Below are 97188 nucleotides of genomic sequence, written 5' to 3'. Positions count from 1 at the left end.
CAATTAACCTACGCTCATTTCCAATAAATTACACTCTTTTCGTAACTTCCGTATGCAAAGATACTGCACTTTGGTGAGGTGCCAAAACACTTTGACAACTTTCTTAAAACTTCGTGTAGGGAGCTTCATGGAGTGAGGATATGTCCTCTTCTGATAGCTTGGAAGTAAGTTTGGAACTTGAAAACTATTCCTGCTCCGGTTTGTGATACGGCAGGTAAACCATGTACATCCTGCCTTGAATCATTTTTCGTTTCTTGATGTATCGGTCAGAAGCCCAAAGCCCAATGTGCAGCCTTGTGTCCTTGATACCGTGCTCCAGTGCCATTTTACGAATGTCAGCGTAGGTCAGTTCTTTCATTTGAAGTGGATTTAGGTTTGTAGTGGTGAATCTGGGTGACGAGGAACTCGGTCATTTCTGACTTTCAATCACAGTGCAAAGGTATAAAGTCCCGACTGCATCACCAAACGACAAGTAGAAATTGTGGAATATTTGAGTTGAGGGGGCAATAAAGCAAAAATTCTCCCCATAACCGGAGCTGTTCGGGGAGAATATGCTGTTCAGCCTTACCAGAAATCCTAATTTCATAAAAAACTTGTCAGTCTTGATTTCTTTTATCCAATAAGGCTGTAGTGATTTCTTTTATATTGGTGAATCTTGCATTATCCAACAAGCCTATTTCCAAAGCCTTATTGATAAACTGCATAATTGCATCCCTACTGATACCAATCTTAACGCACTTGATAATCATTTCCCTAAAACACTCATGCAGGTCTGACAGCTTCCCAACAGATAACTGTTTCACATATTGCTTTGCCACATCAGAATCAGAAGTGGAAGATTGGGAGAACTTTTCTATCTCGCTTATAAGGGACGCAATTTCATTGTCATAGCTACATAGTTTCCCATCTTTCAAGTGACCTACTTGTGATTGTAGTTCAACAGCCTTATTGATGCTGGATGCAAAAAATTGAGTATCCAGCAAGGTTTCAAAAGTAATTCCTATTGGAACATTCATAGTATGCTCTACTTTATTGATTGGAAATGTTTCACCAGTATTAAAAATACTACCTCTGGCTTTTTCCTCAATGGCAGCAGCTAATTTCATCGCATTGTCTTGGGCAGATTGATGTAAATAAACCTCATCTATCATTTTGGTGTCTTCGTGGGCTGTTGCAATAATAACAGTCTCTTTAGGAATGCCCATATTACACATTATTGTTATAAAAGTATGCCTTGCAATATGGGTATGAATTAATTCATACAATTTCTTTGTCAAAGTTAGTTTCTCAGTTCCCCTTTGCTCTTTATAAGTGACACCACTATCAAAGCCTGCATCTTTACAAATCTTCTTTATTATACTATTTAGGACATCTACCATTCTACTTTTTTTGCATTCTTCCTCTGTTGCTGGAATTTGTAAATGTCTAAAGCCCCTTTCACGATATTTACTCAATAATTCTTTTGCTATTGGGAATAAATAAATAGTAGCATCCTCATTGGTTTTCTGTACTGGAATAGTAACTGTATTATTGTCAATTATAGTATAATCCCCCCTAAATAATCTAGGCATATCACCAATGCGTTGCCCCAATAAGCATTGACACACAAACACATCTCTAACCTCTTCTTCTATGCCAGATAACTTTAATTTATACAAAATCTCTACTTGCTCTTCCGTTAACGGTACTTGTTTGCTCTTCTTTTCTTTCCTACTCAATTCACTTTGTATAATCTTAAATTTATCAATCTCATTTTTATAATAGTCAAACGTAATATTAGTATCCTCATGTGCCATTTTAAGCAAAGTTCTTAGCTTCATCAACGTATCCTTTATTGTATTATACGTTCTTACCACATTCCCTTTAGTTGGAGTACTACACAAATATTCTTGGTAATCTTCTAATAATTTTTTATTTATATTCTCCAAAGTATCACTTCTTTCTTTCTCTTTTAGATACTTCTTCAAATTACTAACTGCTCCATCATACCCTCGCCCTTTTTTTTCAGCATATCTAGAAAGTATAACAGTACCAACTTCTTCTATTTTCATTTTAACACTTCTATCTTTCATATTAGGATTAATATACCGTTTCAATATATAATATAAACAGCCAATCTGTTCTACATTGTCACAAAGGTATAATTTACTTTGCTCAAAACGATATAAAATCTCTTGAAGTTTACTATTCACAATGCTATTATTACGATTATCCAACTTTGTAAAACCAGTACTAACCATTGCAATCTGCTTTCGTTTGTTCCATTGATTTGGATATACTTTCACACCAGTACTAATCTTATATTGTTTACCCCTAAAATAAACAACTGCATAAACAAGAGTTGGTCTATCTAGCTTTGAGCTACACAAATTAAAATTCAACTTAAAATCTAAAAATATCTGCTCATCCATACCCTTTATTATTAAACTTTATGATTAGAATTAATGATTACTTTTTCTGGTTAAATAGAGTATTTCAGTCTAATATGGTCACTTACAAGCCATCTCAGAAACATTTGTAACACTTCTGTAACATGTATGACATTTCCCTGCAACACCAAACTCTTTCCTTTGCAGCCGGAAATAAAATACATGTCTATGGAAACAATTTATCTGGGTATCGTCATCTTTCTGTTCGTACTCGCGATTTTCGACCTCGTGGTAGGTGTCAGTAATGATGCGGTCAATTTTCTTCAGTCGGCTGTCGGAGCAAAGGCAGCATCTTTCAAAACCATACTGTTCATTGCAGGCATTGGCGTCTTCATCGGTGCGGCACTCAGCAATGGCATGATGGACATTGCACGACACGGCATCTATCAACCGGAGCACTTCTACTTTGCTGAAATCATGTGCATTCTGCTTGCCGTCATGTTGACGGACGTCGTGCTATTAGATGTCTTCAACACTATGGGAATGCCTACCTCCACCACTGTATCCATGGTGTTCGAACTGCTGGGAGGTACGTTCGCACTGGCGCTCATCAAGGTCTATAACAGCGATACATTGGGACTGGGCGACCTCATCAATACAGACAAGGCGCTGTCTGTCATCATGGCCATTTTTGTATCCGTAGCCATTGCCTTCTTCTTCGGTATGCTGGTACAGTGGCTGGCACGTATCGTGTTCACCTTCAACTACAAGAAGAACATGAAATACAGCATCGCGCTGTTCGGTGGTATAGCTGCCACCAGCATCATCTACTTCATGCTGATAAAGGGGCTGAAAGACAGCTCATTCATGACCCCTGAAAACAAGCAATGGATACACGACAATACCGCATTGCTGATAACCGGTTTCTTTGTATTCTTCACCATACTGATGCAGATACTGCATTGGTGCAAGATAAATGTCTTCAAAGTAGTGGTTCTGATGGGTACTTTCGCCCTCGCTCTTGCCTTTGCCGGCAATGACTTGGTGAACTTTATCGGTGTCCCCCTCGCAGGATATTCCTCATTTATTGACTATACAGCCAATGGTACGGCCGCCGGCCCCGACGGATTCCTGATGTCCTCACTCCTCGGTGCAGCCAAAACCCCGTGGTATTTCCTTATCGGTGCAGGCGCCATTATGGTTTATGCACTCTGCACATCCAAGAAAGCCCACAACGTTATCAAGACTTCCGTGGACCTTGCCCGCCAGGATGACGGTGAAGAGAACTTCGGAAGTACCCCGATAGCCCGTACGCTGGTACGCTTCAGCATGACTCTGGCTAACGGAATATCCAAAACGATGCCCGAAAGCAGCAAGCGGTGGATGAACACACGCTTCCAGAAGGATGAAGCCATCATAGCCGACGGCGCCGCTTTTGACTTGGTTCGCGCCTCCGTCAATCTCGTATTGGCTGGTCTGCTCATCGCCTTGGGAACTTCCTTGAAACTTCCCCTTTCCACCACTTACGTCACCTTTATGGTAGCCATGGGTACATCGCTTGCCGACCGTGCCTGGGGACGTGATTCGGCGGTATTCCGCATTACGGGTGTGCTCAGCGTTATCGGCGGTTGGTTCATCACTGCCGGAGCAGCGTTCACCATCTGTTTCTTCGTAGCACTGATTATCCATTTCGGCGGTACGGTTGCCATCCTGGCACTGATTGGTCTGGCAGTCTTCATGCTGATTCGTAGCCAAGTGATGTACAAAAAGCGCAAGGAGAAAGAAAAAGGCAACGAGACCCTGAAACAGTTGATGAAGAGTACGGACAACAATGAAGTCATCGAATTGCTCCGCAAGCATACCCGTGAAGAACTGGTGAAGATTATGGAATTCACAGAAGAGAATTTTGAACGTACCGTCACTTCCTTCCTACACGAGAATCTACGCGGACTGCGTCGTGCCATGGGCTCAGTAAAATTCGAAAAACAACTCATCAAGCAGATGAAGCGTACCGGAACACTTGCCATGTGCCGTCTCGACAACAATACCGTACTGGAAAAAGGACTCTATTACTATCAAGGCAACGACTTTGCCAGCGAACTGGTGTACAGCGTAGGCCGTCTTTGCGAACCTTGCTTAGAGCACATAGACAATAACTTCAATCCGCTGGATGCCATTCAGAAAGGAGAATTTACAGACGTAGCCGAAGACATCTGCTATCTGTTACAAGTATGCCGCCACAAGCTGGAAACGAACAATTATGATGAACTGGAAACAGAGATTCGCAAAGCCAACGACCTCAACGGACAGTTGTCTCACCTGAAACGCGAAGAGCTGCAACGCATCCAAAGCCAGAGCGGCAGCATCAAAGTCAGCATGGTATACCTGACTATGATACAAGAAGCCCAGAACGTAGTGACCTACACCATCAACCTGATGAAAGTAAGCCGCAAGTTCCAAGTAGAAAAAGAAGAGTTATAAGTTATAAGTTATGAGTTATAACGCATGGTACATAACATGCAACTTATAACTCACAACTCCTTAAGCCCCATCTTCTCCGCCCGTTGCAACATAAATGCACGGGCGGCTTCGTATTCATTGGGAATGATGCCGTCCAAAATGGCATCCTTAATGGCACTCTTCAAGGCACCTACCTGCTGGCAAGGAGAAAGGCCGAAAGTCTTCATGATTTCTTCACCACTGACCGGAGGCTGGAAATTACGGATACGGTCGCGTTCCTCCAAATCCTTCAGCTTCTGGCGTACCAACTGAAAATTATTAAGGAAGCGTTTCTTACGCTCCATATTCTTGGAAGTAATGTCGGCTTCGCACAGTGTCATCAGGTCGTCTATATCATCACCTGCCTCAAACAAGAGACGACGCACTGCCGAGTCGGTCACTACATCATCCGCTATCACAATGGGACGCATGTGCAGGCTCACCATTTTCTGCACATATTTCATCTTCTCATTCATAGGGAGCTTCATCTTGCGGAAAATATCGGGTATCATCTTCTCGCCAATGAAATTATGGTTATGGAACGTCCAGCCCGCACGGGGTTCCCAACGCTTGGTGGCAGGCTTGGCTATATCATGCAGAAGAGCTGCCCAGCGTAGCCAAAGGTTGTCGGTCTTCTTGCTGATGTTGTCGAGTACTTCGAGCGTATGGTAGAAATTGTCCTTATGGGCGCGTCCATTGCGCGTCTCCACGCCTTGCAGCCTAACAAGTTCCGGGAATATCAGTTCCAGCAGACCACAGCGGTCCAGCTCAATGAATCCCTTAGACGGAATAGGTGACAAGATGATTTTGTTCAGTTCGTCTGCAATGCGTTCTTTGGAGATGATGGAGATGCGTTCGCGATTACGCTCCAGAGAATCGAATGTCTCATCGTCAATATAGAATCCCAGCTGGGTGGCAAAACGGACACAGCGCATCATGCGCAAAGGGTCATCACTGAAAGTTATATCAGGGTCGAGGGGAGTCCGGATGGTCTTTTCCTTCAAGTCTCCAATACCGCCAAAGGGGTCGACCAACTCGCCATAACGCACCCGGTTCAGGCAAACAGCCAGTGCATTGATGGTAAAATCACGGCGGTTCTGGTCATCCTCCAATGTACCGTCCTCTACAATAGGCTTGCGGGAATCGTGTGTATACGATTCTTTTCTTGCACCCACAAACTCAACTTCCGTACCATAGTACTTCAATTGTGCCGTACCGAAATTCTTGAAGACGGAAACATGCGCCCCACGCCCCAGACGCTTACCCAGCGCCTCGGCCATGGCAATGCCACTGCCTACCACCACCACATCAATATCCTTGGAAGGACGTTGCAGGAAAATATCACGTACATATCCACCGACTACGTAACATTCCAATCCCAATTCATCAGCCGTTTCGGATATCCGCTTGAATATATCATCACTAAAATATTGCTTCAGTTCTTCTGCCGTCAAATCTATCATAAATAATGCGCTAATGTAATGAATACGCAAATGTGTTAATGGTCTATTAGCACATTTGCACATTAAAATGCTGCAAAGATAAAGATATTATTTCTATTTTTGTGGACTCTAACTCCAAGAACAACAAATATGAAAAAAGTAATACTCCTTGCATGCCTATGCTGTACACTCTTCTCTTGCGAAGATGTGGAGAAGAAGGCCGGTGAAAAACTACAAGCTGCCCGCGAAGCGTTTGAACTCGGCAACTACAATGAAGCGAAGATTCTGATTGACAGCATCAAGATGCTCTATCCCAAAGCGTTTGAAACTCGCCGTGCAGGCATCGGCCTGATGCAGGAAGTGGAACTGAAAGAGCAGGAAAAGAGCCTGGTCTATCTGGACAGTATGCTTCAAGCCAAGCAAAAGGATTTCGATGCAATCAAAGGGAAATACACCTTTGAAAAAGATGCCGAATACCAGAATATCGGCAATTACCTTCATCCTTCCCAAGTGATAGAAAAAAATCTGCATCGCTCTTTCCTTCGCTTCCAGGTAGACGAAAACGGAGTCATGAGCATGACTTCCATTTATTGCGGAGCCCATAATATCCACCATGTGGCCGTCAAAGTCACTGCTCCCGATGGTAGCTTTGCCGAAACACCCGCCGCCAAAGACAGCTACGAAACCACTGACCTCGGTGAAAAGATTGAAAAGGCAGACTTCAAACTGGGAGAAGACGGAAACGTCATGGGGTTCCTTTATCTGAACAAGGACAAGAATATCAAAGTCAACTATCAAGGGGAACGTCCCTATTCCATCACCATGACTGCCGCCGACCGCCAGGCCCTTGCCAGCGTCTACGAACTGGCACAACTGCTGTCATCCATGACGGAAATAAAGAAGAATATGGAAGAAGCCAATCTCAAAATCGAATTTGTAAAAAAGAAGATGGAAGAGAGAAAAGACAATGCACAAGAATAAAAAGAAGGAAACCGGATGATATATTCATTACTTAGTCATCCGGTTCCCTTTTTATTATCAGTAAAGCCTTACCAAACTAATTTAGGTAAATAACGGCTCAGACATGTACGCAAAGCAGACAGAGTGATGGGTTTTACCAACACTTCCGAGGCTCCGCACTCCAAGGCTTTTTCGCGGTCGGCAGTAAAGGCGTAAGCGGTCTGCATGATGATGGGAAGTTCCTTATCCTTCTTGCGAATAATCACCGTAGCATCCAGCCCGTTCATAATAGGCATTTTTATATCCATCAGAATAGCTTCCGCCTTGTCGCGATTCTCTTCGAACAAATTTACAATATCCTCACCATTCTTTGCCCATAGTATCTCGCATTTCTTGCCGATAATAGCCTTTATCAGTTTAAAGTTACTATCATCATCTTCCGCAACCAGAATAAGCGGACGGTAATCTCCTGACACTTTTTCTATTTCCATGACCTATGCGTTTTGTTTATATAGGGGCAAAGATATAAAAAATAATAGATTTGCACTATCTTTGCAGCTCATTAAAAAAATATATAATGATTTCTATAGACGGACTGGCCGTAGAATTCGGCGGAACTACTTTATTCAGTGACATATCTTTCGTTATCAACGAAAAAGACCGTATCGCCCTGATGGGTAAAAATGGAGCGGGGAAAAGTACATTGTTGAAAATCCTGGCAGGTGTAAGACAACCTACCCGTGGAAAAATCTCAGCCCCCAAGGACAGTGTCATAGCTTACCTTCCACAGCACCTTATGACGGAAGACGGACGTACCGTATTCCAGGAAGCGGCGCAAGCTTTTGCCCACCTGCATGAAATGGAAGCTGAAATAGAGCGCCTCAACAAGGAACTGGAAACGCGTACCGACTACGAAAGCGACAGCTACATGGAACTTATCGAGAATGTCTCCGCCTTAAGCGAAAAGTTCTATGCCATCGACTCCACCAATTACGAGGAGGATGTGGAAAAAGCACTGCTCGGACTGGGCTTTGTACGCGAAGACTTCAACCGCCAGACCAGTGACTTCAGCGGCGGATGGCGCATGCGCATCGAGCTTGCCAAGCTGTTGCTGCAAAAGCCTGACGTGCTGTTGCTAGACGAGCCTACCAACCATCTGGACATAGAATCCATACAATGGCTGGAAGATTTCCTTATCAGCAATGGAAAGGCTGTCATCGTCATCAGCCACGACCGTAAATTCGTAGACAACATCACCACCCGTACCATTGAAGTGACCATGGGACGGATATACGATTACAAAGTAAACTACTCCAAATACCTGGAACTCCGCAAGGAACGCCGCGAACAGCAACAGAAAGCCTACGACGACCAGCAGAAGTTCATTGCCGAAACCAAGGAATTCATCGAACGGTTCAAAGGCACCTACTCCAAAACCCTGCAAGTGCAAAGCCGCGTAAAAATGCTGGAGAAGCTGGAACTGCTGGAAGTGGATGAAGAAGACACTTCAGCGTTACGCCTCAAATTCCCTCCTTCTCCCCGCTCAGGCAATTATCCCGTCATCATGGAGGGAGTAGGGAAAAGTTACGGTGACCATGTGGTCTTCAAGAATGCCAACCTCACCATAGAACGGGGAGACAAGGTTGCTTTCGTTGGTAAGAACGGTGAAGGAAAGTCAACGTTAGTGAAGTGCATCATGAAGGAAATAGAACATGAAGGCACCCTCACGATAGGACACAACGTGCAGATTGGATATTTCGCACAAAACCAGGCCTCATTGTTGGATGAGAACCTGACCGTATTCCAGACCATCGACGATGTGGCAAAAGGGGAAATCCGCAACAAGATACGCGACCTGCTGGGTGCCTTCATGTTCGGTGGCCCCGAAGAGTCCATGAAGAAGGTCAAGGTGCTTTCCGGTGGAGAGCGCACGCGCCTCGCCATGATAAAGCTTTTGCTCGAACCGGTGAATCTGCTGATACTGGACGAACCGACCAACCATCTGGACATGAAAACCAAAGATATCCTGAAGCAAGCGTTACTGGATTTTGACGGTACCCTTATCCTCGTCAGCCACGACCGTGACTTCCTGGACGGACTGGTAAGCAAGGTATATGAATTCGGCAACAAACAAGTGAAAGAGCACTTGAGCGGCATCTACGAATTCCTTGAAAAGAAGAAAATGGACTCCCTCCGCGAACTGGAACGATAAGCATCTGCTAAACCCGGCGTCCGAACAAATGGCCGATACATATTGTTTTCATTTTACTAAACACTTAACTAAGAGATATTAAAATGAAACAATATGATGCCATCATAATAGGATTCGGCAAGGGCGGCAAGTTATTGGCCGCCGAACTGGCCGAACGGAATTGGAAAGTAGCCATCGTGGAACGTTCCCCTCAGATGTACGGAGGAACATGTGTAAACGTAGGATGTATCCCTACCAAAGCTCTGATTCACGAATCGGAATATGCGGAAAAAAAATACTATGACGATTATAAGAACCAGTCCAAACTGTATGCACTTGCCGTGGCGCGGAAAGACAAGCTTGTATCCTTCCTGCGTGAGAAAAATTATGAAAATGTAAAAAACAAGCCTAATATAACCCTCTATGACGGAACTGCTTCTTTCTTGTCCGAAAATACAATCCGTATAGTCTCCGGCAAGGACGAAACGATTCTTGAGGGAAAAGAGATATTCATCAACACCGGGTCCACCCCTATCCTGCCTGCCATCGACGGACTCAAGGAGAGCAAGTACGTATATACCAGTGAGACCTTGCTGCAATCGAACAAACTGCCCGCACACCTGCTCGTCATCGGCGGCGGTGCTGTCGGATTGGAGTTTGCCACTATGTATGCAGGCTTTGGAAGCCATGTCACACTGCTGGAAGCGGGAAACCGCTTTCTGCCTAAAGTGGACCGCGACATTGCCGCCTCCATGCTGGAAGCATTGAACCGAAAACGTATCAATGTCCGGTTGAACGCCCGTGTCCAATCCGTGTACGACACAGCCGAAGGAATAACTCTGACCTATACGGACAGTGCAAACGGCACTCCCTACTACCTGAAAGGAGATGCCTTGCTGGTAGCCATCGGTCGCAAGCCTATGACTGCAGAGCTGAATCTGGAAAAAGCGGGTATACAAACAGACAAGCGGGGAGCCATCGTTGTCGACAACCAATTACGGACTACAGCCCCACACGTATGGGCCCTGGGGGACGTAAAAGGAGACGAACAGTTCGACTACTTGTCCATCGATGATTTCCGTATCATCCGTAATCAACTCTTTGAAAACAAAAAAAGGAGTACAAAAGACCGGTATCCAATCCCCTTTGCCATTTTCACCGACCCACCGCTGGCACATATAGGACTGACGGAAGAGGAAGCGATGAAGAACGGTTATTCCATACATGTGGCACGTATCCCTGCTGCCATGATTCCACGTGCCCGTACGCTACACAGCATAGACGGTATGCTCAAAGCTATTGTAGACATCCATACCGGACGGATTCTGGGTTGTACCCTACTTTGTGCCGATGCACCAGAAGTAATCAATACCGTAGCATCAATCATGAAAACGGGACAGCGTTACCATTTCCTGCGGGACTTCATTTTCACCCACCCCAGCATGAATGAGGGATTGAATATGTTATTCAAACCTTTTTAGCATTTTCTATTTGGTAATTAAGTCCTTAACCTCTATCTTTGCATCCGTCCAAAGATAGAGGAATGAAAAAGAAACAGTACATAACCTATATTCTTTTTTTCATCAGCTTGATAATGCTGGTGATACCCGTCATTCCCCACCATCATCATGCCGACGGAATGATATGCATGAAGAATGATATCACCGCCGATTGCTGCGGACACCGTCATAGCCCGGGCAACGAGCACTGCTGTTGCGACACGGGATGCATGACAACCCACTTTGTACAACAGACGCCCAGCTCTTCCAATGATGTGTGTTCACATCCGGATGCCTTGTGGGCAGTTACCCTACTCATTGAACCTTTTTCCAAGTTACTCATCCTACCCGAGTTTGACATAAGCAGGCAGGAGTGTATCTATCTGGAATCTCTTCATAGCACATTTATCATATGTGCTACGGGACTTCGTGCCCCTCCGTCTCTTCTTGCTTAACTGTTACCGGAACATCACCGGGACAGATTTCTATCCGGCATAAGGAACAATGCAATTTGGTTGCACGCCCTATGCCCTAACTTTGTATTCAAAATCAAAAAGTAAGAACAAATATCATCATGAAAAAAGTTATTTTCATGGGAGTCTTGGGATTATTCCTTTTAGGCTCCTGTAACAGTAAGTCCGGAGACAGCCACGAAGGACATAATCACGAAACAGAAGAGCACAATCATGACGGACATGACCACGAGGGACATGACCACGAACATGAGGGACACAACCATGAGCACGAAGAGCAGGAAAACCATGCCGGAGGAAGCGATGAAATCATCCTGCCACCAGCAAAGGCGCAAGCTGCCGGCGTAGCAGTCAGCACTGTTGAACCGGGTAGTTTCCATCAAGTCATCAAGACCAGCGGCCAGGTGATGGCAGCCCAGGGAGACGAGAGCGTAGCCGTAGCTACAGTAGCAGGCGTGGTTTCCTTCAAGGGAAAAGTTATCGAAGGAATGAGTGTCAGCAAAGGTACTCCTTTGGTGGTATTGTCATCCAAAAACATGGCCGACGGAGACCCGGTGCAGAAAGCCCGGATAGCCTACGAGGTTTCCAAAAAAGAATACGAGCGTATGAAAGCGCTTGTAGGCAACAAAATCGTATCTGAAAAGGAATTCGCGCAAGCCGAACAGATTTACGAAAATGCCCGTATCAGTTACGAGGCAGTCGCAAAGAACCATTCGGCAAGCGGCCAGGCTGTTGTTTCTCCCATCAGCGGTTATGTGAAGAATCTGTTGGTGAAAGAAGGGGACTACGTCAGCGTCGGCCAGCCGTTGGTAAGCGTCACCCAGAACCGCAAGCTTTTCCTGCGTGCGGATGTATCCGAAAAGTACTATCCTTACCTAAACAGCATCGGTTCTGCCAACTTCTGTACTCCTTATAATAATAAGGTATATACATTGAAAGAACTGGGCGGGCGCATGCTTTCTTATGGAAAGGCTTCGGGTGAGAACGGATATTATGTACCCGTAACTTTTGAATTCGACAATAAGGGAGACGTTATTCCCGGCTCGTTTGTAGAAGTATTCCTATTATCCTCACCAATGGAGAACGTGTTGTCTCTTCCTCACAGTGCGCTGACCGAGGAACAAGGCAGCTTCTTTGTCTACCTGCAACTGGATGAAGAGGGCTACAAAAAACAGCTTGTCACCCTGGGTGCCGACAATGGCGAAAGTGTACAAATCCTTTCCGGCATAAAAGCAGGCGATCGCGTCGTAACCCAAGGAGCCTATCAAGTGAAGCTGGCATCGGCAACGAATGCTATTCCGGCACATAGCCATGAACACTAATCTCATGTACAATTTGACAATTTACAAAGTACCATTTCGCTATGCAGTATAAGGGTTACGTGACGAATGGGGAGTGTAAAGTCAGATAAACAAGAAATATTAGATAAAACAGCAAGTGCGGCTGACATTGCGCAGCCCAATTGTACATTGTAAATAGTAAATAAAAAGATGTTAAACAAAATAATTGGTTTTTCTCTTCAGAACCGCATCCTGGTGCTGGTAGTATCGGTGCTGTTGCTGATTGGCGGTACTTATACCGCCATGCATACGGAAGTGGATGTGTTCCCTGACCTCAATGCGCCGACCGTGGTCATCATGACCGAAGCAAATGGTATGGCAGCAGAGGAAGTGGAACAGCTGGTCACTTTTCCCGTAGAAACGGCTGTAAACGGTGCAACGGGTGTGCGCCGTGTACGCTCTTCCTCAACGAACGGTTTTTCTGTAGTCTGGGTAGAATTCGACTGGGATACAGATATCTATCTTGCCCGGCAGATTGTCAGTGAGAAGCTGGCAGTCGTCAGCGAATCCTTACCGGCCAACGTAGGCAAGCCGACACTAGGCCCACAATCGTCCATTTTGGGCGAGATGTTGATTGTAGGTCTGACAGCAGATTCGACCTCTATGCTGGATTTGCGTACCATTGCCGACTGGACCATACGTCCCCGCCTGCTCTCTACGGGCGGTGTGGCACAAGTTGCCGTACTGGGTGGCGACATCAAGGAATATCAAGTGCAGCTGGACCCGGAACGGATGCGCCATTACGGCGTAACATTGAGCGAAGTGATGAACATCACCCGCGAAATGAACCTGAATGCCAATGGTGGAGTGCTCTATGAATATGGCAATGAATATATCGTACGCGGCGTACTTTCTACCGACAAGGTAGACCAGATAGCCAAGGCCGTGGTGCGGAGCAACGGAGTCTCCGGCGCCCCTATCCTGCTGGAAGATATTGCCGACGTTCAAGTCGGAGTCAAACTTCCTAAACTGGGTACCGCCTCGGAACGCGGTAAGCATGCCGTACTGCTGACAGTCACCAAGCAACCCGCCACAAGCACGCTGGAGCTTACAGACAAACTGGAAGCTTCCCTGCAAGACCTGCAGAAGAATCTACCGGCGGACGTAAAGGTTTCCACAGACATCTTCCGTCAAAGCCGTTTCATCGAAAGTTCCATCGGAAACGTTCAGAAGTCGTTGTTGGAGGGAGGTATTTTCGTTGTCATCGTGCTTTTCCTGTTCCTTGCCAACATACGTACCACAGTCATCTCGCTGGTGACACTGCCGTTGTCACTGATTGCCTCCATCCTTGCCCTGCACTATATGGGCTTTACGATAAATACCATGAGCCTGGGAGGTATGGCTATCGCCATCGGTTCGCTGGTGGATGATGCCATCGTGGACGTGGAGAATGTCTACAAGCGTTTGCACGAAAACCGACTGAAACCTGCCGGCGAGCAACTTCCTATTCTGGAAGTGGTGTTCAATGCTTCGAAAGAAGTGCGTATGCCTATCCTCAATTCAACGCTGATTATCATTGTCAGCTTCGTACCACTGTTCTTCCTTAGTGGTATGGAAGGTAGGATGTTGGTACCACTGGGTATTGCGTTCATTGTGGCATTGGCGGCTTCAACTGTTGTGGCACTGACCGTAACGCCGGTACTTTGCTCCTATCTATTGGGAAAAGAGAAAACGAAAAAACAAAACAACGAAAACAGCGATTCTGCCGTAGCACGCAAGATGAAGCAATGGTATGGTTCTGCACTGACTTTCGTATTGGGGCATAAGAAAGGGGTACTGGGAGGTACTATCGGACTATTTGTAGTAGCGCTCGGCTGTTTCTTCACCCTGGGCCGCTCGTTCCTGCCGCCTTTCAATGAAGGTTCGTTCACCATCAATATCTCCTCGCTTCCAGGCATTTCCCTGGAAGAAAGCGACAAGATGGGGCACCGTGCCGAGGAGCTGCTGCTTTCCATCCCCGAAATACAGACCGTGGCCCGTAAAACGGGACGTGCAGAGCTGGACGAACACGCTCTGGGAGTAAACGTCTCTGAGATCGAGGCACCGTTTGAGTTGAAAGACCGCTCGCGCAGCGAGCTCGTGGCAGAAGTCCGCGAAAAACTGGGTACCATTGTAGGGGCAAACGTGGAAATAGGCCAGCCTATCAGCCACCGTATAGACGCCATGCTATCCGGTACAAAGGCGAACATCGCCATCAAACTGTTCGGCGACGACCTGAACCGCATGTTCACTCTGGGCAATGAAATCAAGAGTGCCATCCAGGGGATTCCCGGTATTGCCGACCTGAACGTGGAACAGCAGATTGAGCGTCCGCAACTTGTCATTTCACCCAAACGGGAAATGCTTGCCAAATACGGCATTTCACTGCCCGAATTTTCGGAGTTTGTCAATGTCTGCCTGGCCGGTGAAGCCGTTTCCCAAGTTTACGAAAAGGGAAAGAGCTTCGACCTGACCGTACGCGTGAAAGACAACCTACGCGACGAAATGGAAAAAATACGCAACTTGATGATTGATACGGGCGACGGACAGAAAATTCCACTGAACTATGTAGCGGAAATCCGCTCGGCCATGGGTCCGAACACCATCAGCCGCGAGAATGTAAAGCGTAAAATCGTCATCTCCGCCAACGTGGCCGACCGCGACCTGCGAAGTGTAGTCAATGATATACAAGCCCAGGTAGACGCACAAATCAAACTGCCGGAAGGATACCACATCGAATACGGCGGACAATTCGAAAGCGAGCAGGCAGCAAGCCGCACGCTGGCACTTACTTCGTTCATGTCCATCGTGGTGATATTCCTGCTCCTCTACCATGAATTCCGCAGTGTGAAGGAGAGTGCCATCATCCTTATCAATCTGCCGCTGGCATTGATAGGCGGTGTATTCGCCCTGCTCATCACAACGGGAGAAGTGAGTATCCCCGCCATCATCGGTTTCATCTCACTGTTCGGTATCGCCACCCGAAACGGAATGCTGCTCATCAGCCATTACAACCACTTGCAGCAGGAAGAAGGCTATGGCGTCTACGACAGCGTTATCCGCGGTTCGCTCGACCGTCTGAATCCAATCCTGATGACCGCCCTATCCAGTGCACTGGCACTTATCCCGCTGGCTCTCAGTGGCGACCTGCCGGGCAACGAGATACAAAGCCCGATGGCAAAGGTTATCTTGGGCGGCCTTTTAACATCCACGTTCCTGAACGGTTTCATCATTCCGATTGTTTACCTGATGATGCACCATAACCAACAACCTAAAACGTCAGACAATGAATAAAAGATTTTTCATATTCAGCGCCGCCATCCTCGCTTTTGCGGGGATGAGCGCACAAACGTCCGGCATTGATGCCGTGCTCCAGCAGATAGAGGCCAACAACAAGGAATTGCAGGCTAACTCCCACCTCATTTCCTCACAAAAACTGGAGAACAAGACAAACAACAACCTCCCCGACCCTACACTGTCATACGCCCACCTTTGGGACTCCAAGAACAGTGACGAGACAGTCGGCGAAATGGTCATCTCGCAAAGCTTCGACTTCCCCACGCTTTACGCCACCCGAGGGAAGATGAACCGACTCAAGACAAATGCACTGGATGCACAAGCCACCGCCTTCCGCCAGCAGATATTGTTGCAAGCGAAGGAAGTATGCTTGGACATCATCATGCTGCAACGCCAGCAAGCCCTGCTCGACGAACGGTTGAAGAATGCGGAGGAACTGTCGGCCATGTACACCCGGCGTTTGGAAACGGGAGATGCCAATGCACTGGAAACCAACAAGATTAATCTGGAGTTGCTGAATGTACGCACGGAAGCCCGCATGAACCAGACGGCACTTAACAATAAACTGAAAGAGCTGCTTGTCCTCAACGGAAACCAGCCGCTCACACCGGGACGTCCCAGACCCGATACCACACCCGACGCCCAAACACTCGGATTGACAGAATACCCGGCAGTGCCGTTGCCGGCCGACTTCCACCCGCTGGCCGACGAACTGCTGGCTTCAGACCCCACCCTGCAATCCTTGCAGGGTGAAAGTTCTGCCGCCCGGAAACAGATTTCGGCAAGCAAGCAAGGCTGGCTGCCCAAACTGGAACTGGGTTACCGTAGAAATACCGAATCGGGGCATCCGCTAAACGGTGTAGTAGTAGGCTTCTCTTTCCCGCTTTTCGAAAACCGCAATAAGGTCAAGATAGCCAAGACACAAGCGCTCAACATTGACTACCAAAAGGAGAACGCCGCACTGCAAGCCAGCTCTGCCTTGTGGCAACTCTATGAAGAGGCCAAGAACCTGCACGCTTCCATGGAGGAATACGAGCGCACCTTCCATCAACAGCAAGACCTTTCTTTACTGAAACAAGCACTTATGGGAGGACAAATCAGTATGATTGAATACTTCGTTGAAATATCGGTTGTCTATCAAAGCAAGACAAACCTCCTGCAACTGGAAAACCAGTATCAGAAGGCAATGGCACAGATATACAAGAGCCGGTTATAAATAGAAAGAGCTGTCTGCGGTTGACAGACAGCTCTTTCTATTTCAATATATTGTAGTTATAGTTTTGTGACTTTACCCATAAACAGAATAACTCCCGTACTCTTCTCCTTTATCAGAAAGATGAAAGGACGGTCCACATAGAACGGAATTACCGTACTTGGTCCGGGAGCGGCCACGTCCATTCCTCCGACAGTTACAGCCGCAGCTTCCGTCCCCTCTTCATTCACTTTCACATAAGTGAACTGTTGCAGCAAACTGATAAACAAATCCTCATCCGCCATTCCGGAAAAATCGGCCGATGGAGTAAAAGCCTCCTGCATTCCCATTGCCATCATATCGTCAATGAGTTCTTTATCATATTCCATTTCAAACCGGGGTAACTTAAGGTTCAAGGCAGAGCTTGATAAACTACTGTTCCATTCCCCCCAGCGCTCGTCATTCAGCTGCGGCAGGCACTCATCCAACGATTTTCCCTCTGCCGGCAAGAGCACCACCATACTGAAAGCCTCATTGCCGTAAGGCAACTCTGCCATTGAGAAATACTCATTCTCGGCATAGTTGAATCTCTCGTCACGAAGATTCATCATGTGTACAGTCGATTTGCTTCCGTCAGCATTCGTAAAAGCCTCTTCTGCCGTATCCGATTTTTTGAATTGATTCTTCCAAATCCCCTTGAAATAAAGCGCATTCAACAGATAAAGACGCGCCGTCTCCGGAATCTCATTCAAGACTTTGGGGATGCAATTATTCGTTTTCCCGGCACACCAGCCGTTTATAATGTCCGGAGCCTTGGGAGAGGCAAAATCCAGCTCCTGCACTTGCGCGTCATACATCTTTTTGTTTACGCTTACAAAGTCGTCATGAACACCGAACCCTTTCTTTATCCAGATGGAATTGGCAATTCCCAACTGTGTGGTATTGTCCAAATCGAGCAACGCCTCCACCAGCTTCTTATTATAGTTGTTCATTTCTTCCAACGAATAGCCCGAAAAGCCCAGGACATCTGTCATCTCAGATAGTGTGTTTCCCAACGCTCCATTGGCAATCATAGACAGACAGAGCGAAGCGCTCAAAGGAGAGATGAACAGATTGGGCTTTTCCACCTCAGTTTTACAAACCTGATTAAAGAAACGGAAAGCGAAATCCGTTCCTAAATCCATCATCTCCTGCTCGGCACGGGTCAAGGCAATGTCTTTGCGAGGCTTGGGTTGTGGTGAAGAGTTGTCGTCACTCTGGCAGGCTGCAAGGATACAAAGTAGGCTTAAGGCAGTAATCGTTTTTTTAAGCATAAGCAAATAGTATTAGTTTTAAAACAGTTATCTATATATAGAAAATGCTTGAACAAACAAAATACTGCATTGAAGAAACAATAAAAAATAGTACATTCCTACTCTATTATTATACTGCAAAGTTCTGCATATTTTTTGCAGTCGCACTGCATATGTGTTGCAGCACCACTGCATATGTGTTGCAGTCGCGCTGCATATATATTTGCAGTGTCACTGCAACAGCTCTGCAGTGCTACTGCAAAATATATACAGCAGCTTTGCAGTAACGTGATTGATTTCACCCGGTTATTGTTGCCAATTCCAGCACCCCTTCCGGCAAATATCCGCTGCGTATGCGCCATTCCTGGGGATAAAGATTATTGGCACGGTTACCTATATTCTTGACAAATCCTAGAGGTATCTGTTTGTAGGTGAGCAAGACAATGCCGCGCGGAGCAGTCTCCGAAAGGACAACAGCCTCCTTGCGCAGATAGCTGATGGCCTGCTCGCGGCCTATCTCTTCATGGGCAAAGGCATCCGGATTCAGTGCTATACTCATGGCGAGCCCATGAGCAGGCATCCAGTCTTTTCCTTTCAACTCAGCAACATCTACCCCAGCCTGCACGATACGGAGTGACGAACGCAAAGCCGACAGTTCGGAGAGATACGCTTTAGGGAAAGCGCTGACGTTGTTGCCATTGACGATAAATTCGTAATTATCCGGAACCGCAAACCACTCATGCAGTGCCGAAAGCTGTTCTTTGGAAACACCCGGAGTTTTCGCTCCTTTTCCTTGAGGTTTTCTTCCTTTTTCCCAGGATTTCACCTGCCCGGCCCAGGTATTCCCATCGCTCACGCCCGGTTTGCGGAGAACTGCCAAAAAGAATCCTTCCCCCTTCGTCCGATGGGGCAGGAAACGATAGGCGGGAAAGTCCTCTCCCGACAATAGATTACCCGTAATATTCCAGTCAGTAGAAATTTCCAACGGCAATACCTCCGCCCCGAATTCATCCTGTATCCAACGGATGTTCTCTTCGTTTTCCTTTGTATTATAGGTACAAGTACTGTAGATGAGAATGCCTCCGGACTTCAAGCAAGGCCAGATATCCGTAACGATGCGACGCTGGCGCTGCCAGCAGATTTCCACATTCTCCCCACTCCACTCACTTACCGCAACGGGGTCTTTACGGAACATCCCCTCGCCAGAGCAGGGGACATCCGTCAATATGACGTCGAAGAAGTCCGTCAAGGAAGAAAAATCTGCCGGGTCATTATTAGTGACCACCACACCGGAATGCCCCCACTTCGTAAGATTCTCCGCCAATACCTGCGAGCGGTTGCGGATTACCTCATTGGCCACCAGCAGACTGCCTGCGGGCAACACGCTACGGGCATGCGTGGATTTCCCGCCGGGAGCCGCACAGAGGTCAAGCATCACCACCGGTCCTTCGCCCACATACCGCCTCAAAGCCTGCTCCACAAACATAGACGAAGCCTCCTGCACATAGTAGCAGCCTGCATGAAACAGCGGGTCAAAAGTGAATGTCAGCCGCTTGTCCAGATAGTATCCGGCAGTAGACCAAGGGACATGCCTAAAAGAGGAACGAAAAAGACTGAATGAAGATTCCGGTAATTTATCTTCATTCAGTCGGATACTGACCGGCTGCTCCCCTTCCAGGGCGGCAGCCAGCTTTTCATATTCTTCCACACCCAAGAGGGCGCGTGTATAATCGGTGAAAGATGAGGGTAGCTTCATGCTTTGAACTGTTTTATGGCAGCAAAGATAGTGCAAAATACGTTTCACCAATCTACGGGGCTAAACAAAAAGCACGGTTCAATACTCTTTTTAAAAACTGAGTTTCACCCCTGCAAAATAGGAACGCGGTGCACCCGGTCCGTAGATATAACCGGAATCGCGGCTCGCTCCTTTATCAAAATCTTTCTGATAAGAATTGAATATATTCTGTACACCGGCATTGAGCTGCAAACAGAACCCTTGAAAATCAAAGTCGTAAGCTATCTTTGTTCCAAGCTCAAAGAAGTCCGGACTCTTTACCAATACATCCGCCTCACCGTTCACCTCCGAAAGCAAATGGGGAACGTACATCCGCCCGGTATAATTGCCGTTCAAAGCTATTGAGAAGGCTTTAACCGGCATATAGGTAGCTGTAAAGTAGCCGTAGACGTCGGGAGTACGCAGTATCTTGTCGCTGTAACGTTCTTTCTCCGACAAGTGCTCCTCATCCGCACTCCATTCTTCGGGAGAGTCATAGATACTTCGTTGAAGCGTCAGCCCTGCCTGCAACTGAACCTTATCCTTATAGGCAACCTTTCCTTCCAATGTGCCGCCATACACTTTAGCTCCCGAACCATTGATACGGGTCTGTATCAGATAAGCGCTACCATCCGGGTCTTTCACCGGAGGCGTCAGGACAAACGGGTCGGAAAGTTTCGTGTAGAAGCCTTCCACCAGTAGGTTTGCCTGGAAATCTCCGAAATAGTGGTACCAATCTACCGAAGCATTGAAGCTGCGCGAACGCTCTTCCTTCAATCCTTTGGCGCGGACAATGGAAACCAACTCTCCACCCACATTACTGATATGCAGATCTTCATCAAACGCTTGTGGAGCACGGAATCCCTCAGCATAACTGAAACGGATATTCACATCCTGAGTAGGATTGTAACGGATATTGGCACGGGGACTGAAAACAGCCTTGTCCATGATGCTGTTTTTATCTACGCGCCCGCCAATCAGGAAACTCCACTGTTCGTTCTTCCACTCATTCTGGGCATAGACGCTTGCTATATTCACCACTTGGTTCAACGGGGCGGGGGTATATTTCTCAATCAGTTGTTGCAAGCGGTCACCCGTTGCCGTAGGATCTTCGGCCAAAGCAGCATCACGATACTTCTGTACGTCCGTTGCCTTGTCATGCAGATTGTCGTGATTGAACTCAATGCCTCCGGTCAAATCGGCAGGCATAAACAGACACTTGTCAAAATGATAAATATACTGGGCACCCAGCACACCGGTAAAGTCCGTAGTCATTCCATAAGCGCTGTAATAACTATTGCGCACGATGTGCTGAGCCGAAGCATAGGTACTGAACGTATGTTTCTGGTTTTTGGAGAAAGCCGTGAACTTGAGCCCACCCGTGTTGATGGAATGTTTCAGCTGTTCCACCAGTCCGGGCGCCCCGGTACCGTTCAATCCGGCATCCTCGGCTATATGAGGGGGAAGGCTGAAGCCACTTCCACCACGGCGGAATTCCTCCATATGATGGTATTCAAGGCTCAGCTTGGAATAGGCACTTGTCCGGTAGTAAGCATTCAGACCGACAGTCTGGTTCTTCAGCTTCGGTAATTCGGAAAAACCGTCTCCGTTGGAGTCCCATGCCGAACGATGCCTGCTCTGGCCGTACACATAAGCCCCCATCTTACTGTCCGAAGAAACCAAGGAAAGATTCAGGGTCGTGTTGTTGTCGAACGAGCCGGAACCGTCGAAATTGGAAATGGTATGCGAGAAAGAACCGGAATTGCGAATCGGTTCCTTCGTAATGATATTCACCGTCCCGGCAATGGCCGAAGAACCGAACAAGGCTGAACCACCTCCACGCACCACTTCCACACGCTCTATCATGTTGGCGGGAATCTGTTCCAACCCATACACACCGGCCAGAGAGGAAAAGATGGGACGTGAGTCTATCAATATTTGGGTATATTTCCCATCCAGCCCGTTGATGCGCACTTGTGAATAACCGCAATTCTGGCAATCGGTCTCCACCCGCACACCTGGCTGAAAGGCCAGTCCTTGCGACAAAGTATGCGAGTTTGTCTGCTCAAACAGTTTAGGAGTGACCACTTTGACCAAAGTGGGTGCCAAGCGCCGGGCAGTCTCATTGCGGTTGGCTGTGACTACCACCCCGTCCAGTGCCACCATGTCTTCTTCCAACTCAAAGTTCTCTTCCAAGGTCTTACCACGTTTCAGAACGACTTTGCGCTCCTGCGACTTATAACCTACGGCACTGACGGACAACGTGAACTCACCTTCAGGCAGATTCTTTAGGAAATAGTGACCGGTGGCATCGGTCATGGTCCCGATGGTGGTGCCTTTCAGCGAAACTGTCATATAAGGCAAATGTTCCCTTGTACTTTTTTCTATTACATGACCGACAATATTGGCATCGGTACTCTTCAAATCTTCGGCATAAACGGTTGATGAGAGTAACAGACATACTGCTCCCACCACAAAAAATATATATTTTTTCATGTACTTCTAAAATAATATGTTAATCAATGAGGTTGACGCAATCCCACAACGGAATTGCCTTAATCTATCGGATTTGAAAAAAAGAAGGGGGAGCACGCAGGCAAATACCGCCACGAAGCTTTACACACTTGATGCATTCCGTGGTAAGAATGCTCAGTACACACAACAAAACAAGGAAAACCGTCGCGGCAACCGGAAGCAACGGAAGGGAAGAAGAGACGAAAGAGGCTAGATAGAAAATGGTTTCCAACTGCACCTCTGTATGCTCATGCTGGCCCTTGAATGGATGGGAATGCACAATGATAACACCATTCACCACATGCGAGTGGGTAAACAGCGTAATTCCTCCCAGATAGGCAATGAACAGCAGAGGGAGGAAACACTTCATTATATTCCTCAACTTCATCAAGACTTCCCAATAAAAACAGATGCGCAAAGATAACAGTATTTACAATAAGAAACAACCCGGTTTGTATATTTACCTCTATTTACAGTCGCAAATACCTACTTCTTGTTATTCCGGAAAAAAGACAATAAGACATTTTCACGGAAAAATATCGCCTTATTTCCGGTTTTCTAAAAAAAATATCTTCTCTTTGCAACTTTATAAAGGTGACGACACGTCTAACCAACAAAGAAACAAATTAAAAGACCATAGATTATGAAACGTATCATTTTTGGATTAATGCTCGCCATGATGTTCTGCACACTGGTGCAAGGCGCAAACAGAACCGTAACAGAGAACGACGGTCAGGGGAACAAGAAAAGAGTCATCGAATTGAGAGACACTGTCATCAATGGAGAAACCGTAACAGACACACTCAGCATCATGACTTATGAAAACGGTACCGGCAGTAGCGATGCTCCGGAAAAATGGAGAACCCACCACAGCAGTATGGACTGGAACGGGTTCGACCTCGGGAGCAAGACCTCGGAGACCGTGATTGCCGTAACAGCCATCGTCTTTGTATTCGGACTGCCGCTACTCATCATATTCGTAGTATTCTTCTTCCGCTATAAAAACCGGAAAGCCAAGTACCGCCTGGCGGAACAGGCCCTGGCCAGCGGACAGCAACTGCCTGAAAACTTCTTCAAAGAAGCCGCAGCAACGGATATCCGCAGCAAAGGCATCAACAACATATTCGTCGGCATCGGCCTGTTCATCTTCCTTTGGGCCATTACCGGAGAATTCGGTCTCGGATGTATCGGCTTACTCGTCATGTTCACCGGCTTCGGACAATTGGTGATTTTCTACAGCCAACAGAAGAAGAACGAAGAAAAATGAGTCAGATGGGTGACATATCGTTAGTCGCACAGGTCGTGGTGTTTCACAACACCAGGGCCTTCGACCAGTTGGTAAAGAAGTACCAGTCGCCCGTGCGGCGGTTCTTCCTGCACCAGACCTGCGGCGACAGCGAGTTGAGTGACGACCTGGCACAAGATACGTTTATCAAGGCCTATACAAACATCGCTTCGTTCAAGAATCTGTCCAGCTTCTCAACCTGGCTCTACCGTATTGCCTATAACGTTTTTTATGATTATATTCGCAGCCGGAAAGAAACGGACGATTTGGATACGTACCGAGTGGACGCTCAATGCAGCACACTGCAGCAGGACGTGGGACAGCACATGGACATTTACCGTGCCCTGGCCACACTGAAGGAAATGGAACGCACCTGCATCACGCTCTTCTACATGGAAGACCAAAGCATCGAAAAGATTGCAGGTATCACCGGATGTCCGGCGGGAACGGTAAAAAGCCACCTCTCGCGGGCGAAAGACAAAATGGCTTCCTACTTAAAACAAAATGGTTATGATGGAAAATGATGATAAACTCCTGACTTCATTCTTTGCCGAACACCGGCAGGAAATAGCCGATAACGGGTTCAGCCGCCGCGTACTGCGACATCTGCCCGACCGTAGCCGCCACTTGGCGCAGATATGGACAGCATTCTGCTTTACTCTGGCCCTCGTACTGTTCGTCTCCCTCGACGGAGTGCAGCTGATACTGGACACCTTGCGCGAAACCTTCGATACTGCCATCCGGAGCGGAGCTTCGGAGCTTGACCCCAAGTCGTTAATCATTGCCGGAGTGGTATTGCTCTATTTCGGTTACCGCAAGATTTCATCTATGGCATAGTTGTTTTTCAATGATAAATCGTATCTTTGTCCCCTCATAAAACTAACTAAGAGGAGAAAGTTTTGAGAAAGATTCTATTCATCATATTATTCGTTTTTTCTATTGGGAATGCCGGGGCGCAAGCAACAAGCGATTCCATTGTCATGAATTACTTGAAGGAAATGGGCGCCCCCGTCACTTATAACAATGAAGTGAAATTGCTGATGACCGGCCATGACAAGTTCGTCGATCTCTTCGAGAATATCCGCCATGCCCGGCATCATATCCATTTGGAATACTTCAACTTCCGCAACGACTCCATAGCCAATGCCTTGTTCAGCCTTCTGGCAGAGAAAGTCAAGGAGGGAGTTGAAGTCCGCGCCATGTTCGATGCCTTCGGCAACTGGTCCAACAACCAACCATTGAAAGAACGCCATCTGAAATCCATCCGCGCCCAAGGCATCGAAATCGTTAAGTTCGATCCTATCACTTTTCCCTGGGTGAATCATGCCATACACCGCGACCATCGGAAAATAGTAGTGATTGACGGAAAGATAGGTTATACCGGCGGCATGAACATTGCCGACTACTACATCAACGGATTACCTAAAATCGGTAAATGGCACGATATGCACATACATCTTGAAGGAGATGCCGTGCGCTATCTGCAAGGCATCTTCCTGACCATGTGGAACCGGGAGACGGGACAACACGTTGGAGGTCCCGCCTATTTTCCGGACACTCCGCAACTGCCCGACAGTATTGCCGAAGAAATAGCCATCGTGGACCGCACGCCACGCGAAACACCACGCTCCATCAGCCATGCCTATGCAGCTTCCATACAAGCCGCACAGAAGAGCATCCGAATCGTGAATCCTTATTTCGTTCCGACCAAATCAATCCGCAAGGCAATCAAGAACGCACTGAAAAAAGGTACTGAAGTGGAAATCATGATACCTGCCGTGTCGGACATAGCCTTTACTCCGGATGCCTCATTCTACATAGCACACAAGCTGATGAAGAAAGGAGCCAAGATATATCTCTTCAACGGCGGCTTCCACCATTCCAAGATAATGATGGTAGACAGCACTTTCTGCACGGTGGGTACTGCCAATCTCAACAGCCGCAGCCTGCGCTATGACTACGAGACAAACGCTTTCATCTTCGACCCCAAGACCACCAATGAGCTGAATGCCATGTTCGAACGGGACGTGCAAAACAGTACGCTACTCACTCCCGAAGTCTGGAAAAAGCGTTCCGGATGGAAGAAATTCGTAGGCTGGGTGGGAAACTTGATGACCCCCTTCCTCTAATTTTTAATTATTAATTATTAATTAATAATTAATTCTCCTACCTTTGCGTTCGGATAAAAACAGAGCATTACATCATGAAACAATATTTAGACCTGCTGAACCGCGTACTGACCGAAGGCGTAGAGAAAAGCGACCGTACGGGTACCGGCACCATCAGCGTATTCGGCCACCAGATGCGTTTCAACATGGATGAAGGCTTCCCCTGCCTTACTACCAAGAAGCTGCATCTGAAATCAATCATATACGAACTGCTATGGTTCCTCCAAGGAGACACCAATGTGAAATATCTTCAGGACAACGGTGTACGCATCTGGAACGAATGGGCGGACGAAAACGGTGACCTGGGACATATCTACGGGTATCAATGGCGCTCCTGGCCGAACTATAAAGGTGGATTCATCGACCAAATCAGCGAAGCTGTAGAAACCATCAAGCACAATCCCGACTCACGCCGGATTATAGTCAGCGCATGGAATGTAGGCGATTTGGACAACATGAACCTCCCTCCCTGCCACGCTTTCTTCCAGTTCTATGTCGCCAACGGACGGCTGAGCCTGCAACTGTACCAGCGTAGTGCGGACATTTTTTTAGGAGTGCCCTTCAACATTGCTTCCTATGCCCTGCTCCTGCAGATGATGGCGCAAGTCACCGGACTGAAAGCCGGAGATTTCATCCATACCTTAGGAGATGCTCACATCTATCTGAACCATTTGGAGCAGGTAAAACTCCAACTATCTCGTGAACCGCGGGATTTGCCGCAGATGAGAATCAATCCGGATGTGAAAAACATCTTCGACTTCAAGTTCGAGGATTTTGAGTTGGTCAACTATAACCCGCATCCGCATATTGCAGGAAAAGTGTCAGTATAAATCCTACAATAAAAAGATAGAAAGAGAAAAGAATTTTACACACATATGATTAGTATTATTGCTGCAGTAGACAGAAAGAGAGGTATCGGCTATCAGAACCGGTTGTTATTCTGGCTTCCCAATGATTTGAAGCGTTTCAAAGCCCTCACCACGGGAAATACCATCATCATGGGCCGAAAGACTTTTGAATCTCTCCCCAAAGGTGCGCTTCCCAACCGCCGCAACGTTGTTCTGTCCACTCAAAAAGATTTGATCTGTCCCGGTACAGAAGTTTTTCCCTCATTGGAAGAAGCACTAAGCAGTTGCCAGCCCGACGAACACGTCTACATCATCGGCGGTGCAAGCGTTTATCGCCAGGCACTCCCCTTTGCAGATACCCTCTGCCTGACCGAAGTGGATGCAGAAGCCCCTCAGGTGGACGCCTACTTTCCCGAAGTCGCTCCGACTGTATGGCAAGAAAAAAGCAGGGAGTCCCATCCCGCAGATGAGAAGCATCCCTGCCCTTATGCATTCGTCGATTATATCCACCGGTAAAATTAATCTTCCTCTTCTTCTACCGTTATAGGCATCTGCCGCTTGATGGCTTCGTGGAAAGAAATCAAGGTTTCCGTACGCGCCAGTCCCAGCGGCTGCAACTTATCATGTATGATGCTCAGCAAATGATGGTTGTTGCGGGCATAAAGCTTTATGAACATATCATACTTGCCCGTTGTAAAATGGCATTCCACAATCTCGGGAATAGCTTCCAATGCTCTCGTTACAGCATCAAAAGAAGCAGGATCCTTTAGATAGATACCGATATAGGCGCATGTTTCATATCCTATCTTCTCCGGATCAATCACATATTCAGAACCTTTCAATATACCTAAGTTTGTCAGCTTTTGAATGCGCTGATGAATGGCTGCTCCCGATACATTACAAGCTCTAGCCACTTCAAGGAAAGGAATGCGTGCATTATCGGCTATAAGTTTTAAAATCTGTTCGTCTAAAGTATCCAACTGATGATGTCCCATTTCAAATTCTAATGATTAATAAATTACTATATCTCCCGCATATCTATACGGCAACATGCAAAGTTAGCTATTTTTTCGCCAATAAAAATACGGTTTATAACTTTTCTTACAAAAAAAAGAATAATACCGCATATCAGGCATTTCAAAGTGCATATGCAAAATTCCATCTCGCACGACCGGAAAATTGCAGATGAGCTTTAAAGATATTATCTTTGTAGTAGCAATAATAATGAACCGTTATGAAAAAGTATTCCTTATTCCTATTATGCCTGATGGCAGCAATATCCTTGCATGCCCAAAGTTTTGCAGATTATTTTGCAGATAAAACCCTGCGTGTCGACTATATCTTTACCGGAAATGCAGCCAAACAAGAGATATGCCTGGACGGATTGTCTTGTCTCCCCTCTTGGGCAGGAAGGAAGCATCATTTATCTGAGTTGCCCCTGCAAGGAAACGGACAAATCATTATGCGAGATGCAGCCAATGGCAGCGTAATCTACAAAACATCCTTTTCTTCGCTCTTCCAGGAGTGGCTGGAAACGGATGAAGCCAAAGCGGTGACCAAAGGATTCGAAAACACCTTTCTCCTTCCCTATCCCCTCCGTCCTGCAGAAATAGAAATAACACTTCTCGACCCGCGTAGAAATGTACGGGCAAGCATGAAACATACGGTCAGTCCCGACGACATCCTGATACATCAGAAAGGTACTGCCCACATCACACCACATAAATATCTGCTGCAAAGCGGCAATACGGCCAAATGCATCGACGTAGCCATCCTTGCAGAAGGATATACTCCCGAAGAGATGCCGGTATTCTACGAAGACGCAGCCATTGCCTGCGAAAGTCTGTTTGCCCACGAACCCTTCCGGTCCATGAAAAAGCACTTCAACATTGTAGCAGTGGCCAGCCCCTCCGAAGACAGCGGAGTAAGCGTACCACGCCTCGGAGAATGGAAACGGACAGCATTCAGCTCTCATTTCAGCACATTCTATTCAGACCGGTATCTGACAACCTCCCGTGTCAAATCCATACACGATGCGCTGGCGGGAATACCGTATGAACACATCATCATCCTTGCCAATACGGAAGAATACGGAGGCGGTGGAATCTATAATTCCTATACCCTTACTACCGCCCACCATCCCATGTTCCGCCCCGTTGTGGTACATGAGTTCGGGCATAGCTTTGGCGGACTGGCCGATGAATACTTCTACGACAATGACGTGATGACAGATACCTATCCACTAGATGTGGAACCCTGGGAACAGAACATCAGCACAAGAATCGATTTCACTTCCAAATGGAAAGATATGCTTGCTCAAGGAACTCCCGTTCCTACTCCCTCTTCTGAAAGTGGAACATATCCCGTAGGCGTATATGAAGGAGCTGGCTATTCTGCCAAAGGCATCTACCGTCCGGCAGACAATTGCCGCATGCGCACCAATGAATACCCTACTTTCTGCCCGGTCTGCCAACGGGCCATCTGCCGCGTCATTGAATTTTATACTGAATAAAAACAAACTAAACTAAAAGAACTTATGATCAGACTTCAACGTATTACAACAGCTGACACAGACTTGTACAGCTACATGGAGAAATTAATGACTCAATCGTTCCCTTCAGAGGAGTACCGGGAACTGGAGGAATTGCGCAAGTATACAGATACCAAAACGCACTTCTATAACAATATCATCTTCCATAACAACACCCCGGTAGGTCTCATCACTTACTGGGATTTCGGACATTTTTACTATATAGAGCATTTTGCCATTGACCCCGCACAGCGTAACGGCGGATATGGAAAGAGCGTACTAAACCATTTATGCCAACTCTTAAAACATCCCATCGTCTTGGAAGTGGAAATACCCGAAGAAGAAATGGCTAAACGCCGCATTAACTTCTATCAACGGCAAGGATTCTCCTTATGGGAAAAGCCCTACCAACAACCACCCTATAAAACAGGCGACAACTACCTGCCTATGCTCATCATGGCCTATGGAGATATAGAATGTGGAAAGGATTTTGACTCTGTAAAGGAACACATCTACCGCGAAGTATATAATGTGAAATCTTAAAAACCCAATATACTTAAAACAATAAAGGTCGTTTCAACAAATGAAACGACCTTTATTATATCATTAAACTAACTTTTACTGACGCGGTTGCGCAGAATAGTTAATCTTCAAAGCATAAGCCTTACGAAGCGCTTCTTTGATATCTGTTACGATACCCATTTTCGTATCTTGGTCAACTTTCAAAGACACTGTCATCTGCGGCTGATCTTCTTCCTTCATACTGGCACGTTCACCAATAATGTAATCTTGAATTTCAGCAACTTCAGCATAGCTGTCGTTCAACTGGATACGGCTCTCATTACCTAACTTCTTACGAAATTCGGCAGTAGGTTTTCCTACATAGATAAACGTAACCAAAGACTTCTTTTCAAGTTTCTCCAATTCTGTAGCTTGCGGAACCTTAAACTCAACCTTCAATGTTACCTCACGCATCGTTGTTACAATCATGAAGAAGAACAACAAGGTGAAGATAAGGTCAGGCAGAGAAGAAGTGTTCAACGCCGGCATTCCACGTTTACCAGTCTTATTAAATTTTCCCATTACTTCTTTTCTCCGTACTTTTTAGGTTCTGCCTCAGAAATCTTCTGAGAATAAATTTCACGAATTGCATCTTGTTGTTCTTGATCCAACTCCATATAATTCTTCTGCCACTTTTCCTGAGCCAATTCATCACGCAACTCGTTATAAGCTGCTACCAACTCATTCTGTACAGACATATATGCTTTGTATGAAGAACCACGGTCACAACGCAAAGAAATCACATGGCCTTCCGTCACTTGTACTGTACCGAAGAAAGGAACATTCTTAGAAATCTTTTCCGGTTTTGTATCTTCGTTATACGGATTGGCAATAAATTCTTTTGCTTTTGCACGCAATTGGTCAACAGTAATATAATCATTCCCGCACATTAACTGGTCCTGCATGTTCAAGAAGACTTGCAATACGTTGCGTTCCTTCTTCTTTGCATCGTCCAACTTCTGGTCCTTTTCCGGTGGAGGCGGCAAACGTCTTGCCAAACCACGGTCGGTATCCATAGATGTTGTAATCAAGAAGAAAATCAGCAACAAGAAAGCGATGTCCGCAGTAGAACTTGAGTTAATTTCAGGAACTTCTCTTTTCTTTTTAGCCATTGTAATTATATCTTTAAATTGAGTTACCTCAATTGATTATGATAATTTTTTCTTAATGCTACTAAAAATGATTGCCAAGACTGTACCAGCAAACAAGATATAGATAGAATAAAGGAACATGTCAGTAAGCTTCAACCAGAAAGGTACGTTCTCAGTTCCGCTATAACCCGGAATAACAAGTGGTTCTTCACTACCCATAGTCCAAGAAATAACAACAACTGCAACCAATATAACCAAACCAATCAAAGATTTCAACGCTGCTCCCGGATTGTCTTTCAGTGCAGCTCCAAATTGGAACAAAACACCAACCACGGTAGCAATAATAGCTACAAAGAACAGAATGTACATCAAATAAATCAATGCGTCTGTATGAGCCGGTTGCCACATTTCTGCGTCAACGCTTGCCAACACTGCATCGCCCTGAGCATCTCCACCGAAGAAGAACATGCCCAACACTACCAAGATGATAGCGAACATGACATACAGTGCATAGTATGATACTTTATATGATAACTTAGCCATCTTAATTATTTTTTGTATTTCAAGTCATATTTGATAACCATATCCAACAGAGAGATAGAAGAATCTTCCATTTCGCTGGTCAAAGCTTCAATCTTAGCCAGGATGTAGTTATAGAATACCTGCAGAATCAAGGCAACGATCAAACCGAAGATAGTTGTAATCAAGGCAACCTTCATACCACCTGCTACAACCGTCGGAGAGATATCACCTACCTGCTGGATCTTATCAAATGCCTGCACCATACCGATTACAGTACCCAAGAATCCCAAAGACGGAGCCATAGCGATGAACAGTGTAATCCAAGAGCAACCTTTTTCCAGGTAACCAGCTTGTACACCACCGTAAGAAACTACTGACTTTTCTACTACGTCGATACCTTGGTCAATTCTCATCAGACCTTGATAGTAGATAGAAGCGATAGGACCTCTAGTGTTACGTGCGATGTCTTTAGCAGCTTCAACGTCACCTTTTTCCAAAGCAGCTTCAATAGCAGCCAAGAATTTCTTTGTGTTGATTTCAGCCAAGCTCAAATAAATGATACGTTCAATACAAAATGCAAGACCGATAACCAATGCGATAGCTACCAAACTCATGAAAGATGCAGTACCTTCAATAAACTTAGTTTTGAGTTCTTTGTGGATACCACCTTCTGCAGCTTCCATTGCGGCAGGAGCAGCAGCGTCAGCAGCAGGTGCTACAGCTGCTTGTTCAGTTTGTTCAGCTGCAGGAGCATCTTGAGCCTGAGCAAGTTGAGTTGAGCCAAATGTTAAGACTCCCATCACAGCAACAATTGCAAATAACTTTTTCATTGTGTGTCTAATTTTTAAGATTAATTAATTAATTTATTTATTATAATTTGTTGTTTTATCTCCATTTTATCACACTGCGGAGAGACGGGGATTCGAACCCCGGATACCCTTTAGGGGTATACACGCTTTCCAGGCGTGCCTCTTCAACCACTCGAGCATCTCTCCAATAGACGCCTTTTCTGAAATCGGGTGCAAATTACAAAAAAAATGCGAACCACCAGCGTTTTCAGCTACAAATGTATTCTTTTTTTTGTTGTTCTGCCTCATTCTCCCCGTTTTATATTAAATAAAATCTCAAAATTAATAAACTTTAAAATCTTAAAGAACTTATTTGAGCATTCCGAACACTTTTAAAGCGTTATCAGAAGTAACCTGGGCCACCTTTTCAGGAGAGTTCCCATAGATTCCGGCCACCTTTACCAAAGTATCCTTAACATATGCGCTTTCGTTCCTCTTGCCTCGATTGGGAACCGGAGTCAGATAAGGGGAATCGGTTTCCAGCACGATGCGTTCCAAAGGAATATTCTTCAAGACTTCGGGTAAAGTTGATTTCTTGAAAGTCACCACACCATTTATTCCTATCATGAAATCCGCAAATTCCATAATCCTGCAGGCCTCTTCCGAGGTTCCCGTAAAACTATGGAAAATTCCTTTCAAAGGAGTCTGCTGATAGGGTTTCAACACATTATATATATGGTCGAACGCTTCCCTACAATGCAGCACTACCGGCAAACCGTATTCCAAAGCCCACTCAATCTGCTTGTCCAACACCCTTTGCTGCTCTCTAAGAAAAGTCTTATCCCAATACAAGTCCATACCAATCTCGCCAACCGCAACAAATTCATTCGGTGAAGCCAGCTCCCGGGCCACTATTTCCAACTCCTTTTCATAATCCGCATCCACAGAGGTAGGGTGCAATCCAATCATCGGATAGCAATACCCTTTATATTCACGGCACACCCGAAGCATAGGTCCTATGGTGGTACTATCGATATTGGGCATAAAAATATGCGTGACTCCTGCCTCACGGGCACGAGCCATCACTTGAGGCAAATCCTCTGCAAACTCTTCTAAAAAAAGATGGGAATGTGAATCAATCAATCTCATTCTTCAACTTACTCTTTGCGTTTCTCACCGGTACGGTAATAATAGATTATTCCATAATCACGGCATAAATCCAAACGTTTCTCATTGGGAGTGACCTCCTCGAATTTCTTTTCAACCTGGTTCCATATATCCAAAATCAAACCATCCGCCTCTGCACGCATCGAAGCCAAGGTGTCCAAACTGCGGGCTGTCAAAGATTGAAGATTCTTTTGCTTCTCATAACTATCCATGAAAATATCATAATGCACCCTCACTTTTGCAATCGTAGGGTTATAAATGGGAATTCCTCCCTGGGATATACGTTTGTTTTCCCCATCCACGATTTTACGCCCCCACTCTGCCAAGGCAGGCTCTGTCGATAAATCAGGCACATTATTGTTGCTTGTGTCCAAACCGTAATATTCCTTATGAGCAATACGCACTTCAGAACGGATGACAGCTAAATTCAACACCTGGATAAAATGAGAAATATACAGACGGGCAGTCTTTACATTAGCCTGATGCTTACGTCCCGCCCGAGCCTGCCGCTCAAAACAGTCGGCATAATAAGCTTGCGCAGCTTCAAACTTTGTAAGAAAATTCCGCGCATCAGTCAACGCCTTCAAAGATACGGCCAAATCATACACATTACATATATCACCCTTGACGACCACTGCTTTCAGCGCCCGTATTCTCGCTTGATCTGTATTAGGCAATCTTCTATAAGGCATTTTCTCCCGGATTTAAAGTTATACTTCCCGATGCATCAGGTTAGCCATCAGGTTCTTCAATTCCTCTTTCTTTTCATCTGCCACCTTCACCGCCAACAGACTTTCCATTGCGCGTTCACAATACTCTTCCATCTTTTTCTCACACAGTTCCTTGACGCCAATCCGGTTATACAGTTCCGTCACCGCAGCAACTTTCTCCTCCGGGTTGAATGCAACAGCATCCACCCAAGCATTCAAGCGGGTCAACTGCTCCTCATCCGCATGTTCAAAAGCCTTTATCAGCATGTAGGTCTTTTTATTGCACAGAATATCACCTCCAATATTCTTTCCAAAGACGGCAGCATCGCCATAAACATCCAGGAAATCATCTTTCAACTGAAAAGCGACACCCAAGTTCATGCCAAAATCATACAACTGCTCCGCATCTTCAGAAGAAGCCCCTCCCAAAAGAGCGCCAATCTTCAAGCTTGCAGCCAACAATACCGAAGTTTTCAGACGAATCATTTCCAGATACTCCTCTGCCTTCACATCCTTCCGATGTTCAAACTCCATATCCAGCTGCTGTCCTTCACAGATTTCCAGTGCAGTCAGGCTAAATATATCCATCACCTCTTTCAGGTGTTCAACCGGGCATTGAGCCATAAACTGATAAGCTAATACAAGCATTGCATCCCCCGAAAGGATGGCAGCATTGTCATCCCAAACTTTATGTACCGTCTCCTTACCACGGCGACGGTCTGCACGGTCCATCAAGTCGTCATGCAAAAGAGTATAATTATGATACACTTCAATCCCCGTTGCAGGGTTAAAAATACGGGTAATATCCTCCTGATACAGATTGTAGGCCATCAACATCAATACCGGACGGATTCTTTTTCCGCCCATGGACAACACATAGGTAACGGGAGCATATAAACCTTGAGGAGTACGGGTAAACTGCAATTCTGCAATATGAGAATTTATTCTTTCTAAAAGCTCGGAAGCTGTAAACATGGCATTTTCAGAATTTAGGGAATAGCGGATAATGAAAAGAGGCTGCATTCCGGCAGCCTCTCCCACTTATAGATATTTTATTACTGCAATCTAAACATTACAGGCACGGTATACTTAACACGAACGGGTTTACCACGCTGCATACCGGGTTTCCACTTCGGCATGCCCATAATCACGCGGACAGCTTCTTTGTCCAAATACGGGTCAACGCCTCTCAGAACTTTAGCATCTACGATACTACCGTCCTTATTAACCACGAACTGTACAGTTACACGGCCTTGAGTTCCGTTTTCCTGTGCAATAGTAGGATATTTAATATTCTTGCTCAAATACTGCATCAAACCAGCCATACCACCATTCGGGAACTCAGGCATCTGTTCTACCACCTCGAAAATAGTCTGTTCTTCCGGTTCTTCCTCTTCCACTGCTACGGGAACATATTTGATTTCCACTGCCTGGTTCAATTCTTCAGAAGATACAATGGCCGTTTCTTCCACGTCAGCATCGTCTTCAACGATAGTCAACGTCTCTGCAATTGAAGGGGCTTCGGGAGGCGGAGGAGTAACCTGCTCCGGCTGTTCTGTAATAGGGATGATTTCCTCTTCAAAAAATACGTCGGTAATAGCCTGGCTCGTGTCAATCTTGATGTCACGCTTTGTCCACTCGAACGCAACAAACATGAAAGCGAGCACGATTACATAACCGACAAGCAGCCAAGTCGACTTCTTACTCTCCAGGTCTGCCTTAGGTGATTTCTTAATTTCCATAATTTATAATATAATTTTAGTGTTTCTCATTTGGGGCAAATATAGCACTTTTCCCAAGAATGTTCACGCTCTGCTGTTTTTTTTTACACAATAGGCGCTCCATTTTCATTTTTTTAATCCTTCAAAAACCTCCATGTGCTTTTGTGCCACAAATGTAACGAGATATTTTAAAAATACCGTATCTTTGGCAAGAATTTTAAATGAAATATTGAAATTTTCTGTTTTGCAGGTGTTATACCTATATAACTATAGCATAAAAGTCATGAAAAAGATAACAATAGCAATCGACGGTTTTTCCTCTTGCGGGAAAAGCACTATGGCCAAAGACCTCGCCCGCGAAATCGGTTACATATATATAGATAGTGGTGCCATGTATCGGGCAGTAACATTATATAGTATAGAGAATGGTATTTTCCAGGGTGACCGCATAGATGCCGAAAAACTGAAAAGTCTAATAAAGGATATACATATTTCTTTCCGCCTGAACCCCGAAACCGGACGCCCAGATACCTACCTGAACGGAGTAAATGTAGAAAACAAAATCCGTACCATGGAAGTATCTTCACGTGTCAGCCCCATTGCAACATTGGATTTCGTACGCGAAGCTATGGTAGCACAGCAACAAGAGATGGGCAAGGCCAAGGGTATCGTTATGGATGGGCGCGACATCGGCACTACCGTTTTTCCGGATGCCGAGCTGAAAATTTTTGTAACCGCCACCCCCGAGATACGGGCACAACGCCGCTATGACGAACTAAAGGCCAAAAGGGAAGAAGCCAGTTTTGACGAAATTCTGGAAAATGTGAAACAACGGGACTATATTGACCAAAACCGGGATGTAAGTCCGCTGCGCAAAGCTTCTGACGCTTTATTGTTGGACAACAGCCACCTGAGCATTTCCCAACAAAAGGAATGGCTGGCGGAACAATTCGAACGGGTTATAAAGGAGAAGAACTGAACCGGATATGGCAAAAGTAGAAATAGACGAAGGCTCCGGCTTCTGTTTCGGAGTTGTCACCGCAATAAACAAGGCAGAAGAGGAACTGGCGAAAGGAGGAACCCTCTATTGTCTGGGAGACATCGTGCACAACAGCCGTGAAGTGGAACGCCTGAAGGCAATGGGGCTGATTACCATCAACCATGAGGAATTCAACCACCTCCACAACGCCAAAGTGCTGCTGCGTGCTCATGGAGAGCCCCCTGAAACTTATGACATTGCCCGCCGCAACAATATAGAAATCATTGACGCAACCTGCCCGGTCGTACTCCGCCTGCAAAAGAAGATTAAGCAAGAGTACGTCCAGGAAGACAACCGCGACAAGCAAATTGTCATCTATGGCAAAAATGGACACGCCGAAGTACTGGGTCTGGTAGGACAAACCACCGGAAAGGCCATCGTCATCGAAAAGCAGGAAGAGGCAAGGAAACTGGATTTCAGCAAAGACATCCGTCTCTACTCCCAGACCACAAAGTCTCTGGACGGATTTCAAAACATTGTGAAATACATAGAGGGACATATCTCACCGAAAGTCACTTTCGAGTCCTATGACACTATCTGCCGACAAGTGGCAAACCGGATACCTAATATCCGGAAATTTGCAGCTTCCCATGATTTAATATTCTTTGTCAGCGGCAAAAAAAGCTCTAACGGCAAGATGCTGTTCAGTGAGTGTAAAAAAGTCAATGCCAATTCACATTTGATAGACAGTGCCGAAGAAATAGATAGTTCTCTGTTAGCCGGTGCCAATTCCATCGGTGTCTGCGGAGCCACTTCCACCCCCAAATGGCTGATGGAAGAAATTTCAGAAGCCATAAAGTCAAAACTTAAATAACAGTTTGTCATCCTTTTGGAACAGCAAATTAACGTAATTTATTAGTCACCGCCTCAGCTTTTTACTATCTTTGCGGCATGAAAAAATAGTCCAAATCTATTTTTCATCATGATTATTAATACTAAACAAAAAGATTGTTATGGGAACAGTTAAGTGCATTGGTATCTTGACATCAGGAGGTGATGCTCCGGGAATGAACGCAGCCATACGTGCCGTGACACGTTCGGCTATTTACAACGGACTTTCAGTTAAAGGTATATATAGAGGTTACAAAGGTCTGGTAACCGGCGAAATCAAAGAATTCAAAAGCCAAAATGTCAGCAACATCATCCAGCTGGGTGGTACAATCCTGAAGACAGCCCGCTGCAAAGAGTTCACGACTCCCGAGGGCCGCCAGATTGCTTACGACAACATGAAGAAAGAAGGCATTGACGCCTTAGTGATTATCGGAGGCGACGGTTCGCTGACCGGTGCTCGTATCTTTGCACAAGAGTTTGACGTGCCTTGTATCGGGCTGCCGGGAACTATCGACAATGACCTTTATGGAACAGATACCACTATCGGCTACGACACCGCGCTGAACACGATCCTGGATGCTGTGGACAAAATCCGTGATACAGCCACTTCCCATGAGCGCTTGTTTTTCGTAGAAGTCATGGGACGCGATGCCGGTTTCCTCGCTCTGAACGGCGCCATCGCCTCCGGAGCAGAAGCAGCCATTATCCCGGAATTCAGTACGGAAGTGGACCAACTGGAAGAATTCATCAAGAACGGTTTCCGGAAATCCAAGAACAGCAGTATCGTACTGGTAGCCGAGAGTGAACTGACCGGCGGTGCAATGCACTATGCAGAGCGTGTAAAGAACGAATACCCCCAATATGACGTACGCGTAACCATCCTCGGTCACTTGCAACGCGGTGGTAGCCCTACGGCACACGACCGTATCCTTGCCAGCCGTCTGGGCGCAGCCGCCATCGACGCCATCATGGAAGGACAGCGCAATGTCATGATAGGCATTGACCACGATGAAGTGGTATACGTTCCCTTCACGAAGGCCATCAAGAATGACAAACCCATCAAGAAAGACCTTGTAAATGTATTGAGAGAACTGTCTATCTAATGACAGACTGTTCAGATACCCCATAAACAGAGAAGGCGACATATGCGCCTTCTCTGTTTTTTACAACCATTTTTTCACTATACTTTCCGTCCTCTCCCACAGTTCTTCCATCTGTACATGCCGGGTGTACTTCTCCGAAAGAGACTTGGGACGGCAACTGGCATTCAATGTCCCCGTACGTTTACCGGCATCCTCATCCAGCAATAAGCCGACAGCCGTTGCAGCTCCCTTACGGGGAGTACGGATAAAAGGCCTGAAAAGTATATCTGTCAGCGGGTCAAACCACATATGCATGGTGATGATATTGGTAGACACAATCCCCGGGTCAGCCGCATTCACAACAATACCTTTGTGTTTGACGCGACTGGCCAAGTCGATGGTGAACAGAGTCAATGCCAGCTTCGTGTTGCTATATATAGGAATGCGCCAAAAGCCACCCTTCCTTCCCCGGAGGAAAAAATCCGGAAAGTCAAGATGACCGATGGCATACGTACAAGATACCATATTCACAATACGGCTCCCCTCTCCCATCAATGGCAGCAGCTTGCGGGTCAGCAGGTAAGGCCCTACATAATTGACACTCACCGTCCGTTCCAGTCCGTCTTCGGTAATGCGGCGTTCCGTTTCCATGGTTCCGGCATTGTTCATCAGCAACGCCAACGGCTCTCCCCGCTTCAACAGATGCTCTGCAAATGCGGCCACTGAAGCCAGAGATGCCAAATCAATGGGAGCAGTCTCAATACGCGGATTACCGGTTTCACGCATCAGCAGTTGCCGCTTGGGTTCGGCAGCTTGGGGGTCACGGCATGCCATGATGACCTGATAGCCGGCAGTTGCCACTGCGCGGGTAATTTCCATGCCCATGCCACCGTCTGCCCCGGTTATAACAGCTAAATTCACTTTAATAATTAAAAATTGAAAATTAAAAACTAAAAATCAGCCTTTCGCTTCGATTTTCTCTATCTCCCTTTTCAGACAAGGTGGAAGCTCCTCCTTCAAATGCTGATGGCATGCCATCTCGATGGAATACATCCGGGCAATGCAATAATTACTATGCCGGCAGTTGCAACGTGCATTCTCTTCGGCACGCATGCGGTTGACAAACCCCGGCTCATTGAGCAGAGCGCGTGCCATTTGCACAGCCTCGAAGCCGTCATCCAGCACCTCATCTATCTTGTCCCTGGAAACCAGGCCACCCACATAAACCAACGGTATCTTCAAGGCGGCACGGAATTTCAAGGCATCTTCCAGGAAATAAGCTTCCTTAAACGGTACGCTCGGTATCATCCATTTGCCTACCATGCGTACACCGTATTTCAACCACCAGCAGGTCATGTAATGCGTCATGCTGCGGATAGGCATTTCGCCCCGCATGACATACATCGGCGCCTTACTGACGAACCCACCGCTCAAGACCAGCGCATGTGCTCCCGACTGCTCCAGCCTCCGGGCCACCTGCATCGTCTCGTCCAGCTCCATCCCTCCACGGAAACCGTCGCGCATGTTCATCTTCACCAGCACAGCCATATCACTGCCGGCAGCCTTCATCACTTCTTCCATCACCATATCCATAAAACGCATACGGTTCTGCAACGAGCCTCCGAACTCGTCTTTCCGATGGTTGGTGGACGGGGACAAGAACTGGCTGATGAGATAGCCATGCCCTGCATGAATCTCTACAGAATCAAATCCGGCCTCCCGTGCCAGATTCACCGAACGTCCATAAGCACGCGCCATCTCCGGCAGCTCATCGGCACGCAGTCCACGCACAAAGGTAGGAGAGTAAAGATTGAAACCGGAAGATGCGCCGACGGGCATACAACCGCAAATGCTCTTATGGGACATATTGCCACAGTGTCCCAACTGGATGCCTGCCGCAGCCCCCTCCGCATGTATGGCATCAGTCAGCCTACGGAGTCCGGGGATAATCTCAGGACGCATCCACAACTGGCGGTCAAAAGACAAACCGCTCTGAGTAACTGCCGCATAGGCAACAGTAGTCATACCTATACCTCCCGCCGCTACCGACCGATGATAGTCGAGCAACATGTCCGACGGAGCGTTTCCGGGACACATGCTCTCGAAAGCAGCCGAACGGATGGTACGGTTACGCAAGGTCAACGGTCCGAAAGTGACGGGGGTGAATAACTTGGATTCCATCGTTATGAGTTATGAGTTATGAGTTATAAGTTATGAATTATTCATTTTCCATTTTCAACTCTCCATTTTCCATTAATAAAGAAATGGAATGATGCGTTTGCGCTTTCCTACCGCCTCATCACCAAACTCCTCCCGATAACGGCGGTGAATGGCATCGGCACGGGGAACAAGGTTGGCAAACGTCCACCAGACGAACACCCAGGCGGCGGGAGAAGCTGTGAGTATGGCAAACCCCGTCCATTCCACCAGTTCACCGAAGTAATTGGCAGAAGTGACGTATCGGTAAAGCCCTTTTCCGGGAAGATAATGCTTCGTATCACCTGGCCTGCGCAGATGACGTATCACATAGTCGGAATGCAAATTGACGAACATACCTGCAAAAAACAGAATGATTCCCAACAAGGCATGAGGTTTCAGCAAATAGGCCCAGCCATCGGCATACAAGCCTTCGGGAGCGAAATAGAACAAACCGCCCGCCTGCATCATCCCGTTCAAAAGGTTGAAGACGATACCCATCGCCATAATAGCTACCGGCATCCGGCTTTTACCTTTCAGCAGGAACGGAAAAATAAAGGCCCGCTGAAGATAGTGCAACTGAAACAGCAGGAAGAAGAAATATACCGGCACGGCAAATCCCGCTCCACTCTTCCCCCACAACCCAAACATGACGATGAATACCGGCGCTTCCATAAGCACCCACGCCAGTTTATTATTGATGGAGATTCCCCACGAGGCAGTACGGAACATGCCATAACCCGCTTTGACAAAATAGAGTGCAATAAAGACAACCAATGCCACAGCACTCATTACCCACAGAAATATCTGAAAAGTTTCCTGATTCATAGTTCTTTATTTATGCGAAGCAAAGATAAAGAAAACTCACAACAAACAAATCGTTTTCCCCGGATAATTGTTTTTTCATGCAAAAACCAGTGTTTTTTACTGAGAAGATTAAGCAGTAGAGATACGAAAATCTAATCGTTCCATCATGGAGTAAATTTCATTCCACCATGGAGAAAAAACCGTTCCACCATGGTGGAACGATTTTTTCCCCGTGATGGAACGATTTAAAAGATACAAGTCTAATCCTTACCGTTTCTTAATGGGCACATAAGCCACCTCATCCAAAACATTCTTATAGGCAGGACGGATAATACGCTTGCCTTCGAAATTCAATTCTTCATTGCGATGTGCACACCAACCGACAATACGTGCCATGGCAAACAAAGGCGTGAAGATTTCCTGCGGCAGCCCAATCATCTCGTAGACAAAGCCCGAATAGAAATCCACATTACTCGAAACCGTCTTGCCATTATTCTTCACACGGCCAAACACATCAATGGCGCGCTCCTCGAGCAGTTCAAGGAAAGCGAACTCGCGTTCTTTCCCTTTTTCGCGGGCAAGGTCGCGGGCAAGCTCTTTCAGCAGAATGGCGCGCGGGTCGGAAATGGTATAGACGGCATGTCCGATACCATATATCAAGCCGGTCTTGTTATAGGCTTCCTTGTTGAGCATGCGGGTGAAGTAAGTATCAATCTCATCCACATTCGTCCAGTCCTGAATGTTTTCCTGCAGATGGTGGAACATATCGGCAACCTGGATATTGGCACCTCCATGAAGCGGCCCTTTCAAGGAACCGATACCTGCCGCTATCGAAGAGTAAGTATCCGTCCCGGTAGAAGAAGTGACACGTACGGTAAAAGTGGAGTTGTTACCACCACCGTGCTCGGCCTGAAGAACCAGCAGCAGGTCGAGCGTGCGGGCATCCAGCTCCGTGTAGTCCTTCTTCAGCATATAGAGGAAATTCTCGGCAATGGAAAGGTTTTCCTGCGGATGGCGGATATGCAGTGAACGGCCATGGGTGGCATGGCGAAGCATGTTATAGGCATACGCAATGATGGTTGGGAATTTCGAAATAAGCTCAATGCTCTGCCGCATCAGATTATCGCGGGAAGTGTCATCGGCATCCGGGTCAAAACGATACATCTCGAGCACGCTGCGCGCCAGGATGTTCATAATGTTGTTTCCTTCAAGTTCAATGATATTCATCTTGGTCTTCTGCTCCAGCGGCATGTTATCGTTGATGAGTTCACGGAAAGAAGAGAGTTCTTCCTTGTCGGGCAGGCGGCCGGAAAGCAGCAAGTAGGCAATTTCCTCAAAACCGAAACGCTTCTCTTTGATGATGGCGTGTGCCAAGTCATCCACATCATAACCGCGGTAGAACAATTTGCCGGGAATAGGCTTCAGCCCTCCACCGGGGATGCGTTCATAGCCAACCACATTGCCTATTTTGGTCAACCCCACCAAGACTCCCGTGCCGTCCTCATTACGCAAACCGCGCTTCACATCAAACTTCCTGAACAGTTCATTCTCAATCCGGGTAGCTTCCTTCAAATCTTCGGAAAGCTTGTAAATCAGATACTCCTTCTTCATAATCGTTTCGTTTTATTCGTTATTCCCATTTTCTATTCTCCTTACAATCTCCCGGGTGAAAGCCGAAGTGGACAGCGAGACGCCACCCGGCATAAAACGGGCCAAGTCGGCAGTAGCACGGGCTTCTGTGAAACTTTGCTCCAAGGCGTTCTCTATAAGAGAGGCTGCTTCCTTCCAACCCAGATATTCAAGCATCATCACAGCGGAAAGGATGATGGAACAGGGATTCACAATGTCTTTCCCGGCAATGTTCGGAGCCGTCCCGTGAGTAGCCTCAAAAATGGCATGCCCCGTTTTATAGTTGATATTCGCACCCGGTGCAATGCCGATGCCGCCTACCATGGCAGCCAGTTGGTCGGACACATAATCGCCGTTCAGATTCAACGTGGCAATCACGGAATATTCTTCGGGGATAAGCAACGTGTTCTGCAAGAATGCATCGGCAATGCAGTCCTTGATGACCAGACGCCCTTCTGCCAGCTCTTTACCAAACTCACGTTCTGCCAGTTCGTACCCCCACTTCTTGAAGCCGCCTTCCGTAAATTTCATGATGTTTCCTTTGTGTACCAAGGTCACGGAAGGCATATGATGCTCAAGCGCGTATTGGCAGGCGGCACGCACCAAGCGCTCTGTTCCTTCTCTTGAAACGGACTTCACGCCAAACGAGGAGGTTTCGGGAAAACGGACTTTTGTCACTCCCATGTCATCATGGAGAAAACGATAGAACTTTTCAGCCTCCGGAGTTCCGGCTTCCCATTCGATGCCTGCATAAATATCCTCGGTATTCTCACGGAATACGTACATATCCACCTTCTGCGGCTCTTTGAGTGGAGAAACAATGCCCTTATACCAACGTACCGGACGTTGGCAGACATACAAATCAAGCGTCTGACGCAAGGCTACGTTCAAGGAACGGATACCTCTGCCGACGGGAGTTGTCAAAGGACCTTTGATGCCCACCTTATAGGTGCGGAAGGCTTCCATGGTTTCGTCCGGCAACCAGGAACCGGTTTCGTGAAAGGCACGTTCTCCTGCCAGCACTTCTTTCCATTCAATGCCACGCCGGTCACCATAGGATTTCTTGACAGCGGCATTCACGACAGCCTGCATGGATGGGGTCACTTCTGCTCCCACCCCATCGCCGGTAATAAAAGGTACAGTAATTTTTTCCATATTCTATCTTGCATTAAGTGCAGAACCGGCCCGGAACCAAGCGATCTGCTGTTCGTTATACGTATGTTGTACTTCAAAACTTTCTTTACTCCCGTCCTCGTGATGAAGAACCACCTTCAAAGTGCGTCCCGGAGCAAAATCTTTCAACCCCATGACAGAAATCAAGTCGCGTTCCCGAATCTTGTCATAATCGGCCTTATCCGTAAAGGTCAGCGCCAACATGCCTTGTTTCTTTAAATTCGTCTCATGGATACGGGCAAAGCTTTTCGCCAAAATGGCGCGTACATTCAGGAAGCGTGGTTCCATGGCAGCATGCTCACGGCTGGAACCTTCACCATAATTCTCTTCGGCAACGACAATGGAAGGGATGCCTTCTGATTTATACAGCTTCGCAGTGCCTGACACTGTTCCATAGGTATTGGTGGAGCGGTTCCAAACCTTGTTCGTCTCTCCATTGAAAGCATTGACAGCCCCCATCAGCATATTGTCCGAAATATTCTCCAAATGTCCCCGGAAACGGAGCCATGGCCCCGCCATAGAGATGTGGTCGGTGGTACATTTCCCTTGCACTTTAATCAATAAAGGCATATTCAGCAAGTCCATGCCATCCCAGGCAGGGAAGGGAGTCAGCAGTTGCAAGCGCTGTGAATGAGGATTGACCGTAATTTCCGTCTGTCCTTTGCCTGGAGCAATGTATCCTTCCTTTCCTCCTATAAACCCGTGTGCCGGCAGTTCTTCACCGACCGGTTCGGACAGTTTCACAACCTCTCCTTTGGCATTGACCAGCGTATCCCTCAACGGGTCGAAACAAAGGTCACCGGCAATGGTCAGCGCCATCGTTATCTCCGGGGAAGCGACGTAAGCAAAAGTGTTGGGATTTCCATCGGCACGTTTGGCAAAATTACGGTTAAAAGAGGTGACGATGGAATTTTTTCGTTCAGGGTCATCAGTATGGCGCTTCCACTGGCCAATACAAGGTCCGCAGGCATTCGCCATTATCGTTGCGCCAATATCTTCGAAAGCGGCAATCATGCCGTCGCGTTCAGCAGTGGCACGTATCTGCTCCGAACCGGGGTTGACAATCAGCGAGGAAGCAACCTTCAAATTCTTTTCCTTTACCTGCCGGGCAAGGGAGGCTGCGCGGCTCAAATCCTGATAGGACGAATTGGTACACGACCCTATCAGGCCGACTTCCATCCGGCGGGGATAGTTATTGGTTATCACTACCTCGGCAAATTTCGATATCGGTGTTGCTGCATCCGGCGTAAAGGGCCCGTTGATATACGGTTCCAACAGCGAGAGGTCTATTTCAATGATGCGGTCGTAATATTTTTCCGGATTTGCCAGCACTTCGTCGTCGGCGCGAAGGTCGGCAGCTACGGAAGCAGCCATTTTTGCCACTTCTTCACGTCCGGTAGCCTTCAAATAAGTACCCATGCGCTCATCGTAAGGGAAAAGGGAGGTAGTCGCCCCCACCTCTGCCCCCATATTGCAGATGGTAGCCTTTCCAGTGGCAGACAATGAAGCGGTTCCCGGTCCAAAATATTCAATGATGGCATTGGTTCCCCCTTTTACAGTAAGAATACCCGCCAACTTCAGAATAACATCTTTGGGAGCTACCCAGCCACTCAATTTACCCTTCAAGTGTACGCCTATCAGACGCGGCATTTTCAATTCCCATTCCATGCCAGTCATCACATCCACCGCATCGGCACCACCCACACCAATGGCCACCATGCCCAAACCTCCGGCATTGGGCGTATGAGAGTCCGTGCCTACCATCATTCCACCCGGAAATGCGTAGTTCTCCAATACCACCTGGTGAATAATGCCTGCTCCCGGCTGCCAAAAACCTATGCCATAGCGGGAAGAAACATCACGGAGAAAATTATAGACCTCCTCGTTGGTCTTCGTAGCAGTCGCAACATCTTCTTTTGCACCTTTATATGCTTGAATCAAATGGTCACAGTGCACAGTGGAAGGCACGGCAACCTGCTCACGGCCTGCATTCATAAATTGCAATAAGGCCATTTGAGCCGTTGCATCCTGCATGGCCACACGGTCGGGACGGAAATTCACATAGTCTTCTCCCCGTCTGTAGTTCTTCACTTTATCCCCATCATACAAATGAGCATACAAAATTTTCTCTGCTAAAGTCATCGGACGCCGCAGTACGTTCCGTACGCGTTCTATCTTCTCCGAATAAGCGGCATAAAACGTTTTGAGCATCGTTAAATCATATACCATAACCACTATTTTTTAGTTTTTCATTATTGTAAAGATTACAAATTAATATCATAAACAAATAAAAAGGCTGAATAGTTTAACAAAATAAAGCATTTTTTCCGTCGGAAGCGAAGAATGATTACCTTTGCAACCATGAAGGAACAAGATTCAAATAGTCCTATTATTCACCTCCAACAGCAGCAACTTTTGCTGCGCATGGAATACGAATACGAAAAAGAGGAATTCAAACGCCAAACCGAAAACATGGGGGTTGCCCGGAAAGTGAAACGGGGACTTTGCTGGTATCCTGCCACTCCGGGACGAAGTTACTATAATTCACTGAATCAATTAGTAATAGAAATTACACACACAGAAAATACCGATATAGAACATAATTTTGAGTTCGGCCGTCCCGTATGTTTTTTCCGCCAGTCTGCCGATGGAAAAATAACCTATATGAACTTCACCGCTACCGTAAGCTATGCCGACGAGACACGGATGGTAGCGATAATGCCCGGAGCCGGTGCCGTTATGGAAGTGCAGGAAACGGACAACCTCGGCGTGCAACTTTATTTCGACGAAACATCCTATCGGACCATGTTCGAAGCCTTGGAAGATACGTTACGCTCCAAAGGCAACCGCCTGGCCGAATTGCGGGACATATTGCTGGGAACCTCGAAAGCCGGTTTCCGAGAGCTCTACCCCGTACGGTTTCCCTGGCTGAACTCCACGCAGGAGACAGCTGTAAACAAAGTGCTGTGTGCCCGCGACGTGGCCATTGTACATGGTCCTCCGGGAACCGGAAAAACGACCACCTTAGTGGAAGCCATCTATGAAACCCTGCATCGGGAACCGCAGGTACTGGTATGTGCCCAAAGCAATACTGCCGTCGACTGGATTTCGGAAAAACTTGTGGACCGTGGCGTCAATGTCCTGCGTATCGGCAATCCGACCCGTGTCAACGACAAGATGCTTTCCTTTACCTACGAGCGTCGTTTCGAGAACCATCCGCTTTATCCGGAACTGTGGAGCATCCGGAAAAATCTCCGTGAACTGGGCAGCCGTGCCCGCCGTGGCAGCTATGACGAACGCGAAGGAGTACGCAGCCGTATGAGCCGCCTGCGCGACCGCGCCACCGCATTGGAAATACAAATCAATTCAGAGCTTTTTGATGGGGCACATGTCATAGCCTCCACGCTGGTAAGCAGCAATCACCGGCTGCTGAACGGACGCCGTTTCGGCACCCTTTTCATTGATGAAGCAGCCCAGGCCTTAGAGGCTGCCTGCTGGATAGCTATCCGAAAAGCAGACCGCGTGGTATTGGCGGGTGACCACTGCCAACTTCCGCCCACCATAAAATGCTACGAAGCCGCCCGTGGAGGTCTGGAACGAACATTGATGGAGAAAGTGGTGTCCAACAAACCTGCCGTTGTCTCTTTGCTGAAAGTACAATACCGCATGCACGAGGAAATCATGAAATTTCCTTCCCAATGGTTTTATAATGGCGAGTTGGAAGCCGCTTCCGAAGTGCGTTACCGGGGCATCCTGGACTGGGATACCCCCATCCACTGGATTGACACCTCCGAAATGGATTTCAAAGAAGAATTTGTGGGAGAGACTTTCGGGCGCATTAATAAGGCGGAAGCGGACCTGCTCCTATCAGAACTGAAAATCTACATCAACCGTATCAGTGGCAATCGCATTCTGGAAGAAAAAATAGACTTCGGCATCATCTCCCCTTACAAGGCACAAGTGCAATATCTCCGCAACAAGATAAAGGCAGACGCTTCACTCAAGCCTTATCGCAGCTTGTTCACTGTAAATACGGTGGATGGCTTCCAAGGGCAAGAGCGCGATGTTATCTTCATCAGCCTTGTCCGCGCCAACGAAGAAGGGCAGATAGGATTCCTGAATGATTTAAGGAGAATGAATGTAGCCATCACCCGGGCACGTATGAAGCTGGTAATATTGGGAGAGGCAGAGACGCTGAAACATCACGGTTTTTACCGGAAGCTATTGGAGTTTATTCAAAATATAGGGAATCAATAATAAAGAAATACCCCCTCCGGTAACACCGAAGAGGGTATTTCACCTATTTATATAAAGCTGATTAATTGTTTTCCGGACGAAGTTTACGAACCGTAACAGCTGTCTGCCACATTTCGCTTTCACGCAAGGCTTTCAATTCTGCATTCAGCTTCTCACGATAATCGGGTTTGGAGTTACTGTCGATAGAAATCTGAGCTTCGTTACCCGACTTCACACTTGCATACAATTTCTGTACAACCGGCTTGATGGCATCATGGAACGGGGTCATCCAATCCAGCGCACCACGCTGTGCCGTAGTAGAACAGTTGGCATACATCCAGTCCATACCATTCTTGGCAAACAATGGCATCAAAGATTGAGTCAACTCTTCCACTGTTTCATTGAATGCTTCAGAAGGAGTATGGCCGTTTTCGCGCAATACCTCATACTGAGCCAACAGTAATCCCTGGATAGCACCCATCAAGGAACCACGTTCACCGGTCAAGTCGGAAGTGGCTTCACGGATGAAAGTTGTCTCGAACAAATATCCCGAACCGATGCCGATACCCAGTGCAATCGTCTTGTCAAAAGCCTTACCCGTAGCATCCTGATAGACGGCATATGATGAGTTCAAGCCACGACCCTCGAGGAACATGGTACGAAGTGAAGTACCGGAACCTTTGGGAGCAACCATAATAACATCAATATCTTTAGGAGGAACCACGCCGGTACGGTCGTTCCAGGTAATAGCAAAACCATGAGAGAAGTAAAGAGCCTTTCCGGGAGTCAAATAAGGTTTGATAGTCGGCCATACAGACATTACAGCTGCGTCAGACAACAGACACATGATGATAGTACCTTTCTGACAAGCCTCTTCGATGCCGAACAAAGTCTCACCCGGTACCCATCCGTCAGCCACAGCCTTTTCGTATGTCTTGCCCGGACGTTGTCCTACAATCACATTGAAACCGTTATCACGCAAGTTGCAAGCCTGGCCCGGGCCTTGTACGCCATAACCGATTACTGCAATTGTTTCATCTTTCAAAATCTCACGTGCTTTTTCCAAAGGAAATTCTTCGCGGGTCATTACATTCTCAATAACACCGCCAAAATTCAATTGTGCCATTTTTTGTTTTAATTTTTATTTGTGGCTTACGCCAACGTTGATAAATTTATTTATTTCTCTGTAAACATCACTTTAGAGCGACAGACCACTTCGCTGCCATTCTTTTTCACCTCCACATCGTAAACGCCCTCACCGGCATCATCCATGAACAAAGTCAACTCATCCCCATAATAGCTTTCGGCTACATATGCCATCTCAAAACGACGGATGCGCTTCTCCTTATACATCTCTATCGGGAACAAATCAAGGATATGCTCGATGTAACGGATGCTGTTCACATGCCCGTTAATGTCAATATCACTGTATTTGGCTACCAAAGTAGCAACCGGTTCCTTTGAGGCCACCTTTATCCGCGAAGGTTTTTCTATCGGGCAAGGTTCATCGCAAACATAATCTACAATGCTGCCACTATGAAGAGCCAGCAAATCTGCCGGCTTACGGGTATTCATGCTAATCATCGCCCAAACGGAACGTGCGTACCCAATCTTCTTGCCCTCTTTATCGATGATAGCGAAATTACGGTCTGTAAAAAGGCGATAGACATTCTCCACCCAAGTCTGAATGGAGAAATCTTCGTACTGATAAGGCATTTCATCCAGTTCGACAGCCAGACGGGACAATACCCAAGTATAATTGTCCTCGTTTAGAGTCGCGATGCCAAAACCGCGGTCGCTGGCATGGAAACCCGCACAATTCAACAAATGGTTGCCCAATACTCCCATGGTCAGCCGTCCGGTAAAGTCGACATGAAACGGTTCGGCAACAAACTTGTAGGTACCTATCTTATTGTTTTCGCTCATCATAATTCCTGGTGTTTACTTTGACGATATTTTGCTTCACGGTCCGCCAGATATTCATTGACACGCTCAAAGCAGCTGGTCGTAATGGCTACGCGACCCGAACGGACGAACTGAAGTACGCAATCCAACTGGCGCAACTCCTCATAAAGATTGGTTATTTCCTCACTCATGCCATTCTTCTCAACAATGGCAAATACAGCATTCACCTCCACAATACGGGCATTGTACTTACGGATTACTTTGGACACCTCCGGTTTTTCTTCCAGCGTAGGGGTCGTTATTTTATAAAGGGCAATCTCGTGCTGATAGATTTCATCATCCGTGAAATAATGGGCTTGCAGCACATCTATTTTCTTGGTAATCTGCTTGGTCACCTTTTCAATGGTATCCTTATCCGTCCAAGCGGTAATGGTATATTTATGTACCCCCTTGATGGAGGAGGCCGATACATTCAAACTCTCGATGTTTATCTGCCGGCGGGTAAACACAGCCGTCACCTGATTCAGCAAACCGGCAAAGTTTTCCGAATGAACAATGATTGTATATAGTTTTTTATCCATAGATAGAGTAAATTCTTTAATTTCGCATGACTTCAGCATTCCAACAACATCTGATTGACCGAACCGCCCGGAGGTGTCATCGGCATTACATTTCCTTCTTCCTCCACACAAGCTTCGAGCAGGAATGGTCCGTCGGTTGCTATCATCTCGTCAATCGCTTTTGCCAACTCCTCGCGGGTCATTACCCTGCGTGCAGGAATATCATATGCCGAAGCAATCTTCATATAATCCGGATTCATCATCGGAGTAAACGAATAACGACGATTGAAGAACATCGCCTGCCATTGACGAACATTGCCCAGGAAGTTATTGTTCAACAGAATCATCTTCACCGGAGCCTTTTGTTCCATGATGGTACCCAGTTCCTGCAGGTTCATCTGCAAGCCGCCGTCTCCCATGAATACGCATACCGTGCGGTCCGGACGTCCAAAAGTGGCACCGATAGCTGCCGGAAGGCCGAAGCCCATAGTACCCAGGCCACCGGAAGTAACAATGCTACGTTCCTTGCTGTATTTGAAATAACGGGCGGACATCATCTGATTCTGGCCGACATCAGTCACCAATATCGCCTCGTTATGGGTAGCCTCACTCACAGCACGCACCACCTCACCCATGCTTAGCGCTTTTCCTGCCGGATGTAATTCCGGACGGATTACCTTTTCCTCTTCCACTTCTTCGTATTGCCGGAAACTGTCAATCCATTCCTGATGGTTGGCGGGTTCCAGCAATTGGGTAACGGCAGCCAGTGTCTCTTTGCAATCTCCCAGGACAGCAACATCGGTCTTTACATTCTTATCTATTTCGGCAGGGTCAATATCAAAGTGGATAATCTTCGCCTGCTTGGCATATGTTTCCAATTTACCCGTCACACGGTCATCAAAGCGCATGCCTACGGCGATAAGGACATCACATTTATTGGTATTGATATTGGGCCCCAGGTTACCGTGCATACCAAGCATTCCTTTGTTCAACGGATGGTTCGTAGGTAATGCGGAAAGTCCCAATAAAGTGCATCCGGCAGGCATTCCGGCTTTCTCAATGAAAGCACGAAGCTCTTGCTGGGCTTCTCCCAGCTCCACGCCTTGTCCTACCAGCACCAAAGGCCGTTCCGCACCATTTATTAATTCAGCAGCCTTCCGTATGGCCTCCGGCTCCATTTCGGGAACGGGAAGATAGCTACGGACATAGTCCACCTTAGTAGGCGCATATTCTGTTTTCTCCACTTGGGCGTTTTTAGCAAAATCCAGCACGACCGGTCCCGGACGTCCGCTCTTTGCCACATAGAAAGCACGTGCCACTGCCCAGGCCACATCTTCTGCACGACGAATCTGGTAACTCCATTTCGTGATAGGCTGAGTAATGCCTACCAAGTCCACTTCCTGAAATGCATCCGTACCCAAGAAGTTCGTCCCTACCTGGCCGGCAATGACAACGATAGGCGTACTGTCAATCATGGCATCTGCAATGCCCGTGATAGTATTGGTAGCACCCGGTCCACTGGTAACCAGACAAACGCCAACCTCGCCTGATACACGTGCAAAGCCTTGTGCCGCATGGGTTGCTCCTTGTTCATGGCGAACCAAGATGTGGTTCAATTCCTTCCGGTGGTCGTATAAGGCATCGAATACCGGCATGATGCTCCCTCCCGGATAACCGAAAATGGTCTTTACTCCCTGATGCTCCAGAGAGCGCATCAATGCTTCTGCGCCTGTTATTAGAGCCTCACCCCGACCCTCTCCTTGGGAGAGGGAGGAAAAGTTACTCTTTTTATTATTATCAGCCATACTTTATCTATTCATTATATTTAAAAGCTCAATAGTAGCTTGAAAAATTTGTTTCATTCTTTCCTCCCCTCGCTTTCGGAAAGGGGGGCTTTTAATCAATCAGCCTCACAGCCCCTTTGTCAGCGGAACTCACCATACTGGCATATGCTTTCAATGCTTTGGAGACTTCACGGTTGCGGGTTACCGGAGTCATAGGGCGTGCTGCAAGCTCTTCATCCGTCAACTTCACATTGATAGAACGGTTCGGTATATCAATTTCGATAATGTCCCCATCCTTAATCTTGCCGATATTACCACCGGCAGCCGCTTCGGGAGAAACATGTCCGATACTTAGTCCGGAAGTACCACCACTGAAACGCCCGTCGGTAATCAATGCACACTCCTTACCCAGATGGCGGGATTTGATATAAGAAGTAGGATAAAGCATCTCTTGCATACCCGGTCCACCTTTCGGCCCTTCGTGAGTGATGACGACGACGTCTCCACTGACTACCTTTCCACCCAGAATACCGTCACAAGCCGCATCTTGTGAGTCGAAGACTTTCGCCGGCCCCGTAAATTTCCAGATACTCTCGTCTACACCGGCAGTCTTGACAACGCAACCGTCCTGAGCTATATTTCCCTTCAAAACTGCCAGACCGCCATCCTTGCTGTATGCATGTTCCAAATCACGGATACAACCGGTCGCACGGTCCGTGTCGAGTTCCTTATAAGACGCATTTTGTGAACCAAGTACCAGATTGAACTTTCCGGCTGCCGCACTGGAGTATTTCTTGATTGCCTCTTTACATACATTAGAGCTGGTAATACTATACCGGTCGATTGCCTCTGCCAACGTCATTCCATCCACACGGCGGACATTCGTATCGACCAATCCGCCCTTGGCAAGCTCATCCATGATGGCAATGATGCCACCGGCACGGTTAACGTCTTGTACATGATACTTTTGGGTATTGGGAGCCACCTTGCATAAGCAGGGGGTCTTGCGGGAGAGCATGTCAATGTCGTCCATCTTAAAATCCGCTCCGGCTTCGTGAGCCACAGCCAACAAATGAAGTACCGTATTAGTGGAACCGCCCATCGCAATATCCAGCGTCATGGCATTCAAAAATGCCTCGCGGGTAGCAATACTTCGCGGGAGTACGCTCTCATCCCCTTCTTCATAATATCTAAAGGCATTCTCTACAATCAACTTGGCTGCATCCTCAAATAGTTTCTTGCGATTTTCGTGAGTGGCTACAATCGTGCCGTTACCGGGCAGTGCCAATCCAATCGCTTCATTCAGGCAATTCATGGAATTAGCGGTAAACATGCCTGAGCAGCATCCGCAAGTGGGGCAGGCATGTTGCTCAATCTGTGCCACCTCTTTATCGCCCACACTTTCATCAGCAGATTTAATCATGGCATCAATCAAATCCAAATGCTGTCCGTTCCATTCCCCGGCTTCCATCGGACCGCCTGAAACAAACACAGTCGGTATATTCAGTCTCATAGCCGCCATCAGCATCCCCGGAGTAATCTTGTCACAGTTACTGATGCAAACCATAGCATCCGCCTTATGGGCATTTACCATATACTCCACACTATCGGCAATGATATCTCTTGAAGGCAGGGAATAAAGCATACCGTCGTGTCCCATAGCGATACCGTCGTCAATGGCAATCGTATTGAACTCCGCAGCAAAACACCCCAGTTTTTCAATCTCTTCCTTTACAAACTGGCCTATTTCGTGCAGATGTACATGCCCGGGGACGAATTGTGTAAATGAATTGACTATAGCGATAATGGGCTTACCCATCTGTTCCTTCTTCATACCATTCGCCGTCCACAATGCACGGGCTCCCGCCATGCGGCGACCTTGTGTGCTGAACGAGCTGCGTAACTGATGCTTCATTTTCAAATCTCCTTTTAATGAAAAAGCCTCTCCCACTATAGTGAGAAAGGCTTAATAAATTATCTTCTAACGTACGAATACATACATAACCTTTCTCACGCTCTTGATGCCACCACCACGACGCGAATAATATGCAGGACTGCCAGGTTAATAGATGTATGTAAATTCATAACTTAATTCTTCTTTTTTGTTTCAAACGTGCTGCAAAGGTAAGGGCTTTTTTATAATCTCCAAACAAATTGAAGAAAAAAATAAGATAAATATGAATAATCGTAAGAAAATATCGCCCTAAAATCCTATTTTATCACTTAACAGTTCTAAATAGAACCATTCAGACAGCCAATGTAAATGTATTGCCAATCATTGAAACCATTTAATAATCTGAAAATTACCAAAGGCTCTCTACATCCCGAAACAAATAATTCGTATATTTGTTGTAATCTGAAGTATCTTATTTGATTATCAACGCTTTGTAGAAAACTCGCATAAGAACGGGCAACGGATAAGAAAATTCCAAGCTGTTTAGAATCACTATATTCCTCATGCTTTCAAATAACTCTTTTTTCTTGATGCAAAGGTAGCATTTTTTCGTGATTGCCGGTAATTTTCGGGCATAAAATATCACGGTCATTTCAAGAAACATATACAGCGGACATGACAGCCATACCGTAGCCGAATCCCCGTAACTCACAGGCAAAGGTAACCCGTGTCCTGTTCGTACAAGCAAGGTCAAGCCCTCCGGGTGTCGTGGAAAAATCATCCTCGCCCGGAGGGCTTGCGGTATTTTTCCCGCCAACCTTGCATGTACGGGACACGACCTTTTATGGCCTGTAGTTACGGGAACTCCGGCCCCGAAAAGCCGGATCACTAAAAATAAATTGTTATGTCACAGCAGGTAACAAAAGAAAAGTACAGTATCGAAACACTCAGAGAGCGGAATGTTTCATACGACCACCAGCATTGGCTGACACAGAAAGATGTGGATATGGCCAACAGTTATGTTGAACTCATTGAGCGGACACGCTCCGAAATTACACCTCAAATTGGAGACAGGCTGGTATATGTAACCGAACACGGGGATTATTACGGAAACGCCCTTATTGACAGCAGGAGTGCAAAAGAAGGATATCTTTCCGTATGCGAACAGCCGTATGTGCCTTTCGTGTGGGAAGAGGACGGCAATATCCGTCTGAGTGTCAGCGGAGGCGCATTCCATTCCGTGAATCCGGAGGAACTGAAATTCCTGAAATGGACGGAAGGGGTATTCAAGGAATGGGGGCATTGCGGTGCTTGCGCCAACGGTTCGGTGTCATTTCTGGCTAAGGTACCGTTATGGTTTTATGCCGAACCCAATCCCAGGTATGGAGATTTCACGACCGAGACCTACCGGAAGTTCTACCTACACAAAAGGGAGGAATCGGAAAACGGCAATCTCTATCAAGGCTTTGACATCGCTTTCCGGGACGAAGCCGAGTTCCGGCAGTTCCTGAAGGACTACGAAGGAACGGTGTTCAAGGGAAATTGGGATAATCAAATCGTGTTATGGTGTTTCCGTCGGGAATATGTGTTCCTGCCATCCGCCGAATGGGAGAAGGTTGATGCCCCTGCCGAAGAACGGAGGCTCAACTTCCATCCCGAGCAGGTCAAGATAGTCAAGGACATGGAAAAGCACATCACTTATTTCTACCGGATTAAACCGGATAATTTTTAACATTTAACCCTAACAGATATGCAAACGACAACAGCACCCAAGGCCGGCAACGCTCCCGACCTGCTTCAAGGCATTCTGAGCGTACAAGTGAGAAACGAGGACAAGATTACGGAACAGGACCGTGTCTATTGCCAGACGCAGCAAAACCTGCTTTACAAGACACTCGACCAGATTGACCGCTGGTACGCCGTCTTCAAGGAAGAAGCCGAACAATACCAAGCCGAACGTAAGTCCCATTACGAAGAAAACGGCAAGGTTTCCATGCGTGATTTCTACACTTACCATAACGACAGGGAAGACTATTCACACAACGAGTTCAAACCGTTTGACCTGATTAACGATCTGGTAGATAAGAACCGAAACGCCAACGCGAATTTTGCGAACCGCATCATTTCTTATTTCAACAGGACTTACAAAGTGTCGGTTCCTGAGTATAAAATAGACGAAAAAACCCTTCCGATGGGCTTCCGTCCTGTTTATGACACATATGTAGATGTAGTCATCGAACACTTGGGCGGCAAGAGTTTCCGGGAAACGGCCGTGGAAGAACTGCTCGCACGCCTGAACAAAGTTGTCAGACCGGCATACTGGAGCAAAGTCAAGACGGAGTTGAAGAAGGACAAGATAATCTTTCCCGAAATCATCCGTTTCGACGATTTTTCCATGCAATACAACCAAAGGAACAGAATCTCCTACAACTACGGCGGAGAACTGGAAACCCTGTGTGCCGGCATTGCCTACGGTGCGGATGACATACTGAATGGAAATTCAAAGATGATTATCCGTTTTGATGACAACGACATTTCTGTCACAGACTGGTACGACCTTACGACCACCAATGCCGAGCAAATCCGATTCTACAAGAACGGACGTATCGATGTCCGGTTCAAGGACAGTGCGGCAGCCGAAAGTTGTTTCAAGCGTCTGCATCTGGATGAAATCACCCTAAGAGAAAACTGACCATGATAAGATTTACACAGCACCCCGTAAGGCAATCCTTGCGGGGTGTTTTCATTTTTAACGATAAACAGATAAAGTCATGTATGCCATCATCCCCCAACAGATACCGCAAGGTATGCGTGCCGAAGTCAACGAGAAGATACTTTTCGCCATAGACTCCGGCAAGGACCTCATTCCGGCGGAGAGCATCTACAACTGCTATACCGGTATCGGAGGGCTGCACAACCTCAAACAGTCCGACTTTGCCAACTACCATGAGTATGCCCAGGCGAAGAAGGAGTTCGAGATGGGACAGTTCTTCACCCCGCATGAAATATGCCGGGACATGGTGGATATGCTGTGTCCTATCTCATCCGAAATGGTTCTTGACATGTGTTGCGGTATGGGCAATTTCTTCAACCATCTGCCCAACCCGCATAATGCCTACGGCTTCGACATAGACGGCAAGGCCGTGTCTGTCGCACGATACCTCTACCCGGAAGCCCATATCGAGAAATGCGACATCCGGCAATACTATCCGGAACAACGTTTCGATGTTATCATCGGCAATCCTCCTTTTAACTTGAAGTTCGACTACAAACTGTCGCAGGAATACTATATGGACAAGGCTTACGATGTGCTTAATCCGGCAGGAATCCTGATGGTCATCGTGCCATGCTCTTTCATGCAGAGCGAGTTCTGGGAGAAGACACGGATAACCGGTATAAACGGCAATTTCTCATTTGTCGGTCAGACGAAGTTGGCCCCGTCAGCCTTTGCCGCAGTCGGAGTCCATGACTTCAATACGAAAATCATGGTATTTCTCCGTAAATCGGGCCACATCAAGATGCAGGCTTACAACGCGGAGGAATTCATAACGGCGGACGAGCTGAAAAAGCGCATCGGCGAGGCAAGGGCGATGAAACACCGGTTGCGTTTCGACCTGATGCGCGAAACCAACCGGATCGACAAGGAAGAACTTGAGCTGTTCGAGTACAAACTTGCCAAGTACCTGTACGAGCTGAAGGCGCACGCCAAGTTGAACAAACATATAGACAAGGCGGAAGCGTTGGTCACGAAGTTCCGTAACCAGAAACCGCCTGAGAACGCCACGCGGGAGCAGGTGGAGCAATGGGAGAAGAACAAGCTGACCCCGAAGAAAGTGCTTGCCGTCATCCGCAGGTACATCACCTCGCAAAATACCGTACCTCGCAAGGAAGTGGCATTGGTGAAGACCTCATACGGCTTCAAACTGAAACAATATGCTCCGCGACTCCTTGACAAAGTTCCGCACAAGGCGGCGAGTATCAACGACCTCGTGCTGGAGCGTGCCGAACTGCCCATACCGGAAGTGCCGACAGAAAAGAACATGCACCAAATCCGTGCGGCGGAGAAACTGATCCGACGCAAGCGGAGAGAGTACGAAATGCAGAACCGGCAGTTCCCGGAAATGGAGGAAGATGGCAGGCTGAAAGAATACCTGGACCGGTGTGCATTCATCAACAAGGACGGCGAGACCTGCGAGTTTACCACGCTCCAGAAACACGACCTGAACCTCGTCTTGCAGAAACGCCACGCGCTGCTGAACTGGCAGCAAGGCTCTGGCAAGACAGCCGCCGTGTACCATCGTGCCAAATACCTGCTCAAATTCCGCAAAGTACGGAATGTCATCATACTGGCTCCTGCCATCGCCACCAATATGACATGGATACCCTTCCTCTCGATAAACAGGGAACAGTTCCGGGTGGCAAGGAACAATGCCGACCTGGAAACTGTGCCGGAAGGCGTGTTCCTCGTCCTATCCACCTCCATGCTCGGCAAGCTGAAACGGGGCATGGCAAGGTTTGTCAAACGCAGTTCAAGAAAACTGTGCCTTGTTTTCGACGAGTCGGACGAGATAACCAACCCGTCGTCACAACGTACAAGGCATATCCTCGGTCTCTTCCGCCGCCTCAAATACAAGATACTCGACACCGGTACGACCACACGCAACAACATCGCCGAACTGTACAGCCAGTTTGAATTGTTGTATAACAATTCCATAAACATGGTCTGTTGGAGCAGTCGAGTGTACCACGAGAGCAGGGACAAGGAGATAGAGGAAGATAACAATCCGCACTATGGTGAGCCGTTCCCCGCTTTCAGGGGGCATGTGCTTTTCCGTGCCTGCCACTGTCCGGGGAAATCCACCGTGTTCGGCATTGAGAAACAGAACCAGGATGTCTATAACAAGGAGGAGCTGGCCGGCCTTATCGGGAAGACCGTCATTACACGCAAGTTCAGGGACTTTGCAGGAGAGAAATACAAGATACGGACACATACCGTCAGCCCGTCCGACGGCGAGCGTGAGGTTTACCGTGTCATCATCGAGGAGTTCTGCCGCATCTGCGAACTGTATTACAACAGCACGGGGGATGCAAAGAAGGATGCCGGACTCCGGCTTATGCGCCAGATCAAGCTGCTCATCAAGGCCTGCTCCGTCCCACACCTGATAGAGGGCTATTCCGGAGACGGGATTCCGAACAAGACAAGGTACATCGAAAGGCTGGTACGGAAGATACCCGGCAAGGTGGCTGTCGGCTGCACGTCCATAGCCGCATTCGACCTTTACGAGAGCCGTCTTCGCGAATGTTTTCCTGACCGTCCCGTATTTGTGGTCAAGGGAGACGTGGCGTTCAAGAAACGGCAAAGCATCGTGACGGAGTTCGATTCCACCATCAACGGCATACTGGTATGCACGCAGCAGAGCCTGAGCAGTTCGGTGAACATACCCACCTGCAACGACGTGATACTTGAATCCCTGCAATGGAACATCCCGAAGATGGAGCAGTTCTACTTCCGTTTCATCCGTCTCGACTCCAAAGAGCTGAAGGACGTGCATTATGTCACCTACAAGGACTCCGTGGAGCAGAACCTGATGGCGCTGGTGCTTACCAAAGAGCGGCTGAACGAGTTCATCAAGACGGGCGAAGTAAAGGAACAGTCGGAAATCTTCGAGGAGTTCGACGTCACCATGTCCGTCATCGAGAGCCTGCTGGTCAGGGAACGGGACAGCGAAGGCAAGATACACATCAGCTGGGGAAGCCAGCGCATCATGAACTGAAAAATGGAAAAACAAATGAGAAACCGCAGATTCCATTCCACAGGCAAAGGTAGCCCGCCCCCTTACCGGCAGGGCAAGGTCATGCCGCAAGCGGTTTTCGGGAAAATCATCCTCGCCGGAGGCTCCGGTATTTTCCCGAAAAACCCTGCACTGCCGGGGTGCGGACCTTTTGGAGCCTGTGGAATGAAATCCCCGGTTCCGAATCATAAACTATAATGAAGAATATCATGGACTTGAATCAGGCAGAAGTGGCAGTGACCACGCAGCATCTCATAGACATGGGGCAGGAAAAAGACAACCTGCTGCAAATGTCCGACTTCGGCGACATGGGGGAATTCCTGTGCACCTGCTCCGAACTGTTCCCCGAAGAGGAAACTCCGGAATACAGGTACACGAAATGGGAGGAAATCCCGGACCTGCTCATCAACCGGGAATGGCTGTGTCCCAACTTCTTCGAGATAAGGGAGGCGATGGAACAGCTGGAGGAACCCGACAAGGATTGCTTCTTCGACTGGTGTGACCGTTACGGGCATGACATCAGTACGGAAGACCCGCACCTGCTGGTGGCGCACTATATCGAACTTTATGGAAATGCGGCCTATATCGACGATGAGCCTTGCCCGGACAGCGGGGATGACAGCCTGCTGTACTGTCCGGGCATATCAAGCAACTATTTCGACACGGGTATTCCCCGCTTCGAGGTATTCGATGACAATTACGATTAAAGCATATAAACATATACAAGATGGAAATCAACTTCAAAGGACCGGTAATGCCGGTTGACCCCTATTCGCAAATGGCGTTTGTGGAGATACTGAACATTCTCCTGACGGCAGGGCACATCGTGGATGTGAACAGGTTCCTGATAAACAGGAATGCAAACCCGCGATTCGGCTCGTTGTCAGGATATTTCAGATGGTCATTCTCCGACAACCACTTTACCCTGTGGCAACGGGTGGAATACAACTCGCCGCTCTGCTTCAGCCGGCGCATATTCAGCATCCATTTCGGGATGCTGGCAAGCCGTGACAGGAAAAGAGACAATACGGTAATGAACTAAAAACATATCAATATGAGTCACCAGGTAATTACAAGAATGGCATACAATGCCAAAACCAAGCAGATAGAAACTTGGCAGCATTCCAACAACGTGTGGCCGACAACAGACCATTTTTATGCATTGGATGTGAAAACAGACGAACAGATGTTTGAATTCATAACATTGATAGCAAACGGATTGTGGCAAGGGCGCAAATGGCGTAAAGCATTCAAGACACTTTTTGAAGAATATCCGGAATTGGTCAGGTCCTCATACGAGCACGAGCTTAGAGGCCAACCTTGGAAGGCATACTGTGCCATTTGCAAAAAATATGAGGAACTTGCCCAAAGCAAATGCAATGAAATAGTTGCGCGATTCAGGCAACTTACCGGGATTGTCTGACCCAAACAGATGCAAAATATATGGAAGAGATAAAGATTTCAAACAGACAAATCGCGCTGATGGCTTTCGACCGGTTGCGCAAGGAAGACAAGACAGATTCCGCATTGAAACTCGCACGGTGTATGCTGCATGGCACAAGCATATCTCTTGGCATAGGTGATATCGACTGGGAGATAGACAGGGCAATACAGCAGTGCGGAGGAGTGCCAAGAACAGGATACAGATACACGGCTTATTTCCACTTCAACCGGAATACGGAAATGGCAAAGGAAATATATGACAAGATCGTGAAGGAACTGTATGGTTAGGAAACAACACGGAGGCGGCTTGAAGGCCGCTTCCGTCATTTATAACGGTATGTACGGGAAAAGGAATCCTGCCGTACACAGGTAACAGAAATGGATGAACAGAAAACATTGACATTGGATTTCATCAAATCCCTGATGGAACCGGCCTATACACTAATATGGACGGACTACAATGACAATCTTGACAACCATTGCGGACTGATTCAAAAATGCCTTGACAGCAAGAGCCGCGAACATTTGTGGGAAAAGGCAGACGAGTGGTACAGCGATGCCGAATGGGAAGCTGTCCGTGAGATTATTGCGAAACTGAAAGAGGAATGTACCGTATTCCATGACTTTGACGGGGAAGCGGTCGATGACTTCTTCGATGACTTCTTCGATGAATACGAAGATGAAATCCGTGACGAGATTTACAGACGCAACGATTCGGACGTGGTGAAGGAATTGGTAAGGCACACGGACGACATTCCTATCCGTGTGGAGATGCTTTCCAACTATGACTGCATCAACTCCAACTGGTTTGAATCGCAAGGCGGTTACAGGTACGAGGAATCCTACTTCGGGGACATGGTGGACAGCCTGAACCTCAATCCGGCGAGAGTAAAGAAAATCCTGACAGAGCACGGCTACAGGGCTTACGGGCGTTTCCCGAACCGTAAGAACCGGAACGGCAAGGAGCAGGTTTCCTACGAACAATTCTACGAGGAACTTATCAATTCCTGCTGCGGGGCGAACCTGCTGACTTACATCGGCAGGGTAAGCCTGAAAGAGCTGTATGAAGCCGACTTTTCATTGAAAGAGGTCATTATCCCCAAAGGCAACTGTTGCGGACTTTTCAGTTCGACGTATGGTGGTGGAAGCCTGCTTGAAATGGAACTGAAACGGGACGTAAAGCTGAAATTGGAAGTCAAGGACTATCATGGTTTCCGCTTCCGGCTGGATGACGAACGTTCCAAATATGACTGTTCGGTCCGGCATGTATATGGGGTGGACGACTCCTTTTTCGGAGATGCGGTTCGCATTGTATCCTGATAAAATCAACTAATCAACAATCAAATCATAGAAGATTATGGAAAAATACGATGTAAAAGTAAGGTACATCTTCGAGGGTACTTATACAGTGGTGGCGGAAGACCGTGAAGAAGCGGAAAGCATGGTGGCGGAAGACTGCGGCCTGGTATTGGGCGGCAACATCCACACAACGCGGGATGACGATGAAGTGACGGACTGGAAGTTCGGTTGTCATCCGGACTTCCAGGTTCTCTCCGTAAGGCAGCGAGGCGGGAAATCCCCCATGTCGGTATTCGGAGACAGGATCGAAGAACTGCGAAAAGACATCATCGAAGCGATACGGCAGTTGCTCCATGACCATGCCATGAATGCGATACGGTTTCCGGAAGAGGATTATGATCCGGTCTGGGTGATATGGTTTGGCAAGAACGGAGCCCCCTACGAATGCAGGGTGACAGGACTCCGGGTAACGGACTGCAGCCTGACCGTCCTTGCCGAAGAGAAAGAAAGCGGTGATGAAGTGGAATGTTACAGCCCGTTCGAACTCGGAGCCAGTAACATCGACTGGCTTTCCGGAATGTATGAGGCTGTATGGCAGCAACTGGAAGAGAGCAAAGTAGAACCACAAACTGAAGAACAATGAAATATCAAGCGGAAAATGCAGTCTCCAGCTTCTTCTACTATATGTGGAACGCCTGGAGCAAGGAAGAATGCAAGGCCGTATTTGGAGATATGTACCGGCACTTCTGGGATAAATGGTCCGCATTGGCGGACAAGTCCATATTCGGTGCGGCGGAACGGTTCTTTGCCGAGTTATCGGAAAACAACCAGAAACTACTCGTGGAACGTGCCGTTGCACTCTATGACGGCAGGGCTTTCAGAAAAGAGCCGGACGATTCCGACATCCTTGTCTGTAAAGAATGCGGTTCACGGCAGTTGGAAATCCAAGCATGGATAAACGCCAATACGGATGAACGTATCAGATATGTGCATGATGACAATAACGGGCTGTGGTGCGATGGGAAATGGTGCGAAGAATGTGGCGTTCAGGTCTTTTTCTGTACTAAGGCGGAGTTCACACAAAAGATGCAGGGTTGGTGGAAGTCGTGCGGTTTTGAAACAAAGGAACAAATCACAGGGTTGAAAGTCTGTGACTCTCCGCCTTCAGAAAATACGCAGACATTCATTGATGCGGCAGACCAATGGTGGAACAGCCGGGACTACGAACATAAACGGGAAATTTACAACAGGTATAATTCTAAAAACGAATAATATGCAGATTAACATCATTGAACAGATTAGCAACTCATGCAGTTGCAGCCATATGGAAGCGCAGGAATACTTGGATTCTGAAATCCGGTACCTGCGCGAGTTGCAGGAGGCGGACGATCTGAGGGAAGATGACATCGAAATGGCGTGCAGCAACCTCGGGCTTGACCTTGACAACCAGGAATATTTTATCAACCGCCTCGCAGGGGCATAAATACCTATAGCTATGGCTTATTTTCATAACATACATTCATTGGCGGACCTGAAGAAGGAATACCGCCGTCTGGCATTGCAGCACCACCCGGACAAGGGTGGTGACACTGCCATCATGCAACAGGTGAACACCGAGTTTGAAAGGCTCTTTAAAGTCTGGAAAGACAAACCGGATGTCTCTGCCGCATCAACCGGGTATGAACATGACTATTCGGGTGCCACGGCAAAGGAATATACCGAGTACGTGTATAATGAATACCGTTGGAAAGGTCACAACTACAAAGGGCAACATGCCCCTGAAATCGTAGAACTTGTGAGAACCTGGCTAAAGGAAACCTATCCGAGATATAAGTTCTCCGTCAGACGGGAGAACTACAATTCCATTTACATCAAACTGATGAGTGCGGACTTTGAGGCGTTCACCAGGGAATCCGGCAAAGTGCAGGATCATATCAACCACTACAACATAGAGCGGAACCCCGATCTTACAGACCGTGCCAAGGAGGTGATGCTGAATGTCTGTGACTTTGTCATGTCATACAACTTCGATGACAGCGATGCGATGACGGATTATTTCCATACCAATTTCTACCTGACATTGGCTATAGGGAGTTACCGGAAGCCTTACAAGGTGGAACTGCCGAAACTTGACTGCAAGGGAAAGGACAAGCCGGAAGTGTTCAAGCATCCCGAAGGTCCGGCACACAAGGCCATCAGGCAGGCGTTGGGCACAGCCCGTTTCGATTTCATCGAACACAGGAGGCATTCCGGCGAAATGATACTCGGAGAAGACCATTACGGCTCACACGGAGAGCATTATTTCTGGCCGAAGGATTATTCAAGCGCGAAACTGGCTCAGAAACGGATCGACAAATTGGAGAAAGCCGGTATTCGGTGCAAGCTTACCGGATATAACGGCGGTTACATTCGTTTTATCGGCTACACTCCCGAAGCAGAAGCGTTACTGGAGAAGGAACGACAGGAATACATCACCGCCCATCGGCAATGGCAAACCAAACAGACAGTAATCAATTAAACTTATCAATATGGAACCGAACAATTTGAACGAATGGTGGGGCGGACAGCCCGACGGACTGAAACAGGCATTCTCTCTTTTTCCCGATGGACGGTGGAAAGAGGCGGACCTGTATTTGCGAATCAATATCCGTAATTACTGCCTCCTGAAAAAAGGAGGGCTGCTTCCCGAAGACAAGGACCGCTCGATGCTCAACGAAATTGTCTGTGAGCTGGCCGATACGGAGCTGTGCCGTGCAAATGGAAAGACACTCGAAGACATGTGCGATACGGACGGGGCTTTTCTGGAAGAGTACCAGGAACTGTTCAACCGGATATACGATGAACTGGAAATGAGAATTACGGATTATATGAACGGACAATCAAAAAAAATGTAACAATGAAAGCAAAAGTGTTCAAGTACAAGTATGACGGGAATACCGTCGTGGCTTCTTATATGGAACTGGAGCCGTATGCGAAGAATGTATATCTCTCCCTGTCGAGAAAGAACGAATACGGGAATGAAGACGATGACTGTTTCCATGTGGTCTGCCGGATTGAAAACGTTTATTTTTCCAGCGGGCAGTATTCACGCCGGTTTCTCAAGGGAGAAGGTTGCAGAGAGGAAGCCGCCACCTATTGCAGGAACTGGATTGCGGATACGCTTCAAAGTGCGGAAAGAGGAGCCTTCGTCAATTTGATCTCCGTCCGCGTGTTCGAGGCTCTCGGACTTGATACCACTTCCCTGGTGCAAGCCCGTGAGGAGTATAAAAGAATACAGGAGCAGAAACGCAGGGAGCAGAAGGAGAAAGAGGCGAAAGAGCGCAGAGTGCAGGAAGAGCAACATCAGTGGCTGCTCAATGAACAGAAACGGAAATTCCTGGACGGGGAACGGATCACGGGAGAAATGTTCCTTGAAATCACCGGAAGGGACGGTTTTGACATCCATATCAGAACCAAAGGGACATTCAATAGGCATGTGAGGGGCATTGACAGGAACGGCACCGTCAGTTTCCGGAAAATCAAGGGCTGCCGGACTCCGGACTTTACCGGATGCCATAAGGCCGTGTCCGCCTATCTGGCGTTCATTACAGAAAAAGAGGGCAAATAATTAAATCCGGAGCGGTAACGGTCTGCTCCATGCAGCTGTTACCGCTACCGGCTTCCGGCCTCACAATTCACGGTTCAGCGCCATTGCCAGCGGAAACATCAACCGGTTATAGGCTTTAAGCTTTTGCAAATTCAGCACATATCCGGCATAGGGATTGGTCAGATCGGTATAGAAGAATACATCGGTAAATCCTGCGTGTTCCTCCACGACTTCACCCTCCAACGGAATCTCCTCCACATTGAACCGCTCCAGAGGCAGTTCTTCCAGACGGGTCTGTTCCGCATTTCCCAACACATTGAGGTTACGGTTAAACAGCACGAATCCTTTCTTCCTGTAATCCACACGCATACCGTACGGACGCTCCACAAGGAAAGCATCCGCCGCTTTCTTTATATAGTTTTCCATAAAACTGAAATTAGAATTGCAAAAATACATCTTTTGTCCGGCAATGGCGAACAAATCAGGAAGAGAATCGCCACAGACCATGCAAAGCACACTACCGTGTATTTTATTTCCCACCCTGCAAAGGTAGTCCCGTGTCCGGTGTACCCTGTCAAGGTCAGGCCCCTTGCGGGGTTGGCTGAAAGAAAATCATCCTCGCCTGACGGCTGCGGTATTTTCTTTCGCCAAACCTTGCGGGTACTGCCACGGGACAGTCAGGCAGGTGAGAAATAAAAATACCGGCTCCCGGAGCCGGACATGTTTAACAGATAAAATACAATGAATCATGAAAATCCTGAATCAAGAACATTTCGAGAATGTTAAGCGTTATGCCGAATCCATCGGTGACACCTCACTCCAGAAATGCCTGGAACGGTTGAAGAGCTGGGAAGAAAATCCTGACTGTCCCAGCGAAATCTCACTCTACTATGACCATGCCCCGTACTCGTTCGGCTTCACCCAATGCTATCCCGATGGAAGGACGGGCATCGTGGGCGGCCTGCTCTATCACGGAATACCGGACCGTTCTTTCGCCGTGACACTACAGCCGTTCCATGGATGGCAGATACACACCTGATGAGAGGCAAACGACAATATTAACTTTATAAAATTCAATTCAATATGGAAACGACATTGGCAGTAATGGAAAGACAACAGCAGTTTGACTTCCAGAAAAACGGAATTGAAGTGATGAACTTCGAGACACTTCAACGCACCTATAAAGAAAATGACATCTACAACAATCCGGTGCAGGGCATCTACCATTATCAGGTCATCCGGCGCATGATGGACATCTGCGAGAAATACAATCTCGATTATGAGGTGGAAGAAATCTTCGCTGCCCAGAACAGAAACAAGACACAGCCGGGAGTGAGCATCCTCCCGCAGGTAGAACAGACACATGGCGAAAAAGCCGTGGAAGCCCATATCCTGCGCCGTATTTTCGCTACTATCCGGATCAGAGATTGGGAGACAGACGAGCTGACAACCACACTGGTCGTCGCCTACCACCAGGACGGCATACAGGCAGCCATAGGCCCCTGCGTGAAGATATGCCATAACCAGTGCATCCTCTCACCGCAGCGGAGCATCTGCAATTACGGGAAAAAGAAGGTGACAACCGATGAGCTCTTCGAAACCGTGGACGGCTGGCTGGCCAATTTCGAGGTGAACATGAACGAGGACATCGAACGGATACAGCGGTTGAAACGCAGGATTGTCCCGATGGAGGAAATCTACCTGTACATCGGCCTGCTGACAGCCTTGCGCGTTTCCCATGACAGTTCGGACAGAAACCTGTCATCCACTGTGGAAACCTACCCGTTGAACCAGAGCCAGATTTCTGTCTTCACGGAAGAGGTGCTGAAACTGGCCATGAGCAAAGGACAGATTACCGCATGGGACCTGTACAATGTAGCCACTGAAATATATAAGCCCGGGAAAACAGATTTTCCGGCTCTCATTCCGCAGAACGGAGCCATGGCGGAACTGCTGCTTTCCCGTCTCTCTGAAGAGGTGGAAGTACAGTATGCCGTTCCGATAAACTGACATGCAAGCTTCTCAAGCCAAAGAAATAAGGGAGAACCTGACAGTGATAACAACTGAAAGATTCTCCCTTTTTCATTTACTCTTCAAAAAGCAGCATGAATTCCACCTTCCTTCTCCGTTCGATGCTCGGAACCACTTTTCCTTTATAGCACCTGAAAGAGACATATTCCTTGTAAATATTGCGGTCTCCCGACTCCAGCTTCTTTAACAGACGGCTTTTCGGTCTTTTTCCATATCCTTTTAATCTGTAGGGTCCCACATTATATGAAAGGACTGCTGCCAATAAAGAATCACGCCCCAGATAACTGAACATGCGGCACAGCTTACGGAGGTCTTCCCTCAGAATGGAGTCTCCCTGCGCTTTGGAGATGCTGTTGGTAAACCTCTCCCCGGGAAGAACCTTGTGACCCCACCCGACATAAGGCCAATGCTTTTTCTCTCCATGCCAGCCCTCGAATCGCTTGACACACTCGACCGCAAGACTGAACCTGTCCGGACTTGCCTTTACCGGATTCTCCGCCCTTGAAGGCATACCCGGAAAAAAGACCGTGGCGGAAAGTACCGCAAACCATATTGCTTTTAACTTCATCATAGGCAGGACCGGCTTAGTGTCCGACAATTGTGACCGGCAATTCCTTACTATCCGCAGTCACGACGGAATCCTCGTCCTCCGTCTCGTTGTTGAAGTCAAAAGTCAATTGGTAAAGCTGTGCCGGTTCGCTGTTGTCCTCAAAATAGATGTCAATTGTCTGCTGATCTTCGCATTCAGAAGTGTAGTATAACCTGAACACCTCCCTGTCAAGGGGATAGCGGTCATTGGGCAGCAGCACCATCCCGTCATCCATGCGGAGCGTACCCTTGCCGTCCGGCTGGAAATAGCGGATGGTGTAGCGGGCATCGGAAAAATGTCCTTCACGTTTGAGTTCACAGCGTATTTCCACCGTCTCGCCTTTTACTATACGTGTGGGAACAGGCATGTTCTCCACCTTGAACGGATAAGACTGCTGTACTTCCATTTCATCAGAACAGGCGAACAACAGCAAAACCGCCAGACCCAGGAACAGGACTGCCACCATTCCGGCCAATCCTCTTTTTTTATTCATTGCATTCATATTCTATCAGATTTTAATACGTTATACTTTATTCGACACTTACAGGAACTTATGTTGCAGGTATTCATTCAGGTCCTTGTAGCCTTTATACAAAGAGGAACAATCCACCAGTTTATCCGCATAGCGTTTGCGGAGTGCCTCCAGCGTGCGCCGTCCGGCTTCATCCCGATCCAGATAACAGTTGACCCTCTCGTACCTGTCAAGAATAGGGAACGAGCGTTCCAGCAATGACACCGAGTTCAACACAAGATAGTCGTCTCCATATCCCAGACCGAGTTCCAGCCACGAAAGGCAGTCGATAAACCCCTCGAAGAGGTTGCATGTGTCCGAACCGTTATCCATCAGTGAAATGTCCTTAGGTGACAGGCTGGCCTTGAAAAACCGGTTGCGCAACTCGTATCCGTCGCTGACATTCCTGAATCCGATGGCGAAATACCGTTTCCCGTGCAAGGTATATCTGACTTCCCGACAGTTCGGTACAGCCACATCGCTGCTAATGCCGCGTTCCGCCAGATATCGGAGCAGGACTCTGTTGTATAGAGGCCCGAAGCGTACATCCGTGAAACTCTCCTTCTTGAGGAGATCCTCCCTGTCATTCTCATCAGTGCGGGAAACGGTCTTGTGCTCGGGGGCGAGGCCGCCCCATGTCTCTGTGATGAACCTGGCCTGCGCCTTGAAATCCCCGCTGCCGATAAACTCCTCGGCAAGATTGAATATGTCACCTCCCTGCCCGGTGCCGAAGTCATGCCAGATTTCCTTTCGTACATTCACCTGGAACGAGGCGGTGCGTTCCTCCCGGTACGGGGCCAGATACCAGTATTCGTCACCCCGTCTTCTTGCCGGTTCATATCCCATCCTTGCCAGAAAAGCGGCGATAGGGATAGCTTTTATCTCTTCTATAGTCATAGATGTACAGTTTTAATGGATAATGAATTTGATTCCCAATCCGAATTGGGTTGTAAACAGATCCAGGGAACTTCCCCACAAGGCACGTTCCCGGATATTGGCAAGCAGGACAATGCGGTCTGTCAGGTAAGTCTCAAGTTCCAGGGTTATCGCACCGCCATAGACAAACGCATCCTTGGCGAGCAGCGTTGAACCGTCAAACAGCATCCTGTCTCCCCAATTCACGGTTTCATAGCCGGCCAGTGCGGAACCGCCGATGGAGAGAAAGACCGTCCTGGTCGGGTCCGACAGGAATTTCAGGTAATAGCCGCCTTCTGCCGTAAACTGTGCGCAGGGCACATTCACGTTCCGGTACCCGTAATTCTTCATCAGATACTCGGCACCTATGACCCAACGGTCGGCTCTTTTGGTATATCCTGAAACGGCAAATCCGGCATAATGATTCAAGGGGGATTTCGAGCCGTTCGCAAATCCTCCGCGCAGTTCCACGCCCTTCATCCCGGGCAGATACCGCTGGGCATGTGCCCGCCCCGGGAACAGGGCAAGCGACACGGCTGTAACGAATAGGAACAGATACTTCTTCATGGCTACTTCACTTTAAGTTCGTTTATAACTCTGGCTCTCACGATATCTTCACTTTCCACGGTGAAGGTCTGGTGCCTTCCACCGCTTTTCTCGTGCATTTCCACCACCAGCACCTTGTCCGAGGGAATGGTGAATTTGTCCAGGACGAAAACGGTGCGCCCGTTCTTTTTCCCTGCGACAGTTGTTACATAGTCGTAAGCACGCAAAGGAAATATCACCTGTTCCTGGATGGCGGTACGTTTCATCACCTTCTTGTCCACAATCTTGAATGTCACGAAATCCACTTCATAAGGTACGTTGGACCGGTTTCTGATTTGTGTATGAAAGTACAGCAGCCCGTTATGGGTGTAAAGACCGCGCAGCAGGTACTGGATGCCGAACGCCTTGCTCCCGATATGCTTGATGTGCCTTTTGTTGTCCTTGTGGACAGACTTCGAGATGAGATATACCAGTTTCGGAGACTCGCTGCCGAGTTCCTTCAGGTAAATGTCAAGGGCGTTGTTGGGACGGTTCACTTCGCTTCCGTCATGGATGAAATCCTTCATCTCGATGTTCAGCAACAACGGTTCTTCCGCATACTTTACATTGAATGTATAGAAACTTCCGCTTTCGGTTATCACGGACATGTTGGTCTCCTCACGGAAATTCTTTACGGTAGCCTTTACACGGATGACATTTTCCGCACCGTCCGCCTTGCCTGCAATGAGGTTCGGCGATCCGAGGTCCACATAACGCACCGAAGACGGGAAGATGATATGCGTGGTCTTGTCGTAAGTCACTTCCAGACCGTACGGCGGTATCATCCGGTCGAAAGTGAGTTTTCGGGTCAGCCCGTGATAGAGGTCCCCGTCTTCCTCTTTTTGGGGATACACTTCCTTGACCGGTGTGATTCCTTTGTTTACTACCGCTGTACTGTCGGTTTCAGTCTGGGCAAAGGCACCCATGGTGCCCCCTGCAAGGGCAAGCATTACAAATAACTTTTTCATGTTGATTGAATTTTAATGGGTTGTCATTGATTGTCATTCTGATAAAGCATCAGGGTATAGCCGGATTTGAGATGCACCTTCTCTTCACGCATCTTCCGGGAGATGTACTGCGAGACACCCTGTATGGCACCCTTCCCGAGTTCGGAAAGCAGCTGGTCGCCTGCAGACTGGTTGGTGATGGAGATGCTCGTGCCGAGATTCTGCCCCAAATTGGCGGCAACCTCCTTGACGGCGTTTGCTTCCATGGATCCCGGAATGAAGATGCCTTCCTGTCCGTCATTGTCATACACGGCAAGTTTCACGGGGATGATGGTACCGCCATATTCCACCTGAAGGATATTGACGTGAAGCCTTTCTCCCTGTATGCGCCCTTCTCCGATGAGCAAGGAGTTTTTGGGAAGGACATGCTTTCCTACACGCATCGGTTCTTGCAGTCTCATCCTCACGCCCTGACCGCTGATTACAGTCTGGTTCCCGTGGATGCAGGCCCGTATGGTATTCCTCACGTCTTTTTCATCCCTGTGACCAATCGGGGTATGGAATTTTTCCGCCAATCTCCTTCCCGTTAATGGCACGGAATCCCGGATCGGTTGCGGCAACGATGAAACCACGGGAGTGGAGACCAGCCCGACGGGAACGGCCTTCATGTTTCCATCCCGTCCGGCTTCTTCATCCTCCGGGCGGCTGTCCATCCTTTTGCCGCCATTACCCGGCATGTACTTGGCTGCGAGCTCGTAGGACTTTTCCAAAAGTGCCACCTGTTCCTCATAACCCGGCTGTGCATTCTGTGCGGCAACCGTCTGCTTCAGTTGTTCCACCTCGGCTTTCAACGCCTCCTTTTCTGGGTCTTCCTGCGGTGACTCGTAAAAGTTGCCGAGAGTCCTGTTGATGTTATTGTAGGCGGAGACGGATGAAGAGCGGGCTTCATTCCTACTGTCACTTGCACGTGGACTGCCATCCTTGGTATCCGCATCCGATGACAATGCCACGACAGCTCCGGAGTTTTCATCCGCAACACCTGAGAAGTCTCCCAGTGTACGCATTTTTTCCGCCTGTTTGCGCTTTATGTCAGCCTGCTCATAGGCGGCAATCTTGTCTTCCTCTATGCCGGCTCCTCTCGGGTCAGGCAGTTCGGTATTGAAGCCCGCATTTTTCTCCTCCTTTTGTTTGTCCTCTTCGGACGGTGCGAAAATGAGCCACATCGCACCGAGGAAGAGAAGGAACATCCCGGCAAAAACCAGGTATTTCCTGATTTCCAGCCTCTGTTTTAATTTATTAATATCATTACTCATTTTCTTTCTGATTGAATCGGTTAAAAAACTCTTCCATCTCTTGCACCCTTTTATCCGGGAGTGTATCGGCAGGAACGATATCCGGAATGTCCAACGGGGCTATCTCAATGATGTCCCGCTGTACATCTTCCCGCCCGATGTCATAGATGGCGCGGAAAATCAGATAGAAATTTCCGAGAGCAAACAGGACAGCCAGCACGATGACTGTCAACATTCTCTTTTCCGGAGAAAGCCCGGCACACAAACCCCGAAGCTTTTCTGCAACGGTTTCCTTGATTCTTACAAACATTTGTTTCATACATTCAAAATTTTAACGGTCATACACTTTGATATCCCTGTTCTCCACCACACGGAAGGCTTCAAGGATGAAACCGTGCGGATTATTGTCGCTGCGGGTGGAGTTCAGCAGCCTGCCACGTGTGACAAGGCTGCGTTCGGTCACACTCTTCTCCCTAATAATGGAGAGTTTCGCATAGGTCACGACCTCATACGGATAGGTATTGAAATCGCACCTGACACTGTCAATCCCAATCCGCTGGCTCATGTTTCCCGAAATGATCCGGTTGTAATATCCCTGCTCTGCCAAATCCACATAATGGGCATAGGCAGAACGGTCACTGAGGAACATGGCCCGTTGGATATTACCCTCAATCGCACTCTTGTCAGGGGATAACGTAAAGAACAGTTCATGGAACCTCCTGACATGCTCCCTTGCCTCCACCGGACGGTTCTGCTCCAAGTCCTGTGAAAGGGCCAGCATCAACGACTTTCCTTCATCCAGGACATAGATCTTCTCCCGTTGCGCTTCCGCAAAACTGTAAGCCTTCCACACGGAAAAAACCACAAGTAGCGTGCATACACACAGATAGACAGTCCCGAACAGACGCAGCTGTCGGAAGCTGGTCTCGATATTCTTCAATGATTTGAATTCCATTCTGTAAATGTTTTATACTGTTATTACTTGATAAGCCTTCCGGCAATGTTTCCCACCGCTGCTCCTGCCGTACCAGCCGCCAGGGAACCGGCCTGGGATGCCCTTTGGTTCACATTCTTGAGGTAGTTGCCTGCACCGCCTCCGGCTTGCACAATCCAGTTTGATACGGTCGGTATGGTGAAATACCCGATGATGCCGATAATGAGGAAAGTGATGTAAACCGCGTTTGAACTGTCGGGGATGAAATCCGGATCGGAAAGCCGCTCGATATCCCTCTGTAGCATCAGCACCTGGATTCTCGCCAGCACACTGCTGAACAGGTCGCTGACAGGAAGCCAAAGGTAGATGCTGATATAGCGGACGAACCACTGGCTGAGAGAAGCTTGGAAACCGTCCCAGCAGGAGATGGCGAAAGAAACCGGACCGAGTATCGAAAGGACTATCAGGAAGAATGTCCTCAGCGTGTCGATGACCAGCGCCGCCGCATTGAACAGGAGTTCCAGCAGTTCCCGGAAGAAATTCTGTACGGCCCTTTTCATGTTGTACATCGCGCAGTCCACATACATCCCGCAGGCTTCTATAGCGTCAAACGCACCCAGCTCGTCCAGCCTGTTGTCAAAAGTCTCCTTGTCGACCAGATAGGCTGTCTCGGGATTCCGTTTCATCGCCTCAATCTCCAGCTTGTCCTTCTGTGCCCGGTACTCGTTCATGTCAAAGGTCTGCGACTCCAATATGGTATGGGTCCCTTTCACGACGGGCGAGAGGATGCTGTTCAGCGTACCCAGAACGAGTGTCGGAAAGAACATGATACAAAGCCCCAAAGCGAACGGACGCAAAAGCGGAAAGACATCCACAGGCTCGGCACGTGCCAGAGCCTGCCATACACGATACGCCACATAGAAAAGCGCTCCCAGACCGGCAAGGCCTCTTGCCACACCGGTCATCTTTGAGCAGAGCGGCATCATTTCCACATACAGATTCTGTAAAATCTGATGCAGGTTGTCAAAATCTATAGCCAACAATAACATAATGAAAGCGGATTAGGAATTACCAATAACGTTCGTTCGGTGAGCCGTAGAGTGCCATCACGCGGTCTAGGTCGTTCTGTTTCTTGGCGCGCAGGTAGGACACCCCGATGTTCTTGTTGGTGTAATACTGTACCAGACTGCGGTTTTGCAACATGTCGTTGTAGCAGCGGTCGATGATATCCATCCTTTCCTTGTCGTTCATGGAAAGCCCGTTCTCGTTGACCACCGTCTTCAAATCGTTCAGCAAATGGGCACTTTCTTCCAGCAGTTTGGTGTATCCCAAAGCAATCGCGCTCAGTTCTTCCGGCGTAAAATACGGGTCGCTGAGCATACGCTCGAAGCTGGTGACATAGATGTCCGTGATATCGCCCACCATCAGGATGGTCTGCTGTACCTTGCGGGCATCACGGACAAGGTTCTTGACCTTGCGAAGCCCGTCGTAATACTCCTTGCCCTGCCGGTAGATTTTCACGGTTTCCTGAAAACTATTCGCCATATTGGTGGCAGTGGAGGATGTGTGAACGATGTTCTTGGCAGCATTGATGATTCCCTGCGCCAGATTGCCCGGGTCGCTCACTACCCATTGGGCTTTCGCTGTGAGGCTGACAAGGAAGCAGCCCATGCACAGCATAAGAATTTTCTTTTTCATGATGTTTCTATTTTTAATTGTGAATAATTCTGTTAAAAGTCAGATTCCCATTTTCCGCCCTTTGGACGGCGGGTTCCGGAGGATGGTCCGTTGCGCCTGTCTCGGTCGGTTCTCTATTCCGGAATTCTCCCTCTTGCGTCTGATGGAGGCGAAGAGTTCGTCTGCATACGGCCTGCGTCCGGTCATTCTGACGAAACGGGCATCCAGCTCCCGGTAGGCTTTCTCTGCCTGACACGAGCGTTCCGTCGCGGAAACGTTCTTGTCTATGCCGTACTTGGCGAGAAAGTCAGGACTGATTTGCAGGATGTCGTGAACCACATCCGGTGAGGCCGCAATCCGTCCCAAAATCTCCAGTTCTCCATCCAGTCTTTCCAAATAGAAATCCGGCAGACGGACATCCTTGATGCTTTCCGCAGCCTTTTCCGCATTCCTGCATAGACGGCTTTCCAATATCACCCCCTCATCATATGCCGATTCCGGCCCGGAACGGTTCAGCCTGTCAAGCCTGTCATAATCATCCGCAAGCCCGTACCTGAGTGCCACATACCGTGAAGGTGGCATAAGATGCACGGCCAGGTTGCAGAGTTCCCACATGTCGCTCTCTTTCCGATGGAAGTCCAGAATCCGGACAGATGACCGCACTTCTTGCGGTGACGGACGTTCCTGCTTGCTTTCCGAATTTTCCTTCGAGTAAACATCCTGCATGAATGTGTACATGGCAAGCATTCGGTGGACAGGGACGGCTTCTTCAGGTCTGATATCCATAAGCCGGGAACCGTTCTTCTCCATGAAATAAGTATCTTTCAATGCCTCCATCAGTTCCGACCTGGCCGTTTCCGCCGTTTTTTCCGGTGTTGGGAACAGGTACGAGGCTGACAACAGGCAGGAGACTTGGGTAATCACATCCTCCGACTTCCTGTACCGCCTGACCAGTTCCGTCAGCTTCCGGTACTCTTTTTTCCGGACAAGTACCCTTGTCTGTTTCATCACTTCCGTCAACTCCTTGAGGCGCGGCTCGTCCAGATAGCGGCGCTGCTGTTCTTTTATCCATTCTTTCATTTCCATGATTCGTGATTGTTTTTCGGTTTTCATGTGATTCCAATCCCTTTCACCTGGCTCCGCTTGCTATCAGCCAACTGCCTGATGGCAAGCTCTATATTGCCTCCGAGTTTCTCCGTAAGCCGCATCAGCTCAAGTTTTTCGGTCTCTTCAGTGGTGTAGCACATATATTCTTCAAGCGACACCTCGGTGGCATAGACTGCTGACTGTGAGCCTCCGAGACCAATCCACACTTCCTTGTACTTTCGGGAAGGATTGTTTGCCATGTTGATGGAAAGTATCTGCGCCCGCTCCTTGTCGGTCAGACCGAGCAAGGTCTGGATCTCATCGAACTTGTTCATATACTTGCGCTGGTCAAGGAGAATCTTACAGTCACTATTATTAATGATGGTGCCCTTGACAATCGGAGAAGAAATGATGTCCTCCACTTCCTGGGTCACGACCACGGCCTCTCCGAAAAACTTTCGGACGGTCTTGAAAAGGTAGCGGATATAGTTGCTCATATTGGCGGATGCCAATGCCTTCCAGCACTCTTCGATAAGGATTATTTTCCGGATACCTTTCAACTTGCGCATCTTGCTGATAAAAGTCTCCATGATGATGATGGTGACAATCGGAAGTAGCACCTTGTTGTCACGGATATTGTCCAGCTCGAAGACAATAAACCGTTTGCCAAGCAAATCAAGCTGTCTGTCGGAATTCAACAGGAAGTCATACTCGCCACCCTTGTAATAAGGTTCCAACACATTCAGGAATCCCCACACGTCAAAATCCTTCTCACGGGTTCGCTTCTCTTTCAGGATATCCTGATACTCGTCACGGATAAACTCATAGAAGGTATCGAAGGAGGGTTTTATGCTGCTGTCCCTGCGGATTTTCTCCAGAAAGAGATTGACCGCATTGGATAGCGCCACCTCCTCGGCACGTGTCGGCGGCTCGTCGTCACGCTTCCACAGGGTAAGGATAAGCGTCTTGATGGATTCTTTCTTCTCGATATCGAAAATCCCGTCTTCCACGTAAAAAGGATTGAAAGCTATCGGATCTTTTTCTTCATAAGTAAAATAAATCCCGTCCTCGCCGTGTGTCCTGGCATGGATAAGGCTGCACAGTCCCTGATAGGAGTTTCCGGTATCCACCAACAGCACATGCGCACCCTGCTCGTAATACTGGCGTACCATGTGGTTGGTGAAAAAAGATTTCCCGCTGCCCGAAGGTCCGAGGATGAATTTGTTCCGGTTCGTGATTGTGCCGTTCTTCATCGGCAGGTCGGAAATATCCAGATGGACGGGTTTTCCGGTCAGGCGGTCCACCATACGGATGCCGAACGGGGAGAGCGAGTCCTTGTAGGAGGTTTCCCCGATGAACAGGCACAGGGCCTGCTCGATAAAGGTGTGGAAACTCTCCTCGGACGGGAAATCTCCGGCATTGCCGGGTATTGCCGCCCAGAAGAGGGTCGGCACATCCACCGTGTTGTGGCGCGGTTTGGCTTCCATCAACGCCAGCTGGCTGCCCACATCGTTCTTGATGCGCTTCAACTTTTCCCGGTCATCGCTCCATGCCATGACATTGCAGTGCGCACGGATGGAAACCAGCCCTTTGCTGTGTGCCTCGTTCAGGTACTCCTCAATCCATTCGCGGTTGATCTGGTTGGAACGGCTGTAACGGGAAAGCGAGTGCATGTTCCGTGCGGTCTGCTCGAATTTCCTGAGAATTTCAGCCGAATCATCAATGAAGAGATACTGGTTCACCACATGGTTGCAGGTAAGCAGGATGCCTATCGGTGCGGCAAAGGACAGCCGGCAGTCGCTCCGGTCTGTCGAGAGCCTTTCATACCGGCAATCGGTTGACACGTTCGACGGCAGGTCTTCCGGATCGGAAAGCGTATGAAGGCACAGGTAGTTGTCGCCCACCTTCATTTCTCCGGCACCGAGTGACAGATCCTGCAAGCAGGTAGCATCTTCCTGCGACATGGAAAAATACTTCTCGATGATGCCGGCGGAATTGTTGCTCCCGATGATCTCCTCATCCGTCAGGCGGATGATACGTAGCAGGCCGCTGTCGTTTACGATGCGTTCGAATTGTCCGCAGCACTCCATGAACCGGGTGACGGTTTCCTTGTCCTGCATTTCCTTGGGGATAATGAATCCCCTTGTAAGTGCATTGAAACTGCTGGTTGTCCGGCTGTGTTCCTTCGTGGTTTTCGTAAGGAACAGGTAACAGGTATGCTGCAAATACGGCCGCTCGTTGAAATGGCGTTCGAAACTGCGGCTCAGAAAGCTCAGGTCTTCCTTGCAGATATCCGGCTTATATCCCTCTTCGATGAAGAAGTCCTGCTTGTGTACGATGCTGTAGTTCGGCAAGATCTTTACCGCTTTTGCCCAGGTGGAGTGCATGGACTCGTACTCGGCACGTGTCAGCGTGAACAGTTCCGGCAGTTCCACCCGGTATGCCACGGTGATGTCCGCATCCTTGCTGATGATGCAGCCGTTCTCCACGGCCAACAGCGGAAACTTGCTTTCCAGCGTGGCTGTTTTCATTACGTTTTTCATGCTTTTCTGTTTTTAATGGTTGGAGAAAACAACCGGAGGAACTTTCTCCGGCTGATGATGTAGCGGGGATGGCTGCGCAGCGCATGGAGTTTCATAAGGCCCCATTCACCGTATTTCGAATTCATCCTGAAAGTGCCCCAGACCAGCACCGATGCGGAAACGACCCCGAAACCGATGCAGACCCACTGGTTGATACCTGCCATGTACATGACGACGAAGATTACGAACAACGCGAGCAATCCTCCCGCAAAGATGAACAGGTACTGGCTCTTGAGTCCCTTGAACTCCGGGCTGCGCCCAATCCCCTTGTTGACATTGAATTCCGCCATATTACAGGAAGAATGAGCGTAAGATGGTGGCAGCGACAATCAGGAAGATACACGCACCGAACCAGCTGGCGGCAGTCTTTGAGGTGTCCGGGTCGCCTGACGAGAACTTGGAATAGACCTTCACGCCTCCGATAAGGCCGATAACGGCACCGATAGCGTAAATCAACTTGGTGCCGGGATCGAAATACGAAGTGACCATATTGGTAGCTTCCGTAATTCCACCGATACCGTTGCCCTGGGCGGATGCCCCCATTGAAACCAGCAGCGTCATGGCTGCCAAAAAGAATCTTTTTTTCATGTGTCGAAACTTTTAATTAGTGAGACAAAAAATGATTTCGACTGCGAATATATAATGCTTAATTTATTGATTTACAAACTGTACGATATGTGACACCGTATGACATTACGTTACATCGGCAGGGAATTTTCAATCATTCAAAAAGGGTTTTCCTGGCAATATGAAACAGTAAAAACAGGATAAGGAGAAAGCGGCATTTCATTTCTTCCGGCAAAGGTAGCCCCGTGTCCTGAGAAGCCCGGCAAGGCGGCCCTGCGGGCTGGTTGCCGTGAAATAATCATCCTCGCTGCGCTTGCGGTATTTTTTCACGGCAAGCCTTGCGGGATTCCGAACCGGGGCGGAAAAGCCTTCAGGAAATAAAATACCGTTCGGTTTGAATGGATATATGTAAAACAAAAAACAGAAGATAACATGGAAACAAGAAACAATCAGACAGTGGCTTTCACGGGACACCGTAAGGAACGTATTCTGCAAGGGTTCGGAAACGATCCCCGGATACTTGCACAAATCAGGGAAGCTGTGGCTGGAATGGTAATAGAACTGTACGGGCAGGGATACAAGGAATACTACACCGGGATGGCCAGCGGATTTAATATGACTGCTGCGGAGGCGGTCTTGCAGGTCAGGGAGAGATACGAAGGTATCAAGCTCATAGCGGCAGTACCTTTTCGGAAACAGCCCTTGTGGTTTGAAGCGGAAGACCGGCTGTTGTATGCCCGTCTGTTGGAAAGGATGGACCGGGTGGTCATGGTTTCCGAGAATTACCACAAGGGATGTTACCTTCGCAGGGATGAATACATGGTGCGTAAAGCAGATACAGTCATAGCCTATTGGGATCTTGTGCCGAAAGGGGGAACATTCTACACGGTGAGCAAGGCGTTGGAAAGCGGCAAGCCGGTCATCAATCTTTATGAAAGGATGAAATAGCGGCTGTCTGTATTGGAATGGAAAAGCGAAGTGTGAAAGCCGATCGGCCTTCACACTTCGCTTCTTGTATATTATATTATCTATTCCTCAGAACCGGAAGAGAGGGCACGCTGTTTCCTCCGTTCCTCCTTCTTCGCTTTCTGTTGCTTCTTCTTGACCTCCATTTCAGCCATAATCTGCTTTAAGGGCTTGACCGTTTCCGGCTCTTCCCGTTTGAACCGCTTGAAGTAGATATCCTCGATAAACTGCGGAAGCGGGGTTTTCCACACCTCCTGCCGGTGGTTATCTATCTTGCCGAGCTTGTCGGGATTCAGACCCAATTCACGGGCCATCTGCACCTGCCTGTCTGAAAGGCGGTGACGCTTCTGCGCCACCAGCCATTTTTCTAATATCGCTTTTGTCATTGCCATCGTTCATTTTTTTTGCAAAGATAGAGTTTTTGCATTGATTTCTCTTAAATACCTATTTGTCAGCATTATCTTATAGTCCATAATATATAAGTGCCAATATTGGCAGAAATTTAATATGACGATGGAAACAAAAAGAGACAGTTTGGATATATAAATCTCCAAAAACAGGAAAAGGCACACCGATATCACATCGACATGCCTTCTGAAACTATGACAGCAAAAAGAAACAATTAAACGAATTCATCTATATCGAATGCTTCTGTCTTATTTTTTGTATTATCCATTTCTGAAATTTGTGAGTCATCACAAAGCATACTATCAATAAGATTTCCTATCTTCTTTTTAATAGCGGCTTCTTTCCGCATAATTCTGATGATTTCTTCTTCAGATAGATAGATGCGTGGGGCACGAATTGCAGGATTTCTTTTTATGCCGAAAGATTCTGCTTCTGACTTCGGCATTGCTTGTTGTTTTTTGTTTTTCACATTCGATCCCATATTTACATGTATTTATTCCAATCAATTCTAATCTGTTCCAAAGACTGTTTTGGCGTCTCTTTTCCATTTGGCATATTTTCCTTGAGCAGTTTTTCCAATTGGCTTTGAGTACTCAATTCGGTTGCAAAGAACCTGAACAGGTCTGTATCCTGAAGTTGGTACAAGGTTTCGGCTGCATTTCGGATTTTCTTTCTGTCATCCGTCCCCGAAATAAGTACATCAGCGACATTGTTCAGTTCTTCAAAAGTCAGTGCCCTTGAAAAATCCGGGTCAGGAACACACCCGTCATTTGACATAAGTTCCCGTTTTTCCGATTCTGTCAGTCCCTTTTGTGAAGAGAAACCATCTATCACATCATCCGGATCTATATCCTCATCTTCCTCTATAGGCTCTTTCTTCATAGGTTCAGAACGTGTGGGAGTTTTTCTCGCCACGTCCGGGTCTTCAAGATAGACTATTTTTGTCTTTCCGATAACTTCATTGTACTCGTCCAGTGGATTCGGCTGCGTTTCGGTTTTCTCTTCATGCCCGACTTTAAGGATATCCTTCTCCGCTTGTGCGATCCACGCTTCAGCCTTGTCCAGTCTTGCCCTATACCGGGCTTTCCTTGCTTTTTCCGCCATCCGCTTTTTGCGTGATTTCCATAACCGGATACGTGCAATACGCATATGACGAAGCTGACTATCCCAAAAATTATAAACTTTCGGACTGAAAATGAACATCCATACCTTATATAATATGTAGGTTGCCGACAGGACTTTTACTGAAAAATAAATTAATGTTGTTTCCATGACTATTGAATTTTAGGGGGTGAAAAACGGTCTTTATACATTCGGGTGATTTCCTCGATGTTGAGTTCTATATGCTCGGCGATGATGTTACTGATATAGCTCGCAATACTTACTTCGGGAGCTATCACATGGAGATAATTCTTTATCTCGTCGTACAGCTTGCGGTTCAGGTATACCTGGATGCGTCCGGGCATGGGGGTATTCACCAGATACTTCTGACGAAAGTTACTGTCACATTCGGGCATATTGCAAGGTTTGGGATTTTTCCGGGCAGTTTCTTTTTCCGTATCCTGCCTTTCATTGTTTTCCTCTTCCGGAACCTCAACCACTATGATATCCTCGTTCTCGATGGCATCAGGAATGTCACCGACCATATACCCCCTGATTTTTTCTTCATTCACTTTTACAATTTTCTTTGCCATATCTCAATTACAGGTTAAATTTTACAATCAGTTCGTTTGCCAGTTCCTGCAATCCGCTGCCTTTAAGCTGTCCTGCCGGCGGGGGAAGGAGTGAACATCGGAAATAGGTGCGGGTCCGGGATGAGAGTTCCTTGTCATAGCGACAGAGATCGGGAATCATTGAATCCAGAATTTTCAACCCCTGTTTCTTCATCAGTGCCATATAATTGTCAAGCACTTCGGTATTGCTTCTTTTCTTGACCTTGGTCCAGAACAGGAACACGTCTTTCAAGGGAATGTTCTTCCGGTTTTCCGCACACTTCATAACACTTTTGGCAAAGACAAAACTGCTGTCCATAACGAAATTGTCAGCGGCAATGGGGGTCAATACATAATCCACATTGAAAATGGTCTGCAAAACGCCGGATATGTCCATAGACCCCGGCAAATCTATGAAAACGATATCAAAATCTGCTTTTGCCGCCAACTCTCCGGCCACCTGGCGTGCATTCTCCGGCTTTGCCTGCCTGATAGGATAAATCCTGCATCCCCTGAGCCTCTGTTCCTCCAGCAACACCATGTACTTTTTGTTTATCTCCACCATCTCCATGTCCCGTTCCCTCAGATTGAACAGGCTGCGCTGGGTGGCGTCACAATCAACGATAGCCACATTCTTGCCCATCGAATAATTCAGGAGACTGGCAAGTGTTACCAACATTGTACTTTTGCCGACCCCACCTTTCTGGTTGCTGACCGCAACGAATAACGGATTCTTCTTCATAACTGAACTTTTTTAATGGTTTATTACACTATTGTTTTACTTGTCTGTTGTTTGCTTTGTGACAAGGTTTGTTAGTGATATGGTTACTTTGTGCTCACCAACCGGCAAACCGACCAACCGATAGTTATCTGCCCTAACAAAGCAAGTAAACAATTACTGCCCACCTGTTGCAACAAGTGTTTTCGCTAACCGACAATACAACGGACAGTCACTTGATTATTGGTTTGTTTTACCGTTTACGCTGCAAATAAAAGGGTATTTTTTCATACCTGCACTATGTTTTAAGGGAGGTGACGACCTGTGTCATCATTTGTCATCACGTTACATATAACCCGCTATTTTACAACAGGATAAACCGCCATAACTTTGCACCGACAACGGAACGGATACCGCTGCGGAGGTTTCCCGAAGCCGAAGAATGAGGCTGAAGGTCAAAACTTAATTTGACGAAGGAAAATTCATGTTCAAGCGAACATAGCAAGTTGTGTTTTGAGGCACCCGAAATAAATTCGGGCACTCAAAACAACTTGCCGCTCGCCTGACGGCTCGGGAGGGATTCACTCCAAAGTCGTGAATCCGGGACGGAAAATCAGAAACAGGAAACATCAATGCGTATGGAAGAAAACAGAAAGAAAAAATCGACAAAAGGTGTGGGGCGGAAGCCAAAATCCGACCCTGCCGTGCACCGTTATGTAGTACGGTTGAACTCGGAAGAAAACGGGCGTTTCAACATCCAGTTCCAGAAATCCGGATTGAAAGAACATTCAAAATTTATCAAGGCGATGCTTTTCGGACACGAAATCAAGGTGGTTAAAATCGACAAGGCAACGATGGACTACTACATCCGCCTGACCAATTTCTACCACCAGTTCCAGGGTATCGGCAACAATTACAACCAGACGGTCAAGGCGGTCAAGACCAATTTCGGGGAAAAACGGGCATATGCCCTGCTCCGAAATCTAGAAAAGGCGACCATAGACCTGGTAGTGCTGAGCAAGCGGATTATTATGCTTACCCACGAGTTTGAAGAAGCCTACCTTATCAAAAGGAAAAGGGAGGAAGGATGATATGGTGGCGAAAATCAACAGAGGCGTTTCCCTTTACGGGGCAATCGTCTATAACCAGCAGAAAGTGGATGATGCCACGGCACGTATCATTTACGAGAACCGCATGATTACCGATGTCACGGGCAATCCTGAACAGGTCATGCGGCAGACGATATGGGCGTTCGAGAATTACCTGCTTGCCAACAAGAACACGGAGAAGCCCGTACTGCACATCTCGTTAAACCCCTCATTGGATGACCGGCTGACAGACAGCCAATTTGCCGACCTCGCCAAAGAGTATATGCAGAAGATGGGATATGGCGACCAGCCCTACATCGTATATGTACACGAGGACATCAGCCGCAGGCACATCCATATCGTATCCACTTGCGTGAACGAGAAAGGGGAAAAGATTGACGATGCCTACGAGTGGAACCGCTCGATGAAAGCCTGCCGGGAACTGGAACGGAAGTTCGGCCTGAAACAGGTGGAAGACAAGCGGAAGGAACTGCTGGAACCGTATCTCAAAAAAGCGGACTACCAAAGCGGTGACGTGAAGAAACAGGTATCCAATATCGTCAAGAGCGTATTCGGTACCTACCGTTACCAGTCTTTCGGAGAATACAGCGCGTTGCTTTCCTGTTTCAATATCGAGGCGAAGCAAGTGAAAGGCGAATTTGGTGAAGTACCCTATAACGGTATCGTCTATATCATGACAGATGATACGGGAAAACCGGTATGCACACCCATCAAGTCTTCCCTTATCGGTAAACGCTACGGTTACGAAGGGTTGGAAAAACGTATCGGTTACAACGCCCGCGAGTATAAAGCAAAAAAATGGCAACCGAAGATACGGAACGAGATTACCCTTGCCATGCACGGCTGCCGTGGCAACAGAGAGGAATTTGTCCGTCTGCTTGCCGACAAAGGCATAGACGCGCTGTTCCGTGAAAACGATGAAGGACGCATCTATGGAGCGACCTTCATCGACCACAAGAACCGCGAGGTCTATAACGGCTCCCGACTTGGCAAGGAGTTCTCGGCGAATGCCTTTGAACGGCTCTTCAATAATCCTGACAACATCCCCAATGTGGATGCTCACATGCCGGACATCGGTCTGCAAAGCGGATTCTCCTCCGATATGGAAAGCGCCATCGAACAGGCTTTCGGTATATTCGCCATGGAACAGAACGGTCCCGACCCACAGGAAGAGGCTCTTGCCCGAAGACTGCAACGTAAAAAGAAGAAGAAACGCCGCTCACGCGGAATTTCCTAATTACCGATTTTTCTAATATTAAAATTAGTTCATTATGCAACAGGAAGATGATTTGAGAGGACTGGCCAAAGTCATGGAATTCATGCGAGCTATCTCCATTGTGTTTATTGTCATTCACGTGTACTGGTTCTGCTACCGGTCATTTGTGGATATGGGTATAAATATAGGTGTGGTCGACAGGATACTGCTCAATTTCCAACGGACGGCAGGACTGTTCAGCAACCTGCTTATAACGAAAGTATTTGCCGTCATATTCCTTGCCCTCTCATGCCTGGGTACCCAAGGAGTGAAAAATCAGGAGATGACATGGGGCAGGATATACGCCGCTTTCCTTTCGGGATTGGTGCTGTTTTTCATGAACTGGTGGATGCTTGACCTGCCATTCAGCCCGACGGCCAACGCTGTCATATATACGGTAACACTTACCGCAGGATATATCCTTCTCTTGATGTCGGGTATGTGGATCAGTCGTATGCTGAAACATAACCTTATGGAAGATGTCTTCAATACTGCCAACGAGAGTTTCATACAGGAAACAAGGCTTATGGAGAACGAGTATTCCGTCAACTTGCCCACGAAGTTTGTCTATCAGGGCAAGGAATGGGACGGATGGATCAACGTTGTAAACGTTTTTCGTGCGTCCATCGTACTGGGAACGCCCGGTTCGGGGAAAAGCTATGCAGTGGTAAACAATTACATAAAACAGCAGATTGAGAAATCCTTTGCCATGTATATTTATGATTACAAATTTCCGGATTTGTCCGAAATTGCATACAACCATTTGCTTAAGCACAAGGAGCATTACAAGGTAAGACCGGAGTTCTATGTCATTAATTTTGACGATCCGAGGCGCAGCCACCGCTGTAATCCTATCAATCCCAAGTTCATGGCGGATATTTCCGATGCTTATGAAAGTGCCTACACGATAATGCTCAATTTGAACAAGACCTGGATACAGAAGCAGGGTGATTTTTTCGTGGAATCACCGATTATCCTGCTCGCGGCAATCATCTGGTATCTGCGAATTTACAAGGACGGCAAGTATTGTACCTTCCCTCACGCGATAGAATTCCTTAACAAGCCGTATGCTGATATTTTCACGATTCTCACCTCTTACCCGTCCCTCGAAAACTATCTTTCCCCCTTTATGGATGCCTGGCAGGGCGGAGCACAAGATCAGTTGCAGGGCCAGATAGCGAGTGCTAAAATCCCGCTTTCGAGGATGATTTCACCGCAGCTTTATTGGGTCATGACAGGCGATGACTTCACGTTGGATTTGAATAATCCTGAACATCCGAAAATCCTATGTGTGGGAAATAATCCGGACAGGCAGAATATCTACTCGGCGGCTCTCGGTCTGTATAATTCCCGTATAGTGAAACTGGTAAACAAGAAAGGACAGTTGAAATCCTCCATCATCATAGATGAGCTACCCACGATATATTTTCGGGGTATTGACAATCTGATAGCCACCGCCCGAAGCAACAAAGTGGCAGTCTGTCTCGGCTTCCAGGATTTCTCCCAGCTGACCCGTGACTACGGTGAAAAAGAGGCGAAGGTAATCCAAAATACGGTCGGCAATATATTCAGCGGCCAAGTGGTAGGTGAAACCGCAAAGAGCCTTTCCGAGCGGTTCGGTAAAATCCTGCAACAAAGGCAATCCATCTCCATCAACCGGCAGGATACATCCACCTCCATCAACACGCAGTTGGATTCTCTGATACCGGCATCCAAAATAGCCAATCTCTCGCAGGGAACATTCGTGGGCAGCGTGGCGGACAATTTCGGAGAAGAGATAGAACAGAAGATTTTCCATGCGCGGATTATTGTCGACAGTGAAAAAGTGGTGGCGGAAACAAAAGCCTACAAGAAGATACCCGTCATCAACGAGTTCAAGGACGAGGACGGCAACGACATCATGCAGCAACAGATAGACCGCAACTATTCACGCATCAAGGCTGACGTACTGCAGATCATTGAGGAAGAGATGGCAAGGATAGCCAATGATCCGGATCTGAAACACCTGATTCCGCAGAAGGAAGATGATAAAAAAGACGAATAGAACAAGTCCGCTTTTTTATTTCAGCCTGCAAAGGTAGTCCCGTGCCCGCCTGGATTGAGCAAGGCCAAGCCCTTACGGGTTTCCGCAAAAATCTTCCGCGCTCCGCTTGCGGTATTTTTCCGGAAAGCCTTGCACAATCCGGCACGGGACAGTGATGCAGGCAAGAAATAAAATATCGGCTCACGAGCCGGTGAATGTTTAACTGAATAAAAGAAATATGGCTATGGGCAGAACAAGAGTGGTCAATATCCGCAAGGAAACCTGTGACGTGTACATTGGCAGGGCTGGATATGGCAAGGACGGTTATTTCGGGAATCCGTTCAGACTGGAAGCAACGATGGCAAAAGGCAGTACGCTTGGCCGATACAGGAAATACTTTTATCATCGCCTGAGTACGGATAAAGAGTTCCGCAAGCGGATCGGGAATTTGCAGGGCAAGACATTGGGATGTTTCTGCAAACCGGATCCTTGTCATGGGGATATCATTAAAGAATACCTGGACTGGATGGCTGAAAATGCGAATGAAGCAATCGTCATCGGGCAAATCCATTGGAAAGGATGTGTCTATCCCGTCAGGGAAATAGATGCCGGCAACCATATATTCAGGGTGTCAGTGGAGAGCCTGCGGAATGAACTGGCAAACGATATGCGTAACGGTATATATGAGGCAATGGAAGCCAGCGAAGAGATTGACGGTTACTGTACGGATGAAGAGTTGTGTACGCTGTCAGATACCGATTTGTATAAAATGTATTGTTGAACGAATTATAATGACAAATGAATTATGAGGAAAAGAAGCAATTTCACACCGATGAATAGATTTCATGAGATTATCGACCATTACGGTCTGAAACTGATGGAAGTAGGTGTCAATCACCTGAGAATATTCTCCGAAGGACGGAAACTTTTTGATTATTATCCGCTCCGGATGAAACTCTTCGACTACCGGCAATGGCAACAGTTGACTTACCCGTCTCTCCTTAACGGTACGGACAAATGGGAAACGGAACTTGACGGCATCATCCAAAGACTGCTGGTATCACCGCAATAAACTTGAAAGTATGAAGGAAAACAATAATACACCGCTCGTTTGGAACAACATTCCCGAATGGGCGATTTTTGCATTGGAGTACGGCATTGAAGAAGAATTGTTCCTTACCGATGAAGACAAGGATCTGATAACCCGATTCATCGGTGAAAATTTTCCGAACGGATATACCATGTCGGTGGATTGGGAAGCATACAGAGAGTTTGATGCTTACCCGGCCTTTGGGAAACCATGTAAAACGTATGAAGTGACTTTTATAACAGCATAAACCGATTTGAAATGAAAAAGATAATATTGAGTGAATACAATGCCATCCCGGAAAATTACCGTGGAATCTGGACTGTAGAACGTTGGGACTTGCCAGATTGGGCGGAAATACGAGAAAAACATATCGGCAAGCGCACCATGATGGTCAATGACAATGGCACGTGCCTGTTGGTTGAAGGAATAGGCTTTGAAATCGTGGATGACAGTACATGGAAAAAGCCCGATGAAGTCAGACAGGAAATAGGAGGTCTTTATCTGAAGTTCTACAGTGAGCAAGGATGTGAACCTCATTATGCGGACTGTGTCATCAGATGGTGTGACACACTGGAAACAGTAGAAGTAAGGATCGCTTTGGCTATGGAATCCGACACGGAAAAGGATGACGAGATATTCTTCTACTGCAATAGTCTGGAAGACTTGAAATCATTGACGGACAAAGATGGGGAGGATTTTACTGTTGCCGGATGCCTCGATTTCGGAATATACGAAGAATTGCTACAAACAACTTAAAATTACCGGATATGAAAATCAAATGTCAGGAACACTACGACAAGGTGGCGGAATACGCCAAAAGTATTGGTGACACAACCTTTCAGAATTGCATTGAACGCCTCAAACAATGGGAGAAGAACTCTGGCGGCAGGTATGAAATTGAACTGTATTACGATTTCGCTCCGTATTCATTCGGATTTGCGGAAAGGACACCGGATGGAAGAAACGGCATTGTGGGTGGATTGCTCTATCACGGCAGACCGGATGAGTCTTTTGCCGTAATGATGGAACCATTTCACGGCTGGAGCATACATACATAAAATTTTTATACCACAAGTTAATCTGCAATTGCGTGAAAAACGGTGCAGGTAAAGTCAAAACTCCCTTTCTGATAAAACCACCCCTGTTACAGCTATTTGTAGCAGGGGTGGATTTATATTTTGGGTGCATTATGCACATTGTCCTTACTATTTTTACACACTATTATGCTACATATTATGGTGGATTCATAATAGATTTCCTTCTGTATCTTTAAGGAAATCTATTATATTAATGATTGATATGCCATCTGTATTCACATGAGAAGGGGTCAAACCTCCCACAATGACTATTTTAGGGAATCCATCTTTGATATGACGAAGGGAATTGGTTTCCTGGTCAATTTTTTCTTGAGTGGGCATATCAAGTGCTGATTGTATGTACACACGTTTATCCCCACTATTGCAAATGAAATCAACTTCCAGTAGTTTTCGCATTTTCTTTCCATCATCATTTGTTATTCTCACTTCCACTTGCCCTACATCAATCGAATACCCTCTGATACGCAGTTCGTTATATATGATATTTTCCATAAGATGACCCCCATCAATTTGACGGTAATTCAGACGGGCATTACGTAGTCCGACATCTTCAAAATAATATTTTGAAGGCGTGTTGATGTAATGCTTTCCTTTGATGTCATATCGAATGGCTTTTTCCAACATAAAGGCATCTTGTAACATTCCAAGATAACTCTGTATGGTTGTATCTGAAATACTATGACCTTTTACGGACTTGAATGTATTTTCAAGGTTTGTCGGATTGGTCAAGCAGCCTATGTTGGAAGCAATAATATCTATAAGTTCACTCAAATCATCATCGTTCCTAATATTGTAACGCTCTTTTATATCGCGTATATAAGTTCCTTGAAACAAGGATTTTAGATAATTTTCTTTTTCTGTTTTCTTTGAAAAAGATACGACTTGTGGCATTCCTCCATAAATCATATAATCCTGTAGGGCAGAAAGTTCATTTGTGTACTGTCCTGCCTTGAGAAATTCCGAAAAACTCAGTGGATGGACTCTGATTTCATACCCTCGACCACGAAATTCTGTTTTTACATCACTGGACAACATTCGGCTATTGCTTCCTGTTACATATACGTCTGTATTTTTAATTTTCAGATAGCTGTTGAGTACATCTTCAAACTCAGGAACAAGTTGTATTTCATCCAATAGTATGTAATACATATCGTTATCTGTGATATGTCCATCGATGTGATCCAATAATCTGTCCGGCTCTCTGAGGTGTTTATTACGTCGGTCTTCCAAATCAACTTGAATAATGTGCTCTTCATTCACACCGTTTTCAAGTAATGATTGTTTGAATAATTCAAATAGAAGATAAGATTTTCCACAACGGCGTACACCGGTAATAATCTTAATCATTCCGTTGTGCATCACACTTCTTAGCTCTTGCAAATATTTATCCCTTGGTATAATCATGTTGCAAAAGTAGTGAAAATTATCAGTATTACGGTTATTTTATTGGAGAAAAATGGGTAAAAGACCAATTTTCTCCAATAGAAGGCGGATATAAGCGAATCCATGTTCATTATTTGCTCGCATTCATTAAAAATGAACATCTATAGATGAGTGAACAAAAACATTTTTTCATGTATTATCGTTCTGCAAGAGTAATCACTTTCTGATTACTTCTGCGAAATGATTGCAATTTTCTTGGGCTAAAGGTACATTTTTCCATATTTCTCTATAAAAATCCATCATAAGCCACGCTTCACTTGTCAAGTCCCTTTAAGAAGATAACTCGGAGGGACGATACCTTCTACGTTCAGGCCTGCGGTTTTCGGGCAAAAAATTCCCTTCGGTAATTTTTCACCCGAAAAAACGTTCCGGTATCGCCGTCCGAGTTGGAGAAACGTTCCGGGACTTAGCAAGCGAAGCGACCTACGACGCATAGGACAAAACCAAGATACAATCCGGCGGCGGTATTTTGCCGACACCTGATGTCCTAATGGATTATGCTGTCAACATCAACCGCACGTAAATTCTCATCCAGTCCTATGGAGTAACAGAAGGAAGCGGGGACTAAAGACAGCTCGCTCTCCACTCTGCATAATACAGTTTCTCTTTATCGGCTTCGTGTCGTTTGCGGCTTTTCTACCCTTTCCCATTTTCCCGTTCCGCCTTTTTTGTTTTTGGCTTTCCCTTCGCGTATTTCTCTCTCTTCTTTTATCGGACCCGGTACGTTTCTCACACTTTTATCCTTGATTCTTCCGTTTTTCCGCCTTGCGTTTTCTCCCTCTGCGGTGAAACGTGATGACATCCGATGAAACGGATAGTATAACGCATTGAGAAATAGTGATTTATCAAATTTATGACTATATATTTGCGGTGACAACAACAGTTATAAACCCTAAAAATTACAGTTATGGCAAAGAAAAATGTAAGGGACGAACCCCCAAAAACGCAAGTCACCGAGAACGCCCAGCTGAGCGACATCGTGTTTATCCTCGACAAGATGGAACTGCTTCTACAGGCAATATCCGACATCGACAAGAACGGCAGGTACAAGACGGTTTCGGCAGACAAAAAACACCGGAACTCTTTCCTGAAAATTGACCGATATGCCAGCATGTTCGAGAATTTCCTGAAGAACTTTTGGAGCCAGTTGAAAGACCCGACTCGTTTCGGCATCCTTTCCGTCAAGGAGAATGCGCTGGACAACCCGGAAGTCAGACAGGCAATCGAGGATCTTGCCGCAGGCAGAAAATCAGACGCGGTGGAGGAATTTCTAAAGAAATACGAGATTGTTCCCCGCTCCAAAGAAAACCAAAGTATAAACCATCAAAATCAAGAAGAAATGGCAAAAAAAACTGAGACACAGCAACAGGCCGCTCCGGAAACCGCGCAGCAGCCGAAATACCGCTACAATGAATCCATGATCAACTGGGAGGAACTGAAGAAATACGGGCTGTCCCGCGAGTATCTTCAGGAACGCGGACTCCTTGACCAGATGCTCAGGGGCTACAAGACCAACCAGGTCGTGCCCATCAGCATGAATTTCGGTTCTGCCGTATTGCGTACCGACGCACGGCTGTCACTCCAGCAGTCCGTGGGAGGTCCCATCGTGCTGGGCATCCACGGTATCCGGCAGAAACCCGAACTTGACCGCCCGTACTTCGGGCATATCTTCTCCGAGGAGGACAAGAAGAATCTGCTTGAAACAGGCAATATGGGACGTGTCGTGGAACTGAAAGGACGTGGCGGTGAATACATCCCCTCTTTTGTCAGCATTGACAAGCTCACCAATGAGGTGGTCGCCATGCGTGCGGAAAATGTCTTCATCCCGAAGGAGATTAAAGGCGTAAAGCTTACCGAGCAGGAGCAGAACGACCTGCGCGAAGGCAAGAAGGTGTTCATCGAGGGTATGATTTCCAACAACGGAAAGGAGTTCGACGCCCACATCCAGATCAACGCCGAGCGCAGGGGCATCGAATATATCTTCGATAACGACAAGCTCTTCAACCGCCAGTCATTGGGTGGCGTGGAACTGACCAAACAGCAGGTTGAAGACCTGAATGCCGGAAAGGCCATTTTCGTGGAGGGAATGGAGCGTAAGGACGGGGAGAGATTCTCCTCCTATGTCAAGCTGGACGAGGTGACGGGCAGGCCCGCCTATACCCGCTACAATCCCGACTCCCCGGAGGGCGCACGGGAAATTTATATCCCGAACGAGATCAATGGCGTGAAAATCACCGCCGAGGAGCAGCAACAACTACGGGAGGGCAGGACCATCTTCCTCAATGACATGGTGAACCGCAAGGGCGAGGAGTTCTCCTCGTTCATCAAGGCGGACCTGGAAACCGGACGGCTCAGTTATTCACGCACTCCGGACGGTTTCGAGCAGCGTGCGGAATTCAAGATTCCGGATAAGGTGTGGGATGTGGAGCTTACCCGCAAGCAGCGTTCCGACCTGCAGAGTGGCAAGGCTGTTTTGGTGGAGGGTATCAAGGGATATGACGGCAAGACCATCTCCCAGTATGTCAAGGCGAACTTCAACCAGGGCAGGCTGGACTTCTACAACGAGAACCCCGACCGCAAGCGTGACGCCTCGCAACGAAATGTCGTGGCTGAAACACAGAGGCAGGAACAGGGCAGCCGGAAATCCAAAGGCGCAAGTATAGCATGATGCATGAATCAAATGAATGTGGAATCCTAAAAGAAAAGAAATATGGAAATGAACAAGGAAAACAACACGCCTTTCAAGGTAGAGGACGTAAACTGGGAGGAACTGGCAGGTATCGGCATATTGAAAGACGAGCTGGAAATGTCGGGAGAACTCGACACGTTGCTCAAGGGGGAGAAAACGAATGTGATACGGCTCAGCCTGGTGCTGCTTGGTGTGGACGTGGTGATGGACGCCACGCTACAGCTGGTGCGCAAGGACGGCGGACCGCTGCTCGAAATCCTCGGCATCAAACCCTTCGGACAACAGTAGCCCCTCCTTATATATAATATGTAAACTGAATGTATAACCGCCGTTTTCCGTTCCACCACACACCGGCAAGCGGGAAACGGCTTGACTTTATCCGAATCATGATAGCAATCATAGCAGAAAAACCGAGTGTCGGTCAGGACATAGCCCGTGTGGTCGGGGCTACAGAAAAAAAGGACGGCTACATAGTGGGAAACGGTTACATGGTGACATGGGCACTGGGACATCTGGTGTCACTGGCCTTACCGGATGCATACGGCTACACGAGAACCGCCGCCGAAGACCTTCCGATGATTCCCGATCCGTTCCGTCTTGTCGTGCGGCAGGTACGCACTGACAGGGGGATGGTGACGGACATCGCAGCCGGCAGGCAGCTCAAGGTCATCGGCGAAGTGCTCGCCGGATGCGAGAGCATCATCGTGGCGACCGATGCCGGACGTGAGGGGGAACTCATCTTCCGGTGGATATATTCTTATTTGGGCTGTACCAAGCCGTTCAAACGGTTGTGGATCTCCTCGCTTACCGACGAGGCCATCCGTGAGGGAATGGCAAGCCTCAAGGAAGGAACCGGATATGACAGCCTGTATGCAGCCGCGGACAGCAGGGCGAAGGCGGATTGGCTGGTGGGCATGAATGCCAGCCGCGCATTGGCGGCAGCCTCCGGTTCGGTGAACAACTCCATCGGACGGGTACAGACACCGACCCTTGCCATGATATGCGCACGCTTCAAGGAGAACCGTAACTTCGTCTCCACACCATACTGGCAGTTGCATATAGTGCTGAAAAGGGACAACGGGCACCGGCAGTTCATCCACACGAAGGAGTTCAAGGACAAGAATATGGCGGAAGCGGCATACAAGAGTATTACCCCCGGATCGGTGGTAACAATCACTAAAGTAAAGCGAGGGAAGATATTCCAGCAGGCTCCGCTCCTATACGATTTGACAGCCCTCCAGAAGGACTGTAACATTCATTACGACCTTCCGGTGGACAAGACCCTTGCCATCACACAGTCCCTGTACGAGAAAAAACTGGTTTCATATCCGAGGACAGGCAGCAGGTATATTCCGCAGGATGTCATGGCGCACATTCCGGTATTGTTGGAAAAGATAACAGCCATGCCGGAGTTTCGTGAGTACAGAAGGAGCTTAGACCTTTCCGCCCTGAATACACGAAGCGTGGATGCCGCAAAAGTGACCGACCACCATG

Annotated in this window: 99 protein-coding genes and 1 tRNA gene (1 of these 100 only partly in view); 49 read left to right on the top strand and 51 right to left on the bottom strand. The window is 47.5% G+C overall.

Going from position 1 to position 97188, the window contains the following annotated elements:
• Positions 1-184 precede the first annotated feature (184 nt).
• Together DWX62_RS22010 and DWX62_RS12975 are read right to left on the bottom strand one after the other, a co-directional pair.
• Positions 185-358 (bottom strand): hypothetical protein, encoded by a 174-nt coding sequence (locus DWX62_RS22010; protein WP_165859020.1) that lies wholly within the window; start codon positions 356-358, stop codon positions 185-187.
• 238 nt (positions 359-596) lie between these two features.
• The gene (locus DWX62_RS12975) at positions 597-2411 is read right to left on the bottom strand and encodes a tyrosine-type recombinase/integrase (RefSeq protein WP_117878668.1); all 1815 of its coding nucleotides are present in this window, start codon (positions 2409-2411) and stop codon (positions 597-599) included.
• 186 nt (positions 2412-2597) lie between these two features.
• Here DWX62_RS12975 and DWX62_RS12970 point away from each other — a divergent pair, with 186 nt between their 5' ends.
• Positions 2598-4850 carry an inorganic phosphate transporter gene (locus tag DWX62_RS12970; RefSeq protein ID WP_034522753.1) on the top strand — a complete coding sequence of 751 codons (2253 nt, stop codon included), beginning with the start codon at positions 2598-2600 and terminating at the stop codon, positions 4848-4850.
• A 50-nt stretch (positions 4851-4900) separates the two neighbouring features.
• Here the strand turns inward: DWX62_RS12970 and DWX62_RS12965 are convergent, their stop codons facing one another.
• Positions 4901-6331, bottom strand: coding sequence for an HD domain-containing protein (locus tag DWX62_RS12965; RefSeq protein ID WP_008664002.1), 1431 nt, complete (start codon positions 6329-6331; stop codon positions 4901-4903).
• Between the two features lie 129 nt (positions 6332-6460).
• Between DWX62_RS12965 and DWX62_RS12960 the strand changes: the two genes are divergently transcribed.
• Positions 6461-7291: a hypothetical protein gene (locus tag DWX62_RS12960; protein WP_005827058.1), complete on the top strand. Its 831-nt coding sequence runs from the start codon at positions 6461-6463 to the stop codon at positions 7289-7291.
• A 68-nt stretch (positions 7292-7359) separates the two neighbouring features.
• Here DWX62_RS12960 and DWX62_RS12955 read toward each other — a convergent pair whose 3' ends face one another.
• Positions 7360-7761 carry a response regulator gene (locus tag DWX62_RS12955; protein WP_005827060.1) on the bottom strand — a complete coding sequence of 134 codons (402 nt, stop codon included), beginning with the start codon at positions 7759-7761 and terminating at the stop codon, positions 7360-7362.
• A gap of 86 nt (positions 7762-7847) precedes the next feature.
• On the opposite strand from DWX62_RS12955, the gene DWX62_RS12950 reads away from it, so the two are divergent.
• From DWX62_RS12950 to DWX62_RS12925, 6 genes are all read left to right on the top strand, one after another.
• Positions 7848-9482, top strand: a complete 1635-nt coding sequence (locus DWX62_RS12950; protein WP_005827062.1) for an ABC-F family ATP-binding cassette domain-containing protein — start codon at positions 7848-7850, stop codon at positions 9480-9482.
• 83 nt (positions 9483-9565) lie between these two features.
• Positions 9566-10942: an FAD-dependent oxidoreductase gene (locus tag DWX62_RS12945; RefSeq protein WP_120172918.1), complete on the top strand. Its 1377-nt coding sequence runs from the start codon at positions 9566-9568 to the stop codon at positions 10940-10942.
• 62 nt (positions 10943-11004) lie between these two features.
• The gene (locus DWX62_RS12940) at positions 11005-11415 is read left to right on the top strand and encodes a DUF6769 family protein (RefSeq protein ID WP_005827068.1); all 411 of its coding nucleotides are present in this window, start codon (positions 11005-11007) and stop codon (positions 11413-11415) included.
• A 119-nt stretch (positions 11416-11534) separates the two neighbouring features.
• Complete coding sequence (locus tag DWX62_RS12935; RefSeq protein ID WP_005833077.1) at positions 11535-12755, top strand: efflux RND transporter periplasmic adaptor subunit; 1221 nt, start codon at positions 11535-11537, stop codon at positions 12753-12755.
• Between the two features lie 168 nt (positions 12756-12923).
• Positions 12924-16046 carry an efflux RND transporter permease subunit gene (locus DWX62_RS12930; protein ID WP_120172917.1) on the top strand — a complete coding sequence of 1041 codons (3123 nt, stop codon included), beginning with the start codon at positions 12924-12926 and terminating at the stop codon, positions 16044-16046.
• Positions 16039-17265 carry a TolC family protein gene (locus tag DWX62_RS12925; protein ID WP_005827073.1) on the top strand — a complete coding sequence of 409 codons (1227 nt, stop codon included), beginning with the start codon at positions 16039-16041 and terminating at the stop codon, positions 17263-17265. Before DWX62_RS12930 ends, DWX62_RS12925 begins: the two co-directional genes overlap by 8 nt.
• Positions 17266-17321: 56 nt before the next feature.
• Here DWX62_RS12925 and DWX62_RS12920 read toward each other — a convergent pair whose 3' ends face one another.
• The 4 genes from DWX62_RS12920 to DWX62_RS12905 all read right to left on the bottom strand — a co-directional run bounded on the left by DWX62_RS12920 (position 17322) and on the right by DWX62_RS12905 (position 23209).
• The gene (locus tag DWX62_RS12920) at positions 17322-18554 is read right to left on the bottom strand and encodes a serpin family protein (RefSeq protein ID WP_005827075.1); all 1233 of its coding nucleotides are present in this window, start codon (positions 18552-18554) and stop codon (positions 17322-17324) included.
• Positions 18555-18831: 277 nt separating this feature from the next.
• A complete protein-coding gene (locus DWX62_RS12915; protein ID WP_117680584.1) occupies positions 18832-20289 on the bottom strand; it encodes an rRNA cytosine-C5-methyltransferase in 1458 nt (485 codons plus the stop codon).
• Between the two features lie 90 nt (positions 20290-20379).
• Positions 20380-22803: a TonB-dependent receptor gene (locus DWX62_RS12910; RefSeq protein ID WP_005827082.1), complete on the bottom strand. Its 2424-nt coding sequence runs from the start codon at positions 22801-22803 to the stop codon at positions 20380-20382.
• A 64-nt stretch (positions 22804-22867) separates the two neighbouring features.
• On the bottom strand, positions 22868-23209 hold the full coding sequence (locus DWX62_RS12905) for a hypothetical protein (RefSeq protein ID WP_008664012.1): 342 nt from the start codon (positions 23207-23209) through the stop codon (positions 22868-22870).
• 255 nt (positions 23210-23464) lie between these two features.
• On the opposite strand from DWX62_RS12905, the gene DWX62_RS12895 reads away from it, so the two are divergent.
• The 6 genes from DWX62_RS12895 to DWX62_RS12870 all read left to right on the top strand — a co-directional run bounded on the left by DWX62_RS12895 (position 23465) and on the right by DWX62_RS12870 (position 27638).
• Complete coding sequence (locus DWX62_RS12895) at positions 23465-24088, top strand: DUF6249 domain-containing protein (protein WP_005833085.1); 624 nt, start codon at positions 23465-23467, stop codon at positions 24086-24088.
• Positions 24085-24630 (top strand): sigma-70 family RNA polymerase sigma factor, encoded by a 546-nt coding sequence (locus DWX62_RS12890; RefSeq protein WP_009037971.1) that lies wholly within the window; start codon positions 24085-24087, stop codon positions 24628-24630. The genes DWX62_RS12895 and DWX62_RS12890 overlap by 4 nt, the downstream gene beginning before the upstream one ends.
• The gene (locus tag DWX62_RS12885; protein WP_005827095.1) at positions 24617-24943 is read left to right on the top strand and encodes a DUF5056 domain-containing protein; all 327 of its coding nucleotides are present in this window, start codon (positions 24617-24619) and stop codon (positions 24941-24943) included. Before DWX62_RS12890 ends, DWX62_RS12885 begins: the two co-directional genes overlap by 14 nt.
• 62 nt (positions 24944-25005) lie before the next feature.
• Complete coding sequence (gene cls, locus DWX62_RS12880) at positions 25006-26235, top strand: cardiolipin synthase (RefSeq protein ID WP_207802386.1); 1230 nt, start codon at positions 25006-25008, stop codon at positions 26233-26235.
• Positions 26236-26309: 74 nt separating this feature from the next.
• On the top strand, positions 26310-27104 hold the full coding sequence (locus DWX62_RS12875) for a thymidylate synthase (protein WP_005827101.1): 795 nt from the start codon (positions 26310-26312) through the stop codon (positions 27102-27104).
• Positions 27105-27149: 45 nt separating this feature from the next.
• Positions 27150-27638, top strand: a complete 489-nt coding sequence (locus DWX62_RS12870; protein WP_008664019.1) for a dihydrofolate reductase — start codon at positions 27150-27152, stop codon at positions 27636-27638.
• A gap of 2 nt (positions 27639-27640) precedes the next feature.
• On the opposite strand, the gene DWX62_RS12865 is transcribed toward DWX62_RS12870, so the two are convergent.
• Complete coding sequence (locus DWX62_RS12865) at positions 27641-28117, bottom strand: Lrp/AsnC ligand binding domain-containing protein (RefSeq protein ID WP_005827104.1); 477 nt, start codon at positions 28115-28117, stop codon at positions 27641-27643.
• A 239-nt stretch (positions 28118-28356) separates the two neighbouring features.
• Between DWX62_RS12865 and DWX62_RS12855 the strand changes: the two genes are divergently transcribed.
• Both DWX62_RS12855 and DWX62_RS12850 read left to right on the top strand, forming a co-directional pair.
• Positions 28357-29634 carry an IgA Peptidase M64 gene (locus DWX62_RS12855; RefSeq protein ID WP_005833095.1) on the top strand — a complete coding sequence of 426 codons (1278 nt, stop codon included), beginning with the start codon at positions 28357-28359 and terminating at the stop codon, positions 29632-29634.
• Positions 29635-29658: 24 nt separating this feature from the next.
• Positions 29659-30195: a GNAT family N-acetyltransferase gene (locus DWX62_RS12850; RefSeq protein WP_005827111.1), complete on the top strand. Its 537-nt coding sequence runs from the start codon at positions 29659-29661 to the stop codon at positions 30193-30195.
• A 75-nt stretch (positions 30196-30270) separates the two neighbouring features.
• Here DWX62_RS12850 and DWX62_RS12845 read toward each other — a convergent pair whose 3' ends face one another.
• The 9 genes from DWX62_RS12845 to DWX62_RS12805 all read right to left on the bottom strand — a co-directional run bounded on the left by DWX62_RS12845 (position 30271) and on the right by DWX62_RS12805 (position 36233).
• Positions 30271-30735 (bottom strand): biopolymer transporter ExbD, encoded by a 465-nt coding sequence (locus tag DWX62_RS12845; RefSeq protein WP_005827114.1) that lies wholly within the window; start codon positions 30733-30735, stop codon positions 30271-30273.
• Positions 30735-31325 (bottom strand): biopolymer transporter ExbD, encoded by a 591-nt coding sequence (locus DWX62_RS12840; protein ID WP_005827116.1) that lies wholly within the window; start codon positions 31323-31325, stop codon positions 30735-30737. Before DWX62_RS12840 ends, DWX62_RS12845 begins: the two co-directional genes overlap by 1 nt.
• 36 nt (positions 31326-31361) lie before the next feature.
• A complete protein-coding gene (locus DWX62_RS12835) occupies positions 31362-31847 on the bottom strand; it encodes a hypothetical protein (RefSeq protein WP_005827118.1) in 486 nt (161 codons plus the stop codon).
• Positions 31848-31852: 5 nt separating this feature from the next.
• Entirely contained in the window at positions 31853-32656 is an 804-nt protein-coding gene (locus tag DWX62_RS12830) for a MotA/TolQ/ExbB proton channel family protein (RefSeq protein WP_009037966.1), read from the bottom strand.
• Between the two features lie 77 nt (positions 32657-32733).
• A tRNA-Ser gene (locus DWX62_RS12825) sits at positions 32734-32821 on the bottom strand.
• A gap of 162 nt (positions 32822-32983) precedes the next feature.
• Entirely contained in the window at positions 32984-33763 is a 780-nt protein-coding gene (locus DWX62_RS12820; protein ID WP_009037964.1) for a TatD family hydrolase, read from the bottom strand.
• Positions 33764-33771: 8 nt separating this feature from the next.
• Positions 33772-34473 carry a hypothetical protein gene (locus DWX62_RS12815; protein ID WP_005827126.1) on the bottom strand — a complete coding sequence of 234 codons (702 nt, stop codon included), beginning with the start codon at positions 34471-34473 and terminating at the stop codon, positions 33772-33774.
• 18 nt (positions 34474-34491) lie between these two features.
• Entirely contained in the window at positions 34492-35466 is a 975-nt protein-coding gene (locus tag DWX62_RS12810) for a polyprenyl synthetase family protein (RefSeq protein WP_034525526.1), read from the bottom strand.
• An 80-nt stretch (positions 35467-35546) separates the two neighbouring features.
• A complete protein-coding gene (locus tag DWX62_RS12805; RefSeq protein ID WP_005827130.1) occupies positions 35547-36233 on the bottom strand; it encodes an energy transducer TonB in 687 nt (228 codons plus the stop codon).
• Between the two features lie 262 nt (positions 36234-36495).
• Between DWX62_RS12805 and cmk the strand changes: the two genes are divergently transcribed.
• The 3 genes from cmk to pfkA all read left to right on the top strand — a co-directional run bounded on the left by cmk (position 36496) and on the right by pfkA (position 39185).
• Complete coding sequence (gene cmk, locus DWX62_RS12800) at positions 36496-37191, top strand: (d)CMP kinase (protein WP_117589123.1); 696 nt, start codon at positions 36496-36498, stop codon at positions 37189-37191.
• A gap of 7 nt (positions 37192-37198) precedes the next feature.
• The gene (locus DWX62_RS12795; RefSeq protein ID WP_005827134.1) at positions 37199-38065 is read left to right on the top strand and encodes a 4-hydroxy-3-methylbut-2-enyl diphosphate reductase; all 867 of its coding nucleotides are present in this window, start codon (positions 37199-37201) and stop codon (positions 38063-38065) included.
• Between the two features lie 139 nt (positions 38066-38204).
• On the top strand, positions 38205-39185 hold the full coding sequence (gene pfkA / locus DWX62_RS12790) for a 6-phosphofructokinase (protein WP_005827137.1): 981 nt from the start codon (positions 38205-38207) through the stop codon (positions 39183-39185).
• 60 nt (positions 39186-39245) lie between these two features.
• Here the strand turns inward: pfkA and DWX62_RS12785 are convergent, their stop codons facing one another.
• The 6 genes from DWX62_RS12785 to DWX62_RS12760 form a co-directional block, all read right to left on the bottom strand.
• A complete protein-coding gene (locus DWX62_RS12785; protein WP_005827139.1) occupies positions 39246-40085 on the bottom strand; it encodes an SDR family oxidoreductase in 840 nt (279 codons plus the stop codon).
• A 36-nt stretch (positions 40086-40121) separates the two neighbouring features.
• Positions 40122-41345, bottom strand: a complete 1224-nt coding sequence (locus DWX62_RS12780; RefSeq protein WP_008664036.1) for an NADH:flavin oxidoreductase — start codon at positions 41343-41345, stop codon at positions 40122-40124.
• 72 nt (positions 41346-41417) lie between these two features.
• Positions 41418-42188 carry a DUF1295 domain-containing protein gene (locus tag DWX62_RS12775; RefSeq protein WP_005827144.1) on the bottom strand — a complete coding sequence of 257 codons (771 nt, stop codon included), beginning with the start codon at positions 42186-42188 and terminating at the stop codon, positions 41418-41420.
• Between the two features lie 246 nt (positions 42189-42434).
• Positions 42435-43778: a citrate/2-methylcitrate synthase gene (locus tag DWX62_RS12770; protein ID WP_009037962.1), complete on the bottom strand. Its 1344-nt coding sequence runs from the start codon at positions 43776-43778 to the stop codon at positions 42435-42437.
• A gap of 12 nt (positions 43779-43790) precedes the next feature.
• On the bottom strand, positions 43791-44951 hold the full coding sequence (gene icd / locus DWX62_RS12765) for an NADP-dependent isocitrate dehydrogenase (RefSeq protein ID WP_057281613.1): 1161 nt from the start codon (positions 44949-44951) through the stop codon (positions 43791-43793).
• A 3-nt stretch (positions 44952-44954) separates the two neighbouring features.
• A complete protein-coding gene (locus DWX62_RS12760) occupies positions 44955-47198 on the bottom strand; it encodes an aconitate hydratase (protein ID WP_057281612.1) in 2244 nt (747 codons plus the stop codon).
• Positions 47199-47330: 132 nt separating this feature from the next.
• Between DWX62_RS12760 and DWX62_RS12755 the strand changes: the two genes are divergently transcribed.
• On the top strand, positions 47331-49226 hold the full coding sequence (locus tag DWX62_RS12755) for an AAA domain-containing protein (RefSeq protein WP_057281725.1): 1896 nt from the start codon (positions 47331-47333) through the stop codon (positions 49224-49226).
• 61 nt (positions 49227-49287) lie between these two features.
• On the opposite strand, the gene ilvC is transcribed toward DWX62_RS12755, so the two are convergent.
• From ilvC to ilvD, 5 genes are all read right to left on the bottom strand, one after another.
• Positions 49288-50331 carry a ketol-acid reductoisomerase gene (gene ilvC / locus DWX62_RS12750; protein ID WP_005827157.1) on the bottom strand — a complete coding sequence of 348 codons (1044 nt, stop codon included), beginning with the start codon at positions 50329-50331 and terminating at the stop codon, positions 49288-49290.
• Between the two features lie 50 nt (positions 50332-50381).
• Positions 50382-51131 carry an acyl-ACP thioesterase domain-containing protein gene (locus DWX62_RS12745; RefSeq protein WP_034532843.1) on the bottom strand — a complete coding sequence of 250 codons (750 nt, stop codon included), beginning with the start codon at positions 51129-51131 and terminating at the stop codon, positions 50382-50384.
• Positions 51131-51691: an acetolactate synthase small subunit gene (ilvN, locus tag DWX62_RS12740; RefSeq protein ID WP_008664047.1), complete on the bottom strand. Its 561-nt coding sequence runs from the start codon at positions 51689-51691 to the stop codon at positions 51131-51133. The genes DWX62_RS12745 and ilvN overlap by 1 nt, the downstream gene beginning before the upstream one ends.
• 32 nt (positions 51692-51723) lie before the next feature.
• Entirely contained in the window at positions 51724-53475 is a 1752-nt protein-coding gene (gene ilvB, locus DWX62_RS12735) for a biosynthetic-type acetolactate synthase large subunit (RefSeq protein WP_009037958.1), read from the bottom strand.
• 91 nt (positions 53476-53566) lie between these two features.
• A complete protein-coding gene (gene ilvD / locus DWX62_RS12730) occupies positions 53567-55369 on the bottom strand; it encodes a dihydroxy-acid dehydratase (protein ID WP_119979692.1) in 1803 nt (600 codons plus the stop codon).
• Positions 55370-56252: 883 nt separating this feature from the next.
• On the opposite strand from ilvD, the gene DWX62_RS12720 reads away from it, so the two are divergent.
• The 15 genes from DWX62_RS12720 (at position 56253) to DWX62_RS12650 (ending at position 67489) form a co-directional block, all read left to right on the top strand.
• Entirely contained in the window at positions 56253-57080 is an 828-nt protein-coding gene (locus DWX62_RS12720; RefSeq protein ID WP_009276375.1) for a DUF4121 family protein, read from the top strand.
• A gap of 18 nt (positions 57081-57098) precedes the next feature.
• Complete coding sequence (locus DWX62_RS12715; RefSeq protein ID WP_009276376.1) at positions 57099-58040, top strand: hypothetical protein; 942 nt, start codon at positions 57099-57101, stop codon at positions 58038-58040.
• A gap of 79 nt (positions 58041-58119) precedes the next feature.
• On the top strand, positions 58120-61122 hold the full coding sequence (locus tag DWX62_RS12710) for an N-6 DNA methylase (RefSeq protein WP_120172916.1): 3003 nt from the start codon (positions 58120-58122) through the stop codon (positions 61120-61122).
• Positions 61123-61137: 15 nt separating this feature from the next.
• Entirely contained in the window at positions 61138-61338 is a 201-nt protein-coding gene (locus DWX62_RS12705) for a hypothetical protein (protein ID WP_034530148.1), read from the top strand.
• Positions 61339-61349: 11 nt separating this feature from the next.
• Positions 61350-61847: a hypothetical protein gene (locus tag DWX62_RS12700; RefSeq protein ID WP_005647144.1), complete on the top strand. Its 498-nt coding sequence runs from the start codon at positions 61350-61352 to the stop codon at positions 61845-61847.
• 20 nt (positions 61848-61867) lie between these two features.
• Entirely contained in the window at positions 61868-62182 is a 315-nt protein-coding gene (locus tag DWX62_RS12695) for a hypothetical protein (RefSeq protein WP_106624705.1), read from the top strand.
• A gap of 12 nt (positions 62183-62194) precedes the next feature.
• Positions 62195-62563: a hypothetical protein gene (locus DWX62_RS12690; protein WP_005647142.1), complete on the top strand. Its 369-nt coding sequence runs from the start codon at positions 62195-62197 to the stop codon at positions 62561-62563.
• Positions 62564-62583: 20 nt separating this feature from the next.
• A complete protein-coding gene (locus tag DWX62_RS12685; protein WP_005647140.1) occupies positions 62584-62871 on the top strand; it encodes a hypothetical protein in 288 nt (95 codons plus the stop codon).
• 90 nt (positions 62872-62961) lie between these two features.
• Positions 62962-63903: a hypothetical protein gene (locus DWX62_RS12680; protein WP_120172915.1), complete on the top strand. Its 942-nt coding sequence runs from the start codon at positions 62962-62964 to the stop codon at positions 63901-63903.
• Between the two features lie 37 nt (positions 63904-63940).
• Entirely contained in the window at positions 63941-64525 is a 585-nt protein-coding gene (locus DWX62_RS12675; RefSeq protein ID WP_106624703.1) for a hypothetical protein, read from the top strand.
• Entirely contained in the window at positions 64522-65154 is a 633-nt protein-coding gene (locus DWX62_RS12670; protein ID WP_106624702.1) for a hypothetical protein, read from the top strand. Before DWX62_RS12675 ends, DWX62_RS12670 begins: the two co-directional genes overlap by 4 nt.
• Position 65155: 1 nt before the next feature.
• Positions 65156-65365: a hypothetical protein gene (locus tag DWX62_RS12665; protein WP_005647134.1), complete on the top strand. Its 210-nt coding sequence runs from the start codon at positions 65156-65158 to the stop codon at positions 65363-65365.
• 12 nt (positions 65366-65377) lie between these two features.
• A complete protein-coding gene (locus DWX62_RS12660) occupies positions 65378-66400 on the top strand; it encodes an LPD29 domain-containing protein (protein ID WP_106624701.1) in 1023 nt (340 codons plus the stop codon).
• Positions 66401-66410: 10 nt separating this feature from the next.
• Positions 66411-66776 (top strand): hypothetical protein, encoded by a 366-nt coding sequence (locus tag DWX62_RS12655; RefSeq protein ID WP_009276379.1) that lies wholly within the window; start codon positions 66411-66413, stop codon positions 66774-66776.
• 2 nt (positions 66777-66778) lie between these two features.
• Entirely contained in the window at positions 66779-67489 is a 711-nt protein-coding gene (locus tag DWX62_RS12650) for a hypothetical protein (protein WP_120172914.1), read from the top strand.
• Between the two features lie 60 nt (positions 67490-67549).
• On the opposite strand, the gene DWX62_RS12645 is transcribed toward DWX62_RS12650, so the two are convergent.
• Positions 67550-67894 carry a hypothetical protein gene (locus DWX62_RS12645; protein ID WP_005647127.1) on the bottom strand — a complete coding sequence of 115 codons (345 nt, stop codon included), beginning with the start codon at positions 67892-67894 and terminating at the stop codon, positions 67550-67552.
• A gap of 322 nt (positions 67895-68216) precedes the next feature.
• On the opposite strand from DWX62_RS12645, the gene DWX62_RS12640 reads away from it, so the two are divergent.
• Together DWX62_RS12640 and DWX62_RS12635 are read left to right on the top strand one after the other, a co-directional pair.
• Positions 68217-68507 carry a DUF4120 family protein gene (locus DWX62_RS12640; protein WP_009276381.1) on the top strand — a complete coding sequence of 97 codons (291 nt, stop codon included), beginning with the start codon at positions 68217-68219 and terminating at the stop codon, positions 68505-68507.
• Positions 68508-68551: 44 nt separating this feature from the next.
• Positions 68552-69478 carry a hypothetical protein gene (locus DWX62_RS12635; protein ID WP_009276382.1) on the top strand — a complete coding sequence of 309 codons (927 nt, stop codon included), beginning with the start codon at positions 68552-68554 and terminating at the stop codon, positions 69476-69478.
• A 76-nt stretch (positions 69479-69554) separates the two neighbouring features.
• Here DWX62_RS12635 and DWX62_RS12630 read toward each other — a convergent pair whose 3' ends face one another.
• The 15 genes from DWX62_RS12630 to DWX62_RS22135 all read right to left on the bottom strand — a co-directional run bounded on the left by DWX62_RS12630 (position 69555) and on the right by DWX62_RS22135 (position 81601).
• On the bottom strand, positions 69555-70070 hold the full coding sequence (locus DWX62_RS12630) for a lysozyme (protein WP_008779475.1): 516 nt from the start codon (positions 70068-70070) through the stop codon (positions 69555-69557).
• A gap of 13 nt (positions 70071-70083) precedes the next feature.
• Positions 70084-70590 (bottom strand): DUF3872 domain-containing protein, encoded by a 507-nt coding sequence (locus tag DWX62_RS12625; protein WP_009276383.1) that lies wholly within the window; start codon positions 70588-70590, stop codon positions 70084-70086.
• A gap of 39 nt (positions 70591-70629) precedes the next feature.
• Positions 70630-71496: a toprim domain-containing protein gene (locus tag DWX62_RS12620; protein WP_120172913.1), complete on the bottom strand. Its 867-nt coding sequence runs from the start codon at positions 71494-71496 to the stop codon at positions 70630-70632.
• Positions 71497-71508: 12 nt separating this feature from the next.
• Complete coding sequence (locus tag DWX62_RS12615; protein ID WP_009276385.1) at positions 71509-72081, bottom strand: conjugal transfer protein TraO; 573 nt, start codon at positions 72079-72081, stop codon at positions 71509-71511.
• A gap of 2 nt (positions 72082-72083) precedes the next feature.
• Complete coding sequence (traN, locus tag DWX62_RS12610) at positions 72084-73067, bottom strand: conjugative transposon protein TraN (protein WP_120172912.1); 984 nt, start codon at positions 73065-73067, stop codon at positions 72084-72086.
• A 23-nt stretch (positions 73068-73090) separates the two neighbouring features.
• Positions 73091-74359 carry a conjugative transposon protein TraM gene (gene traM, locus DWX62_RS12605; RefSeq protein WP_009276387.1) on the bottom strand — a complete coding sequence of 423 codons (1269 nt, stop codon included), beginning with the start codon at positions 74357-74359 and terminating at the stop codon, positions 73091-73093.
• Entirely contained in the window at positions 74352-74657 is a 306-nt protein-coding gene (locus DWX62_RS12600; protein WP_005644331.1) for a TraL conjugative transposon family protein, read from the bottom strand. The genes traM and DWX62_RS12600 overlap by 8 nt, the downstream gene beginning before the upstream one ends.
• Positions 74658-74669: 12 nt before the next feature.
• On the bottom strand, positions 74670-75293 hold the full coding sequence (traK, locus tag DWX62_RS12595) for a conjugative transposon protein TraK (RefSeq protein ID WP_120172911.1): 624 nt from the start codon (positions 75291-75293) through the stop codon (positions 74670-74672).
• A gap of 23 nt (positions 75294-75316) precedes the next feature.
• Positions 75317-76321, bottom strand: a complete 1005-nt coding sequence (gene traJ, locus DWX62_RS12590; RefSeq protein WP_120172910.1) for a conjugative transposon protein TraJ — start codon at positions 76319-76321, stop codon at positions 75317-75319.
• A gap of 19 nt (positions 76322-76340) precedes the next feature.
• On the bottom strand, positions 76341-76970 hold the full coding sequence (locus DWX62_RS12585; RefSeq protein WP_005644326.1) for a DUF4141 domain-containing protein: 630 nt from the start codon (positions 76968-76970) through the stop codon (positions 76341-76343).
• 39 nt (positions 76971-77009) lie between these two features.
• On the bottom strand, positions 77010-78035 hold the full coding sequence (locus DWX62_RS12580) for a hypothetical protein (protein ID WP_243636273.1): 1026 nt from the start codon (positions 78033-78035) through the stop codon (positions 77010-77012).
• Between the two features lie 23 nt (positions 78036-78058).
• Positions 78059-80578, bottom strand: a complete 2520-nt coding sequence (locus DWX62_RS12575; RefSeq protein ID WP_009276389.1) for a TraG family conjugative transposon ATPase — start codon at positions 80576-80578, stop codon at positions 78059-78061.
• Positions 80575-80907 (bottom strand): DUF4133 domain-containing protein, encoded by a 333-nt coding sequence (locus DWX62_RS12570; RefSeq protein ID WP_009276390.1) that lies wholly within the window; start codon positions 80905-80907, stop codon positions 80575-80577. The genes DWX62_RS12575 and DWX62_RS12570 overlap by 4 nt, the downstream gene beginning before the upstream one ends.
• A gap of 1 nt (position 80908) precedes the next feature.
• Positions 80909-81205 carry a DUF4134 domain-containing protein gene (locus tag DWX62_RS12565; protein ID WP_004310646.1) on the bottom strand — a complete coding sequence of 99 codons (297 nt, stop codon included), beginning with the start codon at positions 81203-81205 and terminating at the stop codon, positions 80909-80911.
• 198 nt (positions 81206-81403) lie between these two features.
• The gene (locus DWX62_RS22135) at positions 81404-81601 is read right to left on the bottom strand and encodes a hypothetical protein (protein WP_117616063.1); all 198 of its coding nucleotides are present in this window, start codon (positions 81599-81601) and stop codon (positions 81404-81406) included.
• Positions 81602-81616: 15 nt separating this feature from the next.
• Between DWX62_RS22135 and DWX62_RS12560 the strand changes: the two genes are divergently transcribed.
• Positions 81617-82132: an SLOG family protein gene (locus DWX62_RS12560; protein ID WP_009276391.1), complete on the top strand. Its 516-nt coding sequence runs from the start codon at positions 81617-81619 to the stop codon at positions 82130-82132.
• Between the two features lie 80 nt (positions 82133-82212).
• Here DWX62_RS12560 and DWX62_RS12555 read toward each other — a convergent pair whose 3' ends face one another.
• The 5 genes from DWX62_RS12555 to DWX62_RS12535 form a co-directional block, all read right to left on the bottom strand.
• Positions 82213-82542 carry a hypothetical protein gene (locus DWX62_RS12555; protein ID WP_008779479.1) on the bottom strand — a complete coding sequence of 110 codons (330 nt, stop codon included), beginning with the start codon at positions 82540-82542 and terminating at the stop codon, positions 82213-82215.
• 230 nt (positions 82543-82772) lie between these two features.
• Positions 82773-83039, bottom strand: a complete 267-nt coding sequence (locus DWX62_RS12550) for a hypothetical protein (protein ID WP_005644305.1) — start codon at positions 83037-83039, stop codon at positions 82773-82775.
• Positions 83040-83041: 2 nt separating this feature from the next.
• Positions 83042-83830: a DUF4122 family protein gene (locus DWX62_RS12545; protein WP_005644304.1), complete on the bottom strand. Its 789-nt coding sequence runs from the start codon at positions 83828-83830 to the stop codon at positions 83042-83044.
• 2 nt (positions 83831-83832) lie between these two features.
• Positions 83833-84252: a DUF3408 domain-containing protein gene (locus DWX62_RS12540; RefSeq protein WP_005644303.1), complete on the bottom strand. Its 420-nt coding sequence runs from the start codon at positions 84250-84252 to the stop codon at positions 83833-83835.
• A gap of 7 nt (positions 84253-84259) precedes the next feature.
• The gene (locus DWX62_RS12535; protein ID WP_005644302.1) at positions 84260-85012 is read right to left on the bottom strand and encodes a ParA family protein; all 753 of its coding nucleotides are present in this window, start codon (positions 85010-85012) and stop codon (positions 84260-84262) included.
• A gap of 608 nt (positions 85013-85620) precedes the next feature.
• Here DWX62_RS12535 and mobA point away from each other — a divergent pair.
• The 8 genes from mobA (at position 85621) to DWX62_RS12495 (ending at position 91523) form a co-directional block, all read left to right on the top strand.
• Complete coding sequence (mobA, locus tag DWX62_RS12530) at positions 85621-86079, top strand: conjugal transfer protein MobA (RefSeq protein ID WP_005644301.1); 459 nt, start codon at positions 85621-85623, stop codon at positions 86077-86079.
• 1 nt (position 86080) lies between these two features.
• The gene (gene mobB / locus DWX62_RS12525; RefSeq protein WP_005644299.1) at positions 86081-87334 is read left to right on the top strand and encodes a conjugal transfer protein MobB; all 1254 of its coding nucleotides are present in this window, start codon (positions 86081-86083) and stop codon (positions 87332-87334) included.
• A gap of 34 nt (positions 87335-87368) precedes the next feature.
• A complete protein-coding gene (gene mobC / locus DWX62_RS12520) occupies positions 87369-89396 on the top strand; it encodes a conjugal transfer protein MobC (RefSeq protein ID WP_120172908.1) in 2028 nt (675 codons plus the stop codon).
• Between the two features lie 223 nt (positions 89397-89619).
• Positions 89620-90156: a DUF4326 domain-containing protein gene (locus DWX62_RS12515; RefSeq protein ID WP_009276706.1), complete on the top strand. Its 537-nt coding sequence runs from the start codon at positions 89620-89622 to the stop codon at positions 90154-90156.
• A gap of 24 nt (positions 90157-90180) precedes the next feature.
• Positions 90181-90447 (top strand): hypothetical protein, encoded by a 267-nt coding sequence (locus DWX62_RS12510; protein WP_009276707.1) that lies wholly within the window; start codon positions 90181-90183, stop codon positions 90445-90447.
• Between the two features lie 10 nt (positions 90448-90457).
• The gene (locus DWX62_RS12505) at positions 90458-90712 is read left to right on the top strand and encodes a hypothetical protein (protein ID WP_005644282.1); all 255 of its coding nucleotides are present in this window, start codon (positions 90458-90460) and stop codon (positions 90710-90712) included.
• A gap of 11 nt (positions 90713-90723) precedes the next feature.
• Complete coding sequence (locus DWX62_RS12500) at positions 90724-91221, top strand: hypothetical protein (RefSeq protein ID WP_009276708.1); 498 nt, start codon at positions 90724-90726, stop codon at positions 91219-91221.
• 11 nt (positions 91222-91232) lie between these two features.
• Positions 91233-91523, top strand: coding sequence for a DUF4120 family protein (locus DWX62_RS12495; RefSeq protein WP_005644280.1), 291 nt, complete (start codon positions 91233-91235; stop codon positions 91521-91523).
• A gap of 186 nt (positions 91524-91709) precedes the next feature.
• Here the strand turns inward: DWX62_RS12495 and DWX62_RS12490 are convergent, their stop codons facing one another.
• Positions 91710-92966, bottom strand: coding sequence for an ATP-binding protein (locus DWX62_RS12490; protein WP_005644277.1), 1257 nt, complete (start codon positions 92964-92966; stop codon positions 91710-91712).
• A gap of 946 nt (positions 92967-93912) precedes the next feature.
• Between DWX62_RS12490 and DWX62_RS12480 the strand changes: the two genes are divergently transcribed.
• From DWX62_RS12480 to DWX62_RS12470, 3 genes are all read left to right on the top strand, one after another.
• On the top strand, positions 93913-95673 hold the full coding sequence (locus DWX62_RS12480; RefSeq protein WP_005644274.1) for a DUF3945 domain-containing protein: 1761 nt from the start codon (positions 93913-93915) through the stop codon (positions 95671-95673).
• Positions 95674-95715: 42 nt separating this feature from the next.
• Positions 95716-95982: a DUF4099 domain-containing protein gene (locus DWX62_RS12475; protein ID WP_005644272.1), complete on the top strand. Its 267-nt coding sequence runs from the start codon at positions 95716-95718 to the stop codon at positions 95980-95982.
• A 98-nt stretch (positions 95983-96080) separates the two neighbouring features.
• Positions 96081-97188, top strand: partial view of a type IA DNA topoisomerase gene (locus DWX62_RS12470; RefSeq protein WP_029257221.1) — the 5' portion only. The gene runs 989 nt beyond the window's last position; the window shows 1108 of its 2097 coding nt (coding positions 1-1108); the start codon lies at positions 96081-96083; its stop codon lies off the right edge, out of view.

The organism is Bacteroides sp. AF20-13LB, from assembly GCF_003603065.1.
GTDB lineage: Bacteria > Bacteroidota > Bacteroidia > Bacteroidales > Bacteroidaceae > Bacteroides > Bacteroides uniformis.
This window is presented reverse-complemented; position numbering and strand designations above follow the sequence as displayed.

Coding starts and splice junctions, on each gene's coding strand:
- DWX62_RS22010 (WP_165859020.1), bottom strand. CDS start 358: ATGAAAGAACTGACCTACGCTGACATTCGTAAAATGGCACTGGAGCAC.
- DWX62_RS12975 (WP_117878668.1), bottom strand. CDS start 2,411: ATGGATGAGCAGATATTTTTAGATTTTAAGTTGAATTTTAATTTGTGT.
- DWX62_RS12970 (WP_034522753.1), top strand. CDS start 2,598: ATGGAAACAATTTATCTGGGTATCGTCATCTTTCTGTTCGTACTCGCG.
- DWX62_RS12965 (WP_008664002.1), bottom strand. CDS start 6,331: ATGATAGATTTGACGGCAGAAGAACTGAAGCAATATTTTAGTGATGAT.
- DWX62_RS12960 (WP_005827058.1), top strand. CDS start 6,461: ATGAAAAAAGTAATACTCCTTGCATGCCTATGCTGTACACTCTTCTCT.
- DWX62_RS12955 (WP_005827060.1), bottom strand. CDS start 7,761: ATGGAAATAGAAAAAGTGTCAGGAGATTACCGTCCGCTTATTCTGGTT.
- DWX62_RS12950 (WP_005827062.1), top strand. CDS start 7,848: ATGATTTCTATAGACGGACTGGCCGTAGAATTCGGCGGAACTACTTTA.
- DWX62_RS12945 (WP_120172918.1), top strand. CDS start 9,566: ATGAAACAATATGATGCCATCATAATAGGATTCGGCAAGGGCGGCAAG.
- DWX62_RS12940 (WP_005827068.1), top strand. CDS start 11,005: ATGAAAAAGAAACAGTACATAACCTATATTCTTTTTTTCATCAGCTTG.
- DWX62_RS12935 (WP_005833077.1), top strand. CDS start 11,535: ATGAAAAAAGTTATTTTCATGGGAGTCTTGGGATTATTCCTTTTAGGC.
- DWX62_RS12930 (WP_120172917.1), top strand. CDS start 12,924: ATGTTAAACAAAATAATTGGTTTTTCTCTTCAGAACCGCATCCTGGTG.
- DWX62_RS12925 (WP_005827073.1), top strand. CDS start 16,039: ATGAATAAAAGATTTTTCATATTCAGCGCCGCCATCCTCGCTTTTGCG.
- DWX62_RS12920 (WP_005827075.1), bottom strand. CDS start 18,554: ATGCTTAAAAAAACGATTACTGCCTTAAGCCTACTTTGTATCCTTGCA.
- DWX62_RS12915 (WP_117680584.1), bottom strand. CDS start 20,289: ATGAAGCTACCCTCATCTTTCACCGATTATACACGCGCCCTCTTGGGT.
- DWX62_RS12910 (WP_005827082.1), bottom strand. CDS start 22,803: ATGAAAAAATATATATTTTTTGTGGTGGGAGCAGTATGTCTGTTACTC.
- DWX62_RS12905 (WP_008664012.1), bottom strand. CDS start 23,209: ATGAAGTTGAGGAATATAATGAAGTGTTTCCTCCCTCTGCTGTTCATT.
- DWX62_RS12895 (WP_005833085.1), top strand. CDS start 23,465: ATGAAACGTATCATTTTTGGATTAATGCTCGCCATGATGTTCTGCACA.
- DWX62_RS12890 (WP_009037971.1), top strand. CDS start 24,085: ATGAGTCAGATGGGTGACATATCGTTAGTCGCACAGGTCGTGGTGTTT.
- DWX62_RS12885 (WP_005827095.1), top strand. CDS start 24,617: ATGATGGAAAATGATGATAAACTCCTGACTTCATTCTTTGCCGAACAC.
- DWX62_RS12875 (WP_005827101.1), top strand. CDS start 26,310: ATGAAACAATATTTAGACCTGCTGAACCGCGTACTGACCGAAGGCGTA.
- DWX62_RS12870 (WP_008664019.1), top strand. CDS start 27,150: ATGATTAGTATTATTGCTGCAGTAGACAGAAAGAGAGGTATCGGCTAT.
- DWX62_RS12865 (WP_005827104.1), bottom strand. CDS start 28,117: ATGGGACATCATCAGTTGGATACTTTAGACGAACAGATTTTAAAACTT.
- DWX62_RS12855 (WP_005833095.1), top strand. CDS start 28,357: ATGAAAAAGTATTCCTTATTCCTATTATGCCTGATGGCAGCAATATCC.
- DWX62_RS12850 (WP_005827111.1), top strand. CDS start 29,659: ATGATCAGACTTCAACGTATTACAACAGCTGACACAGACTTGTACAGC.
- DWX62_RS12845 (WP_005827114.1), bottom strand. CDS start 30,735: ATGGGAAAATTTAATAAGACTGGTAAACGTGGAATGCCGGCGTTGAAC.
- DWX62_RS12840 (WP_005827116.1), bottom strand. CDS start 31,325: ATGGCTAAAAAGAAAAGAGAAGTTCCTGAAATTAACTCAAGTTCTACT.
- DWX62_RS12835 (WP_005827118.1), bottom strand. CDS start 31,847: ATGGCTAAGTTATCATATAAAGTATCATACTATGCACTGTATGTCATG.
- DWX62_RS12830 (WP_009037966.1), bottom strand. CDS start 32,656: ATGAAAAAGTTATTTGCAATTGTTGCTGTGATGGGAGTCTTAACATTT.
- DWX62_RS12820 (WP_009037964.1), bottom strand. CDS start 33,763: ATGAGATTGATTGATTCACATTCCCATCTTTTTTTAGAAGAGTTTGCA.
- DWX62_RS12815 (WP_005827126.1), bottom strand. CDS start 34,473: ATGCCTTATAGAAGATTGCCTAATACAGATCAAGCGAGAATACGGGCG.
- DWX62_RS12810 (WP_034525526.1), bottom strand. CDS start 35,466: ATGTTTACAGCTTCCGAGCTTTTAGAAAGAATAAATTCTCATATTGCA.
- DWX62_RS12805 (WP_005827130.1), bottom strand. CDS start 36,233: ATGGAAATTAAGAAATCACCTAAGGCAGACCTGGAGAGTAAGAAGTCG.
- cmk (WP_117589123.1), top strand. CDS start 36,496: ATGAAAAAGATAACAATAGCAATCGACGGTTTTTCCTCTTGCGGGAAA.
- DWX62_RS12795 (WP_005827134.1), top strand. CDS start 37,199: ATGGCAAAAGTAGAAATAGACGAAGGCTCCGGCTTCTGTTTCGGAGTT.
- pfkA (WP_005827137.1), top strand. CDS start 38,205: ATGGGAACAGTTAAGTGCATTGGTATCTTGACATCAGGAGGTGATGCT.
- DWX62_RS12780 (WP_008664036.1), bottom strand. CDS start 41,345: ATGGAATCCAAGTTATTCACCCCCGTCACTTTCGGACCGTTGACCTTG.
- DWX62_RS12775 (WP_005827144.1), bottom strand. CDS start 42,188: ATGAATCAGGAAACTTTTCAGATATTTCTGTGGGTAATGAGTGCTGTG.
- DWX62_RS12770 (WP_009037962.1), bottom strand. CDS start 43,778: ATGAAGAAGGAGTATCTGATTTACAAGCTTTCCGAAGATTTGAAGGAA.
- icd (WP_057281613.1), bottom strand. CDS start 44,951: ATGGAAAAAATTACTGTACCTTTTATTACCGGCGATGGGGTGGGAGCA.
- DWX62_RS12760 (WP_057281612.1), bottom strand. CDS start 47,198: ATGGTATATGATTTAACGATGCTCAAAACGTTTTATGCCGCTTATTCG.
- DWX62_RS12755 (WP_057281725.1), top strand. CDS start 47,331: ATGAAGGAACAAGATTCAAATAGTCCTATTATTCACCTCCAACAGCAG.
- ilvC (WP_005827157.1), bottom strand. CDS start 50,331: ATGGCACAATTGAATTTTGGCGGTGTTATTGAGAATGTAATGACCCGC.
- DWX62_RS12745 (WP_034532843.1), bottom strand. CDS start 51,131: ATGAGCGAAAACAATAAGATAGGTACCTACAAGTTTGTTGCCGAACCG.
- ilvN (WP_008664047.1), bottom strand. CDS start 51,691: ATGGATAAAAAACTATATACAATCATTGTTCATTCGGAAAACTTTGCC.
- ilvB (WP_009037958.1), bottom strand. CDS start 53,475: ATGGCTGATAATAATAAAAAGAGTAACTTTTCCTCCCTCTCCCAAGGA.
- ilvD (WP_119979692.1), bottom strand. CDS start 55,369: ATGAAGCATCAGTTACGCAGCTCGTTCAGCACACAAGGTCGCCGCATG.
- DWX62_RS12720 (WP_009276375.1), top strand. CDS start 56,253: ATGTCACAGCAGGTAACAAAAGAAAAGTACAGTATCGAAACACTCAGA.
- DWX62_RS12715 (WP_009276376.1), top strand. CDS start 57,099: ATGCAAACGACAACAGCACCCAAGGCCGGCAACGCTCCCGACCTGCTT.
- DWX62_RS12710 (WP_120172916.1), top strand. CDS start 58,120: ATGTATGCCATCATCCCCCAACAGATACCGCAAGGTATGCGTGCCGAA.
- DWX62_RS12705 (WP_034530148.1), top strand. CDS start 61,138: ATGAGAAACCGCAGATTCCATTCCACAGGCAAAGGTAGCCCGCCCCCT.
- DWX62_RS12700 (WP_005647144.1), top strand. CDS start 61,350: ATGGACTTGAATCAGGCAGAAGTGGCAGTGACCACGCAGCATCTCATA.
- DWX62_RS12695 (WP_106624705.1), top strand. CDS start 61,868: ATGGAAATCAACTTCAAAGGACCGGTAATGCCGGTTGACCCCTATTCG.
- DWX62_RS12690 (WP_005647142.1), top strand. CDS start 62,195: ATGAGTCACCAGGTAATTACAAGAATGGCATACAATGCCAAAACCAAG.
- DWX62_RS12685 (WP_005647140.1), top strand. CDS start 62,584: ATGGAAGAGATAAAGATTTCAAACAGACAAATCGCGCTGATGGCTTTC.
- DWX62_RS12680 (WP_120172915.1), top strand. CDS start 62,962: ATGGATGAACAGAAAACATTGACATTGGATTTCATCAAATCCCTGATG.
- DWX62_RS12675 (WP_106624703.1), top strand. CDS start 63,941: ATGGAAAAATACGATGTAAAAGTAAGGTACATCTTCGAGGGTACTTAT.
- DWX62_RS12670 (WP_106624702.1), top strand. CDS start 64,522: ATGAAATATCAAGCGGAAAATGCAGTCTCCAGCTTCTTCTACTATATG.
- DWX62_RS12665 (WP_005647134.1), top strand. CDS start 65,156: ATGCAGATTAACATCATTGAACAGATTAGCAACTCATGCAGTTGCAGC.
- DWX62_RS12660 (WP_106624701.1), top strand. CDS start 65,378: ATGGCTTATTTTCATAACATACATTCATTGGCGGACCTGAAGAAGGAA.
- DWX62_RS12655 (WP_009276379.1), top strand. CDS start 66,411: ATGGAACCGAACAATTTGAACGAATGGTGGGGCGGACAGCCCGACGGA.
- DWX62_RS12650 (WP_120172914.1), top strand. CDS start 66,779: ATGAAAGCAAAAGTGTTCAAGTACAAGTATGACGGGAATACCGTCGTG.
- DWX62_RS12645 (WP_005647127.1), bottom strand. CDS start 67,894: ATGGAAAACTATATAAAGAAAGCGGCGGATGCTTTCCTTGTGGAGCGT.
- DWX62_RS12640 (WP_009276381.1), top strand. CDS start 68,217: ATGAAAATCCTGAATCAAGAACATTTCGAGAATGTTAAGCGTTATGCC.
- DWX62_RS12635 (WP_009276382.1), top strand. CDS start 68,552: ATGGAAACGACATTGGCAGTAATGGAAAGACAACAGCAGTTTGACTTC.
- DWX62_RS12630 (WP_008779475.1), bottom strand. CDS start 70,070: ATGATGAAGTTAAAAGCAATATGGTTTGCGGTACTTTCCGCCACGGTC.
- DWX62_RS12625 (WP_009276383.1), bottom strand. CDS start 70,590: ATGAATGCAATGAATAAAAAAAGAGGATTGGCCGGAATGGTGGCAGTC.
- DWX62_RS12620 (WP_120172913.1), bottom strand. CDS start 71,496: ATGACTATAGAAGAGATAAAAGCTATCCCTATCGCCGCTTTTCTGGCA.
- DWX62_RS12615 (WP_009276385.1), bottom strand. CDS start 72,081: ATGAAGAAGTATCTGTTCCTATTCGTTACAGCCGTGTCGCTTGCCCTG.
- traN (WP_120172912.1), bottom strand. CDS start 73,067: ATGAAAAAGTTATTTGTAATGCTTGCCCTTGCAGGGGGCACCATGGGT.
- traM (WP_009276387.1), bottom strand. CDS start 74,359: ATGAGTAATGATATTAATAAATTAAAACAGAGGCTGGAAATCAGGAAA.
- DWX62_RS12600 (WP_005644331.1), bottom strand. CDS start 74,657: ATGAAACAAATGTTTGTAAGAATCAAGGAAACCGTTGCAGAAAAGCTT.
- traK (WP_120172911.1), bottom strand. CDS start 75,293: ATGGAATTCAAATCATTGAAGAATATCGAGACCAGCTTCCGACAGCTG.
- traJ (WP_120172910.1), bottom strand. CDS start 76,321: ATGTTATTGTTGGCTATAGATTTTGACAACCTGCATCAGATTTTACAG.
- DWX62_RS12585 (WP_005644326.1), bottom strand. CDS start 76,970: ATGAAAAAGAAAATTCTTATGCTGTGCATGGGCTGCTTCCTTGTCAGC.
- DWX62_RS12580 (WP_243636273.1), bottom strand. CDS start 78,035: ATGGAAATGAAAGAATGGATAAAAGAACAGCAGCGCCGCTATCTGGAC.
- DWX62_RS12575 (WP_009276389.1), bottom strand. CDS start 80,578: ATGAAAAACGTAATGAAAACAGCCACGCTGGAAAGCAAGTTTCCGCTG.
- DWX62_RS12570 (WP_009276390.1), bottom strand. CDS start 80,907: ATGGCGGAATTCAATGTCAACAAGGGGATTGGGCGCAGCCCGGAGTTC.
- DWX62_RS12565 (WP_004310646.1), bottom strand. CDS start 81,205: ATGAAAAAAAGATTCTTTTTGGCAGCCATGACGCTGCTGGTTTCAATG.
- DWX62_RS12560 (WP_009276391.1), top strand. CDS start 81,617: ATGGAAACAAGAAACAATCAGACAGTGGCTTTCACGGGACACCGTAAG.
- DWX62_RS12555 (WP_008779479.1), bottom strand. CDS start 82,542: ATGGCAATGACAAAAGCGATATTAGAAAAATGGCTGGTGGCGCAGAAG.
- DWX62_RS12550 (WP_005644305.1), bottom strand. CDS start 83,039: ATGGGATCGAATGTGAAAAACAAAAAACAACAAGCAATGCCGAAGTCA.
- DWX62_RS12545 (WP_005644304.1), bottom strand. CDS start 83,830: ATGGAAACAACATTAATTTATTTTTCAGTAAAAGTCCTGTCGGCAACC.
- DWX62_RS12540 (WP_005644303.1), bottom strand. CDS start 84,252: ATGGCAAAGAAAATTGTAAAAGTGAATGAAGAAAAAATCAGGGGGTAT.
- DWX62_RS12535 (WP_005644302.1), bottom strand. CDS start 85,012: ATGAAGAAGAATCCGTTATTCGTTGCGGTCAGCAACCAGAAAGGTGGG.
- mobA (WP_005644301.1), top strand. CDS start 85,621: ATGCGTATGGAAGAAAACAGAAAGAAAAAATCGACAAAAGGTGTGGGG.
- mobB (WP_005644299.1), top strand. CDS start 86,081: ATGGTGGCGAAAATCAACAGAGGCGTTTCCCTTTACGGGGCAATCGTC.
- mobC (WP_120172908.1), top strand. CDS start 87,369: ATGCAACAGGAAGATGATTTGAGAGGACTGGCCAAAGTCATGGAATTC.
- DWX62_RS12515 (WP_009276706.1), top strand. CDS start 89,620: ATGGGCAGAACAAGAGTGGTCAATATCCGCAAGGAAACCTGTGACGTG.
- DWX62_RS12510 (WP_009276707.1), top strand. CDS start 90,181: ATGAGGAAAAGAAGCAATTTCACACCGATGAATAGATTTCATGAGATT.
- DWX62_RS12505 (WP_005644282.1), top strand. CDS start 90,458: ATGAAGGAAAACAATAATACACCGCTCGTTTGGAACAACATTCCCGAA.
- DWX62_RS12500 (WP_009276708.1), top strand. CDS start 90,724: ATGAAAAAGATAATATTGAGTGAATACAATGCCATCCCGGAAAATTAC.
- DWX62_RS12495 (WP_005644280.1), top strand. CDS start 91,233: ATGAAAATCAAATGTCAGGAACACTACGACAAGGTGGCGGAATACGCC.
- DWX62_RS12490 (WP_005644277.1), bottom strand. CDS start 92,966: ATGATTATACCAAGGGATAAATATTTGCAAGAGCTAAGAAGTGTGATG.
- DWX62_RS12480 (WP_005644274.1), top strand. CDS start 93,913: ATGGCAAAGAAAAATGTAAGGGACGAACCCCCAAAAACGCAAGTCACC.
- DWX62_RS12475 (WP_005644272.1), top strand. CDS start 95,716: ATGGAAATGAACAAGGAAAACAACACGCCTTTCAAGGTAGAGGACGTA.